Raw genomic sequence first — 111142 nt, 5'->3', positions numbered from 1 at the left:
CCGTGGGCGATGACGAGGAGAACGGGGGACGCCATGGGAATCAGCTCTTCACCAGGAGACCACGGCTGCGCAGCACCCGCCGCTCCAGCGGACTGAAGATCAGCAGATCGATCGCGATGCCGACGAACAGGATGAGCAGGATCGCCAGGAAGATCCCCGGCATGTCGAAGTTGTTCCGGCCGTTCTCCAGCAACTGGCCCAGCCCCAGGCCCAGGTCGGGCGAGGAGGCGATGATCTCGGCGGCCATGAGTGAACGCCAGGAGAACGCCCAGCCCTGCTTGAGGCCCGCGAGGTAGCCGGGCAGCGCGGCCGGCAGGACGATGTGGATCGTCCCGCGCAGCCCCGTCGCTCCGATCGTGCGGCCCGCGCGCAAGAACAGCGGCGGCACCTGGTCGACGCCGGAGACCAGTCCGTTGGCGACGGACGGGACCGCGCCGAGCAGGATCACCGCGTACATCGTCCTGTCGTCGAGGCCGAGCCAGATGATGGCCGGCGCCACCCACGCCACGGACGGCAGGGACTGCAGGCCGGACAGGATCGGCCCGATGGCCGCCCGGACGACCTTGACCCGCGCGACCAGCAGGCCCAGCGGGGTGCCGATCGCGACGGCCATCACGAAGCCGAACAGACCGCGCGACACGCTGGTCCAGATGACCTCCAGCAGGGTGCCCTGCATCCACATGTCGGTCAGGCTGTTCCAGACCGCGGCGGGCGGCGGCAGCTTGTAGTCGTCGGTGACCTTCGCCCAGACCAGCAACTGCCAGACGAGGACGACCAGGACGACCGCGACGACCGGCGGCAGGACCTTCTTGAGGAGGACCTCGCGGACCGGTGTCCGGCGCACCTGGACGGCGTCGAGCGCGTCCAGGCCCGCTTCCAGCCCCGCCAGGTCGTCGGCCTTCGTCTCAGTGCTGGCCATGTCGGCGGATCTCCCCACGCAGTTCTTCGGTGATCTCGACGGAAAGCTCCGCCACGGCGGTGTCCTCGATGCGGCGGGGCTGCTCGATGTCGACCGTCCACTCCCGGGCGATCCGGCCGGGACGCGAGGACAGCAGGATCACGCGCTGGGCGAGCCGCACCGCCTCGCGCACGTTGTGGGTGACGAAGAGGACCGACGCGTTCGTCTCGCGCCAGATCCGAGTCAGTTCGTCGTGCAGCACATCGCGGGTGATGGCGTCGAGCGCGGCGAACGGCTCGTCCATCAGCAGCAGTTGGCTGTCCTGGGCGAGCGCCCGGGCCATCGCCACCCGCTGGCGCATACCGCCCGAGAGCTCGTGCACCCGCTTCCCGTACGCCCCGCCGAGGCGTACGAGTTCGAGCAGCCGCTCCGCCTCCGGGCGGCGGTCCGACTTCGGCACCCCGCGCAGACGCAGGGCCAGTTCGATGTTCTTGCCCGCGGTCAGCCACGGGAAGAGGGCGTGCTCCTGGAACATCAGGGCGGGCCGCCCGCCGGGGGTCTCGATGGACCCCGCGGTCGGACGGTCGAGCCCCGCCACCAGGTTGAGCAGCGTGGACTTACCGCACCCGGAAGCTCCCAGGAGGGTGACGAACTCACCCGGAGCGACGTCGAGCGTGATGTCGTCCAGGACGAGCTGCTGCCCCGTGGGTCCTGCGAAGGATTTCGAGACGTGCTGGATACGGGCGGCGTGCTCGACCGCTGCACGGTCCTCGGCCTTGGTGAGGGTGGTGGTCGCCATGGTCGTCACCTCCTGGGAGTCTTCGGGGATCCTGGTGTGGTCGGTGGTTACTCGGCGCCGAGACCGGCGTCGGCGACCTCGGGCTGCCCCTCGGCCTTCAGGATCTTGTTCAGCGGCTTCAGGTCGTAGATGCCGCCCAGGTCGGGCTTCTCGAGCAGACCCGCCCCGACCGCGTGGTCCGCCTGCGCCTGGAGCGTGGCGGCCAGCGGGTCGTCCGTGATCTGGATGGACTCCCACGCCGGGTCGAGGACCTCGGCGGGCAGCGCCTTGCCGCTCAGCTTCTCCAGCGCCGAGTTGGCCGAGGCCTTCGCCTTGTCGGGGTTGGCGTTGATCCACTTGTTGGTCCGCACCGTGCCCCGCAGCACCGCGTCGACGACGTCCGGGTGCTCGGAGAGGAACTTCTGCGACACGATGATGTTCGTGATGACGAACTTGTCGTCCGGCCACAGCGTCGACTCGTCGAGCAGGACCTTGCCGCCCTCGGCGACCAGCTTGGACGCGGTCGGCTCCGGGACCCAGGCGCCGTCCAACGAACCGGACTTGAAGGCGTCCGGGGTCACCTTGTTGTCCGAGCGGACCACCGAGACGTCGCCCTTGCCGCTCTGGGCGTCGACCTTCCAGCCCTTCTCGGAGATCCAGTTGAGGAACGCCACGTCCTGCGTGTTGCCGAGCTGGGGGGTGGCGATCTTCTTGCCCTTGAGGTCGTCCAGGGTCTTGATCTTCTTCGGGTCGACGACGAGCTTCACGCCGCCGGAGGCCGAGCCTCCGATGATGCGCAGGCTCTGGCCCTTGGACTTGGCGTAGCCGTTGATCGAGGGGGAGGGGCCGATGAAGCCGATGTCGATCGAACCCGCGTTGAGCGCCTCGATCTCGGAGGGCCCCGCGTTGAAGGTCGAGGGCTTGACCGAGGTGCGGCCCAGCTCCTTGGCGATGAGGCCTTCCTGGATGCCGACCAGGGCGGTGGCGTGCGTGAGGTTCGGGAAGTAGCCGATCTTCACGGTGTCGGCCGAGAGCTTCTTCCCACCGGCGGAGGCGTTCGACTTCGCGGCGTCGTCGTCCTTCGCCTGGGAGCCGTAGCCGCAGGCGGTGGCCGCCACGGCGAGCAGTGACGATGCGGCGGCGGCGGCGAGGCCGCGGCGCAGGGTGGTACGGGTGGCACGCACGGGAGGGTTTCCTCTCGTAGGCCCGGTACTCACGTCCTCCCGGAGTCGGGTGGCGCGGCCGGGCGGTCGGCAGGTCTTCGTCTGAACGGGCGGTGCGGGCGGTGCGGGCGGTACGAGCGGGCGCGCGGGCAGTGCGCGTACGTCTTCACGCACATCGCCCGACCCCGCCCAGTCCTCCCCCGAGCTCTCGGCTTCGCTCGACCAGGGGGCACCCCCACCCGAGGGCGCCGCTGCCGACCCGGCCGCCCTCCTTCGCGAAGGTCGAGAAGAAATCGGTGATCATCAGAAGTCCCACTCCGCGTCCTCGGCCGAGGTGCCGGCGTCGGCGTCTTCGTCGGCCTCGGAGGCGAACGAGGCGCCCGCCATGCCGGCCGTCAGCGTCGTGCCGTCCGCGGGGTCGATCAGCAGGAACGATCCGGTGCGCCGAGAGTCCGCGTAGGCGTCGAGCGCGAGCGGCTCGGCGGTACGCACCACGACCCGGCCGATGTCGTTGGCCACCAGCTTGCCGGGAGCCGGGTGCTGGGAGAGGTCGTCCAGCGTGAGCCGCGACGGGATGTCCTTGACGATCGCCTTCACCGTGCGGGTGGTGTGCTTGAGCAGCACCCGCTGCCCCACGGTGAGCGGCTGGTCGGCCACGTGGCAGACGGTCGCCTCGACGTCCTGCGTCACGGCGGGGGCGTCGTCCGCCGGCGCGATCAGGTCGCCGCGCGAGACGTCGATGTCGTCGGCGAGCCGGATCGTCACCGACTGCGGGGCCCAGGCGATGTCGACGCTCTCGCCGAGCGCGTCGATACCCTCGATCGTCGTGGTGCGCCCGGACGGCAGCACCGCGACCCGCTCGCCGACCCGGAGCACCCCGGCGGCGATCTGGCCGGCGTATCCCCGGTAGTCGGGGTGGTCGGCGGTCTGGGGGCGGATGACGTACTGCACGGGGAAACGCGCGTGGCACTCGGTCAGGTCGTGGCTGACCGGCACCGTCTCCAGGTGCTCCAGGACCGTCGGGCCGCCGTACCAGTCCATGTGGGCGGACGGTTCGACGACGTTGTCGCCGGCCAGGGCCGAGATCGGGATCGCGGTGATCTCCGGGACGCCGAGGGAGGCGGCGTACGCGGTGAACTCCTCGGCGATCGCGGCGAACACGGGCTCCGCGTAGTCCACGAGGTCCATCTTGTTCACGGCGAGGACGACGTGCGGGACGCGCAGCAGGGCGGCGACCGCGGCGTGCCGGCGGGTCTGCTCGACCACGCCGTTGCGGGCGTCGACCAGGACGACCGCCAGCTCGGCGGTGGACGCGCCGGTGACCATGTTGCGGGTGTACTGCACATGGCCGGGGGTGTCCGCGAGGATGAACCGGCGCCGCGGCGTGGCGAAGTAGCGGTAGGCCACGTCGATGGTGATGCCCTGCTCGCGCTCCGCCCGCAGCCCGTCGGTGAGGAGCGCCAGATCCGGCGCTTCCTGGCCGCGGTTCGTGGAGGCCAGTGCCACGGCCTCCAGTTGGTCGGTCAGGACCGACTTGGAGTCGTGCAGCAGGCGCCCGACGAGGGTGGACTTGCCGTCGTCGACGGACCCCGCCGTGGCGAACCGCAGGAGGGTGGTGGCCGAGAGCTGCTCTGCCGGCTGGATGGATGTGGTCATTTCTAGAAGTACCCCTCGCGCTTGCGGTCTTCCATCGCGGCCTCGGACATCTTGTCGTCGGCGCGGGTCGCGCCCCGCTCGGTGAGGCGGGAGGCGGCGATCTCGGTGATCACGGCGTCCAGGGTGGTGGCGTCGGAGTCGACGGCGCCGGTGCAGGACATGTCGCCGACGGTGCGGTAGCGCACCAGGCGGGTCTCGGTCCTCTCGTGGTCCTTGGGGCCGCCCCATCCGCCCGCGGTCAGCCACATGCCGGAACGGCTGAAGACCTCACGCTCGTGGGCGAAGTAGATCTCCGGGAGCTCGATGCCCTCACGCTCGATGTACTGCCAGACGTCGAGCTCGGTCCAGTTGGAGATGGGGAACACCCGGACGTGCTCGCCGGCGGCGTGACGGCCGTTGTAGAGCTGCCACAGCTCGGGGCGCTGGCGGCGGGGGTCCCACTGCGAGAACTCGTCGCGGAGCGAGAACACGCGCTCCTTGGCCCGTGCCTTCTCCTCGTCGCGCCGCCCGCCGCCGAACACGGCGTCGAAGCGGTGCCGCTGGATGGCCTCGGTGAGCGGGACCGTCTGCAGCGGGTTGCGGGTGCCGTCGGGACGCTCACGGAGCTTGCCCGCGTCGATGTACTCCTGGACGGAGGCGACGTGCAGGCGCAGCCCGTGCTTCTCGACGGTGCGGTCGCGGTAGTCGAGGACCTCGGGGAAGTTGTGCCCGGTGTCCACGTGCAGCAGGGCGAAGGGGATGGGCGCCGGCGCGAACGCCTTCAGCGCCAGGTGCAGCATCAGGATCGAGTCCTTGCCGCCGGAGAAGAGGATCACCGGCCGCTCGAACTCCCCCGCCACCTCACGGAAGATGTGCACCGCCTCGGACTCGAGGGAGTCCAGGTGGCTCAGCGCGTACGGATTGACGGTGCCGTCCGGCACGGTGGCGACGGTGCTCATGCCAGGCCCCTCTCGGTGAGCAGCGCACGGAGCGCCGCTGCGGACTCCTGCACGGTCTGCTGGTGCGACTCGATCCGCAGATCCGGTGACTCGGGCGCCTCGTAGGGGTCGTCGACCCCGGTGAGACCACTGATCTCGCCCGCTGCCTGCTTGGCGTACAGCCCCTTCACATCGCGTTCGGAGCACACCTCGACCGGGGTCGCGACGTGCACCTCCAGATACGCGGTGCCCTCCTGCTGATGACGCTTGCGCACCGCTTCACGGCTGTCGGCGTAGGGGGCGATGACCGGGACGAGGACCTTCACGCCGTTGGCGGCGAGCAGTTCGGCGACGAAGCCGATCCGGCCCACGTTGGTGTGCCGGTCCTCGCGGGAGAAGCCGAGACCCGCGGAGAGGAACTCCCGGATCTCGTCGCCGTCGAGCACCTCGACCCGGTGTCCGTCGGCACGCAGTCGGCCCGCCAGCTCGTAGGCGATGGTGGTCTTGCCGGCGCTCGGCAGACCGGTGAGCCAGACGGTGGCTCCCGTCTCCGTCACGCTCATCGATATCTCCTGATCAGTCGTCATCAGCCGTGCAGCCCGCATTCGGTCTTGCCGCGCCCGGCCCAGCGGCCGGCCCGTGCGTCCTCGCCCTCCAGCACCCGCCTGGTGCAGGGCGCGCAGCCGACCGAGGCGTAGCCGTCCGTCAGCAGCGGGTTGGTCAGTACGCCGTGCTCGGCGACGTAGGCGTCCACGTCGTCCTGGGTCCAGCGGGCGATGGGCGAGACCTTGACCTTGCGGCGCTTTTCGTCCCAGCCCACGACCGGGGTGTTCGCCCGGGTGGGGGACTCGTCGCGGCGCAGTCCGGTCGCCCAGGCCGCGTATGCCGTCAGCCCCTCCTCCAGGGGCTTGACCTTGCGCAGCGCGCAGCACAGGTCGGGGTCGCGGTCGTGCAGCTGCGGCCCGTACTCGGCGTCCTGCTCGGCCACCGACTGACGCGGCGTCAGCGTGATGAGGTTGACGTCCATCACGGCCTCCACCGCGTCCCGTGTGCCGATCGTCTCCTCGAAGTGGTATCCGGTGTCCAGGAAGACGACGTCCACGCCGGGGAAGACCCGGGAGGCCAGGTGCGCGACGACCGCGTCCTCCATGGAGGAGGTGACGCAGAAGCGCTTGCCGAAGGTGTCGGCGGCCCACCGGAGGATGTCGCTCGCGGAGGCGTCCTCCAGGTCGCGCCCGGCGCGCACCGCCAGGTCCTTGAGGGCCTCGTCGGTGAGCTCGGAAGCTTGCAGAGTGTCCGTCATGTCCCGTCCCCTTCCACGTCGTTGCGCTTCAGCCCCTGGGTCAGCAGGCCCAGGAACTTGAGCTGGAACGCGCGATTGCAGGAAGCACATTCCCAGGCGCCGTGTCCGCTCTCGTGGGGGCGCAGGTCCTCGTCGCCGCAGTACGGGCAGTAGAACGGCGCCGCTCGTTCGCTCATGACAGCGACTCCGCGTCGGCGCGCGCCGCCCACGTCGCGAAGCGCTCGCCGTCCTCGCGCTGCTCCTGGAAGTTGCCGAGCACCCGCTCGACGTAGTCCGGGAGTTCGGCGGAGGTGACCTTCAGGCCGCGGACCTTGCGGCCGAATCCGGCCTCCAGGCCGAGAGCGCCGCCGAGGTGCACCTGGTAGCCCTCGACCTGGTTGCCGTCGCCGTCCAGCATCAGCTGGCCCTTGAGGCCGATGTCCGCGGTCTGGATGCGGGCGCAGGCGTTGGGGCAGCCGTTGATGTTGATGGAGAGCGGCTCCTCGAAGTCCGGCATGCGGCGCTCCAGTTCGTCGATGAGCGCGGCGCCGCGCGCCTTCGTCTCGACGATCGCCAGCTTGCAGAACTCGATGCCGGTGCAGGCCATCGTGCCGCGCCGGAACGGGGAGGCGTTCACCTGGAAGTCCAGAGCCTCCAGCCCGGCTGTCAGGGAGTCGACCTGGTCCCGCTCGACGTCCAGGATCAGCATCTTCTGCTCGACGGTGGTGCGCACCCGGCCCGAGCCGTGCGCCTCGGCCAGATCGGCGATCTTGGCCAGGGTGGAGCCGTCCACCCGGCCTACGCGCGGGGCGAAGCCCACGTAGAAGCGGCCGTCCTGCTGGGCGTGCACACCGATGTGGTCGCGCCAGCGGGAGGAGGGCTGCGCGGGCGGCGGCCCGTCCAGCATCGGGCGCTTGAGGTATTCGTCCTGGAGGATCTGGCGGAACTTCTCCGGACCCCAGTCGGCCATCAGGAACTTCAGACGGGCGCGCGTACGCAGCCGGCGGTAGCCGTAGTCGCGGAAGATCCCGACGACACCCGCCCAGACGTCGGGGACCTCGTCCAGCGGCACCCAGGCGCCGAGGCGCTCGGCGAACCGCGGGTTGGTCGAGAGCCCGCCGCCCACCCACAGGTCGAAGCCGGGGCCGTGCTCGGGGTGGTCGACGCCCACGAACGCGATGTCGTTGATCTCGTGCACCACGTCCTGGACCGGCGAGCCGGAGATCGCGGTCTTGAACTTGCGGGGCAGGTTCGAGAATTCCTTGCTGCCGATGTAGCGCTCGTGGATCTCGTCGACCGCGGGCGTGCCGTCGATGATCTCGTCGGCGGCGATACCGGCCACCGGCGAGCCGATGATCACACGGGGGCAGTCGCCGCACGCCTCGGTCGTCGAGAGCCCGACGGCCTCGAGCTTCTCCCAGATCGCCGGGACGTCCTCGATGCGGATCCAGTGCAGCTGGACGTTCTGCCGGTCGGTGATGTCGGCGGTGCCGCGCGCGTACTCCTCGGAGATCTCGCCGATGACGCGCAGCTGAGCGGTGGTCAGCCTTCCGCCGTCGATGCGCACGCGCAGCATGAAGTAGCGGTCGTCCAGCTCCTCCGGCTCCAGCACGGCGGTCTTGCCGCCGTCGATCCCGGGGCGGCGCTGGGTGTACAGCCCCCACCAGCGCATGCGTCCACGCAGGTCGTTGGGGTCGATGGAGTCGAATCCGCGCTTCGAGTAGATCGTCTCGATGCGTGTCCGCACGTTGAGACTGTCGTCGTCCTTCTTGAACTGCTCGTTGCCGTTCAGCGGGGTGAAGTGACCCATGGCCCACTGACCTTCACCACGGTGACGTCCGGCCTTGCGGCGGGGCGTGGCGGTAGCAGGCTTCTCGGGGGTGGCGGCCATGGCTATACGTCCTTCGGGACTGCAGGAGGGCGGCTCTGAACTGCACACTCGCGTGAGGCGCGGCGGTGCGCAGGGGGATGGAGCTGGTTCAGGAGATCGCGGTGCTGGTAACGCTCAGCGGACCGGACAGATGGCGCTGGACATGCGGCCGAGGTCGACGTGCCGCCGACTCACCAAGGCAATTCCAGTTCCGGACATGACGGAAGCGTGTCACGCGGATCTCGGGCCAGTCCACCACGATCCATCATGTGGACGGGATGGTCCCGGAATGTGAGACGCTGTGGCGCCCGTCACGCCCGCTCTGTCGACAAGGCGACAAAGGGCGGTGCGATCAGGCGCGCGCACCGGGCCAGGGGCCGGGGTTCTCGACGTCGGGCTCCTGCTCGACCTTGGTGTCGAACAGCCGGAAACCGCGCCGCCGGTAGTTGTCCATCGCGTGCGGGCCGTCGTTCGAGCACGTGTGCACCCACACCCGCTCGGTGGGCCTCCGCCCGGGATGCCGTTCGGCCAGGTCCCACGCCCGGGCCACACCGTACGACAGAAGATGACCGCCGATACGGCGCCCGCGGAAGGCCGGGATCAGACCGAAGTACACGATCTCCACGGCCCCGTCCTCCTGGGCGTCGAGCTCGATGAACCCGGCCGGCGTGCCGTGCTCGTACGCCACCCAGGTCTCGGCCCCCGGACGGTCCAGGATCTCCTGCCACTGCGCGTACGTCAGCCCCAGCCGGTCGGTCCACCGGACGTCTCCGCCCACCGCGGTGTAGAGGAACCGGCTGAACTCCGGCAGCGGCGTCCGGGAACGTGTGACCGTCACTCCCTCCGGGGGCGCGGCGGCGGGGCTCAGATCAGCGGGCGACGTCTGTTCCAGGGACCAGACGGTCACGTCCGAGACGGTGGGCGCGGAGTGCGTGGAGTCGCTCATGGCCGTCAGAGAACCACGCCCGCCGCACCCCGCCCACACCGGGGCCACTCAGGGCGTCCCCGTCGGCGTACGCGCTCTGACCACCACCGGAGCAGTCGAGCGGGGCAGCAGATCGGCCGGCGCGTCAGGGTGGACCACCTCCACCTCCACCCCCTCACGGAAGCGGTACGGGCGGTGCGCCAGCACCTCCGCGAGATGGCGCCGGATCCGGGATATCTCGGCCCGCACCGTCACCGTCCTGCTCGCGTCACCGAAGACGTCCTCGGCCAGCTCCGCCGCCGTCCGCCCCTCGCGGTGCAGGGCCAGCGCGTACAGCAGCTCGGCGTGCCGGGGTGACAGCCGGCGTGTCCAGCTGTCCACGGGGCCGGTCACATGGACCGCGAGCCCCCGCTCCCGGCCGAGGTCGAGCACCACCCGGCGCGGCGGGTGGTCGTGCGCGCCCTCCGCGACCTGCACCAGCCAGCCGCCGGGCAGCGGCTCCACCCGGCACATCCCGAGCGAGGCCAGCCACACCGGGCCCGGCTCGAGCGACTTCGGCAGGGGCAGCCGGTCCACGGGCGGCATACCGCTGACGGCGGCCAGCCAGCCGTGGGTGTCCACCACCAGCGCACGGCCGCCCAGCCGGCACAGGATCGGGGCGGCCACCGAACGCAGCCGCTCGATCGCCACCAGATGCCGGCTGCGCAGCTCGCTCTCCGCCAGCGCGGCGACCGAACCGACCAGGGCCAGCGTCGTCGGGTGGAAGGTGGAGGCGGGCCCGCTGATGTCGACGATGCCCATGAGCCTGCCGTCCCGTGGGTCCCGCACCGGCGCCGCCGCACAGGTCCAGCCGTGCAGGGCCCGGACGAAGTGCTCGGCCGAGTGCACCTGCACCGGGACGCGCGCGGCGAGCGCGGTGCCGATCGCGTTCGTCCCCGTCGCCGACTCCGCCCAGGAGGCGCCTTCCTCGAGACAGATGTCCTTGGCCCGGCGCATCACGGCCGCGTGACCCTGGCGCCACAGCACCCGGCCCTCGGTGTCGGTGACGACCATGATCTGCTGCGTCGCGTCCGCTATCGAGGCCAGCCCCTCCCGGAGCAGGGGCATGACCTCGCCGAGCGCCGTGCTCCTGCGCCGGTGCTCGATCTCGTCCGCCTCCAGCAGCCTGCTCTCCGTCGATTGCTCGGGATCGATCCCGCTGCGCACCGCGCGGTCCCAGGAGGCGTCGATCTCCGCGCGCGGGACGTCCGCCGTGCGCCGGCCCGCCATCCGGGCCTCCCGCGCGCGGTGGACCTGGCGCTCGGTCACCGCGGGACGCGGGTCGTTCCCCGGCCGCGCCGACGCGGCAGTGCGTGACTCCATGACGGTCCCCCCAGCAAGCGTGGGCCCGGTCCGTAAAAGGGGAACGGGGCCCGAAGGGCCCATTTTGCCGTGCGGGGGTTCCGTTGGCTCGCACTCCACGCAACGTTTGCAACCCATTGCAACTCTGGTGAGGGGGTGCAGACCGTACAACAGTGGAGGAACACCGCGTGGGGAGTCCCCGACCCGCCGTGCGGTGGTGCACAAGCGTGGAGGGTGGTGCCGTGTCGGCGCAGCACCACCCTCCGTCGTTTGCCGACCGGCGGTGGCCCTCAGGACTCCCCGGCCCGCGCACGCTCCACGACCGCGGCCAGATCCAGGCTGTGCGGCAGCGTCCCGAAGGCCGAGCCCCAGTCCCCTCCCAGCCGCGAGGCGCAGAACGCGTCCGCGACCTCCGGCGGCGCCCATCGCAGCAGCAGCGAACCCTGCAGCACCAGGGCCATCCGCTCCACGAGCCGCCTGGCGCGCGCCTCGACGGCGTCCAGGTCGGCCAGCTCCGTCAGCAGGTCCTTGATCGCGGCGTCGAGCCGGTGGTCCGCGCCGCGGGCCTTCCCGACCTCCCGCAGGAACGCGTCGAGCGCCCCCGGCTCACGCTGCAGCGCCCGCAGGACGTCGAGCGCCTGCACGTTGCCCGAGCCCTCCCAGATCGAGTTGAGCGGCGCCTCGCGCAACAGCCTCGGCATCCCGGACTCCTCGACGTAACCGTTGCCGCCGAGGCATTCCAGGGCCTCGCCCACCACCGCGGAGCACCGCTTCGTCACCCAGTACTTGGCGGCCGGCACCGCGATCCGCAGGAAGGCCCGCTCCTGCTCCGTGTCCGCGTCGTAGGCGGCCGCCAGCCGCAGCGCGAGCGTCGTCGCCGCCTCCGACTCCAGGGCCAGGTCCGCCAGTACGTTGCGCATCAGCGGCTTCTCGATCAGCAGTCCGCCGAACGCGCTGCGGTGGGCGCTGTGGTGGACCGCCTGCGCCACCGCCTGCCGCATCAGCGCGGCCGAACCGACCACGCAGTCCAGCCGGGTCGCCGCCACCATCTCGATGATGGTGCGCACCCCGCGCCCCTCCTCGCCGACCCGGCGGGCCCACGTCCCGTCGAACTCGACCTCGCCGGAGGCGTTGGACCGGTTGCCCAGCTTGTCCTTGAGCCGCTGGATCGCGAAGGGGTTGCGGGCGCCGTCCGGGAGGACCCGCGGCACGAGGAAGCAGCTCAGCCCGCCCGGTGCCTGGGCCAGCACCAGGAAGCCGTCGGACATGGGGGCCGAACAGAACCACTTGTGACCGGTGAGCAGGTACTCCCCGTCGGCCGCGAGGGCGTCGGCACGGGTGGTGTTGGACCGCACGTCGGTGCCGCCCTGCTTCTCCGTCATGCCCATCCCGAAGAGCACACCGGCCTTCTGCGACGCGGGCCGCAGTCCCTCCTCGTACACGTGCGAGGTCAGCAGCGGCTCCCATTCCGCGGCCAGCGCCGGATCGGTGCGCAGCGCCGGGACCGCCGCGTGCGTCATCGACAGCGGGCAACCGTGGCCCGCCTCGGCCTGCGTCCAGACCAGGAACCCGGCCGCGCGCCGGACGTGCCCGCCCTGCCTGCCCCAGGCGTCCGTCAGTCCGGCCGTGACGGCGTGCCCCAGCAGCCGGTGCCAGGCCGGGTGGAAGTCGACCTCGTCGACGCGGTGCCCGTAACGGTCGTGGGTGCGTAGCCTCGGCGGGTTCTCGTTCGCCTGCGCACCCCACTCCTGGGCCTGGACGGAGCCGGCGGAACGGCCCAGCGTGCTGAGTTCCTCCCGTGCCTCGTCGAGGATCCCGGGCGCGAGATGCCGCTCGACGGCCTCCGTCAGCGCCCGGTCGCCGGCGAAGACGTCATAGCCGACCAGCGGCGGAACCTGGTTGGTCACTGTGTGGGTGCTTGCTGCCATGCCGATACGGTAAGGAGGTGCAGGCAGCAAATGAAACACCCGAACGGCCACCGGGCCGCCTCCACCGGGCCCGAGTCCTCTACCGCAACGTCTCGAAGCGGCAGATGGCGTGGCAGTTGCTCAAGGACACGGTCAATTCGTGCATCGAGTACCGCATCCTCGGCCTCGCGGCCGAGGCGGCGTTCTTCACCCTGCTGTCCCTGCCCCCGCTGCTGCTCGGCCTGATCGGGCTGCTCGGATACGTCGACGACTGGACGTCCACCACGACGGTCGCCTCCATCGAGCGCAACATCCTGGGCGCGGTGCAGACGGTGCTGTCGGAACGCGGCGTCAACGACATCGCCAAACCGCTCATAGCCGACGTCACCACGGGCGCGCGCCCCGACATCATCTCCATCGGCTTCGCGATCGCGCTCTGGTCGGGCTCCCGCGCGGTGAACGTCTTCATCGACACGATCACCGTGATGTACGGGCTCGACGGCCACCGCGGCATCGTCAAGACACGGCTCCTCGCCTTCCTGCTGTACGTGGTGGCGCTGCTGCTGGGCGCCGTGGTCCTGCCGCTGCTGGTCGTCGGCCCGGACCGGGTGGTGGAGTTCGTCCCGTGGGGCACGGAAGTGCTCGCGGTCATGTACTGGCCGCTGGTGATACTGCTGTCCATCGCGTTCCTGACGACGCTCTACCACGTGTCGGTGCCTGTCCGCTCACCGTGGATAGAGGACGTCCCCGGGGCGCTCGTGGCCCTCGGGATGTGGGTGCTGGGCAGTTTCCTCCTGAGGATCTACCTGACGAGCACGGTCGAAGGCCCCACCATCTACGGCTCGTTGGCCGCGCCCATCGCCGTCCTGCTCTGGATAGGCATCTCCGCGTTCGCCGTACTCGTGGGCGCCGCGGTGAACGCGGCGATCGACCGTGTCTGGCCCTCGCTCGCGACCGCCGCCGCCCGCGCCGCCAGCGACCGTGTCAAGGCCGCCCAGGCCGCGGAGCTCGTGGCACGGACCCAGGCCGCGCACTGGGACGCGTACGCCGACGAGGAGGACGACGACGTGTCCATGCCCTCCGAGTTCCCCGAGCGCTGGTCGCGGTTCCTGCCCCCCGACGACGTGAAGTCCCGTCTGCACGGGTCCCGTGACAAGGACGCCACGTAGCCTGGTGACCATGGGCGCACGGTACGGGGAACGGACGTCGCGGCTCGGCGGCGCGGTTCTCTGGACCTGGAGCGGGGTGCGTGACCCCGGTCGGCCCGTACTGCCCGACGGCTGCATGGATCTGCTGTGGGCCGGCGGCCGGCTGATGGTGGCGGGCCCCGACACCCGTGCGTTCACCCCGGCCGCGGCGCTCTCCGGCAGCTGCGCGGGCATCCGCTTCGCCCCCGGTACGGCACCGGCGCTCCTGGGCGTGCCGGCGCACGAGCTCCGTGACAGACGCGTCCCCCTCGACGCCCTCTGGCCGTGTCGCGTGGTCCGCGACCTGACCGAGCTGACAGGAGAGGCCGAGGACCCGGCCGCCGCGCTGGAAGGCATCGCCCTGCGCCGCGCGGCGGGCGTCGAGCCCCCCGACCCGCTCCTGGCCGCCGTCGCGGCACAGCTGGGCCAGGGGAGTTCCGTCACCGCCACCGCACGGTCCGTGGGGCTCGGCGCACGCCAGCTGCACCGCCGCTCGCTGGCCGCCTTCGGCTACGGGCCCAAGACGCTGGCCAGGGTCCTGAGACTGCAGCGCGCCCTGGCCCTCGTGCGCGCCGGGACCCCCTACGCCGAGGCCGCGTACGCCGCCGGCTGCACGGACCAGGCACATCTGGCCCGCGAGGTGCGGGACCTGGCGGGCACGACGCTCGGCGGCTACCTGGCCGGCACCGGTCAGGAGGGATTCGCGGCGAACAGGGAGACCGCGCAGCCGTCGGGGTCCAGGACCACCGCGTAACGCTGGCCCCAGACGGCGTCCCAGGGCGCCAGGTGCCCCTCGTACCCCGCGCCGGTCAGATCGGCGTACACCGCGTCGACCTCCGCGGGGTCCTCGCAGAGGAAGGCGAGCCCGAGGCGCTCCCCGCCCTTCGACCCCGCCCAGCCGGGGTCGAAGGAGCGGACGACGTCCTCGGTGTCCCAGAGCAGGCGCTGCCCGCCGGGCAGCGCGACCTCCACATGGGGTGCCGATTCGGCGCCCGCGGGGATGTCGAGCCCCAGCCGGCGGTAGAAGGCCAGGGACGCGGCCAGGTCGGCCGTGGTGACGGAGACGGCGTCGAGTCGTGGAGTCATGGGACGACCGTATGACGGGGGCCGCGACCGGTCTTGTACGAAACGGTCACGGCCCCCGGAGTGGTCACCCTCTACGCGCAGGCGTCGGGCGAGGTGCCCGTCTCCGTCAGCGGCAGGCCCAGCTGGGCGCGCTCCGTGAGCCAGCGGGTCGGACGGTGGCGCGGGTCGCCGGTCGTGGCGTGCAGGGACCGCTGGAGCTCCAGCATCCGCGCGGCGCCGACCCGGTCGCCCCAGGCCAAGGGCCCCACCGGGTAACCGAGACCCGTGGTCACGGCGACGTCGATGTCAGCCGGGGCCGCCAGTGAGCGCTCCGCGATGGAGGCGGCGACGGAGACCACAGAGGCGAGCAGCCGCTGGGCCACCGAACCCGCGGTGTCCCGCACCACCGACACGGCGAAGGGCTCCCCGCCGTCCGCAGGGCGGGCCAGCACCGCGCGGGCGTCCCGCGCGGCGGACGGGTCCGAGGCGGGCGTCACCGCGAGCACCCGGCGGCGGCCGGCCGGCGGCAGCGGATCCACCCCGAAGGTGCGTGCGGCGGGCAGCCCCAGGGAGGCCACCGCGGACGCCACGGTGGTGCCCCAGACGGGGACGAGCACCAGTGCGTCCTCCGAGGGGCCGGTGCCGGTCCCGACCACCGCGCCGGCGGCGCCCAGCGCGCTGCGCAGCTCGTCCCCCTCCGCGCCCGCCACGAACACCGGCCGGCCGGCGTCACCCGTGACCGGCGGTTCCGGGGCGGGCGCCGGCGCGTCGGGGCCGTACGCGAACCAGCCCTGTCCGCTCTTGCGGCCGTGCAGGCCGGCTGTGACCCGGTTCGGGGTGAGGAAGGAGGGGCGGAGCCGGTCCTCGTGGCGGAAGCCCTGCCAGATGGAGTCGATCACCGCCGCCGTGACGTCGAGCCCGGTGAGGTCCATCAGCTCGAACGGGCCCATGCGCAGCCCCAGCACGTCGCGGGCGATCCGGTCGATGCCGGCCGGATCCGCGACCGACTCCTCCAGCAGCGCCAGGGCCTCCGTGACCAGCCCCCGGCCGGCGTGGTTGACGAGGAAGCCGGGGGTGTCGGCCACCGTCACCGCGCGGTGACCGCAGCTCTCGACCAGCGCCGTGAGCAACGGGGGGATCCCGGGACGGGTGGCGGCGCCCGGTACGACCTCGACGATCCTCATCAGGGGCACCGGGTTGAAGAAGTGCAGCCCGGCGAGCCGGCCCGGGTCCCGCAGCGAGGCGGCGATCCGGGTCACCGACAGGGACGAGGTGTTGGTCGCGAAGACCGTGGACTCCGGCAGGGCCTGCTCCAGCTTCCCGAAGACCTCGGCCTTGGTGTCCAGGTCCTCGCGCACGGCCTCGACGACCAGCTCGACGTCCGGGCCCGGTGCCCACGGGTCGTCCAGCGGGACCAGCCGCTCCAGGGCGGCGGCGGAGTCCTCGGCGGACATCCGGCCCTTCTGGACCGCGCGGTCCAGCATCGACCGTACGAAGTCCACGGCCGCCGTCACCGCCTCGGTCCGGACGTCGCCGAGCTCCACGGTGTGCCCGGCGGCCGAGGCCCACTGGGCGATGCCGCGGCCCATGGCTCCGGCGCCGACGATCCTGATACGCATGGCGGTTACGTCCTCTCGGCAGGTGCGGTCGATGTCGGCGACGGTAGCCGCGGGGGTGTCGGAAGGCGCGGCCGGGTTCAGCGGAGGTAGACGCGGCCGGGGTCCACGTCCTCACGCAGGAGCCGCAGTTCGGCGCCGGTCGGCGGCGGCACGGTCCCGACGTCCTCGGCGACCTGGAGGTCCCAGCCGGTGGCCTCCCGCACCTGGTCCACCGTCACGCCGGGGTGGACGGCGACCAGCCGGAGTTCCTGGCCCACGCCGGCCCGGGCCAGGATGCCCAGTTCGGTGATGACCCGGGTGACTCCCGCGCCCAGCGGCCGGATGCCCTCGGCGAGCGCGCGGTCCGGGCCCGGTGTGGTGCAGAAGTCCAGGGCCGCGGTGAAGGAGCGCGGGTTGTGGCGGCGCATCACCACGAACACCTCGCGGGAGTTGGCCATCACCTCGACGGCTCCGCCCGAGCCGGGGAGCCGCACCGCGGGGCTCCTCCAGTCCCCGATGACGGAGGTGTTGAGGTTGCCCCACCGGTCGATCTGCGCGGCACCGAGGAAGCCCACGTCGATGTGGCCACCCTGCAGCACGCAGCCGAACAGCGCGGGCATCGACAGCACGGCCTCCGCGCCCGAGATGAGGACGGCGTCGGCGATGGTCTCCGGCAGATGAGAGGGATGCGCCCCGCAGACCCCTGACTCGTACACGACCTCGATCCGCGGTGCGACCGTCAGACGGGCGAGTTCCGTGGCGAGCGTGGGCAGCCCGATCCCGGCGAACACCGTGCGCCGGGAGGCGAGTTCACGCGAGGCGACGACCGAGAGCAACTCGGACGAGGTGACGGTCTCCTGTGCGGTGGTGGTCATGATCCCTTCCTTCTCCAGGGGCGCGCTCACAGCCGCCTCCCGTAGTTCACCGGTTCGCTCAGCGCCTCGCCGACCGCGAGGCCCGCCCAGAACTCCTCGCCCAGCTTGTCGACGTACTCTGCGTGGTCGGCCGTCCCGTACACCCACTCCGCCAGCCACGCCCGCAACCGCTCCGGGTCCTTGCTGATGTGCGACCACGCCCGGTAGAAGTCGTTGTCCCGGTCGTAGTAGCCCTGCGCGAAGGACGGGTGCGCGCCGCGCGGGCAGACGACGACGGCGTCCACGGCGTGCGACGGCACGAGCGTCCGGTTGGGGTCCGAGCGGACCACCTCGTCCTCGACGACCTCCTCGACGACGACGATCGCCTTGTCCGCCGCGTACACCGCTTCCGCCTGGACGCCGGTCAGCCCCCAGATCTGGGTGTTGCCCCGGCGGTCGGCCCGCTGCGCGTGGATGATCGTCACGTCCGGGTTCACGGGCGGCACGACGTAGATCTGCTCCGGCTCGCCGTCGGGGCCGGGATAGGGGGACGTCACCTTGCGCAGATCGCTGTTGACGCCCGGCAGGTCGCTGCCGCCGTAGCTGCGCAGCGGGTAGAACGGCAGCCGCTGGGACCCTGCGAGGTAGCGGCAGACCATCCCGTAGTGGCTGTACTCCTCGAAGGCCAGCGGGGCCGGGTCGGCGCGCTCGATCCTGCGCCGCAGCTCACCGAGCGAACCGGCGGAGGAGTTGCCCACGAAGGAGGAGACCAGCCGCGAGACACAGCCCGCGGCGATCATCTGGTCCACCACGATGTCCGCCGTCATCCGTACGACGGTCAGGTCCACGCGGCCCTGGCGGATGATCTCGTGCCCGGCGGCGGTGGGGACGAGGTGGGTGAAGCCCTCCAGGCAGACGGTCGCCCCGTCGTGCACGAAGGCGGCTACCGCCTCCCTCATCGACATGACTTTGCTGGGCCCGTCGGCCGTATCCGTCCGCTCCACGGTGCTCCTCGGCGAGTGCGTGCTGGTCGCCCTTACCGTGGCAGCGCCCATTGATTGCTGTCCAATACCAAATTAAGGTCGAATCAAGACCGTTGGTTAATGAATGGAAGCTCCGATGGAACTGCGTCATCTGACCGCGTTCACCGCCGTCGCCGAGGAACTCCACTTCGGCCGCGCCGCCAAGCGGCTGCAGATGGCGCAGCCCCCGCTCAGCCAGCAGATCCGGCAGCTGGAGAAGGAGCTCGGCGTCCAGCTCTTCGAGCGCAACACCCGCTCGGTGCGGCTCACCAGTGCGGGGGAGTCCTTCCTCGAACCCGTACGCACCGTGCTCGCCGACCTCGACACGGCCGTGCGGGCCGCCAAGGCCGCCGGCCGGGGCGAGTACGGGCGGGTCACCATCGGCTTCGCCGGAGCGTCCAGCCACGAGACGCTGCCGCTGCTGACCCGGGCCGTGCGGGCCTCCCACCCCGGGATCGAACTGGCCATGAAGGGGCAGACGTACGCCAACGTCGCCCTCTCCCGGGTCGCCGACGGCTCCCTCGACCTGGGGTTCGTCCGCCTGCCGGTCACCCAGCCGGGGGTGGCCTACCGGGTCATCGACGAGGAGGAGCTGCTGTGCGCGCTGCCCTCCGACCACCCGCTCGCCCGGCTGGAGAGCGTCCCGATCGGGGTCCTCGCCGACGAACCCTTCGTCTCCTTCCCCGCGAACGCCGGCTCCACGGTCCGCGACGCGATGGTCCAGGCCTGCGAGGCCACCGGCTTCAACCCGCGGGTGGTGCAGGAGGCCCCCGACTCGTACACGATCCTGGCCCTCGTCGCCGCGGGGGTCGGCGTCACGCTCACGGTCTCCTCGGTCCGCCACATCCAGCAGAACGGGCTGGTCTACCGCCCCCTCGACGGCCCGCCCATCCGGCGACAGGCCGCGCTGGCCTGGCGCACGGACAACCCCTCGGCGGCGCTGCTTGCGGTGCTGGCGGTGGCCGAGGAGGCGCTGCCTACGCCGTGACCGCGCGATTGAGACGTAGAGCGTCTCGAAAGTGAGGTAACTCGATATTGGACCGACTCAGTGGTCCAGTGCGAAGGTCACCCCACACACCCGAACCCGCCGAAAGGTGTTCCGCCGTGCCCGACCAGACCGATGTCGTCATCTGCGAGCCGCTGCGCACACCCATCGGGCGTTTCGGCGGCGCGTTCGCCCAGCAGACCCCGGCCGCGCTCGCCGCACGCGTCATCGCCGAGGTGGTCGCCCGCACGGGGATCGACCCCGACCGGGTGGACGAGGTGATCCTCGGGCACGCCTACCCCACGTCCGAGGCCCCCGCCATCGGCCGGGTCGCCGCCCTGGACGCCGGACTGCCCGACACCGTCACCGGTGTCCAGACCGACCGGCGCTGCGGCTCCGGCCTGCAGGCCGTCCTGGACGCGGCCATGCAGATCCGGGCCGGATTCAGCGACGTCGTCGTCGCGGGCGGCGTCGACGTCATGAGCGCCGCCCCCTACTACACGCACGACGGGCGCTGGGGCATCAAGGGCCCCGGACTCCAGCTCCACGACTCGCTGGCCCGGGGCCGGGTCACCGCCGGCGGCGTCCACCACCCCGTACCCGGCGGCATGATCGAGACCGCGGAGAACCTCCGCCGCGCCTACTCCGTCAGCCGCGCGGACCAGGACGCCCTCGCCCTGCGCTCGCAGGCCCGCGCCGCCCGCGCGGTGCGGGAGGGGCGCTACGACGCGGAGACCGTCCCGGTCACCGTACGCACGCGCAAGGGCGAGACCACCGTCACCGCCGACGAGCACCCCCGCCCCGACACCACCGCCGAACAACTCGCCGCGCTGCGACCCGTCATGGCCAAGTCCGACCCGGAGGCCACCGTCACCGCCGGCAACGCCAGCGGCCAGAACGACGCCGCCGCGGCCTGTCTGGTCACCAGCGCCGCCACCGCCGAACGGCTCGGGCTGACTCCGCTCGTCCGTCTCGTCTCCTTCGCCCGCGCGGGTGTCCCCGCCGCGACGATGGGCCTCGGCCCCGTCCCGGCCACCCGCGCGGCGCTCGGGCGGGCCGGGCTCACCCTCGCCGACCTCGACCTGATCGAGATCAACGAGGCGTTCGCCGCCCAGGTCCTCGCCTGCACCCGGGAACTGGGCCTCGGCGACAAGGACCACGAGCAGCGGATCAACATCAACGGATCGGGTGTCTCCCTCGGTCACCCGGTGGGCGCCACGGGCGCCCGCATCCTCGCCACCCTGAGCCGGGAGATGCACCGCAGCCAGGCCCGCTACGGGCTGGAGACCATGTGCATCGGCGGCGGCCAAGGCCTCGCCGCGGTCTTCGAACGCATCGCCGCCTGACCGCCTTTCCCCGTCCCCCTCCTCCTCACCGTCCCCTCTCCACCACGTGCGACCCAGGGCGTCTCGGGCGACGCCGGGTCAGCCGTGCCCTCATCCGCTTGATCAACGATGTTCACGGGAGCCACCCATGAGTGCGACCACCGCAACCGCACGCGAGCGAACGAAAGCCGCCAACCGCGCAGGATTCGGAGCCTTCATCGGCTCCACCATCGAGTGGTTCGACTTCTACATCTACGGAACCGCGGCAGCGCTCGTCTTCGACAAGGTGTTCTTCCCCGAACTCGAAGGCCCCATAGGCACCCTGGTCGCCTTCGCCACCTTCTGGGTCGGCTTCCTCGCCCGCCCGATCGGCGGCATCATCTTCGGCCATTACGGCGACCGGCTCGGCCGCAAGAAGACGCTCGTCATCACCCTGCTGCTGATGGGCGTCTCCACCACCGCGATCGGTCTGCTCCCCGGCTACGCCTCCATCGGCGTCGCCGCCCCGATCCTGCTGGTCTGCATCCGCATGATCCAGGGCATCGGCCTCGGCGGTGAGTGGGGCGGATCGGTCCTCATCGCCTCCGAGCACGCGCCGAAGGGCAAGTCCGTCCTGTACGGCGCCTTCGCGCAGCAGGGCTCGCCCGTCGGCAACACCCTCTCCACCCTGAGCTTCCTGGCCATCAGCCAACTCCCCGACGACGCGTTCGTCTCCTGGGGCTGGCGCGTGCCCTTCCTCGCCTCCGCCGCACTCGTCATGGTGGGCCTGCTGGTCCGGCTGAAGGTCGCCGAGTCCCCGGCCATGGCCGAGCTCATCGAGAAGAAGGAAGTCGCCAAGCTCCCGCTGACCGAGGTCCTGCGCAGCCACCCCATGCTGATCGTCCTCGGCATCGGCGCCTGCACCATCGGGCTGTCCGCCACGTACTTCAAGTCGACCTTCGCCCTGTCCTGGGCCACCACGTCCCTCGACTTCGACCGCAGTTCCTTCCTGACGATCATCCTCGTCGCCAACGTCACCCAGATCCTCGTCCAGCCCTTCGGCGCGGTCATCGCCACCCGGATGAAGAGCTGGTCCCGTGCGGTGACCGTGATGCTGCTGCCGGAACTCATCCTGATGCCGGTGATGTTCGTCCTCATCAGCACCGAGAACTACGGCCTCGCGATGCTCGGCGTCGCCGTCGCCACCATCCCGCACTGCCTCTACTACGCGGCCCTCGCCGGCATGCTGGCCAGCCGCTTCCCGGCCCATCTGCGCTACACCGGCATCTCGCTCTGCTACCAGCTCTGCGGCACCCTGCTCGGCGGCACGACCCCGATCATCGGCCAGTTCCTGCTCAACCGGACCGGCTCCATCACGGCCGTCATCGCCTACGCCGTCTTCCAGGTGGCGCTGACCCTGGGCTGCATGCTCCTCCTGCTCAAGCGCCCCAACCACGACGAGCAGTCCGCCGAGCCGGTCGCCGGGCCCCGCGCCGCTCCCGTCACCGCCTGACCGCCCGTACACGCAGAACGGAGTACCGCCATGCCGCTGACCGCGCACGGCATCCCGGAGATCCTCGCCCTCGGCGGGCGCGACCTCGGGCGCTCGGAGTGGAAGGAGGTCACCCAGGAGCTCATCGACGCCTACGCGTACGTCTCGGGCGACCACCAGTGGATCCACACCGACATCGAACGCGCCGCGGCCGGACCGTACGGACGCACCATCGCCCACGGCTACATGGTGCTGAGCTGGGGCATCCCGATGTTCGGCGAACTCCTCCAGGTGACCGGTGTGGGGCGCGCGCTCAACTACGGCGTCAACCGGGTCCGTCACCCCGCCCCCGTCCCCGTCGGCAGCCGCGTGCGCCTGCACGCCACCGTCACCGGGGTGACCGAGGTCGCGCGCGGCGGCGTACAGATGACGCGGGGCTTCACCTTCGAGCTGGAGGGTTCCGGGAAGCCGGCCTGCGTCGCCGAGTCGCTGACGCACTTCTACTCGTAGGACCCGCACCGCCCCAGCAGTACCCACGCGCAGGCGCCCGCCCGGAACTCCGGACGGGCGCCTGCGCGTGGACCGTGCTAACCGACGCGGTCGGCCTCCTCCGGTTCCGCGGTCCGGTCGGGCTCGGCCAGATGGTCCTTCTGCGCGTCGGGGTCCGTCAGCCGGTTCAGCCGCGCCGGTACGTCGAAGCCGACCAGCAGCACCACGATCACCGTCCCCGCGAACGTCAGCACCGCGAGCGCCCGGCCCAGGTCCATCCCGGACGCCAGGTGCGCCCCGAGCACCGGGGCCACGGCCCCGCCGAGCGCCCCCACGTTGTACGTGAAGCCGAGCGCGGCCCCCCGGCTCGCCGTCGGGAAGTGGCCGCCGATGTAACGCGGCAGCAGCCCGGAGATCCCGAAGCTGGTGGCCTGCAGCAGGAACAGCAGACACCCGAGCACCAGCAGGTTGTCCTTCACCGCGAACACCGGGTACACGAAGGCAAGCGAGGCCAGCAGCGTCAGCGCGTACGCCTTCTTCGCCCCGATCCAGTCGCCCAGGAAGCCCGCCGTCCAGCAGCCGGCCATGGTGCCGAAGCCCGCGAAGTAGAGGACGTCGGTGACCTGGTCGGTGGTGTACCCCAGCTCCGTCTTCAGATAGGTGGGGAGCAGCGCCTGGATGGGCCAGGAGTAGAGGAACGCGAAGAACAGCGTCACGATCATCGACACGTACAGGAGCCACCCGCGCCGTCCGCCCAGCTGCACGGCGAACGCCGCGAGGGAGAGGCCCGCCACCACCGACAGCACCGGCACCAGGCCCTCGCCGCCCGGCGTGAAGACCAGGAAGAGCGAGAGCGTCGCGGCCACCACGAGGACCGTGTTGACCACGGCGAGGCGCGGGGTCCTGAACAGCGGCCGGAAGGGGTTGGGCCTGGCGCCCTGTTCCGCGACGTCCGCCGTCCACTCCTCGGCCTCCGGCAGGGCCCGCCGCATCCACAGCGCGACCGCGATGGGTATCAGGCCCAGGTAGAACATCCAGCGCCAGCCGAGCGAGGGCACCACCCAGGTGTAGACCTGGGCCGCGAGGACGGAGCCGACCGAGAACCCCGAGATCAGGAAGCCGCTCGCACGGCTGCGCACCCGCGCGGGCCAGCTCTCCATGACGTACGTGGCGCTGGCGCTGTACTCGCCGGCCATGCCCATGCCGATGGCCAGCCGGGCGGCGAAGAGGCTGTGGTAGTTCCAGGCGAACCCGCAGGCGAAGGTGCCCAGCGAGTACAGCAGGATGCTCAGCACCATCGAGATCTTGCGGCCGTACCGGTCACCGACGGCGCCCAGGGCGGCGCCGCCCAGCCAGCGGGTGATGAAGGCGCCGGAGATCAGGCTGGCGGCCTGCACCGTGCTCAGCCCGAAGTCGTCGCTGATCTCGGTCAGGACGAGGGTGATGAGGACGAAGTCGAATCCGTCGAGGACGTAGCCGATCCAGGCGGCGAAGAAGGACTTCCACTGGGTACCGCTCACCTCGCGGTACCAGGGGAGCGTGGAGGGGGATTTCTGCACGGTGCGCTCCTGGTGCGGGGACGGTGCTCCGTCGTCGGGCAGCCGTCCCACGTGGTGAGGGCTGCTCAGGGCCGGGCGAGACCGGCGACGAAGCGGGAGGTCAGGGCGGTGGGAGCGGTGATGGCCGTACCGACCACGACGCTGTGGGCGCCGCGGGCGATGGCCTCGGCAGCCTCCTCCGGGGTATTGATACGTCCTTCGGCGACGACCGGTACAGGGACCGCGGCAGAGAGAGATGTCACAAGGTCCAGGTCCGGGCCGGTCTGCTTCGGCGAGCCCGGCACGTAGCCGGACAGGGTCGTCGAGACGAAGTCCGCCCCCTGCCCGGCGGCGGCGATCCCCTCGGCGAGCGTGGAGACGTCCGCCATGACCAGGGCGCCCGCCGCGTGTACTGCGGTGACCAGCTCGGCGAACGTGGAGCCGTCCGGGCGCGGCCGGTCGGTGGCGTCGGCGGCGACCACCGCCGCGCCGGCCTCGACGACCGCCAGGGCGTGCCGGACGGTCGGGGTGATGTGGACGCCGGTGTCGCCGTCCTTCCACAGGCCGATGACCGGGAGGTCGACGGCGGCGGTGATCGCGGCGACGACCTCCGGCTCGTTGGCCCGGATCGCCGCTCCGCCGCCGGCGACGGCGGACAGGGCCAGGCGTACGAGGGTGGCGGTCTCCCGCATCGGGTCGCCGGGGGGTGCCTGGCAGGAGACGACGAGCCGGCCCCGGAGGGTGTCGGCCAGGTCCTGTGGGGTCATCGGAGTGCTCCCGGGTGGTGGAGGGGAAGGGTGGTGGTCAGGGCGGCGGCGCCCAGCACGGCGGCGTCGTGACCGAAGAGCGGGGGTTCGGGGACGAGCCCGCGCAGCGGCGGCATCAGCTCGGCGGCGAAGGCGGCCGCCAGCGCGTCGCCGTACAGCGACCCGATCCTCGGGACCCCGCCGCCGACGACGACCCGGTCGGGGCCGAGCGCGTTGGCGAGGCCGCCGAGGACCCGTCCGGCGGCCGCGGCCCCCGTGGTCACGGCGTGCACGGCCGCCCGTTCGCCGCGGGCGGCCCGGGCGGCGACCGTTTCCAGCCGGTCCACCGGGGCGCCGGTGATCCGCTCGTAGTGCGCGGTGATGCCCGGACCGGAGGCGATGACCTCCAGGTGGCCGGTGGCACCGCAGGTGCAGGGCAGCCCCGCCGCCTCCGCACTGGGCAGATGGCCGAGGTGGCCGGCGACGCCCGCCGCGCCGTGCAGCATCCGCCCGTCGACGGCGAGGGCACCGCCCACGCCCGTGCCGACCGCGGCGAAGAGCAGCGAACCGCGGCGCTCCGGCAGTGCGGCGAGCTCCGGCCCGGCGGTGGCACGTACGTCGTTGTCGCAGGCCACCGGCAGGCCCGTGCGGTCCGCGAGGCCGGCGGCCAGCGCGGTGCCCGCCCAGCCGCTGATCGAGTCCGTGGCACTGGTCACCATGCCGCTGCGGGGGTCGACGACCCCGGCAGCGGCGACGCCGAGGGCCGTGGCCTGCCCGCCGGGGTCCACCTCGGCGGCCGCCCCGGCGAGCGCGTCGAGCACCGCAGCCGCGCCGTCCCTGGCCGGGGTGGGCCGGGTGTGCCGGGCCAGCACCGTGCCGTCGGCGGCGAAGAGCGCGGCGGCGATCTTCGTGCCGCCGAGGTCGAGGCCGATCACCACGGCCCCGGTCGCCGCCGCGCTCGTCGGACCGGCGTCTGCCGAAGCCGTGCCTGTCGGGCGGGTGTTCATCGGACCGGCGGCAGGCCGGCGCCGCGCAGCCGCTCCGCGACGTGGGCGACGGACTCGGCGGAGAGCGGGATCTGCGGGAAGGCGGTGGCGCCGTCGTCGATGACACCGAGCAGCCGCAGCGCCTCCTTGAAGGAGCCGAGCGCCGAGGAGCTGCGGCCCATGTCCTGCTCCGGGCCGACGTCGACCATGGCGAACAGCTCGACGAGCCGCTCCTGCTCCCGGGCGGCGAGCGCCCAGTCACCGGACCGCGCGGCGTCGTACAGCCGGACGTAACCGGCCGGGTCCACGTTGCCGATGCCGGGCACTACACCGTCCGCCCCGGCCAGCAGCGCCGCGTCCACGGTGAGTTCGGAACCGGTCAGCACACTGAAGTGCGGCACGGGGCCCTCGGTCCGTCCTTCGCGACCGCCGAGCTCCACGATCAGCCTGCGCAGTCCGCCCTCGTCACCGCTGCTGTCCTTGAGGCCCGCGAGGGTGCCGTCCTCGGCGAGCTCGCGCACCAGGGACGCCGAGAGCTTGGAGTGCACGGCCACCGGGATGTCGTAGGCGAACAGCGGCAGGTCGACCGCGGCGCGCAGCCGCCGGAAGTGCCCGGCGATCTCCTTCGGGTGCGTACGTGTGTAGAACGGCGCCGTCGCGACGAGGGCGTCCGCGCCGAGCTCCATGGCGGTCCGCGCGTGCTCGGTGACCCGCGCCGTCGTGGTGTCGATGACCCCGGCCAGGACCGGGACGCGCCCGGCGGCCGCGGTGACCACCGTCTCCAGGGCGATGGCGCGCTGGGCGTCGGTCAGATAGGCGACCTCGCTGGTCGAACCGAGGGCGAAGAGCCCGTGCACACCACCGTCGACGAGGTGGCCGACGAGCCGGGTCAGGGAGGCCGTGTCGACCTCCCCGCGGTCGTCGAGCGGGGTGCAGACCGGCGGTACGACACCGTGCAGCGGTGCGGTCAGAGACATGGTGAGGAGCTCCAGCTCGTTCGGTACGCGGGCCCGTCGACGGAAGGGGAGACGGGACGAGGACATGGGACGTAAGATGTCCTATGTCTGGACTCACCTTAAGCAGACGCCCCGGCGGCCGGTCAAGAGGTGCCGGTGGCCGGCGACACCCCAGGAGGACCGCTGTGGCCCGCCCCACCATGGCTCAGGACATCGAGCGAAGGATCAAGGAAATGATCCTCGGACGCAGGCTCGGACCGGGTGATCCGCTGCCCACCGAGACCGAGCTGATGGAGCTGTTCTCGGCGGGACGGGTCTCGGTGCGCGAGGCGCTCAAGGCGCTCCAGGCCGTCAACGTCGTCGAGATCCGGCGGGGCTTCGGGACCTTCGTCGGCTCGCTCTCCCTGTCGCCCTTCGCCGAGGGGCTCGCCTTCCGGGCCGCCGTCCGGCACCGGCAGGGCGAGCCCGGCCTGCTGGAGCTGATGAGGGTGCGCGAGGCGCTGGAGACCGGGCTCGTCTCAGCCGTCACCGCCGGCGTCCCGGCGGAGGACCTCGCCGTGCTCCGGGCCCTGGTCCAGACGATGGAGACCGAGGCGGCCGAGGGCGGCCGGGTCGCCCGCGCCACCGACCGCGCGTTCCACCTCGCGCTCTACGCCTCGCTCGACAACCACCTCCTCAGCGAGGTGCTGGACGCCTTCTGGGCGGCCATGGACCGGGTGCGCGAGGACATGGACGACGGCCACCAGGATCCGTCCGTGACCTGCGCCCAGCACCACGAGATCGTCGAGGCGGTGGCGGCGGCCGACGGCGCACGAGCGGTGCGCGCGATGCGCACCCACTTCGACGGGATCCGGGGCCGCCTCGAACCTCAGTCCGTGTCCGCGTAGAGATAGCTGCTCGTGCCCGCGAGGGTGGCGCGGCACCAGGCGTCCACCGAAGCCTGGTCCATGGCCGCCCAGTCCGGGGTCAGCTCCACCTGCGCGCGGCCGAGCCTGCGCCCCAGCTCGACCAGCCTGGCGCCCTCGGGGGTCCGCTCCCGGGCGTAGTGCCGCAGCGCCTCGGCGGGTGAGGCGGACGTCCGCAGCGCCTCCTCCAGGCAGAGGGCGTCCTGCAGAGCCTTGACCGCCCCGCTCGCCGTGTGCGGACGGGTCACCCCCGCCGCGTCGCCCGCGAGCAGGAACGGCGGATCCGCGGCGAGCGGCGCGTGCAGATCGGCGACGGGGTGGCAGGTCATCGCGGTGTGCTCGCCACGTGCCACGATGTCGGCCCACTCCTGGGGGAAGTGCTCGTCGGCCAGCTGCCGTTCGTGGCCGGCCTCGCCCGGCGACCCGGCCGGCGGGGTCGCGTAGATCGCGTAGGCCAGCAGCCGGTCGTCCGGTGCGGCACCGCCGCCCCGGGGAATCAGATAGAAGATGCCGTGCCCGCCGGGGAAGCCGATCGTCACCCAGGCGGTGCGCAGCAGCTCCAGGGGCCGGCGGTGTTCCACGGACGCGCCGGCCGGAAGCGTGCCGCGCCACACCGCGTACCCGGCGGGGGAGGCCTGCAGGCCCGGGGCCAGGACCTGGCGGGTGAGCGAGCGGTGGCCGTCCGCGCCCACGACGATGTCGTAGGCCTCCTCGCCCTCGGCCGTGCGGAGGAGGGCGCCCCCGGCGGGGCCCCGCGCGACCGAGGTGACGGGGCGTCCCCGGTGGTACCGCGCACCGGTGGTGGCGGCCCGCAACGACTGCCACAGGAGACCCCAGTTGCACGGAGTCACCGCGCTGGGCTGGCGGGCGAACTCGCGGGCCGACCGCTCCCCGGGCACCCGGGTCAGCCAGACCCGGGTACCCACGGGAGCGGTCGGCATGGCGGCGTCCAGATAGCCCGCGTCGACCAGCCGGCGGTGCAGCGGGGGAGGGATGACGATCCCGAGCCCCCGGTCCCGCAGTTCGCCGTCGCTGCGCTCGTGGACGGTGACCTCCGCACCCGCCCTGACGCCCGCGACCGCCATCGCGCACCCGGCGATGCTGCCGCCGACCACGCCCATCCGTGAACCCGTCGCCGCCATGCCGCTGCCGCCTGTCCGTCGTCCGTCGTCCGTCGTCCGGGAAGGCGCCGTGTGAGGCGCCGTGGGAGGTGCCGTGGGAGGTGCCGTTCCCATCCTGGCAGCCGGGCGGGGGCGGCCGGGGCGACAACACTCCCTCCGGGGCGGGGTGTTACGGAGTGACGGTCACCGTCCGGCTGTCGGAGGCCTGCTTGCCGTCGGCCTTAAGCAGGTGGAGGGCGGGCAGATCTCGTCCATCATCGCGATGGAGAAGAGCGCGGGCGCGGTCGCCCGGGTGGCGTGGTGCGCCGCGTCGAAGTACGACAGGGTGCGGAACACCGGTTCGGTGCGGCCGCGGTGGAGCCGGAGGTAGGCGGCGATCTCGGTGTACGGCGGCAGCCCGGCGATCCGGGCGCCCCGGGCGATGTTGCACAGGAAGGGCACGTCCGGCATCACCCCGGCCAGCCCCGGCACCAGCCCGGCCACCGCCAGCGCGATGCCACCGCCCTGGCTCACCCCGGTCACCACGATGCGGGCGGGATCGACCTCGCGATGCTCACGCATCGCCTCCACGCAGCGGACCGCGTCGGTGAACACCCGCCGGTAGTAGTAGGTCCGGGGGCTCTCGACACCCCGGGTCAGGAAGCCCGGCACCGCCCCGGCCGCCCCCGGGTCGGTGTCCGCGGTGACGCCGGCCGCGGCCGACCACCCCCTGGCCCCGGGTGTCCATGACCAGGTGCGCGTATCCGGCGCAGGCCCACACCAGCTCCTCGTGCGGCAGACCCCTGCCGCGCCCGTAGCCGAGGAACTCGACGACGCAGCCGAGCGGTTCGGTGACACCGGCGGGCATGTGCAGCCAGCCGCGCACCGGGCGGCCGCCGTAGCCCGGAACACGCACGTCGTACGTGCGGACGCGGGGCAGCCTGCAGTCGATCTCCCTGTACCGGGGCTTGTCCGCGCTGCCGTCGTGCGGAGCCTCGGCCAGGGTGTCCGACCAGAAGTCGTCGAAGCCGCCGGGCAGGGGGAGCTCGGGCCGGTAGGCACGGCATTCCTCGAGCGGGAGATCGGCCGACGGCATGGCTGTGCCCTTCTGGGGAACGAGAGGCGACTGGACAGCAGACGTCAGATGTCCTGCTGTCAAGCTGGACCCTAGGGAGCCCCGCGGTCGGACGTCAAGGGTGTGCCGGAGGCCGCGGCCCCCGCTCCGGCGGGCGGGGCGGGGGTCGGGGTGTCAGCGGTGTCAGGCCTGGTCCGCCGGGTCCGCACCGCGCGACCTGGCCTCGGCGATCCGCCGCCGGACGGGTGCGTAGTGCTCGTCGAGCGCCCTCAGGAACGCGGTGACGTCGCCGGCCCGGGCCGCGTCCACGATGCTCTGGTGGGCTGCGATCGTGGCGGTCTCGTCGGCGTGGGTGAATCCGTCGAGGTGCGGCGCGACGATCGTGTACACGTCCCAGAAGGCCATCGAGAGCTGGCCGATCAGGTCGTTGCCCAGTGGTGCCACGAGCAGGGCGTGGAAGGCGCGGTCCGCGGCCACGAACCCGTGCCCCTCGCCCGCGCCGGTGGCGCGCATGGTCGCCACCAGGCCCTCCAGGCCGTCGAGCTGCTCGGCGCTGAGTGAGGAGATGATCCGGTCGGCCATGCCCCGCTCGAAGAGCTCGCGCACGTCGACGAGGTCGGCCATCACCTGGAAGTCGTCGTCCGGGGAGAGCAGGCCCCGGAAGGTGAGGCTCTCCACCAGCGCGGACAGGCTCAGCCGCCCGACGTACGTCCCGTGGCCGTGGCGTACCTCGACGATGTCGAGGGCGGCGAGGATCTTGACGGCCTCCCGGACGCTGGAACGGCTGGCCCCCAGCGCCTCGCACAGGGCCGGCTCCGTCGGGAGCGGGTCCCCGGGGCGCAGCCGCTCGTCGAGGATGTAGCGCTTGATGCCCTCGACCACTTCCTGCCGCAACAGGGTGCGGCCGGGTCGCGTGCCGGACATATGTGAACTCCCCACCTCTTGACCCCTCTCGATTGTCAAGCTACGTTCCCACGCTATCAAGGCATCAGACATCTGACGTCTGATGCTTTATCGGTCCGTTGGCATTCCGACCGCCATCGAAAACGGACGCTTTCCACTCGTTCCAAGCCCTCAACGTCCCTTGGAGGACCCGTGCCCGAGCTGAGGCCAGCCGGCGTCGAGCGCCGCACCTTCCTGCGTTACATCAGTGCCGTCGGCGCGGCCGCGGCCATCACGGCAGGCCTGTCCGCGTGCGGCGGGCCCTCCTCGACCGCCGACGGCGCGGCGGGCAAGGGCGACGGCGACGGCACCATCGAGGCCGGTCTGTCGTACCCGCTGACCGGCGTGGCACCCGGGAGGCCCGCGAGGCGCGCGTCGAGGAACTGCTCGACCTGGTCGGCCTGCCCGGACACACCCTGGACGCCCTGCCCGGACAGCTCTCCGGCGGCCAGCGGCAGCGCGTCGCCATCGCCCGCGCCCTCGCCCTCGAACCCGAACTGATCGTCGCCGACGAACCGACCTCGGCGCTCGACGTCTCCGTCCGCGCCCAGGTGCTCAACCTCCTCGTCGACCTGCGCGACCGCCTGGGACTCGGCATGGTGTTCATCTCGCACGACATCCAGACCGTGCGCTACCTCGCCGACCGCATCGCCGTCCTCTACCTCGGCCGCATCGTCGAGGAGGGCCGGGCCGCCGAGGTGGCCGGGGCCCCGAGACACCCCTACACCGAGGCACTGCTCTCCGCCACGCCCAGCCTGCTGGAGAGGACCGACCGCATCGTGCTCACCGGGCCGGTGCCCTCGGCCACCAACCCGCCGCCCGGCTGCCCTTTCGCCACCCGCTGCTGGAAGGCCGACGACGCGTGCGCCACGGCCTTCCCCGCGAGGAGCTCCTGGCCCGGCGGGCACCGCTGGCACTGCGTCCACCCCCAGCCCACCACGTCGTTCCCGTCCGGGGACCCGGCCCCCGTACCGCCCGCGAGGAGTACCGCATGACCACCCCCACCACCTACACCGGAGTGATCCCGCCCGTCGTCACCCCGCTCACGGCGGACGGCGGACTGGACGTGGCGTCCCTGGAGCGGGTCGTCGGTCACCTGCTCGACGGAGGAGTGAGCGGGCTCTTCGCCCTCGGCAGCTCGGGCGAGACCGCGTACCTCACGCCCGCGCGACAGGACGAGGTCATCAAGGTGATCACCTCGGTTGCCGCCGGGCAGGTACCCGTCCTCGCCGGCGCCATCGAGACCACCACGAACCGGGCGATCGAGAGGGCCCGGGCCGCCGCCGGTCTCGGCGCGGACGCGGTCGTCGCCACCGCGCCCTTCTACACCCGCACCCACCCCTCGGAGATCGACCGCCACTTCCGGGACATCGCGGCGGCGGTGGACCTCCCGCTCCTGGCCTACGACGTCCCGGTCTGCGTCCACACCAAGCTGGACCCGGAACTACTGCTGCCGCTCGCCGCGGACGGCGTCCTCGCCGGTGTGAAGGACTCCAGCGGCGACGACGGATCGTTCCGCCGGCTCGCCATCGGGGCACGGGCACTCCCCGGTTTCTCCGTCCTGACCGGTCACGAACTGGTGGTCGACGCGATGATGCTGAGTGGCGCGGACGGGTCGGTCCCCGGCCTCGGCAACGTGGACCCGCACGGCTACGTGCGGCTGCACCAGGCCGCCGTACGGGGCGACTGGGCCGCGGCCGCCGCCGAACAGGACCGCCTGGTCGCGCTGTTCGACAACGTCACTGCGGCCGCGCCCGGCACCGCGTCGGCGACCGCCGCAGGGCTGGGTGCCTTCAAGACGGCCCTGATGCTGCGCGGGGTCATCGCGACCAACGTGATGAGCCCGCCCATGCGCGGGCTCGACGCCGAGGAGACCGCCGTGATCGCCGCACACCTGGACCGGGCGGGCCTGTCCCGCGTCTGACACCGCGTTCCGCGTACATACGGAAGGGGCCGTCCCGCAGCATCCACGCTGCGGGGCGGCCCCTTCCGTGTACGGGACTAGTTGCGCGAGGTGCGGGTGCGGCGCATCAGTACCGCGCCTCCCAGCAGCAGCCCAGCGCTCGCACCGGCGGCCAGACCGATCTCACCGGCACCGGTCTGGGCCAGCTGCGTGTCGGGCGTGTTCGGGCCGGGGTTACCGGCCGGCGGCTGCTCGACGGGAGGCTTCGAGGTGGGCGGGGTGACCGTCGGCGGCTCCTCGGTGGGGGGCTCCTCGGTCGGCGGCGTGACCGTCGGCGGCTCCTCGGTCGGGGGCTCCACCGGCGGCTTCACCGGCGGGTTCCCGTGGTCGTAACCGCTGTCGTTGACGCAGTCGTTGCCGAACACCGGGTTCAGCGCCCCCACGACATCGACGCTGTTGCCGCAGGCGTTCACCGGGACGTGCACCGGAGCCTGTACCAGGTTGCCCGAGAGGACACCCGGGGAACCGACGGCCTTGCCGTCGGCGCTCGCGCCGGAGCCCTTGTGGCCCTGTGCCTCGCCGTGCTCGTCGCCGTAGGCGTCGTCCTGCTCGGCACCGTGCCCGTCGTGCGAGCTGACGTTCGCGCAGGAGTTGCCGAACGCCGGGTTCAGCAGGGCGATCACATTGACGGTGTTGCCGCAGAGGTTGACCGGGACGTGCACCGGGACCTGCACGGCGTTGCCCGAACCGACACCGGGCGAGTTCGCGGCGACACCGTCGGCCGAGGCGTCGGCGTGTGCGTAACCGCCCGCGGCGGTCAGGATGCCCGACGCCGCCGCCATGACGATCATGCTCTTATTCAGTACCTGTCGCATTACAAGCCCTTCTCCGGGAAATTCGCGTGGGCGGTGACCCTGATGGCGGTCATTCCATCGACGCGGACGACTTCCTAACGACGCGACGGTTGCGGGGGAAACTTGGAGATCGGTGGAAATTATGTAACCACCCGAAAGGGTCACGTACGTGTGTTCGCCCGACGCGGTGTGCATGGCATTCGGGTGAACGAGGCCGGGCGGGGGGAACCAAATGCCGGGCGGCGAGTTGATCAGGGCGCTCCGCTGCGGGGCACTCGGTACGAGAAGGGTTCATCGTGATCAAGAAGGTCCTGGCGACGGGCGCCGTCGCCGCCTCCATCCTCGGTCTCTCGGCGACCAGCGCCATGGCGATCGGTGACGACACCGGTACGACGTCGGTCAACGGCAACGGTGCCGAGGCGGAGTACGGCAACAGCTCCACCAAGGGTGACCAGAGCCCGCAGCTCAGCCTCGTGCAGGGTTCGCTGAACAAGCCCTGCGTCGCGCTGCCGGTGAAGGCCAACGCCGGTGCGCTCGTCGGCATCCTCGCCGCGGTCGCGGTCCAGGACGTCAACGTCCTCTCCAACCCGCAGAACCAGCAGTGCGCCGACAACTCCACCCAGGCCAAGGGTGACGAGCCGCTGTCGCACATCCTGTCGGACATCCCGGTTCTCTCCGGCAACGGTGCGCACAACAGCTGACCCTGGCCGCAACGACCGGTCCGGGCCGCCGACACTCCTCCATCGCGCGGCCCGGGCCTGCATCATTCGAGCGATTTTCCGGGAAACGGATCGCAAAGCGTTTCGCGGCCGCCGGTAAATCGTTACGGATTACAGCACCGGAGTCACGAGCGCATTCGTAGGAGTGCTCGTGCGGCACGAAAGACGTGTCCGTGGACGACTCCGCTGCAGAAAGGGATAAAAGTGAAGTACACCAAGGTTGCCGCCGTCGCCGCCGGAACCCTCATGGCGCTGGGCGCCGCTGCCCCGGCCATGGCCGACTCCGGCGCCGGTGCCGTTGCCGCCCACTCCCCGGGCTTCCTCTCCGGCAACGTCGTCCAGGTCCCGATCCACATTCCGGTGAACGTCTGCGGCAACACCGTCAACGTGATCGGTCTGCTGAACCCGGCGTTCGGCAACGTCTGCATCAACGACTGAGCTCACGCCGACCGGGCCGACGGCTCGTCATGAGAGGGCCCTGGAGCGCATACGGCGCTCCAGGGCCCTCTCGTCGTGCGGGGGAAATGCCATGCCTCGCAGTTTCCCCCCGCACCGCTCGGTCGTTGTGCCTGAAAAGGGCGGCAGATGCCGCCGTAGAAGGGAATTGAGAACGTGAAGTACGCGAAGACCGTCGCTCTCGTCGCAGGTTCCGTGGCCGCCCTCGGGGCGGCCGCACCCGCCTTCGCCGCAACCACCCCCACGGCGCCCCGGATCAGCCTCACCGGTGGGGTGAACGAACTGACCTCCACCCTCCCCGCGGTCCCCGACCAGGTGGTGAACCCCGTGGTGGACGGGGTCGGGGAGACCGCCGGGAGGATCAAGGAGGACGGCACGGTGGGCAAGTCGGCGAAGGCGGTCACCGGTGTCGCCGAGGCGGCCGGGCCGCTCATCGGCGGGCTTCCGCTCGGCGGCTGACCCACGGCGGGCCCCCTTTCACGTCGTGCGCCGTTCCGCCGGACGGCATGCGAATGCGGTCCACCGAAACCGGCCCGGGAAATCGTTCGAGTGAAGGGGCGAAACCGGTGCCGCCATTGCGGCGTTGTTCAGAATGCTCCGGACAGGCGGGCAACAGAAATCCAGAAGGGCACGTTCATGATGAAGAAGATTCTGGCGTCCGCGGCAGTCGCCGCCTCCGTCGCCGGCATTTCCGCCGCTGCCGCCCCCTCGGCCATGGCGATCGGCAACGACACCGGGACGACCTCGGTCAACGGCAACGGATCCGACCAGTACTACGGCAACAGCAGCACCCACGGCGACATGAGCCCGCAGATCGGTCTCATCCAGGGCTCGTTCAACAAGCCCTGCATCGCCCTGCCGGCGAAGGCAAATGTCGGCTCGCTGCTCGGGCTCGTCCCGATCTCGGTCCAGGACATCAACGTCCTGTCCTCCCCGCAGAACCAGCAGTGCACCGAGAACTCCACCCAGGCCAAGGGCGACGAGGCGCTGTCGCACATCCTGAACGACATCCCGCTGCTCTCGGGCAACGGCGCGGGCAACAACTGATCCTGCGCGAATCAGGCTCCCTCCGCGACCCCTTCGGCAGGGTGCTCCGTGTCCCGCCACGCCGTGACGCGTAGTCAGTGAACGCGTGTGGGGCCGGTCCTCATGGGCGCCGACCGTTCTTCGGTCGGTGGTCCGCCGGACCGGCCCCACACGTGTGTCCGGGGCCACCAGGCCCGGGAGCCGCCGGTCCGGACGTCGGGTAGCCCGATAGTGCGGTGATTGGGCCGGATGCCCCAGTCCCGGCCGACGCCGCGCGGCCGGCCGGGTAGATGCGGTGCATGGACCCGTACGACAGTCACCATGCGCGCGGCCGTGACCGGTCGCCGGAGAGCTCCACGCCCATCTACGACCGGCTGCTCGCCGAATGGCGGGACGCGGCACGGCGCGAGGTCGGGCCCGACCCGTCCGCGGCGTCGGTGACCTCGGGGGTCCCGCGCGGCCGCGAGGTCTTCGTCCCCGCCGCCCGCACGGAGTCGGGCAGCAGGTAGGAACCACGTCGACGGAACGCCGGATCCAACCCGTTCGAGTGGTGTAGCGGAACTTAATCCTCCGTTTGCGGTTGATCAGTACGTTCCACAACGGGACGCCTCCGAAAGGTGAAGCGCAATGAAGAAGATGATGGCCGGCGCCGCTGTGGCTGTGTCCCTCCTCGGTCTGTCCGCCGCCGCGGCCCCCTCGGCCATGGCGATCGGTGACGACCACGGCACCACGACGGTGAACGGCAACGGTGCCGAGTCCGAGTACGGCAACAGCTCCACCAAGGGCGACCAGAGCCCGCAGCTCAGCCTCGTGCAGGGCTCGCTGAACAAGCCCTGCATCGCCCTGCCGGTGAAGGCCAACGTGGGCTCGCTCATCGGGCTGGTCCCGATCGCGGTTCAGGACGTCAACGTCCTGTCCAACCCGCAGAACCAGCAGTGCACCGACAACTCCACCCAGGCCAAGGGTGACGAGCCGCTGTCGCACATCCTGAGCGACATCCCGGTGCTCTCGGGCAACGGCGTCGGCAACAACTGACACCACTGAGTGCGGGCGGTCCGGGGCGTAACGCCCGCGGGGCCGCCCGCATTCGGCTGTGCGGTGCGCCCACACGGCGATGCCCACCACTCCACGGGGGGTGGTGGGCATCGCCGTGCACGGTAAGCGGGTGCGGTCAGCCCAGGGTGCGTACCGGCATGAGGCAGTGGGCGGAGGTGCCGATGATCTCGGGGTCACCCGCGAAGGACGCCAGCAGTTCCTCGCCCACCGGCTGTCCGGGGACGGCCGCGGGCCAGGGGCGCGTGGCGAACATCCCGTGCACCTTGCCCTCCGACCGTGCCACGTCGAGCCACTCCGGCGGAACCGTGCACTGCGCGGTGAAGTGGGGCAGCGTCAGGACGGCCTGTCCCGCCTGGACGAGCAGTTTCACCGGGAGGTTGGGGAGGTCCGAGGCGTCCAGCGTCTCGCCCCCCACCCGCAGGCCGCTGCGCTCCAGGGCCGCGCGCATGGCCCGCTCGCCCGCCTCCGGTCCGTCGGAACCGTCGCCGAGCGAGTAGGTGAGAAGGAAGGCTGTCTCACGCCCTGTCCCGGGATTCGACCCGCTCCAGCCGATCAGGATCTGAGTGCCCAACTGGGCAGGGGTGAAAGGGGTGGTGGCGGCTTTGGGTGAGGTCATGTCCGGCACCCTAACGGCATGAGACCGGTACGTGTGCACGCGTATCACCTGATCGGGGAATATCCATGCCAGGTCCGTGCAATCCTCCGCGTGCGCGGCCACTTCGCGGAAAACCTGTTGACCGCCCCGTCCGCCCCCGGGCTAGGGTGTGCGCAGTTCGAGGAACCAGGAGGTGAGGACATTGATGACTGTCGCAGCGGTGGGCACTGCCCACGACCCGAAGAGCATCGTTCCCACCCCTGTGGCCGCCGGCTGACCTTGACCTTTTCCCTCCGCGCCTGAACGCGCGTTGCCGGGGCCGCCCTTGTGAAGGGTTTCCCTTGTCTTTCTCCATCTCCCAGGCTTCCACCCCGTCGCACCCGCTGGCCCCGTACGGTTGGGACGGCACATGGGCCGACACCTTCGCCCCGTACGCCGGGCAGGGACTCCTGCCTGGACGCGTGGTGCGGGTGGACCGCGGTCAGTGCGACGTGGTCACCGCGGACGGCGTCGTCCGGGCGGACACCGCGTTCGTGGTGCCCCGCGACCCGATGCGGATCGTCTGCACGGGCGACTGGGTGGCCGTCGACCCCGACGGCGACCCGCAGTTCGTCCGCACACTCCTGCCCCGGCGCACCGCCTTCGTCCGATCGACGTCGTCGCAGCGCTCCGAGGGGCAGGTCCTCGCGACCAACATCGACCACATCGTCATCTGTGTCTCGCTGGCCGTCGAGCTGGACCTCGGACGGCTGGAACGGTTCCTGGCGCTGGCCATGTCCAGCACCGACGGCGCCGCCCTGCTCGACGACGGACCACGGACCGCGGAGCACGAGGCGCACCCGCTCGTGCTGCTCACCAAGGCGGATCTGGTCCCGGACGCGACGACGCTGTCCCATCTCGTCGAGGACGTCGAGCGCATCGCACCCGGGGTGCCGGTGCTTCCCGTCAGCTCGGCCACGGGGGAGGGCGTCGATGTGTTCGGCGCGATCGTCGGCGGCGGTACGAGCGTGCTGCTCGGCATCTCCGGCGCCGGGAAGTCGACCCTCGCCAACACCCTGCTGGGCGAGGACGTGATGCAGGTGCAGCAGGCGCGTGAGGTGGACGGCAAGGGCCGGCACACCACCACTACACGTAACCTCCTCGTGCTGCCGGGGGGCGGTGTTTTGATCGACACCCCCGGCCTGCGGGGGGTCGGCCTCTGGGACGCGGAGGCCGGCGTGGGGCAGGTCTTCTCGGAGATCGAGGAGCTCGCGGCGCGGTGCCGCTTCCACGACTGCGGCCACGCGTCCGAGCCCGGATGCGCCGTGACGGGCGCGATCGAGGACGGGTCCCTGTCCGAACGGCGCCTCGACAGCTACCGCAAGCTGCTCCGTGAGAACCACCGCATCGCCGCGAAGACCGACGCCCGGCTGCGCACCGAGACCCGGCGTGAATGGAAGCGCAGGGGTGCGGAGGGCCGGGCCGCCATGGAGCTCAAGCGCGGCAGGACACGCTGACGGGGAACCGCAGGGGGGCCCGGGCAGGCGCCCGGACCCCCTGCGGCCCTCAGCCCCAGATGACGGCTCCCAGCCAGCCTCCCACGGCCAGGAGGCAGCAGTAGAGCTCCACGAGCACGGAGTACCCCGTCGCCCGCAGCACGGACCTGAGGGACGTCCAGCCGGCGGCCCGGCTGCCGAGGCGCAGACGTTCGACGCCGTAGACGGCGCCCACGTACCCCAGGAGTCCGCCCACCACCGGGACGACGAAGAATCCGGCGATCGCCGCGATCCCGCCGGCCATCAGCGTCCTGCGCGGCGCCCCGGCCTCGCGGGGGCGCCGCGCGGGAAGCAGCGCCTTCAGCGCCTGGTTCAGCAGCAGCAGGCAGGTCGCACCGATCAGCACGCCCCAGGCGACCGGGGTCGGGTCCGTCAGTGCCCACCAGAGCACCGCGGCCCAGACGATGGCCGACCCGGGCACGCCCGGCACCAGGACGCCGACCAGGCCGAGCAGCATCACCGCCCCGACGGCAACGAGCTGCCACACACTCATTCGACCAGCGTGCAGGAGTCCGCCCGGTCCCGCCCGTCAGCGCGTCCCCACGGGCGGACGGAGCCGCCGGCCGGGGTGCTCAGCGCGGGGCGCGGGCCACCCAGCCACGTTCGTACGCGTGCCAGCCGAGCTGCAGCCGGGTGGTGACCCCGGTGAGCTCCATGAGCCCCTTCACCCGCCGCTGCACCGTCCGCAGCCCCAGGTCCAGCTGCTTGGCCACACTCGCGTCCGTGAGGCCGGCCAGCAGCAGGGAGAGGATCTCGAGGTCGGTCGGGTCCGCACCGGGTCCGTCCACCTCGCTGATCCCGTTGCCGCCGAGCCGCAGCGGCACGGCGTCCCGCCACACCGCTTCGAAGAGCCCCATCAGTGACTCCAGCAGGCCGTCGGCGTGGATCACCAGTGCGGCCGGTTCCGCCTGCCGTCCGGTCAACGGCACCATGGCCAGTGCGGCGTCGGCGACCACCAGCTTCGTCGGCACCCGGTCGACCACCCGGCACTGCTCGTCGCGGCTCAGGGCCGCCGACAGCTCCACGATCCCGTCCGGCAGCGAGAGGACGTCGCGTTCGACGACCACGCGGTAGGACACACCCCGCGTCGTCGCCCGTTCCTCGGACTCGTTCTCCATGCCGGTGACCACGATCGGCTTGCCCGTGACCAGTGCGCACACCTCGGTCGTGGCGCCCAGCTGCAGCTGGTGGAACCGGTGGGCCACCGCGTCGGCGCCCGTCACCACCTCCACCAGGTCGTGCACCGTGGGCTCCGCCGCCTGGGCCCGGTAGTCCTCGGCGAGCAGGGCGGACGCCAGCTCCGCCTGTTCGAGTTCATGGCGCTGCTGGGTCAGCAGGGCGCCCAGCGCGATCCCCGGCGGGGCGGCGACCCAGCGGTCCGCCCGTGACGACGACGGGGCCACGAGGCCCCGCTGTTCCAGGCGGCGCAGCGCGCGCTCGGTGTCCGCCTCCGGCAGGGCCAGCCGTCGCGCGAGGTCGGAGAGCTCCGCGGCGCCCGTCGTGACCAGCGCCCGGTAGGCCGCTTCCTGTCTGTCGTCGAGACCTATCGCTGACAGCATCCTCGGCCCTCCCCGGATCCGTGTCGCGCGTTCCCGCGCCCGTCGGGCCGGTGTGCCGTGGCGGGAAGCGGCCACGGCGTGAACCCGCCGGGCCCATCATGCCCCGCGGCACCGGTCCCTCTGACAATCTGGCGCCACCGCGGCAACGACCGCCCCACGGGCGGAGGGCCGTTCGCGGAGACCGGCCCGCCGGGCGACCTTCCCGTGGGGGGTGGGGACGTCCGGCGGGTCACCTCGCGCGGGTCACTTCCGGACCGGATTTCCGGATGACCCGTTTCGTGTGCCGCGTGCGGTCGACAATAGGGACATGAGCCAGCAGGGGGAGAAGCCCGACGCCCACGAGGACGACTGGTGGCGGGCGCTGTACGACGAGACCGCGCCGGACACCGGGCCGAGCGGCGCGCCCGACAGCCTCGACGCCCGGTTCGACTCCGTGTCCGACGCGGTGGGCGTCCCGGAGCCCGGCGCGGTGGAAGGTCCGGAGGAGGGCGGCCACCCGGCCACGCTGGTGCCGCTGCCCGACCCGCGTCCGCCGGAAGCGGCACCCGTGCCGGAGCCGCCGCGTCTCCCGCGCACCGTCGCTGTCGGACGCGCCCCGTGGGAGGCCCCCGACGGGCCTCCTCGGCCGCGGACCTTCGCTGTACGGCCGCCGCCCGCACCGCCCGGGCCACCGGTCGCCCCGCGGCCGCCCGTCCCGCCGGAGCGCCCCACCGTCGGCCACATCGGGGACCGGCCGCCCACCTACGACGCCGAACCCGCCGCCCTGCCGGAGTCCGGGCCCGATGCCCTCGACGCCCTCGTGCCCGACACGGTCCTCGACGGCGCCCGCTACGGGACCTACACCCTGCGGGCCGCGTCCGTGCGCGGGGACTCGGCACGCTTCCGCGGCGAACCCCGTCGGGACGCCCTGCTCACCGCACGCTTCGGCGCCGGGGACGGTGCCCTGGTCCTGGTCGCGGTGGCGGGCGGCGTACGGGGGGCGGGGAAGGGCCCTCCCGCCGCGGCCGACGCCTGTCGCTGGATCGGCGCAGCCGTCGCCCGCAGTCATGCCCGGCTCTCCGACGACATACGGGCGGGGCGCAGGGGCGACCTCAAGTCGGGGCTGCACCGGCTCACCGACCGTACCTACGGCAAGCTGCGGGCGCGCGCGGCCGAGCTCGGCCTCGAACCCTCCGCCTACACCACCGGCCTGCGGTGCCTCCTGCTGTCCGCCGACCCGGAGTGCCGCACCCGGGTCTTCTTCGGTATCGGACCGGGCGGTGTCCTGCGCCTTCGCGACGGGGCCTGGCAGGACCTCGACCCCGTGGTGCCCGCCACCGGCGGCGCGGCGGACGAACAAGGCGCGGACGGCGACCGGCTGACGATGGATCTGCAGGTCACCACATCCCCGTCCCGCCACGCGGCGAGCGCACCACCGCCCGCGGAACCCTTTCGCTTCCGCGCGTCCGTGGCCCGCCCCGGGGACACGCTGCTGCTCTGCGGGAACGGCCTGGCCGAACCGATGCGCGGTGAACCGGAGCTCGCCGGGGAACTGGCGCGGCGCTGGTCCACCGGAAGCCCGCCCGGACTGCCCGCCTATCTGGCCGACATCCAGATCAGGACGAAGGGGTACGCCGACGACCGTACGGGCGCCGCGGTCTGGGAGGCGTAACAGGGCCCGCCGTGGGTTGATGGAGGCACGGACAGCCGGAGGCAGAGAGGGTGCGCACCCATGGCCAAGCAGAACGTGTCGGAACAGTTCGTCGACATCCTCGTGCGGGCGGGGGTCAAGCGGCTGTACGGCGTCGTCGGTGACAGCCTCAACCCCGTGGTCGACGCCGTCCGGCGCCACTCCGCGGTCGAGTGGATCCAGGTCAGGCACGAGGAGACAGCGGCCTTCGCGGCCGGAGCCGAGGCCCAGATCACCGGCACGCTGGCCGCCTGCGCCGGATCGTGCGGCCCGGGGAACCTCCACCTCATCAACGGCCTGTACGACGCCCACCGCTCCATGGCCCCGGTGCTCGCCCTCGCCTCCCACATCCCGTCCAGCGAGATCGGTCTCGGCTACTTCCAGGCGACCCACCCCGAGCTGCTCTTCCAGGAGTGCAGCCACTACAACGAGATGATCTCCAACCCGCAGCAGATGCCGCGGCTGCTCCAGACGGCGATCCAGCACGCGATCGGCCGCGGTGGCGTCAGCGTCGTCTCGATGCCCGGTGACATCGCCTCGCAGCCCGCTCCGGAGAAGTCGATCGAGCACGCCCTGGTCACCTCGCGGCCCACGGTGAGGCCCGGTGACGAGGAGATCGACAAGCTCTGCGCCATGATCGACAAGGCCAAACGGGTGACGCTGTTCTGCGGGAGCGGGACCGCGGGCGCGCACGCCGAGGTCATGGAGTTCGCCGAGCGGGTGAAGGCCCCGGTCGGCCACGCGCTGCGCGGCAAGGAGTGGATCCAGTACGACAACCCGTACGACGTGGGCATGAGCGGGCTGCTGGGCTACGGCGCCGCCTACGAGGCGACCAACGAGTGCGATCTGCTGATCCTGCTGGGCACCGACTTCCCGTACAACGCGTTCCTCCCGACCGACGTGAAGATCGTCCAGGTCGACGTGCGCCCCGAGCACCTGGGCCGGCGGTCCAAGCTCGACCTCGCCGTCTGGGGCGACGTACGCGAGACGCTGCGCTGCCTGACCCCGCGCGTGAAGGTCAAGACGGACCGCAAGTTCCTCGACCGGATGCTGAAGAAGCACGCGGACGCGCTCGAGGGTGTGGTCAAGGCGTACACGCGCAAGGTCGAGAAGCACGTCCCGATCCACCCGGAGTACGTCGCCTCGGTGCTCGACGCGGTCGCGGACAAGGACGCGGTGTTCACCGTGGACACGGGCATGTGCAACGTGTGGGCGGCCCGCTACCTCACGCCCAACGGCAGGCGCAGGGTGATCGGTTCGTTCAGCCATGGCTCGATGGCCAACGCGTTGCCGCAGGCCATCGGCGCCCAGTTCACCGACCGGAACCGCCAGGTCGTGTCGATGTCCGGGGACGGCGGATTCACCATGCTGATGGGTGACTTCCTCACGCTCGTGCAGTACAACCTGCCGGTGAAGGTCGTGCTGTTCAACAACTCCTCGCTCGGGATGGTCGAGCTGGAGATGCTGGTGGCGGGGCTGCCGTCGTTCGGTACGACCAACAAGAACCCCGACTTCGCGTCGATCGCGCGGGCCTCGGGCGCCTACGGCGTCCGGGTGGAGAAGCCGAAGCAGCTGGAGGGCGCGCTCAAGGACGCCTTCAGGCACAAGGGGCCCGCACTCGTCGACGTGGTGACCGATCCGAACGCCCTCTCCATCCCGCCGAAGATCAGTGCCGACATGGTCACCGGGTTCGCCCTGTCCGCCAGCAAGATCGTCCTGGACGGAGGGGTCGGCAGGATGCTGCAGATGGCCCGCTCCAACCTCCGCAACGTGCCTCGGCCCTGAACGGCGGCCAGGTACACGCGGCACGTCTTCGGCAAGCCCCTGATGTGCCCCGTCGGCCGGCACCACGCCCTGGCTGGGCCGGCTGGGGGCACGTCCGCCCTCGCGCCGGCGAGGGCACGTCCCTGACGCCCCTGCCTCACACCAGCCGCAGTGCTCCGGGCCCTGCCCGGTCCCTGATGATGTCGACCAGTTCGTCGAAGAGGGTCGGCCCGCGGCCGGCCCTGGCCTCGGCCAGTTCCCGCTCGACGCGCGCCCGGTTGGTGGGATGCACCCGGGGGAGCAGGCCCTCCAGCCGGCGGGCGGTCTCCTCGTGGCCGAGCGCGCGGGCGGAGCGCGAGTGGTCGTGCCACTCGATGACGAACGCGCCGTCCTCGGGGGTTCCGAAGCCACCGCTCAGGCAGTCCGCGAACGCGTCGAGGTTGCGGCCGAAATAGCCACCGGGCCCGTTCACCGCCTCACCCATCACGTCCCAGAAGCTGTCCAGTCCGGTGATCCCGGAGCCGTCGATCACATACGTCACGGTCATGCGTGGAGCGTACAAGCGCGCTCTCTCCCGGTACCGGTCCGATGGTCCGCGCCGCAGGTGGGGGACTACGGCGCGGACCGGTCCGGGGGCGGCGTCAGCAGCCGTGGTCGACCAGGTCGAAGGACGCGTAGTGGTCCGCGGTGTAGTAGTCCTCCTCGGCCTCCTCGCCCGTCACGATGCGCCGCGCGCCGCGGTCCGAGGAGCCGGGGGTGATGACCGTGTACTCGTGGTAGTAGCCCGTGCCCTGACTCGGCAGCACTGCCTCACGGTTCTGGAAGACGGTGCCGTCCTGTTCGTACGGGAACGGCCCGCCCGCCTCGATGAGGTCGAGCGTGTCGTGTGCCTGGGACGGCAGCGCCGAGTAGCAGACGCTGCCTACCGCGGTGGTCGAGGGAGCCGTCGCGGCCGATGCGGTGACCGGCGCGCCGACGAGGAGGACGGACAGGAGGGCGGCTGCGCCGCCGAGCGTGGTGATCCGTGGGGGGATTCGCATGCCCACCATGATGACGCGCGTAGATCCCCATCCGTTAACGCCAACGCGTGTGAATTTTCAGCAAGTTAACCGTGAGTACGAAAATGTTACGAGTTGCTGGCGCCTCCGGAATCCCGGAGACCGCGTTCATGTGTTGACACCCGGAGACGCGTGGCCGCTCCGCTGTGAGGGCATGCATCCCATGAAGGTGTTCGAGACATGACGTCATGGAACGGAAACCAGGGAGGACGATTCAGCGTGCGTACGGGGGACACGACGAAGCGAAGGAAGAGCCCGCCGGTGCGGCTGCACCGCAGAGTCGGGCATGCCGACCTCTCGGCCGTGGGGGAGACGCGGGCCGCACTGAGGGAGTTCCTCCGCTGCCGCCGGCGGCCTGAGGAAGCCGAGGTGGCGGAGCTCCTGCTGAGTGAGCTGGTGACGAACGCGCTGATCCACACGAGGAACGGCGCGGTGGTCACCGTGACGTCCGTGCCCGCGCGACTGCGGGTGGAGGTGCGTGACTTCACGGGTGGGCAGGAACCCGCGCCGTACGTACCGAACGCCGATGACGGTACGCACGGCAGGGGGTTGCTGCTCGTCCAGAGCCTGGCGGACTCCTGGGGAGTCACGGTCAAGGCGCTGGGCAAGGTGGTCTGGTTCGAGCTGAACGCCGGGAGGGCCTGACGCTCAGCCGAACTGCTGCTCCAGGTCCTTCAGTTTCTGCTCCAGCGAATCGAGCCGGGGCAGGGCCTGGGTGTCGTCCTCGGTGGTGAGGTCGACGGTCGCGGGGTCACCGCTCGTGTTCTGTGCCGAAGTGCTCCTGGATTTCGGGGGGTTGACGGCTTGCAGGGATGGCCGGGGTCGCAGTGGCAGTTGTCCCTGCTCTGTTATGGCGGGCTCCGCGACGGCCGGTGGGCCGCCTCCCGGTGCGGGGGCGATGGCCTGGACGTCCATCTGGCGACCGGTGCGGCCGCCGCGCCCCCAGGCGCGGTTCTGCCGGTTCAGGGCCTTGATGTGGGCCCGGTCCAGCTTCGCCTGGTCCCTCCGGCGGTGCCGGTCCTGTTCCTTCTCCCGGCGGTCCTCGCGTACCTCGTCCACCGCCTCGTCCAGGGTGCGTACGCCCTCGAGGAGCATCAGCGACCAGGCGCCGAAGGTCTCCCTGGGGGCGCGTAGCCACCGGACGATCCGGATCTGCGGCAGCGGGCGGGGCACGAGGCCCTGCTCGCGCAGCGCCGCACGACGGGTCTGCTTCAGGGCGCGGTCGAACAGCACCGCCGCCGAGAGGGACATGCCCGCGAAGAAGTGCGGGGCGCCCGCGTGGTCCATGCCGCGCGGTGCGTGCACCCAGTTGAACCAGGCGGCCGCACCGGCGAACGTCCACACCAGCAGCCGCGAGCCCAGAGCCGCGTCACCGTGGCTGGCCTCGCGGACGGCGAGCACCGAACAGAACATCGCGGCCCCGTCGAGGCCGAAGGGTACGAGGTACTCCCAGCCCCCGGAGAGGCCGAGGTTCTGCCGGCCGAAGCCGACGAGGCCGTGGAAGGAGAGGGCTGCTGCGACTGCGGCACAGCAGAACAGCAGGACGTACGAGGCGACGGCGTAGAGCGCCTCCTTGCGCCTGCGGCGCTCCTCGCTGCGTTCCCAGCTGTCGTCGGCCGCGGCCTTCTCAGCGGCGCGCCTGCCGCGCGCGACCACCGTCACCGCCGCCATGACCCCCACGAGCAGCACGGCGCCCGGAAGCAGCCAGTCAAGCGATATGTCGGTCAGTCTCATGCGCGGTCCCTTGCGTCACGTAGGGCGTTTCGTGCGCCATCGTGACGGAACTTTCGCCGCGCTCAGGGGATTTCGGGCCAAGTGAACGCCATTGGGTCATCAGGGCTCATCGTTGGACGGAATCTTTTCGAATGCCCGGGCGTATGGCGCGAGTTACGTTCGCATCGAGGTCCCCCGCCCGGGTGGTGTGAGCGGCGGTACGCCTCAGGTGACGGGCGTCAGTTTCCGGACGCGGTCCGCGTCGCAGGTGCGCGGGCAGGTGACGCACGTGTCCTCGGGCCGCAGGGTGTAGAAGAGGCAGCAGCTCGCGCGGTCGCGCGTCGGGAGCGACTCGCCGTTCGGGCCGGTCAGTTCGCGGAAGCCGGCCGTACCCACATAGGGCTTGGTGGTGCCCGGCAGCAGCAGCTCCAGCTCCCTCATCGCGCGGCCCTCCTCGCCGAGCAGATGGGCGACGTACCAGAGGCCCTCGACGATCTCGTCGGTGGCCATGCCCCACAGGGCCCGCTTCCCGCGTCGCATGCGCGGCCGGAAGCCGTCCAGCACCGGGCCGATGTGCTGCGCCACGGCGTCGAGGACCTCGGCCCGCAACGCCGCCTCGTCGGACACGACCCGGGCGGCCGGCGTCCCGGCCGCCGGGTCGTCGGGCAGGCAGGCGAACTCTGCGACGCGGAGGGTCAGATGGCCGAGACCCCGGTGGAAGCTGACGTCCGCGACGGGGATACGCGGCACCCGGCGGTGCGTGAACCACGGCAGGGTCACCAGGAGGCAGGCGGGCCAGGCGTACCGGTGCAGTCCGAAGCTCGCCACCACGTCGGGGCGGGCCCGCGTGCCGTAGTCCCGCAGCACCTGCGCGTCGTCCCAGGCCAGGAAGTCGTCCAGCACGGCTCCGCCCGCCGCCAGTTCGGCGGCACCGACCCAGCCGCTGCCCGAGGGTGCCGCGACGTCGTCGGCGAGCACCTCGGCGCGCAGGCCGGGGAAGACCTCGGCCAGACGTTCGTAGGCCGCCGTCAGGGGGGACGGGGCGGTGGCGGTGAGCAGGGCGGGCACGGTCATTCAGGGACCACCGAATCACGATCTTTTTGCAGGTAAGCCTTACCTTACCCGAAGAGATCGGTGTTTGAACTGTCGCCCTCTCCGCCTATCGTGCACAGGGGGCCCGGCGCGCGCGAGCCGGCCCGACGGCCGGAGGAGGCACCCGTGGAGCAGGGCAGACCGCGTGAGAACGCGCGGCCGCACGCGCCCGCGGGCACCCCGGGCGAAGTCCGCGTGCCCGAACAGGCGCGCGGCGAACACACCCACGGCGAACCGCCCGCACCCCGCGTGGTCCAGCGGCACTCCGTACGCGGCCAGGTCCTGGACGCCCTGCGCGCCGCCCTCGTCGGCGGTGAGCTGGCTCCGGGGGAGGTCTACTCCGCACCGGCGCTCGGTGCCCGCTTCGGCGTGTCGGCCACCCCGGTGCGTGAGGCGATGCAGCAGCTGGCCGTCGAGGGCGCCGTCGAGGTCGTGCCGAACCGCGGCTTCCGGGTCAGCGAGAGGGGACCCCGGGAGCTGGCGGAGCTCGCCGAGGTGCGCGCGCTGATCGAGGTCCCCGTCATGCTGCGGCTCGCCCGCACCGTCCCGGCGGCCGGCTGGTGCGCGCTGCGCCCGCTCGCCGACGCCACGGTCGCGGCCGCGGCGGTCGGCGACCGGGCCGCGTACGCGGAGAGCGACCGCGCCTTCCACCGTGCCGTGCTCGCGCTGTCCGGCAACCAGCAGCTCGTGTCGGTGGCCGACGACCTCCACCGGCGTTCCCAGTGGCCCCTCGTCAACAGTCCCGTCGGCCGCCGGGCCGAGCTCCTCGCGGACGCCTCGGAGCACACGGCTCTGCTCGACGCGCTCATCGCCCGGGACCTGACCGTGGTGCAGTCCCTCGTCCGCGAACACTTCAACGGCGCGGACGTCTGACGGCGGCCGGAGCCGCCGGGCTCCCGCCCGGCGGTCCGTGCCGTCAGTTCGCCTCGGCCGTCTCCGGGGACGGCGGCTCCAGCCGTGGGGCGAGCCAGGTGGGTACCCCGCCCAGCAGCCGGAACAGCCGGCCGGCCTCCGCGCGGAGCCGGGCGGCCGCCTCGGGTTCCGGCTCGGCGTCCGCGAGCGAGATGAGCGCCGGCGCCGTGCCCACGAGATAGCCGAGCTCCTCCCTTATCCGCAGCGACTCCGCGAACCCGTGACGGGCCTCCGCCAGCTCCCCCTCGCGCAGGGCGAGCGACGCGATGTGCCGCCAGGTGAAGGAGAGCAGGAGTTCGTCGCCCCGGGCCGCGGCACCGGCGTGCGCCCTGCGGTAGGCGGTGCGGGCGGACTCGGGGGAGTCGGCGATGTTCTGCGCGATCAGGCCCCGGCGGAAGTCCAGCAGCGGACGGCCCGGGGCGGAGGGCGGGAGCAGGGCCGCGGCCCTGCTGAGCGCCACGCTGGCCTCGTCGGCCCTGTCGCGCGCGCCGAGCAGGGTCGAGGCGTAGGCGAGGTAGCCGCGCTCGCAGGCGGCCGCCCCGCGCTCGGAGTCGTCCTGGGCGAGGGCCTCGGCGGAGCGCAGCGCGTCCTCGGCGTCCGTCCAGCCGGCGCCCGTGTAGAGACACCGCTCGGTGAGCAGTGAGGTCCGCTGGAGCGCGGCCGCAGGGTCGGTGGCCGCCTGCGGCCCGAGGAGCGCGGCCGCGTCGGTCCAGCAGGCTCGTGAGCGCAGCCGCCATACCGCGGTCTGGAGCGGCGGATCGTCATCTGCTGTCGTTCCGGAACCAGACATGGCGGTATGCGCCACATTGCCCTCCCCGAGCGCGCCATCGAGCTGTGGAGGCCTGCCGGCTCGCGCCGGTCGGCCAGGGTCTGCGCGCATCTCAGCACGGAATGGCACGCCGGGCCAAGAGGTGGGATCAATGTCAGGTGAAAGATTTCACAATCACCTGGAGCCCCGAAGGGCTGTGACAGGCCCGGGACGTCAGCTCATACGCAGGGCGAGGAAGAAGTCGAGCTTGTCCTCGAGGCGCGAAAGGTCACGCCCCGTCAACTGCTCGATACGGCCGACGCGATAGCGCAGTGTGTTGACGTGGAGGTGCAGCCGGGCCGCGCAGCGGGTCCAGGAACCGTCGCAGTCGAGGAAGGCCTCCAGGGTCTCGATCAGCTCCGCGCGGTGCCGCCGGTCGTACTCGCGCAGCGGGTCCAGCAGCCGCGCGGTGAAGGCGCGGCGGACGTCGTCCGGGACGAAGGGCAGCAGCAGGACGTGCGAGGCGAGCTCGTGGTGGCCCGCCGCGCAGACCGGACCCGGCCGGGCCGCGGCGACCCGGCGGGCGTGCCGGGCCTCCTCCAGAGCGCCGCGCAGGCCCTCGGCGGAATGCACGGCCGCGCTGACACCCAGTGTCAGCCTGCCGTCGTCCCCGAGGCCGGCGGAGAGCGGCGCCCGCACGGTGTCGAGCAGGGCGTCGGCGTGCAGCGCGGCGTCCTGCCGACCCGGGGCGCCGGATCCCTCCGACGCTCCGGCCTCCTCGGGGCCCGGGGAGGCGAGCGCGGTCAGCGGGACCAGGGCGACGGCCTCCTCGCCCGTGTACGCCACGGCGATCCGGTCCGCCGAGTCGGGGCCCGTCACCGCCGGGTCGACCAGGATCTCCTCCAGCAGTGCCTGGGCGGCCTGTCCTCCCGGCGTCCGACCGTCCTCCTGAGCCCACTCGACCCGGGCCACCACGACCTGCCAGTGCGGCGCCGTGCCCAGCCCCGGCAGCAGCACCGGGGCGGCCACCCGCAGCCTGGCGGCGATCTCGGAGGGGGCGGCGCCCGTCTGGACCAGTTCCAGGACCTCCTGGGCGAGTCGGCGGCGCACCGCGCGCGCGGCGTCGCGGCGGTCCCGCTCGACCGCGATCAGCTGGGTGACGCCCTGGAGGAGGTCCAGCCGGGCGGCCGGCCAGTCCCCGGCGTCCGCCGCCACGGCCAGCAGCCAGTCCGAGAGCACGGACTCGCGCACATCGCGGGACGCCGCGGGCAGCGCCGCCCGGCCGGCGTTCCGGATCGGGAACAGCGCGTAGGCGGTGCCGTCCACCTCGGCGCGGTGCGGCCCCGGACGGCCGGTGCGGGTCGCCGCGAGGTGCAGGCCGGCCAGTTGCGCGCCCACCCGCGGCGGCAGGGCCTCACCCGCTCCGGCGATCTGCCGGCCCGTGGGGGACAGGACCCAGGCGCGCAGGTCCAGGTCGGAGGTGAGCAGGTCGAGGACCACCTCCGGGCCGCCACCCGCCGGGCCCGACGTCATCAGCCTGCGGTGGCGGTCGACGACCGCCGCGAGGTCCCCGGCCCGCTCGCCGGAGACCTGGCGCACCACGTGCTCGGTGATCGTCGCGAACGCCACGGTCTCGTTGACCGCGAAGAGCGGCAGCCGGTTCCGCAGGCACGCCTCGACCAGATCGTCGGGCACGGCCCCGAGCTCCGCCTCACCCGCGGCCAGACCCGCCACCCCGGCATTCGTCAGAAGCCGTACGAAGGGCTCGGAGTCCGACGCGTCCCGACGCCACGCCAGTCCGGTGAGGACGAGCTCGCCGCCGGAGAGATAGCGGCTGGGGTCGCGCAGGTCGGTCGTCATGACACCCCGGACCGAACGGTCCAGTTCGTCCTCGCCGCCGAGCAGCCGCAGGCCCAGCGCCTCGGTGTCCAGCAGTGCGCGCAGCCGCATCGTCGATTGCCGCCGATCTCTTCGTGGGTGCGTGGGGACGGCGGAGGTCTCCTGTGAATTGCGGTGAGGTTACCGGGACCCGCCATTCGTTCGAATCTACAAGACGGGGACGGGGACCAGCCAATTCCTTCATGGTTTCGGTGACTGCACCGAGTGGAGCAAGGCTTGTGTACTGGGCCACACACCACGTGAACAACACAGCAACGGCCTCCGTCGAAGGGCGGCAGGCCGGCGGGCCGGCCGTCCCCAGCCCCAGCCGAACGACCCGACCGAGAAGAAGAGAGCCACTCATGGACTTCCTTCGCCCCGCCAGCTGGGAGGAGGCGCTCGCCGCCAAGGCCGAGCACCTCGAGGCCGTGCCCATCGCGGGGGGCACCGATGTGATGGTCGAGATCAACTTCGACCACCGGCGGCCCGGACACCTCATGGACCTGAACCGCATCGGTGAGCTGTCCGAGTGGCAGGTGGGCCCGGACACCGTGCGTCTCGGGGCCTCCGTGCCGTACAGCGCCGTGATGGAGAACCTGCGGGCCGAGCTGCCCGGGCTCGCCCTCGCCTCGCACACCGTCGCCTCGCCGCAGATCCGCAACCGCGGCGGCGTCGGCGGCAACCTGGGCACCGCCTCGCCCGCAGGCGACGCCCACCCGGCGTTGCTCGCCGCGGGCGCCGAGGTCGAGGCCGCGTCCGTACGGGGGACGCGGATGATCCCGATCGACGACTTCTACACCGGCGTCAAGCGCAACGCCCTCGCGCCGGACGAGCTGATCCGGGCCGTGCACATCAAGAAGGCCGACGGCCCCCAGCAGTACTCGAAGGTGGGCACCCGCAACGCGATGGTCATCGCCGTCTGCGCCTTCGGTCTCGCGCTCCACCCCGAAAGCCGCACCGTGCGCACGGGCATCGGCTCCGCCGCCCCGACCCCGGTCCGGGCGAAGGAGGCCGAGGACTTCCTGAACGCCGCGCTGGAGGAGGGCGGGTTCTGGGAGAGCGGGAAGATCATCACCCCCTCCGTGGCCAAGCAGTTCGCCCAGCTCGCCGCCGGGGCCTGCAACCCCATCGACGACGTACGGGGCACCGCCGCCTACCGCCGGCACGCCGTCGGCATCATGGCCCGCCGCACGCTGGGCTGGACCTGGGAGCAGTACCGCGGAGCGGGACGCGCCCTCGAAGGAGCTGCTTGATCATGCGAGTGAACTTCACGGTCAACGGCCGGAAGCAGGAAGCCGACGACGTGTGGGAGGGCGAGTCCCTGCTGTACGTCCTGCGTGAGCGCATGGGCCTGCCCGGCTCCAAGAACGCCTGCGAACAGGGTGAATGCGGCTCCTGTACCGTCCGCCTCGACGGCGTGCCGGTCTGTTCCTGTCTCGTCGCGGCCGGCCAGGCGGAAGGACGCGAGATCGTCACCGTCGAAGGGCTGGCGGACTACGCCCGGCACCGCGACGACGCCCACCCCGGAGCGGGCTGCGCCGCCGGCACCTGCGGCACCTCGCTCGACCAGGCCAAGCGCCGACAGGCCGGGCCCCCCGACGAGCAGGGCGCCGAGGCCGCCGAACTCTCCCCGATCCAGCAGGCGTTCATCGACGCCGGTGCGGTCCAGTGCGGCTTCTGCACCCCCGGCCTGCTGGTCGCGGCGGACGAGCTGCTGGAGACCCACCCCTCACCCTCCGACCAGGACATCCGCGAGGCGCTCTCCGGCAACCTCTGCCGCTGCACCGGTTACGAGAAGATCCTCGACGCGGTCCGCCTCGCGGCCGCCCGTCAGGAAGAGACGGTCCGATAGCCATGGCGCTGCACCCACGAGCCGCGTCCGTACCGGCCGGCACCCCCACCAGGATCACCCAGGGCTCCCAGACCCGGGGTGGCATCGGCGAGTCCACCCTTCGGCCCGACGGCACCCTCAAGGTCACCGGCGAGTTCGCCTACTCCTCGGACATGTGGCACGAGGACATGCTGTGGGGCCACACCCTCCGTTCCACCGTCGCGCACGCGGAGATCCGCTCCATCGACATCGGCGAGGCCGTCGCCACACCCGGCGTGTACGCCGTGCTGACCTACGACGACCTGCCCGCCGCGATGAAGAACTACGGGCTGGAGATCCAGGACACCCCGGTCCTCGCCCACGGCAAGGTCCGCCACCACGGCGAACCCGTGGCGCTCGTCGCCGCCGACCACCCGGAGACCGCGCGCCGCGCCGCCGCCAAGATCCGTATCGACTACGCGGAACTGCCGGTCGTCACGGACGAGGCGTCCGCGACGGCGCCCGGCGCGGTGCTCGTCCACGAGGGCCGCACCGACCACCACATCGGGCACGTGCCGCACCCCAACATCGTCCACCGCCAGCCCATCGTCCGGGGCGACGCCGACGCGGCCGCCGCGCGGGCCGATGTGATCGTCACCGGGGACTACGTCTTCGGGATGCAGGACCAGGCCTTCCTCGGCCCGGAGTCCGGCCTCGCCGTGCCGTCCGAGGACGGCGGTGTGGAGCTCTACGTCGCCACCCAGTGGCTGCACTCCGACCTCCGCCAGATCGCCCCCGTCCTCGGCCTGCCCGAGGACAAGGTCCGCATGACGCTCTCCGGCGTCGGCGGCGCCTTCGGCGGACGCGAGGACCTGTCGATGCAGATCCACGCCTGCCTGCTGGCGCTGCGCACCGGCAAGCCGGTCAAGATGGTCTACAACCGCTTCGAGTCCTTCTTCGGACACGTCCACCGGCACCCCGCGAAGCTGCGTTACGAGCACGGCGCGACCAGGGACGGCAAGCTCACCCACGTGAAGTGCCGGATCGTGCTGGACGGCGGCGCCTACGCCTCCGCCTCCCCCGCCGTCGTCGGCAACGCCTCCTCGCTCGCGGTCGGACCGTACGTGGTCGAGGACGTCGACATCGAGGCGATCGCCCTCTACTCCAACAACCCGCCCTGCGGCGCCATGCGCGGCTTCGGCGCGGTCCAGGCCTGCTTCGCCTACGAGGCGCAGATGGACAAGCTCGCAGCCGCCCTGGACATGGACCCGGTCGAACTCCGTCAGCTGAACGCCATGGAGCAGGGCACCCTGCTCCCCACCGGACAGCCCGTCGACTCACCGGCCCCGGTCGCCGAACTGCTGCGCCGCGTCAAGGCGAGGCCCCTGCCGCCCGAGCAGCAGTGGCTGTCGGCCGACGCGGACGGCAGCTCCGTCGACGTACGCGCCCTTCCCGGAGGCCTGTCCAACACGACCCACGGCGAAGGTGTCGTGCGGGGTGTGGGCTACGCCGTCGGGCTGAAGAACGTCGGCTTCTCCGAGGGCTTCGACGACTACTCCACCGCCCGGGTGCGGATGGAGGTCATCAACGGCGAACCGGTCGCCACCGTGCACACCGCGATGGCCGAGGTCGGACAGGGCGGCGTCACGGTCCACGCCCAGATCGCCCGCACCGAACTGGGCGTCAGCCAGGTGACCATCCACCCCGCCGACACCCAGGTCGGTTCGGCCGGCTCCACCTCGGCCTCCCGGCAGACGTACGTCACCGGGGGCGCCGTGAAGAACTCCTGTGAGGCCGTCCGGGAACAGGTCCTGGAGATCGGCCGCCGCAAGTTCGGGACGTACCACCCCGCCTGGGCCACCGCCGAACTCCTCCTGGAGAGCGGCAAGGTCGTCACCGACGGGGGTGAGGTGCTCGCCTCGCTGGCCGACGTGCTGGAGGGCGAGGCGGTCGACGTCGAACTGGAGTGGCGCCACCGGCCCACCGAGGCCTTCGACCTGCGCACCGGACAGGGCAACGGCCACGTCCAGTACTCCTTCGCCGCACACCGCGCGGTGGTGGAGGTCGACACCGAACTCGGCCTGGTCAAGGTCATCGAGCTCGCGTGCGCCCAGGACGTCGGCAAGGCGCTCAACCCGCTCTCCGTCGTCGGCCAGATCCAGGGCGGCACCACCCAGGGGCTGGGTGTCGCCGTCATGGAGGAGATCATCGTCGATCCGAGGACGGCGAAGGTGCGCAACCCCTCCTTCACCGACTACCTGATCCCCACCATCCTCGACACGCCGACCATCCCGGTCGACGTGCTCGAACTCGCCGACGACCACGCCCCGTACGGGCTGCGCGGCATCGGCGAGGCCCCGACCCTGTCGTCCACCCCGGCCGTCCTCGCGGCGATCCGGAACGCGACGGGCCTGGAGCTCAACAGGACCCCGGTGCGCCCCGAGCACATCACCGGCACCTGAGGGCTCCTCAAGACCCTCCGGGCGGTGCGCACCTGCCGTGGACGTCACACTTCCCCGCGCCGCGCGCCGTCCGGAGTCACCCCCTGACCGCACCGACCGCACCATCCGTACGAAGAGTTCGCCTCGGGCCGTCCCCCGGGTCGTGCGCCTCGCAGTCATCCCAAATCCCGCAATCACGACAGCTCCACGCGGGTGCCCCTGTGAACCTTGGGAGTCAGGCAACATGACCCAGCAGTCCGTGGAACCCAGGACAGGCGCGGAGGACGCGGGCCCCGGCTCGCGTGTTTCCGCCGGACGGTCCCGGCTCGACCGGTACTTCCACATATCCGAACGCGGATCGACCGTCGCACGTGAAGTGCGCGGCGGCGTCACGACCTTCATGGCCATGGCGTACATCCTCCTGCTCAACCCGCTCATCCTCGGCGGCGAGGACGTCGACGGGCAGTTGCTCGGCCGGTCCGGGCTGATCACCGCCACGGCCCTCGCGGCGGCGGCCACCACCCTGCTGATGGGCTTCGTCGGCAAGGTGCCCCTGGCGCTCGCCGCCGGACTGAGCGTCTCCGGCGTGCTCGCTTCGCAGGTGGCTCCGGCCATGACCTGGCCGCAGGCCATGGGCATGTGTGTGGTCTACGGGCTGGTGATCTGCCTGCTCGTCGTCACCGGCCTCCGCGAAATGATCATGAACGCCATCCCGCTCGCCCTGAAGCACGGCATCACCATCGGGATCGGCCTCTTCATCGCCCTCATCGGCCTCTTCAAGGCCGGCTTCGTCCACCAGGGCACCGCGACCCCGCTGTCCCTCGGCCCCAGCGGGGAGCTCGCCGGCTGGCCGGTCCTCGTCTTCGCCGTCACCCTGCTGCTGATTTTCATGCTGCAGGCGCGCGACGTCCCCGGTGCCATCCTGATCGGCATCGTCGTCGGTACCCTGGGCGCGATCGCCGTCAACGCCGTCGGAGACGTCGACCCGAAGGCATGGAGCAGCGGCCCGCCCGAGCTGAGCGGCAGCGCGGTCTCCGCGCCCGACTTCTCGCTCTTCGGGGACGTCGAGTTCGGCGGCTGGGGCGACGTCGGTGTGATGACGGTCGGCATGATCGTCTTCACGCTCGTCCTGGCCGGCTTCTTCGACGCGATGGCCACCATCATCGGAGTCGGTACGGAGGCGAAACTCGCGGACGACAAGGGCCGCATGCCCGGCCTGTCGAAGGCACTGTTCATCGACGGCGCGGGCGGTGCCATCGGCGGTGTGGCCGGAGGCTCCGGCCAGACCGTGTTCGTCGAGTCGGCGACCGGCGTCGGCGAGGGCGCCCGTACCGGGCTCGCCTCGGTCGTCACCGGGCTCTTCTTCGCCGCCTGCCTCTTCTTCACCCCGCTCACCGCGATCGTGCCGGCCGAGGTGGCCTCCGCCGCCCTGGTCGTCATCGGCGCCATGATGATGCAGAACGCCCGGCACGTGGACTGGGCGGACCGGTCGGTCGCCGTCCCGGTCTTCCTCACCGTCGTCCTGATGCCGTTCACTTACACCATCACCACGGGTGTCGCCGCGGGCGTCATCTCGTACTCGGCCATCAAGCTCGCCCAGGGCAGGGCCCGTGAGGTCGGCGCCTTCATGTGGGTCCTGACGGTGGTCTTCGTCGTCTACTTCGCCCTCCATCCCATCGAGAGCCGGCTGGGCGTCAGCTGACGCCTGCCGCGCCCCGCACATCGGCCAGAAGGAGAAACACCATGCTGGACATCGCCGAGGAGCTCCACCGGTGGGTCGGGCAGGGCCGCTCGTTCGCCGTGGCCACCGTGGTGGCCGTCGGCGGCAGCGCGCCCCGGCAGCCGGGTGCCGCCCTCGCCGTGGACGGCGACGGCACGGCCGTCGGATCGGTCTCCGGCGGATGTGTGGAGGGCGCGGTGTACGAGCTGTGCCGGCAGGCGATCGAGGACGGCGCGACCGTCCGTGAGCGCTTCGGCTACAGCGACGACGACGCCTACGCGGTCGGCCTGACCTGCGGAGGAGTCGTCGACATCCTGGTGACCCCGGTGCGTGCGGACGACCCCGCGCGCCCGGTGTTCGCCGCCGCGTTCGCCGCCGCCGCCGGAGGCCGGGCGGCGGCGGTCGCCCGCGTCACCGAAGGGCCCGCCGAACTGCTCGGCCGGCCCCTGCTCGTCCACGCCGACGGCGCGTACGAGGGTGGGCTCGGCGGACCTGCCGGGCTCGACCGCACGGCGGCCGCCGAGGCCCGCGCGATGCTCGACGCGGGCCGCACCGGGGAGCTCGTCATCGGCGTGGAGGGCTCCCGCTGCGGCAGCCCCCTGACCCTGCTCGTCGAATCGAGCGTCCCGCCGCCCCGGATGATCGTCTTCGGGGCCATCGACTTCGCCGCCGCCCTGGTGAGGGCCGGCCGCTTCCTCGGCTACCGCGTCACCGTCTGCGACGCCCGCCCCGTCTTCGCTACCGAGGCCCGGTTCCCCGACGCCGACGAGATCGTCGTGGACTGGCCGCACCGGTACCTCGCCACCGCCGACGTGGACGCGCGGACGGTGCTCTGCGTCCTCACGCACGACGCGAAGTTCGATGTCCCGCTGCTGGAGCTGGCGTTGCGGCTGCCGGTCGCCTACGTCGGCGCGATGGGCTCCCGCCGTACCCATCTGGAGCGCAACCAGCGACTGCGCGAGGCGGGTGTCACCGAGAGCCGACTGGCCTCGCTGCACTCGCCGATCGGGCTGGACCTCGGGGCCCGTACGCCGGAGGAGACCGCGCTCTCCATCGCGGCCGAGATCGTCGCCGACCGGCGCGGTGGCACGGGGCTGCCCCTGAAGGGCGCGCACACGCCGATCCATCACGAGAGCGGTCCCGCCCTGATTCCGGTGGCCTGAAGCCGACGGCGACCGGGTCCGGCGCAGAGCCGAGGAAGTTCAGTCGATGCTCATCGGCCCATTCCGTACCGGCGCCGCCCCCGGAGGCAGCCGTCCTCACCCGGCGCGGGCCGCCTTCTCCTGTGCCTTGCGCCGTGCGACGGTGTACTGCGACCAGTCGCCCCGGTGCCGGTCGCAGCGGGAGGCGTCCTTCATCGCCAGCCGCCGGCAGCGCGTCCCCCGCTGGGTGAGTGCTCCGCACCTCGGCTGCGTACGAGCCATCTTCTGACCGCCCTCCAGGTCCTGTCGGCCGGGTGCCGACAGGACTCAGACTCGCCGGTGGGCGCCGTGCGGGGGAAGGCGTACCGGTTCCTTCCGGGTGCGCTCCGGAGCACACGGGCGGGCGCGGGGGCGGAGGGTCAGCGTCCTGACTGCAGTGCTGCCCAGGTGTCGGGGCCGACGCTGCCGTCGACCGAGAGCTTCCGCGAGCTCTGGTAGTCGCGGACCGCCTGGGCCGTGTTCGCACCGAAGGCCCCGTCGGCGGCGACGGTTCTGCCCAGCGCCGCGGTCAGTGCCCGTTGCAGCCGCTTCACCGCGTCGCCCGAGGCGCCGGTGCCCAGGGCCGGAGTGGTGCCGGCCGAGAGCAGCGCGGTCCAGGTCCTCGGGCCGACCGCGCCGTCGGCGTCGAGACCGCGCGCGGTCTGGAAGGCCCTCACGGCGTTGCCGGTGGCGGTGCCGAAGACGCCGTCCTCGGCGCCGGCCCCGTAGCCCTGCTGGTTGAGCAGCGTCTGCAGGGCCTTCACCTGGGAACCCGTCGAGCCGCTCTGCTGGGTCGTGTACGACGCGAAGCTCAGTCCGTCGGCCGAACCGGTGGCGCCTTTGACGAGCTGCATGTAGTAGGTCCAGTTCCAGTTGGCGCCCGGGTCGGTGTGGTCGTTGCCGGGTGCCTCGCTGTGCCCGATGACGTGAGAGCGGTCCTTGGGGATGCCGTACCGGTCGCACAGGTACTTCGTCAGCGCCGCCGACGAGCGGTACATCGTGTCGGTGAACCACGACGGGTCGTCGATGAAGCCCTCGTGCTCGATGCCGAGCGACGAGGCGTTGGCGCTCTTGGCGTGGTACGCGGTGTCCTTGTCGCGCACCATCTGGGTGACCTGGCCGTCCGAGGAGCGGACCACGTAGTGGGAGCTGACCTTCGAGGCCGTGTTCTGGAACCAGCTGATGGTCCCGGCGTACGAGCCCTGGGTGACGTGGACGACCACCTTGTCCACCGTCGCCGTGCGCCCCGTCGCGAAGTTGGCGGAGTTGGCGGCCACCCAGAGGCCCGGAGGGTAGTCGGGGCTCTGGGCGGTGATGTCGGCCTTCGCGAAGGGGCCCTTCTCGGGGGAGACCGGCCGGGAGGTGACCGACACCTGTTCGCCTCCCGCCACGGTGGCCCGCAGTCCCTGCGCGAGGAAGGTGTAGACGGTGTCGGCGTAGAGAGCGGCGACCGCGCCCCCGGCTCCGCTGTAGCGGGCGACGACCGGGTACCAGGCGTCGATGTCCGCCCGGTCCGCCGTGTCCAGTCCCAGTGTGTCGGCGTGGTCCCGCAGCACGGCCGCGCCGCCCAGGATGTTCGTCCCGGTGTCCTCGCGGAGGTCCGCCGTCGATTCTCCCGTCAGCGCGGAGGCCTTCTCCAGCGAGTGGTTGGCGGGGTTGCTGACGAGGTGCATCACGCCGAAGCCGTTGTCCTGGCTGGGAAGCCCGGCGTGGCCGTTCAGATGGGTCTCGCCGTAGCCGACGGCGGCGAGCAGGTCGCGCGGTACGCCGTACTCCTCGGCGGCCCGGTCGAAGGCCTGGTTCATGGACTCCGCGTCGGCGGGGGCGGCGCCTGCCGGGTGGCCGGCGACGAGAGCGGTGACGGTCAACGAGGCCAGAACGGCGGCGCGGCCTCGGGTGTGACCGGCGGGACGTCGGGGCATACCTGCTCCAGGTCTGTGGGGGAGGGAGGGGCCCTCCGGACCCGGTGGGATGGGCCGAGGGCCGCTGAGCCCGCACAGGCTATCCACCCGGCCAGAGCCGGACAATGATGCCGTCGCGTGTCCAACTACCCTTCACTCCAATGGAGTTGGGGTCTCGATCTGGACCGCCCGGGTGGGCCGTCACCCCTGGCGGAGGGTGACGGCCCACAGCTGCGGCTACCAGCGGTCCCGGTGGATCACATCGGCCACCGGACGGCGCCGGACCGGTCCGAAGTTGCCCTGCGGCCACCCCACCGGGATGGCGGCGAAGGTGTGCGTGTCCGACGGGATCCCCAGGGCCTTCTTCCACTCCTGCTCCAGCATCAGGTGCCAGATGGTCAGATTGGCCGCGAGCCCCAGCGCCCGCGCGGCGAGCAGGAGGTTCTGGACGCCCGGATAGACACAGGAGCCCTCCGCGAGCGCCTGGAAGCGCGTCTGCGTGTTCGACATGTGCTCGAGACCCGCGGGGCCGAGCGACGCGGCGTAGACCCCCAGGCCCTCCTCGTCGAACTGCGCCTCCGGGAACTTGTAACAGGGGATGATCAGGGCCGGGGTGTCCGCGAAGTGGTCGCGCTGGTACTCGATCGCCGCCACCATCCGCCCGTACGCCGCGTCGTCCATGCCCTTCGGCGCGTGCTTGCCGGTCGTCGCGAGGTAGGCGTCCACGCAGCGCTTCCAGAGCGGGGCCAGGTCCGCCATCACCGCGCGGTCGGTGACGACCACGTACTCGTACGCCTGCATGTTGCCGCCGCTCGGCCCCCAGACCGCGGCCTGTACGAGCTGGTCGAGCGTCTCGTCCGGGACGGCGTCCGGCTTGAGGCGGCGCATGGCGCGCATGGTGGCCATGGTCGGGAAGAGGGCGGGCCCGTCAGGGGCGGGGGCGTCCGAGTGCACCGTTTCGAAGGTCATGATCGCGGAGTTTACGGCTCAAGACCCGGCGCGGGGACCCCTGTTGGAGCCCCGATCCCGCCCGGCTCCGTGCCGCGCCGGCCTCCCTCCCCTCCCCGGGACCCGCGCGGGGGAGGAGAGCTGCCGTCCACGCAGGTCAGCGCCGTCGGAGCCGGACCACCGGAATGTCGCGGCCGGTCTTCGCCCGGTACGCGGCGTACCGGGGGAAGACCTCCACCAGATGCGGCCACACCCGCTCCTTCTCCTCGGGCGGGAGCGTCTCCGCGAGCGCCGGGAAACGCTCCGTGCCGACCCGGACGTCCACCTCGGGACCGGCCAGCAGGTTCAGGTACCAGAGGGGATGACTGTCCGAGCCGCCGTTCGACCCGACGACCAGGTAGTCGTCGCCGTCCCGCCCGTACATCAGCACGGTCCGGCGCCGGGCGCCGCTGCGCCGTCCCACGTAGTCCAGCAGCAGGCAGGGGACACCGAGCTGCGTGGTGCCCTTCGTCCCGCCCGACGACTCGTACAACTCGGCCTGCGCCGCCACCCATGCGGCCGGGCTGCTCCGCACCGCCCCGTCGTGCTGCTCCGTCGTCATGGCGTCCTCGTCCTCCGTCGGGCCCTCGTGTCCGTACGTCCGTACGGCCGGGCTCATGGTGTCACCCCGCCACCTCGGCGAGGCGGAATCGCACACCTGGCCGTCCCCCCTCCTCACGGGGGAACGGGGTCGGGAACCACGGCGCGGAAGGCGTATAAAGGGTCCCTCCCGAGCAGCCGGCGTCCCCGATGGCCATCTCACCCCCCACGCGGCCGGCGTCACCGCGTACCGAGAGCGGAGGAGCGTCCCATGAGCACCTCGGAAGAGATCAGCGCCTTGCTCGTCACCAGGTTCGGAACCGACCCGGCGGCCATCCGGCCCGAGGTGCCGCTCCGGCAGCTGCGGCTGGACTCGCTGGCCCTGGAGGAGCTCCGGCTCCTCATCGAGGACCGGATGGACGTCGATCTGGAGGACGTCGTCCTGTCGTCGCGTGACACGGTCGCCCATCTGGTCGCCGCCGTGCACAGCAAGGCCGGCGCGTGACGGGCCCGGGGCCGTTCGCCCGCAGGTCCGGGCGGCCGGGCATCGAGCCCTTCGGTGCCGCGGTCACCGGTGTCGGCCTGGTCACCGCCGCCGGCGTCGGGGCCGCCGAGGCGTGGCGGGGGGTGTGCGACACGAGGCTCGCCCCCTCGGTACCGCGTCTGCCGGAACTCGAGGGACTGCCCTGCGACTTCATGTACACCGTCGACGGACTGGACACGAAGGCCGTCCTGGGCGTCGCCGCGCAACGCCTGATGGACCGCTTCTCGCAGCTGGCCGTGATCGCCGCCCGTGAGGCGGTCGCGGACGCCGGGCTCGACCCCTCGGTCTGGGACAGCGGCCGCGTGGCCGTCGTCATCGGCTCGGCCCACGGCGGCCTGCCCTTCTACGACGAGCAGCACACCACCCTCACCGAGCGCGGCGTGCGCCGCGTCTCCCCGAAGCTCGCCCCGCTGAGCGTCGTCAACGGGGCGGCCAGCAGCGTCGCCATGGACCTGGGCGTGCACGGCCCGAGCCAGGCCGTGTCCACGGCCTGCTCGTCGGGCACCGTGGCCATCGGCACGGCCCACCAGATGCTCCGCACCGGCGCCTGCGACATCGTCGTCGCGGGCGGCGCCGAGTCGGTCCGCTCCCGGCTGCTGATCGCCAGCGCCTGCCAGATGCGGGCCGTGTCCACCCGCCGTGACGACCCGCTCGCCGCATGCCGCCCGTTCGACACGCACCGCGACGGGTTCGTGGTCGGCGAGGGCGCCGGCCTCCTCGTCATGGAGCGGCCCGAGCACGCGCGAGCCCGCGGCGCCACCGTCCGCGCCCGGGTCGCCGGCTACGGCGCCTCCAGCGACGCCCACTCCGCCGTCGCCCCCGATCCCGACGGCCTCGGCATCGAGCGCGCGCTGCGCACCGCCCTGGCCGACGCGGGTGTCGACGCCTCCGACATCGGCCATGTCAACGCCCACGGGACGTCGACCGTCGCCAACGACCTCATCGAGGCGACGATGCTGCGCCGCGTCCTCGGTGAACACCCCCTCGTCACCTCGACGAAGGCCATGACCGGACACACCCTGGGTGCCGCGGGCGGGATCGAGACCGCCCTGACCGTCCTCGCGCTCCAGCACCAGCTCGTCCCGCCGACCGGCAACCTCGACGCCCCCGACCCGGCGATCCCCGTCGACGTGGTGAGCAAGGAGGCCCGGCACGCTGCGTTCGACCACGCCGTCAAGACGTCGCTCGGCTTCGGCGGTCACAACGCGGCGCTCGTGCTCAGCAGGGCCTGAGGGGAAGCGAGGAGCACCGTGCCCGAGGAGATCATCCGCTCGCTGACCGTGGACGGGGTGAGGTACGGCTACCGCCTGATGCCCCGAGACCCGGCCGCCGGCGGAGCACCCGTCACCGAACCGGTGCTCGTCATCGGCGGTGCGCTGCAAGGCATGTTCGGCTGGCCCCAGATGGACGACCACCTCGGCCCCGTCGCCGACGTGGTGACCGCCGACCTCCCCGGCATGGGCTCGGCGGACCCCCTGCCGCCCGGCCCCAGCGCCCCGGTCCTGCGCGCCGCGGTCACCGGGATCCTCGACGACCTCGGTGCCTCACGGGTCAACCTCTTCGGCTTCTCCTACGGCGCGGCCATCGCCTTCGGCTGCGCGCGGCACGACCCGGGGCGCGTCGCCCGGCTCGTCCTCGGGGGCGTCCCCACCCACATCGGTGAGGACCGGCGCGCGTACTGGCTCCGGGCGACGCGGGCGCTCGCCGAGGGCGACGCGGAGGGCTTCGCGTCGATGGCCGCCGACGGGCTGATGTGTCTGGACCCGGAACGGCACGTGCACCGCAGGGAACTGGCACGGCGCTATGTGCGGCGCTCCTTCCTGCACGCGCTCGCGCACTCGGAGCACGCCGCCGACTCGCTGCGGCGGGCGCTGGAGGACCGGCCGGACTTCTCCGGCGGGCTGTCGGGCGTACCCGCGCTGGTGTTCGCCGGGGAGCACGACACGGTGACACCGCCCGAGCTGCAGCGTGAGTTCGCCGCGACGATCGAGGGGAGCCGCTTCCTCACCCTCCCGGAGTCCGACCACTGGGTCGTGCTGGAGCGGTCCGACGAGGTCGCCGCCCTCGTGACCCGCTTCCTCACGGACCAGCCCGTCGGCCCGGGCACGGTCGCCCGGCTACCGCACCAGGCACAGGGCACCCGGGCCGGTCAGGACTCCCGGGCCACGCGTGGCGAGGGCGGCGGTCGGAGCGAGGGCGGCGTGCGGGGTATGGCGGTCGGTCCAGGGGGATCCACACCCGCATCGTCCACACCCGCATCGCCCCCGCTCCCCGGTTCGCCCACACCGCGTACGGCACCGCTGTGAGCTCCCCCGCCCGTCACCACCGTGACACCGCCGAGCAGCCCGGGGCGGTGCTCCGCCTCGAGAGCGGTGCTCGCGTCGAGGAGCACCTCATCCAGCCGTCCCAGAGACGCACGGCCGTCTCCCGCAGCCCGGCGTCCCCCGTCTCGGCGGCGAGATCGGTGACCCCGGCCGACGGGTACAGTCGGCGCACCGCGTGCCCGGTGACGGTCCGTGCCTCACGCACGGGGACGTGGTCCTGCCGGTAGCCCGCGCCGGGGAAGCTCTTACCGCCGTCGACCGGCAGGCCGTGGCCCCGCCGGTCGACGAGGTACGAGGCCAGGGCCGGCCAGCGCCGTTCCCCCGTCTCCCGGTACAGCTCGACCGGCGCGGTCTCGATCTCAGGCTGCCCGCAGACCCCGTCGGCGGTCATGCGGGGGAGGGTAGCGATACGGACCGCGGTCCGGGTGGCGACCCCGGCCGGGGCCGCCACCCGGGAGGGTCAGTGCCGGTGGCCCTTCCCCTTCACGTCGATCCGTACGATCTGCGGGTCGTGGTCGCTCGCCTGGTCGGCGAACTCGGCGTTGATGTGCACCACGTCGTAGTCGAAGCGGCTGACGGCGGGGCTGGTCAGGATGTGGTCCAGCGTCTGCGAGTTGCCGTCGTAGACGTAGCTGTACTGCTCACCCACGGGCAGTGTGGTGATCAGCGGCCGCAGGACCTTGCCGGCGGTCAGCGTCTGCACGGTGGGGGAGAAGGCGAAGTCGTTCAGGTCGCCGAGCGTGACGACCCGGGCCGACTTGTCCGCCTTCAGCAGCGAGGTGACGAAGGTGTTGACCTCCGCCGCCTGCCGGACCCGCTGTGTCTCCGAGCCGCGCGCCGGCTCCTGGTAGCGGCCGTGCAGGGACTGGTCGCCGCCCTTGGACGCGAAGTGGTTGGCGATGACGAAGACCGACTCGCCGCGGAAGCGGAACTCGCCCACCAGCGGCTTGCGGCTGCTGTCCCAGGCCGTGCTCGTGGGGTTGATCCGGCCGGGGGAGACGGAGAGCGTGGCGCCCTTCTTCGTCTTCACCGCCTTCACCGCCGTGGTCGCGTCGCCGCCCGCGCGGTCCACGAAGTCGACCCGGTCGGGGTTGAAGAGGAAGACGTTACGGATGTTGCCACCAGGCTCGCCGCCGTCCCGGCCGTCCTCGGGGGCCACGTAGCGCCACGAGTAGCGGGGGCCGCCCGCCGCGACGATCGCGTCGGTGAAGCGGTTCAGGGTCGCCTCGGAACCCACGGTGCCGTCGTTCACCGCGCCGTTGTCGTCCTGGATCTCCTCCAGGGACACGACGTCCGGGGACGACAGGCTGACGGCCACACCGTGGGCGAGCGTGTCGAACTTCTCCTGCGCGTCGTTCGCGTCGAGGTTCTCGACGTTGTAGGTGGCGACGGCGAGTTCCTTGCGCTTCTGCTTCCGCGTCACCTCGCGTTCCAGGCCGTTGTCCTTCAGCGTGCCCAGCTCGGTGGCCTGCACGTTGTAGCCGCCGTACGACGCGTAGTCGACGACACCCGTGGTGGAGCCGGACAGCACGTCGCCGACGTTCGCGTCCGGGACGGGCCGCGCCGCGTCCAGCGACATCACCTTGAGGCGGCCGGTGTTCTGGTCCTCGTAGGAGGAGTACAGGGTCCCGCCGCGCCGGGTGGGGTTCTCCCGCGGCTTCACCGTCACCCAGACCTCGTCGTACGCGGTCGTCGCACCCGTCACCCGGGTGTCGGCCATCGTGACGCGGGTGCCCTCGAGGGACTCGTAGAGATCGAGGGCGTACGCAGACGGGTCGAGGGCGAGGCCCTCGACCGAACCGCCGCCCGCCGTCGGCACATAGGCGTCGGGCACCGAGGAGGAGTCGAGGACGACGGCCGCCGGCAGGGCGTTGCCCGAGGACAGGACCGTGGTCAGCGGGGCGGTGATCTGGGTGAGTGACTGGGCGCCGGTGGCCGGGTAGTACTCGGCGACCTTGCCGCTGACCAGCACCGAGTCGCCGACGGCGACCGTGGGAGCGGTGGAACCGGTGTACACGAACACGCCCTCGCCGGTGCGCGGGTCGGCGTCCGGCGCGGTGTCCTGGATCCAGAAGCCGCGCGATCCGCTGGTCCGTACGCCGGTGACGACGCCCGGGACCCCGGTGACCTGCTGTCCGGCGAGCGGGGAGAGACGGGTCGTGCCCTGGATGTCGTGCACGCGCACCGTGCCGGGCTCCGTCGGGCCGCCGGGCTCGCCCGGTCCGGACCCGCCGGAGGTCTCACCGGCGGCGTTGACGGGTGTCGGGGTGCCCGCGGTCAGGTCGGCGGCGTTGTCGTCGGTGTCGGCGAGTGCCGCACCGCGCGCCACGGAGGCGGTGGCAGAGGCGCCCGTGACGGCACCGCTGCCCTCCCGCACGACGGCGGAGCCGTAGCCGACGAGGTCGACGATCCGGGTGTCGACGGCACAGTCCGCAGCGGTCCTGCAGGTCAGCGGCGTGGTGCCGGAGACGAGCGCGACGGTGCCGCTCGACGCGGACATCGCGACCGTGCCGGTCGCGTCGGCGGCCGGGAGGGCCACCGTGCCGCCGGTACCCGCGGCCTGGGCCACGAGGTAGCGGCCGCCCGGCGCGACGGAGCCGGACAGCTCGGAGACCTGCCACAGCGATCCGGCGGAAGGGGTGCCCGGCAGGTACTGGACGCTGAAGCCCGACAGGCCGAAGGCGCTCGGGCCGCCGTTGGCCAGCTCGATGTAGTCACGGGTGAGCGTCGCGCCGGAGTTGCCCCCACCGCCGTACACCTCGGAGATGACGGCCGACGACGACGGTGCCGCGAAGGCGGCGGGCAGCGCGGTCACGGAGAGGGTCACGGCGACGGCGCCGGCCAGCAGGGCGGAGCCGGGTCTGGCTATGTGCACGGGAACTGCCCCCAAAAGTGTAGTGAGGGGCCAAAAACTATGCGCGTAGACCCGTCGTGGCAAGAGACCGGAGGTTAATTCCCGGCGTCATTACCCCGCTCCCGCCCCCCAGTTCGGCCCGGACCCGACCCGGCCCCGTCCACCACCAGCCGTCGCGCACCGCCACGCGTCGCGGGTACCCCCGCGCGCGGCGCCCTCGACGGCCTGCGGAGGCCCGAGGACCATCGGGGGCACCGGGGCCGAGCAGGGACGTTTCCCTGAGGTCCCGCAGAGGTCCCGCCGAGGTGACGGCGCCGGGTCGTGACTCCTCCCACAGGTACGCGGGACCGGACGGCACGTCGCAGTCCGTCCACGCGCGGTCATGGACGCTGCGGCCCCGCGGGACCCCCGCCACGGCCCGCCCGAAGCCGCGCCCGGTGTTCCTGACCGACCGCCACTAGGACCTGAGTACGGGAAACGCCGCCAGCGAGAACGAGTGCCCGGCCGGGTCGTTGTAGACCCGGACGTCACGCGCACCGCCGTTGCTGTCCCCCGTGTCCACGGGCCGTGCGCCGAGACCTATCGCCTCGCGCTCGGCCTCGTCCATGTCCTCGGGGCTCACCAGGATGCGCAGATGCGCCTGCAGGGAGTCCTCCGGGCGTGGCCAGCTCGGCGGCGCGTAGCCGTGGTCGCGGCGGACGGCCAGGTGCACACCGGTGTTCCCGACGATCTCGACGAAGTCCGGATCGCTGCCGATCCGCGTCTCCGCGTCGAGGAGGTTCGCATAGAAGTCCGCGAGCTCGATCGGCTCGGCGCAGTCAAGGACCAGCACACTCGTTTTACCGACAGTCATGCCCCATCGCTACCCCCGATGGGGCACGGCACGCCGGAACGAAACCGTCCGCCTCCGACGGGCGCGCCCCCCGGCCGCACGGCGCGCCCGGGAGGAGGACCGGACGGACGCGAACTAGGGTGCGGACCATGGCAGAGAGCACGGAGCACGAGGCCACGGGCAAGCCCGGCCCCGGCCCCTCCGACCCCCGTCGCTGGCGTGCACTCGCCGTCTGTCTGGTGGCGGGCTTCATGACGCTGCTGGACGTCTCCATCGTCAATGTGGCCCTGCCGTCCATCAAGGAGGGCCTCGACACCCCGGAGTCCGACCTCCAGTGGGTGCTGTCCGGCTACGCGCTCGCCTTCGGCCTCGTCCTCGTCCCCGGCGGGCGCCTCGGCGACGCACGGGGCCGGCGCGCGGTGTTCATGGCGGGGCTCGTCCTCTTCACCCTGGCCTCCGCGGCCTGCGGGGCCGCCCAGTCCAGCCTCTGGCTCGTCATCGCCCGGCTCCTCCAGGGGGCGGCGGGCGGGCTGCTCTCGCCCCAGATCTCCGCGCTGATCCAGCAGATGTTCTCCGGACGCGAGCGTGGACGGGCCTTCGGCATGTTCGGCACCGTGGTCGGCATCTCCACCGCCGTCGGACCGCTCCTGGGCGGCCTCCTGATCCAGGTGGCGGGGGCGCAGGAGGGATGGCGCTGGGTGTTCTACGTCAACCTGCCGATCGGGATCGTCTGCCTCCTGCTCGCCCGGCGCCTGCTCCCCGACACACCGTCGGCGAGCCGGGTGCGCCCACGCGACCTGGACCCCGTCGGCGTCCTGCTGCTCGGGGCGGGCGTCCTCGCGCTGCTGCTTCCGTTCGTCCAGGCCCAGCAGTGGCCCGGCGACGGGAAGTGGCTGCTCGTGGCGGTGGCCGCGGTCCTGCTGACCGCGTTCGTCGCCTGGGAGGCCCGCTGCGCGCGAAGGGACGTCCAGCCGGTGCTGAACCTCTCACTCTTCCGGCTCAGGTCCTTCTGGCTGGGCTGTCTGATGATCCTGCTGTACTTCGCCGGCTTCACCTCGATCTTCTTCATCAGCACGCTCTACCTCCAGTCCGGCCTGCACTACAGCGCCCTGGAGGCAGGACTCGCCATCACGCCCTTCGCCCTGGGGGCGGGCGCGTCGGCGACCATCGGCGGCCGGCTCGTCGGCCGTTTCGGACGGCCCCTCATCGTCGTGGGACTCACCATGGTGACCGTCGGACTGGGACTCACCGCACTGGCCGCACACCTGGTGCCGGGCAGGGGCGCCGGACTCGCGATGGCGGCCCCCCTGCTGCTGGCCGGCCTGGGGAGCGGTCTCGTCATCGCACCCAACCAGACCCTCACCCTGTCCGAGGTGCCGGTCGGCAACGCGGGCAGCGCGGGCGGAACCCTCCAGACCAGCCAGCGCGTCGGCTCGTCCATCGGGATCGCCGCCGTCGGCTCGGTCTTCTTCGCACGGCTGGGCCCCGGTGACTGGGCGGCGGCCTACGACCACGGGCTCCTCGTGTCCGTCGCGTTCGTCCTCGCGGGCCTGATCGTGGCCCTCGCGGACGTCGCGGCGGGCAGGCGGGGAAGAAGAAGTCCCGATACGTCCGAAGCCACCGACGCCCTGAGGAGGACACCATGAGCGACACCGAGGGCCAGGACGGAAACCGCTCGTACGGCCACAAACCCTTCAAGCGCTCCCGCAGCCACTTCGCCGACCGCGTCACCGCGGACGGCCGCGACGGCTGGCCCGTCGAGGCAGGGCGCTACCGCCTGGTGGTCAGCCGGGCCTGCCCCTGGGCGAGCAGGGCCCTGATCTCACGCCGGCTGCTCGGCCTGGAACCAGCGCTCTCCCTGGCCGTCGCCGACCCCGTCCAGGACGACCGCAGCTGGCGCTTCACCCTCGACGAGGGCGGCAAGGACCCGGTGCTCGGAATCGGTTACCTCAGTGAGGCCTACGACGCACGGGAGCGCGGCTACCCCGGCGGGGTCAGCGTGCCCGCGATCGTCGACGTACCCACCCGTGCCCTGGTGACGAACGACTACCAGCAGATCACGCTGGACCTGGCCACCGAATGGTCCGCCCTGCACCGCCCCGGGGCCCCCGACCTCTACCCGGAGCGGCTGCGCGACGAGATCGACAGCGTGATGGACGGCGTCTACAGGGACGTCAACAACGGGGTCTACCGTGCGGGGTTCGCCTCCGGGCAGGGCGAGTACGAGGCCGCGTACGTCGACGTGTTCCGCCGCCTCGACCTGGTCTCCGAACGCCTCGCCGGTCAGCGCTACCTGGTCGGGGACACGATCACCGAGGCGGACATCCGGCTGTTCACCACCCTGGTGCGCTTCGACGCGGTCTACCACGGGCACTTCAAGTGCAACCGCGCGAAACTGGCCGAGGACCCCGTCCTGTGGGCGTACGTCCGCGACCTCTACCAGACCCCCGGCTTCGGCGACACCGTCGACTTCGACCACATCAAGCGGCACTACTACCAGGTGCACACCGGGATCAACCCGACCGGCATCGTGCCGCTCGGACCCGACCTGACGGGCTGGCTCACCCCGCACCACCGGGAGCAGCTGGGCGGACGGCCGTTCGGCGACGGCACCCCGCCGGGCCCGGTGCCGCCGGGCGAGGAGGTCCCGGCGCGCGGGCGCCCCTGACCGGTTCAGTCCACCGGCGACGGCGCCGCCCGCGCCGTCGCCAGCGGGGAGCGCGCCAGGACGACACAGCCGACGGTGATCAGAGCCACTCCGGTCAGCTGGGGCAGCAGCCACCACCCGGTCCTCAGCTCCTCACCGAACAGCGTCACCCCGTAGGTGATGCTGATCAGCGCGTCCCCGAGCGTCAGCATCGGCTGCACCGCCACCAGCGAACCGGCCTGCAACGCGTTCTGGAGGAGGAACAGCGCACCCACGCCGGCGGCCGCGGTGGCGTAGAGCTGCCAGGCCGTCAGCAGACCGACCGCGCCGTCGGAGTCCAGCCGCGACATGGCGTCCTTCATCAGTGCGGCGGTCAGCGCGTAACCGCAGGCCGCGGCCAGACCCAGCAGCGCGGCCCGGGCGTTGCCCGAGGTACCGAGAGCCGCCGCGATCAGCACGGCCTCGAAGGCGCCCGTCGCCACCAGGGCGGGGACCCAAAGCATCCCGTCCACGTCCTCGCTGCCGCCGACCGGCGCGGCGGCCGCCATGCCGAGGGCCAGGCCCACCGTCACCGCGGCCACCCCGTACCAGACCTGGCGCGTCACCCCGACCCTCATGACGAACCCGGCGACCACCAGGGCCGCGGGCAGCTCGATGACGAAGATCGGCTGGACCACCGCGATGGGGCCGGTCGCCAGCGCGACGGCCTGGCAGACCGCCGCGACGATCACGAGCCCGATCCCGGCGAGCCACACCTTCTGCCGCAGCAGATGACCGATCAGTGACAGGCGCATCGCCTTGCCGTCGGGCGCGTCGAGGGCGGCGCGGCGCTGCAGCACCGAGGCGGTGCCGTTGCTGAGAGCGGTCAGGACGGCGAACAGGACACTGATCACCGCCCCATCATGGGGGCCGGAGCCGTCCCGCCCGCGGCGCCGCGGACCGTGGGGGTGTCGCCCGTACCGGGGACCGTGCCGCGTGGCCCGCGTACGCTGCGGGCCATGACCGCCAAGAACACTCCTGTGCTCTCCACCCGTGCGCTCAACAGGGCAACACTGGAGCGGCAGTTGCTGCTGCGTCGGGCCGCCGTCCCGGTGAAGGACGTGGTCGGCCGGCTGGTCGGCCTGCAGGCCCAGAACACCAGGCCTCCGTACTTCCAGCTGTTCTCCCGGCTGGAAGGCTTCGACCCGGCCGCGCTCTCGGCGCTGATGGAGTCGCGCGAGGTGGTCAGGATCGTCACCCTCCGCTCCACCATCCACACCCACACCGCCGAGGACGCCCTCACCCTGCGCCCCCTCGTCCAGCCGGCGCGGGACCGGGAACTGCGCATGTTCCGGAGCGGGCTCACGGGTGTGGACCTGGACCGCCTCGCCTCGCTCTCCAGGGAACTGGTCGAGGAACGGCCGCGCACCATGAAGGAGTTGCGGGAGGAACTGCTCGTCCACTGGCCCGACGCGGACCCCCGCGCACTCGCCGTCGCCGCCCGGTGCCGGCTGCCTCTGGTCCAGGTCACCCCGCGCGGGCTCTGGGGGCGCAGCGGGCAGGTCGCCCTGACGACCGCCGAGCACTGGCTGGAGCGGTCCCCGCAGCCGGCGGCCACGCCCGACGCCACCGTGCTGCGCTACCTCGGGGCATTCGGACCGGCCTCGGTGAAGGACATGCAGACGTGGGCCGGGCTCACCCGGATGCGCGAGGTGTTCGAACGCCTGCGCCCCCGGCTCGTCACCTTCCGCGACGAGAACGGCGTCGAGCTCTTCGACCTGCCGGACGCCCCGCGCCCCGACCCCGGGACGCCTGCCCCGGCGCGCTTCCTCCCCGAGTTCGACAACCTCCTGCTCGGTCACGCCGACCGGACCCGGGTGATCCCGCCCGCCCTCAAGGGGCGCAACGGCATGGGAAACCAGTCCTACGGGACGGTCCTGGCCGACGGGTTCCTGGCCGCGCTCTGGCGTCTCGACGAGACCGGCGACACCGCGACCGTCACCGTCCAGGCGCTGGGGCGTCCCGACCGGGCCACCCGGGAGGAGATCACCCAGGAGGCCGTGGGCCTGCTGACGGTGATGTCCTCCCTGCCGGCGCACGACGTCCGCTTCGGCACGTTCGTCGACTTCGGTGACTGAGGCGCCCCGGCCCGGGCCGGCGGGCCGGCGCGGGACCGCCTACGGCAACAGCCCCGCGCGGCGCGCCGCCACCACCGCCTCCAGCCGGGTGTGCGCCCCCAGCTTCCGCATCGCCGAGCGCAGATAGCTCTTCACCGTCTCCGGACGCAGCCCCAGCCGTTCGGCAGCCGCGGCGTTCGTCGAGCCCGACGCGACGCAGGCGACGACATCCACCTCGCGGGGCGCCAGCCGTACCCGCCCTGTCGCGGGTTCCCGGTGCGCCCCCGTGGCCGACGCGAGCCGTCCGCACACCGCGAGCAGTTCGTCGCGCAGCGCCGGGTCCGTGATCCTCGGGGCCAGGGCGCGCAGCTCGCGATGCGCCTCCCGCACGTCCTCCCAGGTGCCGGGAACCGTGCCCGGATCACCGATCTGCTCCCGGGTGGCCGCCAGGAGCCGCTGCACCTCGTCCCGGACGGCCAGTGCCTGCTCCACGTCCCGGGCCGCCGAGGCCGCCACGTCGAACGCGCGGTCCCCGAGGGTGAGCGGCTCGCGCAGCGCTCCGTACAGCACACCGCGCACCGTCCGGCGCACGACGACGGGCACCGCGACGACCGAGCGGAGGCCCTCCGCCGCGACGGCGGTGTCGTACTCGTGGCTGATGTGGCGCGACGAGGTGTAGTCCGATACCGCGCACGGCCGGGACAGGGCGATGGCCTTGCCGCCGAGCCCGCTCCCCGCCGAGATGACGAGCCCGCGCAGTGCCGGGGTCCGCGCGCCGCTGAGCTCGGCGATCCGGGCGTGCCGGGCGTCGGACAGCAGCCCGCCGAAGACCACCGGCAGCCCGCTCGTCCGCCGCAGCCTGAGCAGGGCCGTCCGCAGTTCGGTCGCCTCGCCCGATTCCGGCACGCCGATGACTCCCCGCTCCTGTCGGCCCACCCCCGTCCGGGGGTGGTGAGATCCGGGTCACTGTTCACATGATGTTAAGGGACGGGTTCGCGACGAGGAGGGCACATGCCGGCAACGAGTGCGACGGAGACGTTCCGGGCGGCCCGGGACTTCCTGATCGAGCACCGTGAGGACTACACCGCGGCTTACGAGGGCTTCAGCTGGCCCCGGCCCGACTACTTCAACTGGGCGCTCGACTGGTTCGACGTCATCGCCGCGGACAACGACCGGACCGCCCTGCACATCGTGGAGGAGGACGGCGGCCGCACCGAGGTGTCCTTCGCCCGGATGGCGGCCCGCTCCGACCGGGCCGCGAACTGGCTGCGGGAACAGGGCGTGGCCGCGGGCGACCGCATCCTCGTCATGCTGGGCAACCAGGTCGAGCTGTGGGAGACGGCGCTGGCCGCGATGAAGCTGCGCGCCGTGGTCATCCCCGCCACCCCGCTGCTGGGACCGGTCGACCTGCGCGACCGGGTCGGGCGCGGCAAGGTCCGCCACGTCCTCGTGCGGTCGGCGGACACCGCCAAGTTCGACGAGGTCCCGGGCGGCTACACCCGGATCGCCGTCGGCGCCGACGTCGACGGCTGGCTGTCCTACAGCGGGGCCGACGAGGCGTCGGAGACCTTCACCCCGGACCGGGAGACGGACGCCGGCGAACCCCTGATGCTCTACTTCACCTCGGGCACCACCGCGAGCCCCAAGCTCGTCGAGCACACCCATGTCTCCTACCCCGTGGGCCACTTGTCGACGATGTACTGGATCGGCCTCAAGCCGGGCGACGTCCATCTCAACATCTCCTCACCCGGCTGGGCGAAGCACGCGTGGTCGAACCTCTTCGCACCCTGGAGTGCCGAGGCCACCGTCTTCATCTTCAACTACACGCGTTTCGACGCCGCCCGGCTGATGGCGGAGATGGACAGCTCGGGCGTCACCAGCTTCTGCGCCCCTCCGACGGTCTGGCGGATGCTGATCCAGGCCGACCTGACACAGCTGAGGACACCACCGCGCGAGGTCGTGGCGGCCGGTGAGCCGCTCAACCCCGAGGTCATCGAGAGCGTGCGGCGCGCCTGGGGCGTCACCATCCGGGACGGCTTCGGGCAGACGGAGACCGCCGTGCAGGTGGCCAACACACCCGGACAGCTCCTCAAGGCGGGCTCCATGGGGCGGCCCAGTCCCGGCTTCAAGGTCGAGTTGCTGGACCCGGTCACCGGTGCACCGGGCGCCGCGGAGGGCGAGATCTCCCTCGACCTGTCGGCCGCCCCCGTCGGACTGATGACGGGCTACCACGGGGACCCCGACCGCACGGCCGAGGCCATGGCGGGCGGCTACTACCGCACGGGTGACATCGGCGCGCGGGACGAGGACGGCTACATCACCTATGTCGGCCGGGCCGACGACGTGTTCAAGGCGTCCGACTACAAGATCTCACCGTTCGAGCTGGAGAGCGCCCTCCTGGAGCACGAGGCGGTCGCGGAGGCCGCGGTCGTGCCCGCACCCGACCCGGTGCGGCTCTCCGTCCCGAAGGCGTACGTCGTGCTGGCCGAGGGCTGGGAGCCGGGGCCCGACACCGCCAAGGCGCTGTTCGCGCACTCCAGGTCGGTCCTCGCCCCGTACAAGCGCATCCGCCGGCTGGAGTTCGCGGAGCTGCCCAAGACCGTCTCCGGGAAGATCCGCAGGATCGAGCTGCGCGAGCGCACGGCGCAGGGGACCGGCACCGAGTTCGACGAGGGAGACGTGCGATGAGCGCTCTGTCCTACGCGCACGGAACCGGCGACACGCCCCTGCTCGGCGACACCGTCGGACGCAACCTTGACCGGGCTGTCCAGGCGTTCGGGGAGCGTGAGGCCCTGGTGGACGTAGTCTCCGGACGCCGCTGGACGTACGCCGAGTTCGGAGCCGACGTCGATGAGCTGGCCCGCGGTCTGATGGCCTCGGGGGTGGCCAAGGGCGACCGGGTCGGCATCTGGGCCGTCAACTGCCCGGAGTGGGTCCTCGTCCAGTACGCCACGGCCCGTATCGGCGCCGTCATGGTCAACATCAATCCGGCCTACCGCGCGCACGAGTTGGAGTACGTGCTGGGGCAGGCCGGGATCTCCGTCCTGGTCGCCTCGCTCGCCCACCGGACCAGTGACTACCGCGCGCTCGTCGGCCAGGTCCGCGCCGGCTGCCCGGCGCTGCGGTCCGTCCACTACATCGGCGACCCGTCCTGGGACGAGCTCACGGCCGCCGCCCATGACATCACGGCGGAGGAACTGGCCGCGCGTGAGGCCGAGTTGTCCTGCGACGACCCGATCAACATCCAGTACACCTCCGGAACCACGGGATTCCCCAAGGGGGCCACGCTCTCCCACCACAACATCCTGAACAACGGCTACTCCGTGGGAGAGATGGTCGCCTACACGGAGGAGGACCGGGTCTGTCTGCCGGTGCCCTTCTACCACTGCTTCGGCATGGTCATGGGGAACCTCGGCATCACCTCGCACGGTGCCTGCATCGTGATCCCCGCGCCGGCCTTCGAACCCGCCGCCGTGCTGGCCGCCGTCGAGCAGGAGCGCTGCACCTCGCTCTACGGCGTGCCCACGATGTTCATCGCGGAACTCGGCCTCCCCGACTTCGCCTCGTACGACCTCTCCTCGCTGCGCACCGGGATCATGGCCGGCTCGCCCTGCCCCGTCGAGGTGATGAAGAGGGTCGTCGCCGAGATGCACATGGACGAGGTGTCCATCTGCTACGGCATGACGGAGACCTCGCCCGTCTCCACCCAGACCCGCCGGGACGACGATCTGGAGCGCCGCACGGGCACGGTCGGCCGGGTGATGCCGCACATCGAGGTCAAGGTGATCGACCCGGCGACCGGGGTGACCCTGCCGCGCGGTGAGGCCGGTGAGCTCTGCACCCGGGGGTACAGCGTGATGCTCGGCTACTGGGACCAGCCGGAGCGGACCGCCGAAGTCGTCGACGCGGGACGCTGGATGCACACGGGCGACCTCGCGGTGATGCGGGAGGACGGGTACGTCCAGATCGTCGGCCGGATCAAGGACATGATCATCCGCGGCGGCGAGAACGTGTACCCGCGTGAGATCGAGGAGTTCCTCTACGGTCACCGCAAGATCGCGGACGTCCAGGTGGTGGGCGTGCCGGACGCGACGTACGGGGAGGAGATCCTGGCCTGCGTGATTCCGCGTGATCCGGCCGACCCGCCGACACTCGACGAGCTGACGGAGTACTGCCGGGGGCAGCTCGCCCACTACAAGATCCCGCGCGGGCTGAGGATTCTCGAGGCCTTCCCGATGACCGTCAGCGGCAAGGTCCGGAAGGTCGAACTGCGGGAGGGGTACGGGGCGTAGCCCGCGCCGGAGGCCGCGGGTCAGGCGGCCTTTATGACACCGGAGCCTATGCCCTGGGTCGCCGCCGCCCACTCGATGAGCAACACCTCGTACTCCGCGGCCTCCATCGGCGTCCAGTCCTGGCCTGCACGGGAGTCGACGAGAGCGCGGATGGCCTCGTTGGCCTCGACGGCCGACGGGTGGGCGGGCTGGGTCAGGAACACGGAGCTGGATGAGGTGGGAAGCCGAGGAGTTAAGACCATGTCTTCACTGTACGTCCTCATACTGACAACAGCTCGAACATATGCGGCTGGCAGGGCACAGGTGACCGAAATCATGCGAAGGCCTCCGGCGGCCGAGGGCCCACGCCGACCAACTCGTCGGCTGCGCCGTTCACCGGCTGGGGCGTGCCGGTGAGGTCGAGGGTGAACAGCGGGACGGCGAGGCCGTCCGCGCGTGACCGAGCCTCGTCCGTGTAGCCGGCCAAGGAGAACAGTACGGCGGACACCGAGGTGTTCAGTGCGTTCAGCCAGAGGCATTCGACGTCACGCGGGGCGGTCGGCCGCGTGGTCGCGTCGACCTGGGCGATGAGGCCGGCGGCCCTGAGGTCGATCCTGGAACCGGGGTGCGCCTCGGGCTGGACGACCTCGCGGAAGCCCAGCCATCTCAGGTAGAGCGCCGCGGTGTTCACCGCGTCGTGAGCCGTGCGTATCACCAGGGGCCGGAACGACGGGCGTGGATGTGCGGCCGTGCGTGGCGGCGGTACGTGCGACGGACCTGCCGCGTCGGACGGCGGTGCGGTCCCGCGCGTGGCCACCGGGCGCACGGGAACCCGTAGTACGGCGCCGCAGGGGCAGCAGAGTTCGGGGTGCGGCCACTGGTCGCGGCGCCCGCAGGAATGGCACCGCACGCTGACCCAGTCGTCGTCCCAGGTGCGGTGCGTGATGACCGTGGCCGCCGCGCCGCGCATCAGCGGCGGGGCGGTCGGCGAGCCGCACGGACAGGGGTACACCGGCGTGATGTAGGCGTGGTCCCGGTGGCAGACCGGGCAGCGCACCGGTACGGACTCCACGTATGCCCCTTCCTTCCGCCCCGCGGCGGCGACTGCGTTCCGTGCCCCCATCGTCCACCAGGAGCGACGCCCGGGGGAGGGAATCGCGTGTTTGGGCGGCCCTCTCCGCCGCTTCGGCCCCCTCCCTTGACGACTGTGCGGAGCCGCCCTAAGTTGATTCCGCATAGCAGAACTAAATTTCCATAATGCGGAATTGGTGCTCTCAGGTGGCGCGACAGAGCCCGACTCCACCAGGTCCGAGCAGGAGCACTCATGCCTCGTATGACCGCTGCCCGAGCGGCAGTTGAGATCCTCAAGCGCGAAGGTGTCAGCAACGCGTTCGGCGTGCCGGGTGCGGCGATCAACCCGTTCTACGCGGCCCTCAAGGCCTCCGGCGGGGTGCAGCACACCCTCGCGCGGCACGTCGAGGGCGCCTCCCACATGGCGGAGGGCTACACCCGCGCCCGCGCCGGGAACATCGGCGTCTGCATCGGGACGTCGGGGCCCGCCGGCACCGACATGATCACCGGTCTCTACTCGGCCGTCGCCGACTCGATCCCGATCCTCTGCATCACGGGACAGGCGCCGACCGCCGTCCTCCACAAGGAGGACTTCCAGGCCGTCGACATCGCGTCGATCGCCGCTCCGGTGACCAAGGCCGCGACCACCGTCCTGGAGGCCGCGCAGGTCCCGGGCGTCTTCCAGCAGGCCTTCCACCTGATGCGCACGGGCCGGCCGGGGCCGGTCCTCGTCGACCTCCCGATCGACGTGCAGCTCACGGAGATCGAGTTCGACCCGGAGCTGTACGAGCCGCTGCCGGTCCACAAGCCCGCCGCGAGCCGCAAGCAGATCGAGCGGGCCGTCGAGATGCTCAACGCCTCCGAGCGGCCGCTGCTCGTCGCGGGCGGCGGCATCATCAACGCCGACGCCTGCGAACTCCTGGTGGAGTTCGCCGAGCTGACGGGCGTCCCGGTCGTCCCCACCCTGATGGGCTGGGGCATCCTCCCCGACGACCACGAGCTGAACGCCGGCATGGTCGGCCTCCAGACCTCGCACCGCTACGGCAACGCGAACTTTCTGGAGTCCGACTTCGTCCTCGGGATCGGCAACCGGTGGGCCAACCGCCACACCGGCAAGCTGGACGTCTACCGGCGGGGCCGGACCTTCGTCCACGTCGACATCGAACCCACCCAGCTGGGCAGGATCTTCGCCCCGGACCTCGGCATCGCCTCCGACGCGAAGGCGGCGCTCGAGCTCTTCGTCGAGGTGGCGCGGGAGTTCAAGGCGGCGGGCGAGCTTAAGGACCGCTCGGTCTGGGCGGCGTCCACACAGGAACGCCGGGCCACGCTCCAGCGCCGTACGCACTTCGACGACGTGCCGCTGAAGCCGCAGAGGGTGTACGAGGAGATGAACCGGGCGTTCGGCCCGGAGACCCGGTACGTCACCACCATCGGCCTCTCCCAGATCGCGGGCGCGCAGATGCTGCACGTCTACCGGCCGCGCCACTGGATCAACTGCGGCCAGGCCGGGCCGCTGGGCTGGACGATCCCCGCCGCGCTGGGCGTCGCCACGGCCGACCCGGACGGCTCGGTGGTGGCCCTCTCAGGCGACTACGACTTCCAGTTCATGCTGGAGGAGCTCGCCGTCGGCGCGCAGCACCGCATCCCGTACGTCCACGTGCTGGTGAACAACTCCTATCTGGGGCTCATCCGGCAGGCGCAGCGCAACTTCGACATCGACTTCCAGGTCAACCTGGAGTTCGAGAACCAGAACTCCCCGGAGCTCGGCCTCTACGGCGTGGACCACGTCAAGGTCGTCGAGGGGCTGGGCTGCAGGGCGATCCGGGTCACCGAACCGGACCAGCTGCTGCCGGCGTTCGAGGAGGCGAAGAAGCTGGCGGCCGAACACCGGGTGCCGGTCGTCGTCGAGGCGATCCTGGAGCGGGTCACCAACATCTCGATGAGCGGGACCGACATCGCGTCGGTCAACGAGTTCGAGGACGTGGCGTCCGAGCCTGGCCACGCGCCGACCTCGATCCGCCCGCTGGCGGTGTCCTGACCCCGTAAGCCACCGCCGGAACCCCCTGGGGCCCGGCCCGCCCGCTCCCACCAGGGAGCCGTGCGCGGGCCGGGCCCCGGCGTCCGCCGCGGACGGTGAGGCCGGCACGGGCGACATCCGGCCACGTCCCCTGTGCCTCCGGTGCCTGCGCGCGCCTCACGGGGCGGCCCGCGGCGCACGGGCGGGCCGGTGCACCACCCGGTGCGGCCGGGTCGCGTCCTACCCGGACCCGGGGCCCCGCCCGGATCCTTGGCCCATGGGGGACACCGAGAACGACGCGTCCTGCCCGGACCGACCCGACGGCGACTGCGACCGTCTGACGGCAGCCTTCCACGCGCTGCTCGAAGGCGCCACCGCCCCACGACCACCGGCGCCGCCCGAGTGCCCGTTCTGCGAACTCCCGCAGGAGCGCTACTCCACCGCGTACGCCGGGCACTGGATCCTGCTGGAGCCCCGCATCCTCGTCCCGGCCCACACCGTCCCCCCTCGGCGGCGGTGGATCATCACACCGGCCGGGAGCGCGCTGAACCTCTGGGACGCGGAGCCGCTGCCCGGCGCGATGTGCCGCATCCCGCACCGCATCGCCTGCCCGTGCCTGGAGCCCGAGGACCACTGGCCGTGGATGACGGCTCTGCGGCACCACAACGGGCGACGCGCGCAACGTCTGTTCGACCTGCCCGGCGAGGAACTGCCGGACACGGGGTGAACGCCGACGACGGGTGCCGGTGCGGGCCGGGGAGCGGGCGGCACGACACGACAGCAGGGGTGCGGTGCGCGCCGAACCGGCGTGCACCGCACCCCTGCTGTCGTGTTCCACGGTGACCGCGACGGTGGACGTCGGCGACGGTGGCCCGGTTCCCTCAGGTCCGGAACCGGGCCACCCGCCCCTCCACCACCGCACTGGCGTCGTCCGCCGCCGCGGTCCCGTCCTGCCGGTGCCGTGCGCCACCCCTCATCCGGGTGCGTGACACGGGCAGGGCCCCGGTGCGGAGGCTCAGTCCTCGCGCAGGGCGCGGACGGCCTCCTCCACGCGCTTGCCGTAACCGGCGTCGGCGGCGTGGAAGTGGGCGAGGTTCTTCTCGATCACATCGTCGCGGGTGACCTGCGAGAGTCCACCGGCGATGTTGGCGACCAGACGGTCCTTCTCGTCCGCCGACATCAGCCGGTAGAGCTCACCCGCCTGGAAGAAGTCGTCGTCCTTCGTGTGGGCGGGCGCCTCGTGGGTGCCCGTCCAGCCGTGCACCGCGAGCGGGGAGGCGAGCGCCGCGCCGGTCTGTGCGGGCCCGGCGTACGAGTTGGGCTCGTGGTTCTTGTCCTGACGCGAGCCGTAGCGGGTCGCGTGCAGCCCGTCGCGGCCGTAGTTGTCGACGGTCGCCGTCCTCGGCGCGTTGACCGGGAGCTGGGTGTGGTTGATGCCCAGCCGGTAGCGCTGGGCGTCGGCGTACGCGAACAGCCGGCCCTGCAGCATCTTGTCCGGGGACGGGCCGATGCCGGGTACGAAGTTGTTCGGCGAGAACGCCGCCTGCTCCACCTCGGCGAAGACGTTGTCCGGGTTGCGGTCCAGCACCAGCCGGCCGACCCGCTGCAGCGGGTAGTCGGCGTGCGGCCAGACCTTCGTCACGTCGAACGGGTCGAAGCGGTAGTCCGCGGCCTCGGCGGCCGGCATCACCTGCACGTGCAGCGTCCAGGACGGGTTGACGCCCCGCTCGATGGCCTGGAGCAGGTCCGTCTGGTGCGAGTCGGCGTCCTTGCCGACCTGTTCTGCGGCCTGCTCGGCGGAGAGCGAGCGCACACCCTGGTTCGTCCTGAAGTGGTACTTGACGAAGAAGGCCTCGCCCTCCGCGTTCGTCCACTGGTACGTGTGCGAGCCGAAGCCGTTCATGTGGCGGTACGAGGCGGGAATCCCGCGGTCGCCCATCAGCCAGGTGATCTGGTGTGTGGCCTCGGGGGAGTTCGCCCAGAAGTCCCAGACGTTGTCCGGCTCCTGGCGGCCCGTGAAGGGGTCGCGCTTCTGGGAGTGGATGAAGTCGGGGAACTTGATCGGGTCCTTGATGAAGAACACCGGGGTGTTGTTGCCGACGAGGTCGTAGTTGCCTTCGTCCGTGTAGAACTTGAGGGCGAAGCCGCGGGGGTCGCGGACGGCGTCCGCGCCGCCCAGCGAGTCGGCGACCGTCGAGAACCGGATGAACGTCTCGGTGCGGCGGCCCACTTCGGAGAGGAAGTCGGCGCGGGTGAAGCCGGTGACGTCGTCGGTCACCTCGAAGTAGCCGTACGCGCCGGAGCCACGGGCGTGGACGACGCGCTCCGGGATGCGCTCACGGTTGAAGCGGGCGAGCTTCTCGAGCAGGTGCTGGTCCTGGATGAGAATCGGCCCGCCGGCGCCGGCCGTGGCGGAGTTCTGGTTGTCGGCGACCGGGGCGCCTGACTCGGTCGTGAGCACACGCTGGGACATGGAGGCCTTCCGTACGGGGCTGCTGACGGCCTCAGGAGCGTAGATTCGCCAAGATCGGAACGTCAACAGTTTGTTGAAATCGGAGGAATGGATTCCGGGCCGCGGCGGCGCCTGGGCGCGACAGGACAGGTGTCAGCGCCGCCGCGACCCGGAGTTCAGGGGGCCCGGTGAGGGCCGGGGGTGTCAGACCTGGGAGCCGGAGAGCCGCTCGACCGAGCGCAGCAGCGCGGAGTGGTCCAGGCCGCCGTCCCCCTGTGCGCGCAGGGAGGCCACCAGCTGGGCCACGACCCCGCCGACGGGCAGTGCCGCGCCGACGTTGCGGGCGGCGTCCGTGACGATGCCCATGTCCTTGTGGTGGAGGTCGATCCGGAAGCCCGGGGCGAAGTCCCGCTCGAGGAAGTTGTCCTTCTTGCGGGTGAGGACCGTCGAGCCGGCGAGCCCGCCGTTCAGTACGTCGAGCGCGGCTGCCAGGTCGACCCCTGACTTCTCCAGGAAGACGACGGCCTCGGCGCATGCCTGGATGTTGACCGCGACGATCAGCTGGTTGGCCGCCTTCACCGTCTGGCCGGAGCCGTGGGGCCCGCACAGCACGATGGTCCTGCCGAGCGCGTCGAACAGCGGCTTCGCGGCCTCGAAGTCGGTCTGCTCGCCACCGACCATGATGGAGAGGACGGCCTCGATCGCGCCGGCCTCGCCGCCGGAGACGGGGGCGTCCAGCACACGGATGCCCTTGTCCTTCGCGCTCGATGCCAGGTCCACGGAGGTCTGCGGTGTGATCGAGGACATGTCGATCAGCAGGGCGCCCTGCCCGGCGTTCTCCAGGATGCCGTCGGGGCCGTACGCGATGGCCTCGACCTGCGGGGACGCCGGGACCATGGTGATGACGACGTCGGCTCCGCGCACCGCGTCGGCGATCGAGGCGGCACCCTTGCCGCCCGCCGCGACGAGCCGGTCGATCTTGTCCTGCTCCAGGGTGTAGCCGGTCACCTCGTACCCGGCCCGGATCAGGTTCTCGGACATCGGGGATCCCATGATGCCGAGCCCGATCCAGGCGACCTTGGGGAGGTTGCTGCTCATGAGGGTGCCTTCCGGTAAGCGTGTGTGCGAGAGGGGGCGGGCCTCAGCGGGCGGGCCGGAGACCGGCGGGGAGCCAGCCGAAGGACTCCGCGCTCGGCCGGTCGCCCGGCTTGTACTCCAGGCCGACCCAGCCGTCGTACCCGGCCTCGGTCAGCTCGTCGAGGAGGCGCTCCAGCGGAAGCGAGCCGGTGCCGGGCGCGCCGCGCCCCGGGTTGTCGGCGATCTGGACGTGGCCGGTCTTCGCGGCGTACGCCTTGACCACCTGGCTGAGGTCCTCGCCGTTCATCGACAGGTGGTAGAGGTCCAGCAGGAACGCGGCGTTGCCCAGGCCGGTCGCCTCGTTGACGCGGTCGACGACCTCGATGCCGGCCGGTGCGCTGACCAGGGGGTACAGCGGCGATTCCGTGTCGTTGAGGGTCTCGATCAGGAGGGTGGCACCGATCCGGTGGGCCGCACGGGCGGCCAGGACCAGGTTCTCCAGGGCGAGTTCGTCCTGGGCGGCCGGCTCCACGCCCTCGACGCGGTTGCCGTAGAGCGCGTTGAGCGCCTTGCAGCCGACCGAGGCCGCGAAATCGGCCGCCACGTCGATGTTGGCGCGGAAGCGGTCCGACTCCCCGCCGGGCAGCGAGAGTGCCCCGCGGTCGGGGCCGGGAAGCCGGCCCGCGTAGAAGTTCAGCCCGACCAGCTGCGTGCCCGCGTCGTCGAGCGCCTTCTTCAGGGCGTCGAGCTCGGTCTGAGCGGGGGTGGGGGTCTCGATCCAGGGCCACCAGAGCTCGACCGCGGTGAATCCCGCGGCGGCAGCCGCCGCCGGGCGCTCCAGGAGCGGGAGTTCGGTGAAGAGGATCGAGAGGTTCACATCGAAGCGCTGGTCCGAGAAGCCCATCATGCGCTCCTTCCGTATAGCGGAAGTTACTTTCTGCTCAACGGAAGATTGCCCGGCGCGTGGTGAGGCTGTCAAGAGGAAACCCGGATTCCGGACGTGCGGAAGCGGGGCGGCGGCGCGTGTGCCCTCCACCCCGCCACCGGTCACATGTGCCTGGTCGAACCGCCGGCACCGGGTCCTGGGGTGTGGTGCCTCGTGCCCGCCGTCGACGTCTGGTCGGGGCGGGCATCGCCCGGGGAGCCCGCCTGGGGACTTCGCGCACGGTGATCCGATCGCGTCGGCCGTCCGGGGGGCCGTCCAGGCGGGGCCGTGAAGCGCGTGGGCCCCTCGCCCTCGGGGCCGCCGCGTCCCAGGGTCCGTGCTCTAGGGTCGGGGCGAGCCGTGCGAGCCGACCGACGCGGCGGGACATGAGGGAGGCACCGTGCGCTTGAGGGTGGAATTCACCACCGAGCCCTTCGATCTCGACGAGGCACCCGCCCACGCGGTGGTGGCCCGTGAGGTCCTCCGGACCGCCGACCTGGACGCGGTGGACGTGGGCCCCTTCGGGAACACGGCCGAGGGGGGCACCGACCAGGTCCTCACCGCGGTGGACTCCCTGCTGCGCAAGGCCCTGGCCGCGGGCGCCACCCGTGTCTCCCTCCAGGTCAACGTGATCGGGGAGGACACCCCGTGACCGGACCGGCAGACCACCCGCTGGTCGCCGCGGTGAAGCCGCTCGTCGACGCCATGGGCGCCGAACTGCTCGACCCGGAGCAGGCGACCACCGAGGACGTGGTGCTCGCGTGGGAGGGGGTGGACGTCATGGCGGTGCGGCTCCCTCAGCTCTCGGAATCGCTCGACCACATCCTGGCCGCGATGGAGCGGCGGCACGGGATGCCGCTGGCCGACCTGGACCGCAGGGCCAAGCAGGGCGTCGTGCGCACGCTTGAGGCACGCGGTGCCTTCTCGATGCGGCACGGTGTGGAGACGGTGGCGGGCGCGCTCGGTGTCAGTCGTTTCACCGTTTACAACTACATCAATTCCCAGGAGGAGAAGAGGGCCGCCAAGTCTCGTGATGAGTCATGAGAAGTGGTCCATCAGCTGCCGAAATGGCCATTTTTTCAAGCTCGGTTACGTCAGATTGCCTGAGGACCACTGGCCCTTGTTCGGAGGCAGGATGCCGGCTCGGGTCAGCATCCTGCAGGCGCGGTACAGGGATGCTCCTCGGGCGATCATGGAGTGGATCCAGCGGAGCGCTCTTGCCTTCTCCGGGTCGATGGCGAGGGACTTGGTTCCGTCCCGCTGTGCCTCGGTCCTGTACCCGTAGACGGGTTTGCCGATGATCCAGCGCTTCTCCACCGTGCGAGAAAACTTCCACAGGGACTCGACACGGACACCTGTGTTGGCTGCCTCGATCCGAGCCACGCCCGCGATGATCGTGCCCATGAACTGACCGAACTCCGTATAGAGGTCGATAGGGTCGTGCTTGGCGGTAAGCGTCTTCTGGTGCTCCTTGCACCATTCGATCATCAGGTGCAGATCGGAGATGCGTCGTACGAAGCGGTCAAGCTTCCAGAACAGGATCTCATCGAACTCAGGGGCTCTGTTGCTGATCCACTCACCGAGCTGAGGCCGCTTCCAGGGTGGGACCTTGGTTGCAGACACGCCAAGGTCTCTGGCGATGCCCACCACTCGGCTCCCACGCTCAACAGCCATGCGTACGAGGTCCAGTTCCTGGCGGAGGGGGGACGTGGTCTCCTCGGTCAGGATCGACAGCCTGATGGACAGCAGGGCGCGCGGTGAGGTGGTTGGCAGCTGGGCCATTCCCTCATGGAGGTCGACAAGCTCTCTTCGTTCGGACGTCGACCAGCCGGCCTGTCCTTGCAGGTCAACGGGCCATAGGTCTTCGAAGGTCACAGTCGCTAACTCAGGGTAACTAGCATAGTTATTCGGTGAGTGGCGGTGTGTGATGCGGAGTCATGCCGCCGTCCGGGAACTCGGGCGGCGGCATCATCTGTTCGTGGAATTTCAACAAACTGTTGACGTGGTGTTGTGGAGGGCGTTAGCTGTCCGCAGCCCGAAAACGCACAGCGAAAAAGCCACGGAGGCTCCCGTGACTACGAGCTCCACACCGGGCCTCGCCCGGTTCAACACCCTGGCGGCCGGGGAGGCCGCAGCCGCGCTGCACGAGGTGTGCGCCAGTGCGGCGTGGGGAAGCTTCGTCCTCGCCCACCGGCCGTACTCCGGCCCGGAAGCCCTGTTCTCCGCCAGTGACGCCGCCATGGCCGAGCTCTCCGCGGAGGACCTGGCCGAGGCGATGGCGGGCCACCCGCCGATCGGCCGCCCCGAACCGGGGGATCCGGTCTCCGCCCGTGAGCAGCGGGGGATGGCCGGAGCGTCCGAGGAGCTCAAGGCGGAGATGCTCGAACTCAACCTGGCCTACCAGGAGCGGTTCGGACACGTCTTCCTGATCTGTGCCACCGGAGCCACCGGTGAGCAGATGCGCGACGCGGTGAAGATCCGGACCGGGAACTCGCCCGAGCGGGAACGCGAGATCGTCCGCGCCGAGCTGGGCAAGATCAACCGCATCCGGCTGAACCGCCTCGTAGAGGACTCCTGAGGACCAGGGCCTCGTACAGCACTCTTGAGAACAAGGAGCGTGACGGTCTTGAGCACCGACACCACCGCATCGGTGTCCACCCACATCCTGGACACCAGCATCGGCCGTCCGGCCGGAGCCGTCACCGTCTCCCTGGCCGCCCGCAGCGGCGGCGAAGCGCAGTACGTGACGCTCGGCGGATCCGCGACCGACGCGGACGGGCGCTGCAAAGACCTGCCGGCCCTGCCGGAAGGAACCACCCACGTACGGCTCGTCTTCGACACCGAGTCGTACTTCACCGCGAAGAAGCAAGCCGAGGCGCAGCAGGACGCCCCCCGCGTAAGGGACAGCGGTGCGTTCTTCCCGGAGGTGGCGATCGCGTTCGCCGTCACCCCGGGCGAGCACTACCACGTACCGCTGCTGCTCAACCCGTTCGGCTACTCCGTTTACCGAGGGAGCTAGCAGACAATGCCCACGATTCTCGGCCAGAACCAGTACGGCAAAGCAGAGAACCGCGTCGTCAGGATCACGCGGGACGGCGACACCCACCACATCAAGGACCTCAACGTCTCGGTCGCGCTCTCCGGCGACATGGACGACGTCCACTACTCAGGCTCCAACGCCAACGTCCTGCCCACCGACACCACCAAGAACACGGTGTTCGCCTTCGCCAAGGAACACGGCATCGAGTCGGCCGAGCAGTTCGGCATACACCTCGCCCGGCACTTCGTGAGCTCGCAGGAACCGATCAAGGTGGCCCGGATCAGGATCGAGGAGTACGCCTGGGAGCGCATCGCGACCTCGGACGGCAACTCGAGGTTCATCGGCGCCGACGAGGTCAAGCACTCGTTCGTCCGCAAGGGTCAGGAGACGCGCACGTCCCAGATCACCTACGACGGTCAGAAGTGGGAGGTCATCTCCGGCCTCAAGGACCTCACGGTGATGAACTCCACCAACTCGGAGTTCTGGGGCTACGTCAAGGACAAGTACACGACCCTGAAGGAGGCGTACGACCGCATCCTCGCGACCGACGTGTCCGCCAGGTGGCGCTACAACTGGACCGATGACGGACAGCGCATGCCGAACTGGGAGAAGTCCTACGAGCAGGCGCGCAAGCACATGCTCCAGGCCTTCGCGGAGACCTACTCCCTCTCGCTCCAGCAGACCCTGTACCAGATGGGTTCGCGCATCATCGAAAGCCGCAGCGAGATCGACGAGATCCGCTTCTCCCTGCCGAACAACCACCACTTCCTCGTCGACCTGGAGCCCTTCGGCCTCAAGAACGACACCGCCGACGGTGCTGTGTACTTCGCGGCCGACCGCCCGTACGGTCTCATCGAGGCGACGGTGCTCCGGGACGGCGTCGAGCCGAAGATCCCGGTCGATCTGACCAACCTCTGAGCGGAGCTGAACCGGCCCCCGCCCCCAGCGGCGCGGAGGCCGGTCGTCCCGGAGGGACATCCCATGGCACCTCCTCCTGTCCGGCCCCACTCGGCGCGGGCGTCATCCCGCTCGCGGCGCCCGACTTCCACGCCGGATTCCCCTCCTGGGCGCATACCGTGCTCGGATCCGGGATCAGTGCGGGAGCGCTCGTCGCGGTCCCGCACAACCTGTTCTTCCATCATCTCGGCACCCACAGCCGTCACGCTGTGGCACTCAAATCCTCCTGGGGTCCTGCCGTGCCCACATCGCCAGAGACAGAAGAGGGAAGCACCATGGCAGCTTCGGCGGATCCAAGGACCGTTCAGCGCATCGTCATCGAGAACTGCTCGATCGCGACCGTCGACGCCCACGACACCGAGTACGCCTCGGGGTACGTCGTCGTGGCGGGCAACCGCATCGAGTCCGTCGGCGCGGGCACGGCCCCGGAGGGCCTCACCGGTGTCGTACGCCGTGTCGACGGCACCGGGCACCTCGCCACACCCGGTCTCGTCAACACCCACCACCACTTCTACCAGTGGATCACCCGGGGCCTCGCGACCGACCACAACCTCTTCGACTGGCTGGTCGCCCTGTACCCGACCTGGGCGCGCATCGACGAGCCGATGGCCCGCGCGGCGGCCCAGGGCTCGCTCGCGATGATGGCCCGCGGCGGGGTCACCACCGCCATGGACCACCACTACGTCTTCCCCCGAGGTTCCGGCGACCTGTCCGGTGCGATCATCGGGGCCGCCCGCGACATGGGCGTACGCTTCACCCTCGCCCGCGGTTCGATGGACCGCAGCGAGAAGGACGGCGGACTGCCGCCGGACTTCGCCGTGGAAACCCTCGACGGGGCGCTCGCCGCCACCGAGGCGACCGTCGACGAGCACCACGACGCCTCGTTCGACGCGATGACGCAGATCGCCGTCGCCCCCTGCTCGCCCTTCTCGGTGTCCACCGAACTCCTGCGTCAGGGAGCCGAGTTGGCGCGCCGGCGCGGCGTGCGTCTGCACACCCACGGTTCGGAGACGGTCGAGGAGGAACAGTTCTGCAAGGAGCTGTTCGGGATGGGCCCGACGGACTACTTCGAGTCGACCGGCTGGCTCGGCGACGACGTGTGGATGGCGCACTGCGTCCACATGAACGACTCCGACATCGCCGCCTTCGCCCGTACCGGCACCGGTGTCGCGCACTGCCCCTCCTCCAACGCCCGCCTCGCCGCAGGCATCGCCCGCGTCCCCGACATGCTCGCCGCCGGCGTCCCGGTCGGACTCGGCGTCGACGGCACCGCTTCCAACGAGTCCGGCGAGCTCCACACCGAACTGCGCAACGCCCTGCTCATCAACCGCCTCGGTGCCCACCGGGAGAAGGCCCTGAACGCCCGTCAGGCACTGCGCCTGGGCACGCACGGCGGCGCCAGGGTCCTCGGCAGGGCCGACGAGATCGGCTCCCTGGAACCGGGGAAGCTCGCCGACCTCGTGCTCTGGAAGCTGGACACCCTCGCCCACGCCTCCATCGCCGACCCGGTGACCGCCCTGGTGTTCGGCGCCGCGGCCCCCGTGACCCTCTCCCTCGTGAACGGCAGGACCGTCGTCGAGGACGGCCACCTCACCACGGTGGACGAGGACGCCATCGCCCGCGCGACCCGCGACGAGGCCAGGCGACTGGCACGGATCGCCGCCGGGGCCTGATGACCCGTGAGGGCTGTCGACCGGAGACCACGGGACGGCTCCCACCCCCCCTGACAGGCCGGCCGAGGGGGACGGCCCTCGGCCGGCCGCCGTGGACCCACGGGTCGACGGCAGCCCGTGCGGGTGCGCGTACGTCCTGTACGCGCACCCGCACGGGTGAGCTCCAAGCTGCCCGCACCAGCTGCACGACCTGCAACAACGCACCACTCAGCACCACCTCCCTGACACCCACGTCACCCGACGTGCACCCGACCGGAGGAAGCCGTGGCAGCTACGCCCAGGTTTCGCAAGAACGCAGTCGAAGCAAACGCCGCAGAAGCAGACACAGTTCGAGCAGGCGCGCAGGACGAGGACGCCGCCGGCGGACCGGACCGGAAACATCCGGTCGACGAGAAGCTCCCGCCCCTCAGGATGTTCACCAGCGGCCTGCAGCACGTGGCCGCGATGTACGCGGGAGTGGTGGCCCCGCCCATGATCGTGGGACCCGCGGTCGGCCTCAGCGCCAAGGAGACCGCCTTCCTCATGGGGGCGAGCCTCTTCACCGCGGGAATAGCCACCCTGCTCCAGACCCTCGGCTTCTGGCGGATAGGCGCCCGGCTGCCGTTCGTCAACGGTGTCTCGTTCGCCGGGGTGACCCCGATGATCGCGATAGGCAAGGATCGCGGTCACGACGGCATCGCCGTCATCTTCGGCGCGATCATCGTCGCCGGTCTCCTCGGCTTCGTCCTCGCGCCCTACTTCTGCAAACTGGTGCGGTTCTTCCCGCCCGTCGTCACCGGCACCGTCATCACCCTGATCGGTGTCTCGCTCCTGCCGGTCGCGTTCAACTGGTCCCAGGGCGGCGACGCCACCGCCGACGACTACGGTTCGACGACGAACATCACGATGGCGGCCGTGACCCTCGTGATCGTGCTCGCCCTGCGCAAACTGCTGCGGGGCTTCCTCCAGCAGATCGCCATCCTGCTCGGCCTGGTCGTCGGCACGCTGATCGCCGTACCCGCCGGAATCACCGACTTCGGGGCACTGGGCGATGCCGACGTGGTCGGTTTCCCGACGCCGTTCCACTTCGGCGCACCGCAGTTCGAGATCGCCGCCATCATCTCCATGTGCATCGTGATGCTGGTCTGCATGACCGAGTCCACCGCCGACATGCTGGCCCTCGGCAAGATCGTCGGCCGTCCCGCGGACGAGCGGACCATCGAGGGCGGACTGCGCGCCGACACCCTGGGCAGCGCCGTCAGCCCGCTCTTCAACGGCTTCATGTGCAGCGCGTTCGCCCAGAACATCGGGCTGGTCGCCATGACCAAGGTCCGCAGCAGGTTCGTCGTCGCCGCGGGCGGCGTCATCCTCGTCCTGCTCGGTCTGGTCCCCGTGGCCGCGTCCGTCATCGCCCTCGTGCCGCTCCCGGTGCTCGGCGGCGCGGGCATCGTCCTCTTCGGGTCGGTCGCCGCGAGCGGCATCCAGACACTGGCCACGGCGGCCCTGGAGAAGGGCGAGAACGCGCTGATCGTCGCTGCGGCCGTCGGCGTCGGCCTCATCCCGATCGCCGCGCCCGGCTTCTACCACGCGTTCCCCGAGGACCTGCTCGTCGTCCTCGACTCGGGCATCTCCACCGGCTGTGTGGTGGCGATCGTGCTGAACCTGGCCTTCAACCACTGGGGCCGCACGCCGGACGTGCCGTCGGATCCGGAGGCCGTGGACAGCGAGCAGCCGAAGGACCCGATGGCCGTGCCCGTCGCCCACTGAACCGCGGGCGCGCGTACGGGACCCCCCTTCAGGGGTGCCCGTACGCGCACGCCGGGCGCGGTGGTGTCAGCCGATGTGGAAGCTGTCGCCGTAGACCTGCCAGTCGAGCGGCGGATCCAGGTTCAGGTTGCCGTCGCGCAGGAACACCCGCTGGGCCGTGTCGACCCGGCTGGTGTCCGAGTGGGCCTCCTCCTGTTCCATCGCCCAGACCCGCGCGTCCAGGAACGCGTCGAGGTAGGCGGTCTCGTCACCGCCCTGCGACGGAGGCGACGCCACGGCCAGGGCCCTCTGCCTGATCGAGCCGAAGCTCGTGGCGTCGGTACCGCCGCCGTGCATCACGATGGCGTCGTAGTACGCGAACTGGCCGAGTGTGCCCAGGCCGTCGGCCTTGCCCTGACGCACCGCCGGGTCGAAGTACACCCGGTCGCGCTCGTCGTCCTGTGCCCGCTGGAAGGCGGGGTCCGACGCGGCCTCGGCCCAGGCGCCGGTGAACCCAGGGTCGAGCCCTTCGTGCGAGTCGGTCCCGTCGACCTCGCGCAGGGCGGGCAGGTACGACGCCAGGGCGTTGCCCGGTTCCCGCTCGGTGTACAGCTCCACCAGGCCGAGCATGTCGCCGGTGCCGGAGCAGAACCCTATGATGCCGGCGGTGTAGCCGCGGCCGTCGCCTATGTCCTCGATGTAGCCGTACTGGGCCTTCCAGTCGAGCGTGGAGTTCTCCGCGCTCGACACGAGCCGCATGGCGATGTCCTTCTTCGCGGGGTCGTCGAGCCCGGTCGCGGCTGCCTCCAGGTGTGCGGCCGGCGGCGTGGGGGCGCCGGCGTGGGCGGTGGCCGGGATCGCCGTGAAGGTCAGCCCGAGGGCCAGCACGGCGAGTCCGACGGTGCGGGTGAATCGGGTGGTGCGACGCGAGGTGCTGGTGTGGGGGTGATGCACCGGTCCTCCAGAAGGAGTTCGTCGTTCCGATATTCTGTTAGTAAACTTTCCTACCAGAGCTCGGCCCGCGCGGTAACCCCCCGTGCACGGACCTCTCCGGGGTCCTCGCGGACTGCGGCGTGCGGCAGGTCAGCTCCCGTCGATGCGGTAGCTCTCGCCGTAGACCTTCCACACCAGGGGGGTCTCCAGCTGGAGCTTCCCCTCACGCACGAACACGCGCTGGGCGGTCTCCACCCGGCTGGTGTCGCTGTGCGAGGGCTCCTTGCGTATCGCGGCCACCCGCGCGTCCAGGAAGGCGTTGAGGTACGCCTCCTCGTCACCGCCCTCCGACGGCGGTTCGGCCTCGGCCACGGCCTGGGCGCGTATCGTCCGGAAACCGACCGTGCCGACGGCGTCGGCGTACCCGTGCATCACATAGGCGTCGTAGTAGATGAACTGCCCGAGGGCGCTGAGCCCGTCGGCCTCGGCGCGCTCGACCGCCGGGTCGAAGTACGAGTCGTCGCGCTCCGCGTCCTGCGCCGACCTGAACGCGGGATCCCGCGCCGCCTCCGACCAGGCGGCGGTGAACGCGTCCTCGAGCCCCTCGTGCGAGTCGCTGCCGTTCACCGCGCGCAGAGCCGGGAGGAAACCCTCGAGCGCGTTCCCCGGACGCTTCGCCGCGTAGCGCTCGACGACCCTCAGCATGTCCCCGGTGCCGGAGCAGAACCCGATGATCCCGGCGGTCCAGCCCCGGCCGTCGCCGATGTCCTCGATGTAGCCGTACTGGGCCTTCCAGTCGAGCGTGGAGTTCTCCGCGCTCGACACGAGCCGCATGGCGATGTCCTTGTTCGCGGGGTCGTCGAGCCCCTTCTCGGTGGGGCCGGAACCGGCCCCGGAGCAGCCGGTCAGTACGAGGGCCGCGACCGCGGCGAGGGCGAGACGTCTGTGCTTCACGCGGCAAGCCTGCCAGGCCGGGGGCCGGGGCCGGCCGGGGTGCGGCGCCTGTAGCGTTCGGTACATGGAAGATCAGTCTGTTGTGGACGTCGGCGATGTGCGGCTGGCGTACCGGACCTGGGGTGACCCCTTCGGCTCGCCCGTCGTCCTCTTGCACGGCCTCGGCGGCTCGTCCCTGAGCTGGGAGGCGGTGGCCGGCCTCCTCGGCGAGGAGTGGCGGGTGTACGCCGTCGACCTGCGCGGGCACGGCGAGAGCGACTGGCCCGACGAGTACGGCCTCGAACAGATGCGGGACGACGTCCTGGAGTTCCTCGACGCCTGCGAGCTCGACCGCGTCGGTGTCGTCGGCCACTCGATGGGCGGAGTGGTGGCCTATCTGCTCGCCGAGGAGCACGCGGACCGCGTCGAGCGACTGGTGCTGATCGAGACCCCGCCGCCCTTCTCCGGACAGCTGGTCGCCGACACCCGTCACACCGGCCCGGTCGACCACGACGAGAACGCCCTGGACGAGGTCCGCGCGCAGATCGCCGAGCCGGAACCGCGCTGGCGGGAGGAGCTGGGGCAGATCGTCGCCCCGACCCTGATGATCGCGGGGGGTCCGGAGAGCGACATGCCGCAGGAAAGGCTGTCCGACATGGCCACGCTCATCCCCGACTGCCGGCTGATCACCCTGGGCGGCGGCCACCAGGTCCACAAGAAGCACCCGGACCAGGTGGCCCAGCAGATCAGCGAGTTCTTCACCAGCTGAGCCCCCGGAGCACGCGGCGAGCACTGTCGGTGCCGGGTGTCATGATCCACGGCATGGATCCCAGCCGCTTCTCCGCCGAGGTCGACGCCCACCCGTGGGCGTCGCTCACGCACGCCTACGGCAGCGCCGCCGATGTGCCCGACTGCCTGCGGGCACTGGCGGGGGACGACGACGAGAAGGCCGAGGAGGCACTCTCCGAGCTGTACGGCAGCATCCTGCACCAGGGGTCGGTGTACGAGGCCACGGCACACGCCGTGCCGTTCCTCGCGCGGATGGCCGCCGCCGGGATCCGGGCGGCGGACGTGCTGGCCCTCCTCGGCGGCATCGCGGAGAACGGCGCGGACCACGGCGACAGCGACGAGGCCGCCGCCCGCCGCGCCGTGACCGCCGAACTGCCCCTGCTGCTCGCCTCGGTAAAGGCCGGGGACAGCGGCGTGCGCCAGGCGGCGGCCTGGGCCGCGGCCATGACGGGCGCGACGGACGAGGCGTACGGGGTGCTCCGTGACCGCTTCGCGGTGGAGACGGATCCGCGCGTCAGGGCCGAACTGCTGGGCGGCCTGGTCCACCTGGACCCCGAGGGCAGCCGCGCCCTCGCCGCCGGGGCCCTCGGACCCGACGAACCGGCCGAGGTCCGTGTCGCGGCCCTGATGGGATGCGTGGACGCCGGGGCCGACTGGGGTCCGGAGCACCACGACGCCATGCTCGCGCTGCTGCCCGCCGACCACCTCGTCGCCGGCCGCATGGACCTCGACCGCAACGAGCCCCTCCAGTACGTCGTCTCGTCCCTGCTGCTCCGGGACACCCCCGCGGACCGGGACGGCGCGTACGCACTGCTGGGTGCCGCGCTGCTGACCGGGCGGCCCGAGGTGCTCGCCGAGGCCGCGTGGGCCTCCGAGTCCGCCGTGCAGATATCGCGCAGTGCGCGGGAGCGGCTCGCGGGCCCACTGTGCGAGGCGGTCCGCCGGGACCCGGAGAGCACGGAGGCGGTGCTGTCCCTGCTCCGGCTCCTCGGTGGACACGCGGCACAGGCAGGCCCCGTGCTGGCGGAGTTGGCGGCGCGGGACGACGATCTGGCCGACCGGGCGCTCGCGGCGCTGGTCGACGTCGATCCGGAGAAGGCCGTGCCGTTCCTGTCCCGGGACCTGGCCCGGCGGCCCCGGGCCCTCGACGCGGCCTGCGGAGGACTGCTCGGCACACCCCGTGTTCCGTGACGCCGGCCTGCTCGCGGCCGTGCGCGCCCGGCTGGCCGAGCCGGACGCGCTCGGTGGCCAGGAACCGTACCGCTACGCCGCCCTGCTGGAGTCCTGGGGGAGCGAGGCGTCGTCCGCCCTGCCCGAAGTGCTGTCCGCACTCGGGAGGTTCCCGCAGCAGATGACGAGGGCGCTGGCCGCTGTATGCGCCCCGGGGAACCGAGCCGAGGCGGGCGACGCCCTGCGCCGGGCTGCCCGCTCGGGACAGCCTGAGGGACGCCTCGGCGCGGCCAGGACCCTGTACGAACTCACCGGTGACGCCGAGCCCGTGCTGGCTCTGCTGGCCGAGCGGCTGGAGGACGGCGACGCGCACGGGACGCGTGAGGCGGCGTCGATCGCCGCCGGCCTCGGGCCACGCGCGGCTGTCCTGCTGCCCGCGCTGTCGGCTGCCGTCGGCGACCCCGCCGCCGACCGCACCGTCCCGCGGTTCGACGCCGGCATCGCCGTCGCCGAAGCGCTGTGGCGAATTGCCGGCCGGGCCGAGGAATCCGTGCCGCTGCTGCGGGGCGCGCTGTCCGCGACCGGGCCGGACTGGATGCGGTGGACGGTCTCCAGGGCCGCCCGTGTCGCCGTACAGCTGGGTGACGAAGGCCGGCCACTCACCGAGGAACTGCTGCGGCTGCTGCCCGACCCGCACCAGACCCCGGTCGTCGTGCGGGCCCTGTGCGCCGTGGCCCCGGAGACTCTGGACGGGCCCGAGGCGGCGGGGCTGCTGCTGGCCTCGGCGGAGATGGACGCGGACCCGTTCACGGCGCTGGACGCGCTGCTGGGGCTCGGCCCGGCCGCGATGACCGCCGAGCACCGCCGCCGTCTGACGGAACTGGCCGAGCGGGATCCGCGGGTGACCGCCTCAGCCGTGGAGGGGGCGACCGCGTCAGCCGACGAACGGTTCCAGGAGCGCGCGCGGGAGGTGCTCCGGGTGTTCCGGGGAGAGGGCGAAGGGGCCTGAACCGAGCGCGCCCGCGCCACGCGGGGCCCGGCCCCGAGGCCCTTCAGTCGCCCGGCCGCCAGTCCGGCCGGCGCCCGCTCAGCGCGATCACCCGGTCGGCCAGCGGCGCGTCGGCCGGGACGGGGACCGGCGGGCCGAAGATCGCGTCGGGCCCGGACCTGTCGTCGTCCCCGGGTGCCAGCAACACCTCCGAGGAGCGCAGGCTCGCCTCGTCCGCCCGGAACTCCTGCCCAGTGGATCTGGCCAGGTCCCAGCCGTGCACCAGCAGCTCGTTGCGCGCGACCATCCCGGCGACCTGACCGGGCAGATCGACTCCGCCGGCCCGGGTCATGCCCTCCAGCGCGTCCGGGGAGCGCCAGGCCGCGACCAGCTCGTCCAGCAGGGGAGGCAGCGCGGTGCGCCAGTCGGCCGGCAGTACCGGCAGGGCCGCTGTCGGAGGGGTGCCGGTCGTTGGGCCGTACTTCTTGTGTGCCGCGTCGCGGAAGGCGACGGTCAGCCCCAGGAGGTGCCCGAGCAGCTCCCGTACCGAGTAGTCGGGGCAGGGGGTGGGGCCGGTCAGCTGCCGGTCGTCGACGGCGCCGATCAGTTCGCGGATCTGTCGCGCGGCCGGTTCCAGGTCGAGACCGGGCGCGGTTCCGTCAGAAGTGTCCATACCCTTCAGACCCTTCCCACGGCCGGAACTCATCGCCGCCAGGCGCCGGAACACGTGCTTCCGCGTCCGGAACGCATCGCGGACATCGCGGAACGTTCCCGTCCACCCTCTTGTCGGCGACGCCGTCCGCATGGCATATAGGTCTGGACCATTGCTGTCGGATGGAAGGCATCACTGTGCAACGCCCCCACGCACGCACCGCGTTGACCTGCTCCGCCGCGTTGCTCCTCGCCGCTCTCAGCGCATGCGGCGACTCCGTCGAAGCGGACACCGTGAAGCCGGCGGTCCCCGGGGGAGTGACGGCGCAGGCCGGCAGCGCCACCTCCGTGCACGTCATGTGGGAGCGGTCCACGGACGACGAGGGCGTCACCGGCTACGACGTCTACCGCGCGGGCGAGAAGGCCGCGTCGGTGGACGCGGCGAAGCTGATGACCGACGTCGGAGGTCTCTCCGCCTCCACGGTGTACACCTTCACCGTCAGGGCCCGGGACGCCGCCGGGAACGTGTCCGCACCGAGCGCCACCGTCCTCGTCACCACACCCGCGGCCGCCCCCGCCGACAAGGAACCGCCGACCGGCCCGACGGCGCTGCGGGGCAGGGCGGACAGCGGCCGGACGGTCTCGCTGTCCTGGGGCGGCTCCACGGACGACGTGGGAGTGACCTCCTACGACATCTACCAGGAGGACTCCAGGATCCACAGCGTCTCCGGCACGCGGACCACGGCCCGCCTCACCGGGCTGCGGCCCGGCACGGTCTACACCTTCACCGTCCGCGCCCGCGACGCGGCCGACCGCTCCTCACCGGACAGCGACGCCCTCGACCTCACCACCCCGTCCGCGCCGGGCGCCCCCGCGAGCACGGCGCCCACCGGGCTGCGGACGGCGACTGCGGTGCAGGGCGAGGAGTCGCTGGTCGACCTCTCCTGGGACCAGCCGGACACCGGCGGCACGATTCCCGCGTACCAGCTGTTCCTGAACGGCAGGCTGACCACCACCATCGTCTGGGGCGGTACGCCGCCCGAGGGCCGGGCGACGTACCGGCTCACCCTGACCGACCCGCCCGGCACCCGCTACTCGCTCAAGATCCGGCCCAAGCTCCCCGACGGGAAGTGGGGCGACTTCTCGGCCCAGCGCACGGTGGTCCTGCCCGGCTGACGGCCCCTCGCCCCGGCGGCGTCGCCGGGGCTGGGGAGGAAGGGCGCCGGCATGCGGACGGGCGCCCGGGACGGAGCGCTCCTCAGGCGGCGAGCGCGGCGGGCTCTCCGAGCCGCGTGGCGGCCGTCCGCCAGGCGGCCGTCACGGCGGTGCGGGCCCGCTCGGTCCGGTCGGCACCGTCCGCCGACAGGTCGAGCGGTTCTCCGATGTGCACGTGCAGTCCGGGGCGGCGCATCGGCGCCGTGAACAGGCCCGCGAGCTGTTTGGGCACGCTTCCCGAGGTCACCCGGCGGGCGCCGGCCTGGCCGACCGGCACCACCGGCGCCCCGGTCCGCCTGGCGAGCCGGGCGAGGCCGCTGCGGAAGGCCTCGGGCGCCGCCTCCGCGGCGTCCGTACGGCGCGGGATGCCGCCCTCGGCGTAGATGAGGACCAGGCGACCGCGGTCGAGCGCGTCAGCCGCGTCGTCCAGGGCGTTCGCGGCGCGCCGGTCGCCGCGGTGGACCGGGATGTGCCCCTCCTGGGCGAGCGCACGGCCCAGTACCGGTACACGCCACAGCCCCGCGGCCGCCATGACGACCGGACGGACCCCGAGGCGGTGCAGTGCGGCGAGCACCACGGCGGGGTCGGCGAGCGAGGTGTGGTTCGCGGCGATGATGCTGCCGGGGGCGAGTGCGGCGTCCGCGTCGGCCGTGACCGTGAGACGGCCGAACGCGGGTACCAGGACGTCGGCGAGGCGGCTGAGCATGTCCGGACTCCTGAGCTCGATCTGATGGCGGTCCCCATCCTCGGCGGGAGAGGCGCCCGGAGCCTGAGTAGCCGCACTCATCCTTCACGGTCCGGTGCCCAGGCCGAGCCTGGGGCGAGGAACCGTTCTACGTGACGCGCACCGTCTCGATCCACGCGGGAGGGGCCGGGGCGGACGGGCCGATGAGGGCGGCGACGAGCCGGCACGAGGGGGTCTCGTCGGGCCACGGAGTGAGTCCGTCCGTCAGCACGACGACGATGCCCGGGCGTTCCGGTCCCGCCAGCGCCGCCGCGATCCCGACGCGCATGTCGGTGCCACCGCCGCCGCCCAGCGTGATCTGGCCGGCGGACGTCACCCGCGAGACCGCCTGGACGTCGGCGTCGCAGGCCAGGACCGTCACCCGGTTGCCCCGGATCCCCACCTCGCGCAGGACGCCCGTCACCTCGGCGAGTGCGGTGGCGATCTCCGCCTCGCCCATCGAGCCCGAGGTGTCGATGACGACCGCAACCCTGGGCAGGGGGCGCCGCAGGCTCGGCAGCACGATGCCGCGCAGTGCCGCGCTCCGGCGGGACGGCCGCCGATAGGTGTAGTCGATCGCCCCGGCCGCCCAGGCGGCGGCCTCCCGCACGGCACCCGCGAGCGCCCGCCTCCAGTCGACGGTGGGCTGGAGGACCTCGTCCGCCCAGCGCTTCCAGCCTCCGGGGAGGGACCCCCGGGCGCGGGCGTGGGCGCGCATCGCCTCCGCGGTGTGGCGCCGCAGCGCCTCCGCCTCGACCGTGCCGACCCCCGAGTGGCCCGCGGGGTCGCCCGACTCCCAGGGGGACGGCTGCCCGTGGGCGCCCGACCCGCAGTCCTGGGTGACGGGGGAGGGCGGCAGCGCGGCCAGGTACACCTCGAAGAGACGGCCCCCCGGAAGGCCGAAGAGGCGCGGCTCCATCCGCCCCTCGGGCAGCGGGAGCCCGTCGGCGATCAGGTCGTCGTTGATCTCGCAGTCCTGCGCGACGTTCACCCGGTGCGGATCCCGCTGATCGGCCGCGGGCAGCAGCCCGGCCCGCCCGTGGTGGTCGCGCAGCAGGTGCGCGACCTCGTGCACCCACACCGCCGCGAGTTCCGCCACCGGGGTCCGGTCGACGAAGGCGGGCGACACGTAGCAGCGCCAGTACCGGTCCACGCCCATGGTCGGCACCTCGTCGCTCGGCACCACGGTCAGGGCGTACAGCGCCGAGGCCAGGTACGGGCGGTCGGCGGCCGCCCGGTAGCGCGCCGCGAGCAGCTTCGTGGTGTCCAGCTCAGCCGCCCTGAGGAAGGGCACCGGACTGCCGCAGCAGGTCCAGGAAGCCGTCGATACCCGGCGGCACCGGCCAGTCGAGGTCCCTCATCCCGGCGAGGTCCACCGCCGCCCGGGCGGCCACGTCGGGCACACCGGCGTCGACGGCCTTGGCGAGCACGGCCCACCCCGCCTCCCAGCGCTCCCTGGTCAGGTCGCCCTGAACCGCGGCGACGACCGCGATCAGGAAGGCGAGCTGCCGGTCCCCGCGCCCCGGCAGCGCGAACGCGTCCGGGTCCGCGAGCACCCGGTCCGGGTCGGGCAGGTCGAGGTGTTCCAGATAGGACAGCAGCTCGATGCCCGCACCGTCCCCGACCGCGCCCGTGAGCACGGCCGCGACCGCCTCCCGGCCGGCGCCCGCCGCGTGACCCGTGGCGAGCAGTCGCAGCGCCATGTCCCAGGTCCGCGGGGACGGCCACGCCCGGCCCCGGCCCTCGGCGTCCGCCGGGATGTGGTGGACCAGGCCGGGGCGCGCCGTCAGGAACCCGGAGACCGCACCACGGGCCCGTGCCGCCGCCCCCGGCACCTTGGCGGGATCGACGACGGGTACGCCCAGGGCGGGCCAGGTCCCCGCCATGCCGCGGGCGACGGTGCGCGGGTCGTGCGTCCACCGGAGGTGGACGAAGCGGTTGGCGAGCGGCGGGCTGAGGTGCCAGCCGTCGGCCGCGCTCGACGGAGGATTGGCCGCCGCCACGACGCGTACGGCCTCCGGCAGGCGCAGGCTGCCCACCCGCCGTTCGAGGACGACCCGCAGGAGCGCCGCCTGCACGGCGGGCGGCGCCGACGACAACTCGTCGAAGAAGAGGAGCCCCTGTCCGGCACGGGCGAGCCGCACTGCCCAGTCGGGCGGCGCCATCGGCACGCCCGTCACCGCCGGATCGTCGCCCACGACCGGCAGCCCGGCGAAGTCCGACGGTTCGTGGACGCTCGCGATGACCGTCTCCAGCTCGAGCCCCAGACCGGCGGCGAGCTGCTCCATGCCCGCGGACTTGCCGATCCCGGGCTCGCCCCACAGCAGCACCGGCTGATTGGCCGTCACCGCCAGTGCGAGCGCCTCCAGCTGGGGGCTCTTCGCGGGCTCGGTGCGGGTGGTGCGCAGCCGCCGGTTCAGGTCGTCGGCGGCCTCCAGCGGTCCCGGCGTGACGGAGGCGGGCCGGATGGTGGTGCTCACTGTTCCTCGTCCTCCGGGCTCTCCTGGACATACTCGTCGTACCACTCGGACCCGATGCCCGGGTGCTCCGTCTCCACGCGCTCCTTGAGGAATGCGAGGTCCTCGCGCCTGTACCGGCGGATCATCTGGGACAGCGAAAGCTCGGTCGCGTCCGTCACGTCGATCCTGGCCCCGGCGTCGAGCAGCGCCCCCACCAGGGCGGGGGAGCCCCCTTCACTCACCGCCACGCCCAGCGGGGTCCGCTCCATGTGGTCCCTGGCCTCCAGGTCGAGTCCCGCCTCCAGGAGCCGGGGCAGCAGGGCCTCGTGGTCGAGCAGCGGCAGGACGTGCAGCAGACCCCGCTGCCGTGCGTCCTTCACCCGGAGGTCCACACCGGCGTCCAGCATCTCCAGCACCGCGGGGGTGTCCCCGTGCTGGGCGCGCAGGAACAGCTCCCGTACCTGTGCCCGCAGCTCCTTCGGAAGCCTTCCCGTGCCCGACGTGCAGGAGTGCTCCACGGCGAAGCAGCCGGCGACGGCCCCGCCGAAGGCCCGCAGGGCGCTCTCCCGCTGCCGTTCCTCATCGGTGTGCGGGGAGCGGAGCGCGCCGTCCCGGAACACGACCTCGTGCCACTCGCCCCTGCACCTCACCCGCACGGGGCGTGGCGCCGGAGGCCCCGGGGGGCCGAGCGGCCCCTCGAGGGCGGGGAACAGCGCACGGGCGACCAGCGGGTGGAGCCACTGCGGCGGCATGGCGCCGATCCGCAGCAGGTCGAGGTCGGGAAGGCGGCGCCAGGCCGCCTCGGGAAGCCGGGCCGCCGATGCCGCGCCCGGGGTCTCCCTTTCGACGACACGGGCCCGGAGACGCCCGCCGGTGCTGTGGTCCGGGAGCTCCAGCAGGATGGAGATCCGCCAGCTCATGGGCACCAGGAAGCGCTCCCCGCCACCCGCGGCGGTCGCGCGCCGCACCGCCGGATCCAGGCGGGGGATGTCGAGCGTCATCCGGCGGACGTTGTCCTCGATGTCCAGCCCGCGCCACGACCGCGTGGACTCCGGCAGGACCGGGTCCCATTCGACGCCGGCGGCGGCGAAGGCCTCGGAGACCTTGCCCTCCTGGTGAAGCAGCGTCACCCGCTCCGCCCGGCCGGCCGCGTCATCGCCCGCGCCGAGCTCCTCGGTGCTCAGCGGCGTGCCGTCGTGGCGGAAGAAGGGAACCCGGACGGCGGCGCCGACCGCCTCCCGGAGACCGTCCGTGTGCCGCGCGTCCCACAGCCACCGGCAGGCCCGCCAGTCCTCGGTCCCCGCACCGAAGACGCCGGGAGTCTCTTCGCCGGGCACGGCGCCGAAACGCAGGACGAGGCGCTGCGGTCCGTCGACCATCGGGGGCGTGAGCAGATACAGATACGGGGCGAGAGGCAGGCCGGACCCGTTCCCGTAGCCGGCCAGGACCACGGTGCGGTCGGTGGCGATCGTGGAGCGCCCCGCCAGCACCCGGGGCAGGTGCCAGTGCACCAGGTCGGGTACCAGGTGGAGCAGGTCCGACGCGAGGGCTCCGGCGACGGCCGTACCGTACGCCGCCGTCACCTCCGCGAGGTCGAAGGCGGGTTCGACGCGCGCCGCCGCGAGGGCACCACGCCAGTCACCGGCCAGCCGCCGTTCCGTCGCCCGCTCGATCAGCCCGCGTGGCACGGCGTACCGGCGGACCTTGCGCAGGCTCGACGCCTCCTCCGGCGGGAGGAAACCGTCCTTGGGCCAGGGCCTCACCGGTAGACGCTCCTTATCGCGCGCAGGTCCGCATGGGTGCCGGTGTCCGGCCGCAGTCGCGAGGCGAAGGACCGCTTCACCCTGCGGGGCAGCCCGGGACCGAGGCCGACGTACTCCAGCCGGCAGTCCGTACCGACGGCGCCCAGCAGGTCCTTCGCGCCCCGGCCGGTCAGGCCGGTGTGCGCCAGTTCGAGGCGGCGCAGCGGGCTGCCCGGCAGGGCGGCGGCCAGCGCGTGGGCCCCGGCGTCGCCGGTCGCGTTCCCCGCCGCCCCGAGGCTGCGCTGCGACATCGGGCGGCCGAGGTTGAGCGCCTCGATCCCGCCGAGGGCGTCCGCCAGCGCGCTCGCCCCGGCCGGCCCGATCCCGTTGCCGCCGAGCCCGAGACGCACCGGACGCGCCGGGTCCACCGCCGAGGCGAGCACGGCGGCCCCCTCGTCGCCGAGGTGGTTGGCCGGCAGATACAGCTCCCTCACCCCCGCGTCACGCAGCAGCGCCGCGAGGAGCGGTGCGGTCTCCGGGCCGAGCCCGTTGCCGCCGAGGAACAGCCTCTCCAGGGGCTGCTCCCGCACGGCGAGCACGCGCAGCAGGGACGTCAGACCGGCAGCGGTGATCCCGCAGTTGACGAGGTCGAGAGTGCGCAGGACGGTGTTGCGGGCCAGCATCGCGCCGAGCGCCCGGACACCCGCGTCGCCCAGCGGATTGCGCTTGAGCCACAGGGCCCGGACGGTGCCGTCCCCGCCCAGGGACCCGGCCAGCGCGGCAGCGCCGTCGGCCCCGATGCGGTTGCAACCGAGATAGACCGTCCGCAGCCCGTGGCCGCACTCCCGCAGCGCGTCCGCGACCGAGCGGGCCCCCTCGTCGCCGAGGGAGTTGGTGCCCAGCAGGACGTGTTCCGCGTGCGGTGAGCGAGCGAGCGCGGGCATCAGCCCGGCCGCGCCGGCAGCCCCGAGCCCCTGCTTGCAGAGGTCGACACGCCCGTCGCCCCGCAGGGTCCCCAGCGGGAACACCTCGTCCGCCCCGACCGGCCGCTCCACCGCGAGCCGCGTCAGCAGCGGCTCCAGCAGAGCGGGGTCGGCGAGCGGGAGGTCCGGGTGCTCGATCGCCGGGCAGCGCACGGGCATCGGCTGCGACATCACAACTCTCCAGTCCCTTGCCGACGCTCCGGCCGCGGGGGACGACCACGTCCACCGCCCGCCCGGCGTGCCGACGCCATCCCTCCGAGAACAGGTGGCAAGACCGGCCGGATTCGAACCGGCGTCCTCCAGCTTGATGCGTGGGCGCGACGACCTCTGCGCTACAGCCTTGCCGTGCGTGATCATAGCGGCGCCCGGCTCGAAATCGCACGCCAGTACGCTGGTTGTGCTCGTCTGCCGGGCGGCCCGGAAGGGATCCGCCCGGGGCGGCCCTCCCCACATACGCGGCCCCGGCCAGCCGCCCACCGGCAGTCCGCTCGACCTGGAGAGAAACCCCGTGAACGCCGGCAGCTACTACGAACCCATCGATGTCCACCGCTACAAGCCGACCACGCACGCCGGCGGCGCCTGGGACCCCGACGAACAGCACTTCAGCCGCTCGGCGGACTGATCGTGCACGCCGGCGACCGCCACCTGGGCGGCCGCCCGGACGCCGGGATGGTCCCGTCCCGTATCAGCTTCGACATCCTCGGCCGTCTCGCGCTCGACGAGTGCGAGATCCGCGTGGAGACGATCCGGCCCGGGCGCACCGCCGAACTCGTCGACGCCGTCGCGCTCATCGAGGCACCGGGACGCCGCACCACCGTCCGGTGAGGACGGTGCGCGCAGTCGAGCGGGACTGCTGAGGGAAGTGGCGCGCTTCTCCGGGTGGGCTCGGCTCGGACATCAGGGACGCGCTTACAGAGGACATCGACGATCTCGATCTCCACTGTTCCGCGCACCTCGCTGCGGAACGCGAACGCCCCCGGCGCCGACGGCGGCACCGGGGGCGTTCGCGAACGCGTGTCAGCGCAGCTGCTCGTACGCCGGCAGCGTCAGGAAGTCCGCGTAGTCCTGGTCGAGGGAGACCTGGAGCAGGAGGTCGTGGGCCTGCTGCCACCTGCCGGCCTCGAAGGTCTCGTCGCCGATCTCCGCGCGGATCGCCGCCAGTTCCTCGGCCGCGACCTTGCGGGCCAGGTCCGCCGTGGCGTGCTCGCCGTTCTCGAAGACCACGTCCGCGTTGATCCACTGCCAGATCTGCGAGCGTGAGATCTCCGCGGTGGCCGCGTCCTCCATCAGGTTGAAGATGGCGACCGCGCCCATCCCTCGCAACCACGCCTCGATGTAGCGGATGCCGACCGCGACGGCGTTGCGCAGGCCGTCGTACGAGGGCTTCGCGTCGAGCGTGTCGATGGCGATCAGGTCGCCCGCCGCCACCGAGACGTCCTCGCGCAGGCGGTCCTTCTGGTTCGGCTTGTCGCCGAGCACCGCGTCGAAGGACGACATCGCGATCGGCACCAGGTCCGGGTGAGCCACCCACGAGCCGTCGAAACCGTCGCCCGCCTCGCGGTCCTTGTCCGCCTTGACCTTCTCGAAGGCCACCTTGTTGACCTCGGCGTCGCGCCGCGAGGGGATGAAGGCCGCCATGCCGCCGATGGCGTGCGCGCCGCGCTTGTGGCAGGTGCGGACCAGGAGTTCGGTGTACGCCCGCATGAACGGGGCGGTCATCGTCACCAGGTTGCGGTCCGGCAGGACGAACTTCGAACCGCCGTCACGGAAGTTCTTGACGATGGAGAAGAGGTAGTCCCAGCGGCCGGCGTTCAGCCCGGAGGCGTGGTCGCGGAGTTCGTAGAGGATCTCCTCCATCTCGTACGCGGCGGTGATGGTCTCGATCAGGACGGTCGCGCGGACCGTCCCCTGCGGGATGCCGACGTATTCCTGGGCGAAGACGAAGATGTCGTTCCAGAGGCGGGCCTCCAGGTACGACTCCGTCTTCGGGAGGTAGAAGTACGGGCCCTTGCCGAGGTCGATCAGCCGCTGCGCGTTGTGGAAGAAGTAGAGGCCGAAGTCGACCAGGGCGCCGGGCACCGGGGTGCCGTCGAGCTGGAGGTGGCGCTCGTCCAGGTGCCAGCCGCGGGGGCGGGTGACGACGGTCGCGAGCTCGTCCGCGGGCTTCAGGGCGTACGACTTGCCCGACTTCGGGTCGGTGAAGTCGATGTTGCGGGTGTAGGCGTCGATCAGATTGAGCTGGCCGGTGATCACGTTCTCCCACGTGGGGGCGGACGCGTCCTCGAAGTCGGCGAGCCAGACCCTGGCGCCCGAGTTCAGGGCGTTGACGGTCATCTTGCGGTCGGTCGGGCCCGTGATCTCCACCCGGCGGTCGTCCAGCGCGGCTGGGGCCGGGGCGACCTTCCAGGTGTCGTCCGCGCGGACCGCTTCCGTCTCCGGCAGGAAGTCCAGCGTGGAGGTGCGGGCGATCTCGGCGCGGCGCTCGCCGCGGCGGGCGAGCAGCTCGTCACGCCGGGGCGTGAACCGGCGGTGCAGCTCGGCCACGAACGCGAGGGCCGCATCGGTCAGGACCTCGTCCTGCCTCGGCAGGGGCTCGGCATCGACGATGGCCAGCGGGGACGGCGCTGGTGCGGACATGAGCTGTCACTCCTTCAGCGGGTGGTGCGACGGCATCCACGGACGCCGGGTCGCCCGGGACGGCACGGGGTGCCGGGGCTCCGGGATACGGCCATGGGTACCGCCGCGGACCGGAAGCGGAACCATGTGCTTCTGATCAGTGGATATTAGTTTCCTCATGGTGGAAGTTCAATGGTTTGTTGATGTCGAGATTCTCCGGGTCGACAGACGTCCCGTCGAGATGGCGCGGCGTGCCAGTCCGATCCGTTCCGTTCACTCCAGATGTCTCAGGTCGGCCGCCGTGTCGATGTCGTGTGCCCGCGCGACGTCGGAGCACTCGACGAGCGTGATCGCGTCGCGGTGTGCCCGCAGGTAGGCCCGGGCCCCCTGGTCCCCGACCGCGCCCGCCGCGACGGCCTCCCAGTGGTCCGCCCCGAACAGCACGGGGTGCCCGCGCTCCCCGTCGTACGCGGCGGCGGCCAGACTCGACCGCGAGTGGTACGCCGAGCGGACCCGGGCCACCGCCTCCGCCCCGATGCCCGGCTGGTCCACCAGGAGGACGAGAGCGGCGTCCGCGTCCGAACCGGCGAGCGAGGCCAGACCCGCCCGGAGCGAGGAGCCCATGCCCTCCTCCCACGACGGATTCACCGTCACCCCGCACGCCGAGAGGTCCGCCAGGTCCCGCACCTCGTCCGCCGCCGCGCCCAGCACCACGTGGACCGGGCCGCACCCGCCGTTGCGCAGCGCCCGCACCGCGTGCTCGACGAGGGGGCGGCCGCGGTGTTCGAGCAGGGCCTTCGGCCGGCCGCCGAGACGGCGGCCGCCCCCGGCGGCGAGCAGTACCCCGGCGACCACGGGGATCCGTTGTGTGTGAGCCATGTGCCCTGGATACCACTGCGTTGTCCGTCCGGCGGATTGACCGTCACCCCTCGGGGGTACCCTCCTCCCCTGTCCGCGCAGTCGCGCACACCACTTCCGAGTGCGCCGACTCGCGGACGTTCCCAGGCACTTGACCACTGCCCGGGACCAGGCCGGCACCGGCACGACGACGTGCGAGGGGGAGTGCTTTGTTGCGTAGCGTGGGGCAGGAGCGGTTGACCGGAAGCGGCGAGGACCCGAGGGTGACGGAGCTGCGCACGGCTGTCTCACGGCTGCGCCGCGAACTCGCCGGGCATCCGGCCGAGTTCCCGGACCGGGGGATCGCCGAGGACGAACTGGCCGCACTCGACGCCATGGCGTGCGGCGGGCGGCCCGAAATCCTCCGGCTGCGCCGCTCGCTGCTGCTGGTCGCGGGGGCGATCGGGTCGGTCAGCGCGCTGGCGTCCGGCCTGCGGGACGTCCGCGTGGCCGTGGACCTGTTCGGGGAGCCGCCGCGCCAGCCGTGAGGTCAGCGGCGGATCAGCCGGCGTGCGGTGGCGGCGGCGACCGCCGAGGTGCGTGAGTCGACGCCCAGCTTGGCGTAGATGTGCACCAGATGGGATTTCACCGTCGCCTGGCTCAGGAACAGCCGCTTGCTGATCTGCTGGTTCGACAGGCCCTCGCCGACCAGCTGGAGGACCTCCAGCTCGCGTCTGGTCAGGGCCTGGGCGGGCGTGCGCATCCGGTCCATCAGGCGGTGGGCGACCGCCGGGGCGAGCGCGGAGCGGCCCGCGGCGGCCGTGCGCACGGCCGCCGCCAGTTCCTGGGGAGGGGCGTCCTTGAGCAGGTAGCCGCCGGCCCCCGCCTCGACGGCGGCCAGGATGTCCGCGTCCGACTCGTACGTGGTGAGGATCAGGACGCGGGGGGCGTCGGCTGCCGCCGTGATCGCGGCGGTGGCCTCCGACCCGTGCATCCCCCCGCCGAACTGCAGGTCCATCAGGACGACGTCGAAGGCGCCGGTGGCGGCGAGGGCCACGGCCCGCTCCGCGGTGGCCGCCTCCGCGACGATCTCGAAGTCCGGTTCGGCGTCGAGTACGGCCCGCAGACCCGCCCGGACCACCGGGTGGTCATCGGCGAGCAGCAGCCTGATCGGGCCGGTCATGGGGTGGTGTCCTCTCCGTCCGTGAGGGGAAGCGGCAGGGTGACCGCCAGCGCCGTGCCCTGCCCCGGCGCCGACTCCACACTCAGTGTGCCGCCCAGCGAACGCGCCCGGACCCGCATCGCGGGCAGACCGAAGCCTCCGCTGTCCGGACTCCGCCGCGTCCCGGCCGATGACTCCGGGTCGAAACCGCGCCCGTCGTCCACCACGTCCAGGGACACCGACGTCTCCATGAAGCTGAGGGTGATCTCCGCGCGACGCGCCCCCGAGTGCCGCACGGTGTTCGCCAGCGCGGACTGCGCGGTACGGAGCAACGCCACCTCGTACGGGGTCGGCAGCTCCAGGGGCGTGCCGCTGACCGCGAACTGCACGGTGAGATCCGGCGACGACGTACGGGACGACAGCCGGGACAGGGCAGCCGCCAGCGAGCCGTCCTCCAGATCCGGTGGGCTCAGCGCCCGTACGAAGCGGCGGGCCTCGGCCAGGTTGTCCTGGGCCGCCTCACGTGCCCGGCGCACATGAGCGGTGGCCGGCGCGTCGGCCGGGAGGGTGTGCTCGGCGGCCCGCAGCAGGAGCTGGATGCTGGACAGGCCCTGCGCGAGGGTGTCGTGGATCTCGCGGGCCAGGCGCTCCCGCTCGGCGAGGGTGCCCGCGGTGCGCTCCGCGTCGGCGAGCTCGGCCCGGGTGGAGACCAGTTCCTCGATGAGTTCGCGCCGGCGTTCGCTCTCCAGGAACAGCGCGTCGTACCCGAGCACGGTCGCCACGGCGACCGCCGCCCCGAGCAGCGGCCCGATGAACGTACCCGGCGTGATCTCATGGCCGTGCAGCACGAAGCCGGCGATGGCGGCGGCCGCGGTGACCACCACGGCGGGCAGCCCCCACCGCGTCGGGAGCAGGTGCAGCTGCAGGAAGTACAGCGGGAAGGCCACCCACAGGGCGCCGGGCGACAGGGCGAGCAGGGTCAGCCACACCGCGCCCAGCGCGGCGAGCCAGACCGCGGCGGCCCGGGTGTGCGGCTGTACGGCGGGGGCCAGCGCGCCCGTGCCGTAGAGGCCGGCCATCACCCCCGCCAGGACGACCACCGAGGTGTCGTCCATCGCCCGGGCCGCGGTGAGCGCCAGCAGCCCCAGCAGCAGCGCGTGCAGACAGAGCCGCAGCGCGGTGGTGACATGGGTGTGCGCACGCGGATTCATGGTCGTTCCAGCGTAGAGGTGACAGCCGCGGCGCAGGTCAACCGAAAGGTTGATGTCCACCCCCTCCGGCGCTCGATGTCGGCGCGGGCCGTGGGCCCGACGCTGGATCCATGTTCGTTGCATGGA

Annotated in this window: 107 protein-coding genes and 7 pseudogenes (2 of these 114 cut by a window edge); 50 read left to right on the top strand and 64 right to left on the bottom strand. The window is 72.0% G+C overall.

The window, feature by feature from the left end:
* The 14 genes from LWJ43_RS06085 to LWJ43_RS06025 all read right to left on the bottom strand — a co-directional run.
* Window positions 1–35: the 5' end (the start) of a sirohydrochlorin chelatase gene (locus tag LWJ43_RS06085; RefSeq protein ID WP_277331258.1), read on the bottom strand. The gene continues 730 nt to the left of window position 1, outside the view; the window shows 35 of its 765 coding nt (coding positions 1–35); the start codon lies at window positions 33–35; its stop codon lies beyond the left edge, outside the window.
* 5 nt (window positions 36–40) lie between these two features.
* Window positions 41–919 (bottom strand): ABC transporter permease, encoded by an 879-nt coding sequence (locus LWJ43_RS06080; RefSeq protein WP_277331257.1) that lies wholly within the window; start codon window positions 917–919, stop codon window positions 41–43.
* Window positions 906–1697 (bottom strand): ABC transporter ATP-binding protein, encoded by a 792-nt coding sequence (locus LWJ43_RS06075; protein WP_277331256.1) that lies wholly within the window; start codon window positions 1695–1697, stop codon window positions 906–908. The genes LWJ43_RS06080 and LWJ43_RS06075 overlap by 14 nt, the downstream gene beginning before the upstream one ends.
* A gap of 47 nt (window positions 1698–1744) precedes the next feature.
* On the bottom strand, window positions 1745–2860 hold the full coding sequence (locus LWJ43_RS06070; protein WP_277331255.1) for an aliphatic sulfonate ABC transporter substrate-binding protein: 1116 nt from the start codon (window positions 2858–2860) through the stop codon (window positions 1745–1747).
* Between the two features lie 282 nt (window positions 2861–3142).
* Complete coding sequence (locus LWJ43_RS06065; protein WP_277331254.1) at window positions 3143–4495, bottom strand: sulfate adenylyltransferase subunit 1; 1353 nt, start codon at window positions 4493–4495, stop codon at window positions 3143–3145.
* 2 nt (window positions 4496–4497) lie between these two features.
* The gene (gene cysD, locus LWJ43_RS06060; RefSeq protein WP_277331253.1) at window positions 4498–5433 is read right to left on the bottom strand and encodes a sulfate adenylyltransferase subunit CysD; all 936 of its coding nucleotides are present in this window, start codon (window positions 5431–5433) and stop codon (window positions 4498–4500) included.
* Window positions 5430–5999, bottom strand: coding sequence for an adenylyl-sulfate kinase (gene cysC / locus LWJ43_RS06055; protein ID WP_277331252.1), 570 nt, complete (start codon window positions 5997–5999; stop codon window positions 5430–5432). Before cysC ends, cysD begins: the two co-directional genes overlap by 4 nt.
* Window positions 5999–6715 carry a phosphoadenylyl-sulfate reductase gene (locus LWJ43_RS06050; RefSeq protein ID WP_277331251.1) on the bottom strand — a complete coding sequence of 239 codons (717 nt, stop codon included), beginning with the start codon at window positions 6713–6715 and terminating at the stop codon, window positions 5999–6001. Before LWJ43_RS06050 ends, cysC begins: the two co-directional genes overlap by 1 nt.
* The gene (locus LWJ43_RS06045; RefSeq protein WP_277331250.1) at window positions 6712–6891 is read right to left on the bottom strand and encodes a hypothetical protein; all 180 of its coding nucleotides are present in this window, start codon (window positions 6889–6891) and stop codon (window positions 6712–6714) included. Before LWJ43_RS06045 ends, LWJ43_RS06050 begins: the two co-directional genes overlap by 4 nt.
* On the bottom strand, window positions 6888–8585 hold the full coding sequence (locus tag LWJ43_RS06040; protein WP_277331249.1) for a nitrite/sulfite reductase: 1698 nt from the start codon (window positions 8583–8585) through the stop codon (window positions 6888–6890). Before LWJ43_RS06040 ends, LWJ43_RS06045 begins: the two co-directional genes overlap by 4 nt.
* Window positions 8586–8699: 114 nt before the next feature.
* Window positions 8700–8783, bottom strand: a complete 84-nt coding sequence (locus tag LWJ43_RS33035) for a putative leader peptide (protein WP_349817346.1) — start codon at window positions 8781–8783, stop codon at window positions 8700–8702.
* Window positions 8784–8916: 133 nt separating this feature from the next.
* Window positions 8917–9510: a GNAT family N-acetyltransferase gene (locus tag LWJ43_RS06035; protein ID WP_277331248.1), complete on the bottom strand. Its 594-nt coding sequence runs from the start codon at window positions 9508–9510 to the stop codon at window positions 8917–8919.
* Between the two features lie 48 nt (window positions 9511–9558).
* A complete protein-coding gene (locus LWJ43_RS06030; protein WP_277331247.1) occupies window positions 9559–10851 on the bottom strand; it encodes a helix-turn-helix domain-containing protein in 1293 nt (430 codons plus the stop codon).
* 269 nt (window positions 10852–11120) lie between these two features.
* Window positions 11121–12758 (bottom strand): acyl-CoA dehydrogenase family protein, encoded by a 1638-nt coding sequence (locus LWJ43_RS06025; RefSeq protein ID WP_277331246.1) that lies wholly within the window; start codon window positions 12756–12758, stop codon window positions 11121–11123.
* Between the two features lie 17 nt (window positions 12759–12775).
* On the opposite strand from LWJ43_RS06025, the gene LWJ43_RS06020 reads away from it, so the two are divergent.
* Both LWJ43_RS06020 and LWJ43_RS06015 read left to right on the top strand, forming a co-directional pair.
* Window positions 12776–13906, top strand: a complete 1131-nt coding sequence (locus tag LWJ43_RS06020; RefSeq protein WP_277331245.1) for a YihY/virulence factor BrkB family protein — start codon at window positions 12776–12778, stop codon at window positions 13904–13906.
* Window positions 13907–13916: 10 nt separating this feature from the next.
* Window positions 13917–14678 carry a DUF6597 domain-containing transcriptional factor gene (locus tag LWJ43_RS06015; RefSeq protein ID WP_277331244.1) on the top strand — a complete coding sequence of 254 codons (762 nt, stop codon included), beginning with the start codon at window positions 13917–13919 and terminating at the stop codon, window positions 14676–14678.
* On the opposite strand, the gene LWJ43_RS06010 is transcribed toward LWJ43_RS06015, so the two are convergent.
* From LWJ43_RS06010 to LWJ43_RS05995, 4 genes are all read right to left on the bottom strand, one after another.
* A complete protein-coding gene (locus tag LWJ43_RS06010) occupies window positions 14615–15010 on the bottom strand; it encodes a VOC family protein (protein WP_277331243.1) in 396 nt (131 codons plus the stop codon). The two genes, LWJ43_RS06015 and LWJ43_RS06010, sit on opposite strands and share 64 nt — an antisense overlap.
* A 71-nt stretch (window positions 15011–15081) precedes the next feature.
* Window positions 15082–16608 carry a 3-hydroxyacyl-CoA dehydrogenase gene (locus LWJ43_RS06005; RefSeq protein WP_277331242.1) on the bottom strand — a complete coding sequence of 509 codons (1527 nt, stop codon included), beginning with the start codon at window positions 16606–16608 and terminating at the stop codon, window positions 15082–15084.
* A gap of 77 nt (window positions 16609–16685) precedes the next feature.
* A complete protein-coding gene (locus LWJ43_RS06000; protein ID WP_277331241.1) occupies window positions 16686–17462 on the bottom strand; it encodes a CoA-transferase subunit beta in 777 nt (258 codons plus the stop codon).
* A 26-nt stretch (window positions 17463–17488) separates the two neighbouring features.
* On the bottom strand, window positions 17489–18406 hold the full coding sequence (locus LWJ43_RS05995; RefSeq protein ID WP_277335824.1) for a CoA transferase subunit A: 918 nt from the start codon (window positions 18404–18406) through the stop codon (window positions 17489–17491).
* A gap of 154 nt (window positions 18407–18560) precedes the next feature.
* Here LWJ43_RS05995 and LWJ43_RS05990 point away from each other — a divergent pair, with 154 nt between their 5' ends.
* From LWJ43_RS05990 to LWJ43_RS05975, 4 genes are all read left to right on the top strand, one after another.
* Window positions 18561–19451, top strand: coding sequence for a LysR family transcriptional regulator (locus LWJ43_RS05990; RefSeq protein ID WP_277331240.1), 891 nt, complete (start codon window positions 18561–18563; stop codon window positions 19449–19451).
* 116 nt (window positions 19452–19567) lie between these two features.
* Window positions 19568–20794: an acetyl-CoA C-acetyltransferase gene (locus tag LWJ43_RS05985; protein ID WP_277331239.1), complete on the top strand. Its 1227-nt coding sequence runs from the start codon at window positions 19568–19570 to the stop codon at window positions 20792–20794.
* A 127-nt stretch (window positions 20795–20921) separates the two neighbouring features.
* Window positions 20922–22265, top strand: a complete 1344-nt coding sequence (locus LWJ43_RS05980; protein ID WP_277331238.1) for an MFS transporter — start codon at window positions 20922–20924, stop codon at window positions 22263–22265.
* A 30-nt stretch (window positions 22266–22295) separates the two neighbouring features.
* Window positions 22296–22754, top strand: coding sequence for a MaoC family dehydratase (locus tag LWJ43_RS05975; RefSeq protein WP_277331237.1), 459 nt, complete (start codon window positions 22296–22298; stop codon window positions 22752–22754).
* 77 nt (window positions 22755–22831) lie between these two features.
* On the opposite strand, the gene LWJ43_RS05970 is transcribed toward LWJ43_RS05975, so the two are convergent.
* The 4 genes from LWJ43_RS05970 to LWJ43_RS05955 all read right to left on the bottom strand — a co-directional run bounded on the left by LWJ43_RS05970 (window position 22832) and on the right by LWJ43_RS05955 (window position 26980).
* The gene (locus LWJ43_RS05970; protein WP_277331236.1) at window positions 22832–24292 is read right to left on the bottom strand and encodes a sialate:H+ symport family MFS transporter; all 1461 of its coding nucleotides are present in this window, start codon (window positions 24290–24292) and stop codon (window positions 22832–22834) included.
* A 65-nt stretch (window positions 24293–24357) separates the two neighbouring features.
* Window positions 24358–25038 (bottom strand): N-acetylmannosamine-6-phosphate 2-epimerase, encoded by a 681-nt coding sequence (locus LWJ43_RS05965; protein WP_277331235.1) that lies wholly within the window; start codon window positions 25036–25038, stop codon window positions 24358–24360.
* Entirely contained in the window at window positions 25035–26024 is a 990-nt protein-coding gene (locus tag LWJ43_RS05960; RefSeq protein WP_277331234.1) for an ROK family protein, read from the bottom strand. The genes LWJ43_RS05965 and LWJ43_RS05960 overlap by 4 nt, the downstream gene beginning before the upstream one ends.
* Window positions 26021–26980, bottom strand: coding sequence for a dihydrodipicolinate synthase family protein (locus LWJ43_RS05955; protein ID WP_277335823.1), 960 nt, complete (start codon window positions 26978–26980; stop codon window positions 26021–26023). Before LWJ43_RS05955 ends, LWJ43_RS05960 begins: the two co-directional genes overlap by 4 nt.
* A 164-nt stretch (window positions 26981–27144) precedes the next feature.
* Here LWJ43_RS05955 and LWJ43_RS05950 point away from each other — a divergent pair, with 164 nt between their 5' ends.
* Window positions 27145–27846, top strand: a complete 702-nt coding sequence (locus LWJ43_RS05950; protein ID WP_277331233.1) for a FadR/GntR family transcriptional regulator — start codon at window positions 27145–27147, stop codon at window positions 27844–27846.
* On the opposite strand, the gene LWJ43_RS05945 is transcribed toward LWJ43_RS05950, so the two are convergent.
* The 3 genes and pseudogenes from LWJ43_RS05945 to LWJ43_RS05935 all read right to left on the bottom strand — a co-directional run bounded on the left by LWJ43_RS05945 (window position 27828) and on the right by LWJ43_RS05935 (window position 30963).
* Window positions 27828–29006 (bottom strand): FAD-dependent monooxygenase, encoded by a 1179-nt coding sequence (locus tag LWJ43_RS05945; RefSeq protein ID WP_277331232.1) that lies wholly within the window; start codon window positions 29004–29006, stop codon window positions 27828–27830. The genes LWJ43_RS05950 and LWJ43_RS05945 overlap by 19 nt on opposite strands.
* A 204-nt stretch (window positions 29007–29210) precedes the next feature.
* Window positions 29211–30060, bottom strand: a pseudogene (locus tag LWJ43_RS05940) (acetylxylan esterase); the annotation flags it as partial.
* Window positions 30061–30222: 162 nt separating this feature from the next.
* Window positions 30223–30963 carry a FadR/GntR family transcriptional regulator gene (locus tag LWJ43_RS05935; protein ID WP_277331231.1) on the bottom strand — a complete coding sequence of 247 codons (741 nt, stop codon included), beginning with the start codon at window positions 30961–30963 and terminating at the stop codon, window positions 30223–30225.
* 171 nt (window positions 30964–31134) lie between these two features.
* On the opposite strand from LWJ43_RS05935, the pseudogene LWJ43_RS05930 reads away from it, so the two are divergent.
* The 3 genes and pseudogenes from LWJ43_RS05930 to LWJ43_RS05920 all read left to right on the top strand — a co-directional run.
* Window positions 31135–31335: pseudogene (locus LWJ43_RS05930) on the top strand (twin-arginine translocation signal domain-containing protein); the annotation flags it as partial.
* A pseudogene (locus LWJ43_RS05925) lies at window positions 31320–31976 on the top strand (oligopeptide/dipeptide ABC transporter ATP-binding protein); the annotation flags it as partial. The pseudogenes LWJ43_RS05930 and LWJ43_RS05925, both read left to right, overlap by 16 nt.
* Window positions 31973–32905, top strand: coding sequence for a dihydrodipicolinate synthase family protein (locus tag LWJ43_RS05920; protein WP_277331230.1), 933 nt, complete (start codon window positions 31973–31975; stop codon window positions 32903–32905). The pseudogene LWJ43_RS05925 and the gene LWJ43_RS05920, both read left to right, overlap by 4 nt.
* Before the next feature lie 77 nt (window positions 32906–32982).
* Here the strand turns inward: LWJ43_RS05920 and LWJ43_RS05915 are convergent, their stop codons facing one another.
* Complete coding sequence (locus tag LWJ43_RS05915) at window positions 32983–33759, bottom strand: chaplin (protein ID WP_277331229.1); 777 nt, start codon at window positions 33757–33759, stop codon at window positions 32983–32985.
* Between the two features lie 275 nt (window positions 33760–34034).
* On the opposite strand from LWJ43_RS05915, the gene LWJ43_RS05910 reads away from it, so the two are divergent.
* The 6 genes from LWJ43_RS05910 (at window position 34035) to LWJ43_RS05885 (ending at window position 36974) form a co-directional block, all read left to right on the top strand.
* Window positions 34035–34439 (top strand): rodlin, encoded by a 405-nt coding sequence (locus LWJ43_RS05910; RefSeq protein WP_277331228.1) that lies wholly within the window; start codon window positions 34035–34037, stop codon window positions 34437–34439.
* A gap of 222 nt (window positions 34440–34661) precedes the next feature.
* The gene (locus LWJ43_RS05905) at window positions 34662–34895 is read left to right on the top strand and encodes a chaplin (protein WP_385453295.1); all 234 of its coding nucleotides are present in this window, start codon (window positions 34662–34664) and stop codon (window positions 34893–34895) included.
* A gap of 174 nt (window positions 34896–35069) precedes the next feature.
* Window positions 35070–35372, top strand: a complete 303-nt coding sequence (locus LWJ43_RS05900) for a hypothetical protein (RefSeq protein WP_277331227.1) — start codon at window positions 35070–35072, stop codon at window positions 35370–35372.
* A gap of 177 nt (window positions 35373–35549) precedes the next feature.
* Window positions 35550–35960, top strand: coding sequence for a rodlin (locus tag LWJ43_RS05895; RefSeq protein WP_030124677.1), 411 nt, complete (start codon window positions 35550–35552; stop codon window positions 35958–35960).
* Window positions 35961–36238: 278 nt separating this feature from the next.
* Entirely contained in the window at window positions 36239–36448 is a 210-nt protein-coding gene (locus tag LWJ43_RS05890) for a hypothetical protein (protein ID WP_277331226.1), read from the top strand.
* A 118-nt stretch (window positions 36449–36566) separates the two neighbouring features.
* A complete protein-coding gene (locus LWJ43_RS05885; protein WP_277331225.1) occupies window positions 36567–36974 on the top strand; it encodes a rodlin in 408 nt (135 codons plus the stop codon).
* Window positions 36975–37110: 136 nt separating this feature from the next.
* Here LWJ43_RS05885 and LWJ43_RS05880 read toward each other — a convergent pair whose 3' ends face one another.
* Window positions 37111–37611, bottom strand: coding sequence for a DUF5949 family protein (locus LWJ43_RS05880; RefSeq protein ID WP_277331224.1), 501 nt, complete (start codon window positions 37609–37611; stop codon window positions 37111–37113).
* A gap of 320 nt (window positions 37612–37931) precedes the next feature.
* On the opposite strand from LWJ43_RS05880, the gene rsgA reads away from it, so the two are divergent.
* Complete coding sequence (gene rsgA / locus LWJ43_RS05875; protein WP_277331223.1) at window positions 37932–39086, top strand: ribosome small subunit-dependent GTPase A; 1155 nt, start codon at window positions 37932–37934, stop codon at window positions 39084–39086.
* A 49-nt stretch (window positions 39087–39135) separates the two neighbouring features.
* Here the strand turns inward: rsgA and LWJ43_RS05870 are convergent, their stop codons facing one another.
* Both LWJ43_RS05870 and LWJ43_RS05865 read right to left on the bottom strand, forming a co-directional pair.
* Complete coding sequence (locus LWJ43_RS05870) at window positions 39136–39618, bottom strand: DUF456 domain-containing protein (protein WP_277331222.1); 483 nt, start codon at window positions 39616–39618, stop codon at window positions 39136–39138.
* Between the two features lie 79 nt (window positions 39619–39697).
* On the bottom strand, window positions 39698–40684 hold the full coding sequence (locus LWJ43_RS05865; protein ID WP_277331221.1) for a helix-turn-helix transcriptional regulator: 987 nt from the start codon (window positions 40682–40684) through the stop codon (window positions 39698–39700).
* 307 nt (window positions 40685–40991) lie between these two features.
* On the opposite strand from LWJ43_RS05865, the gene LWJ43_RS05860 reads away from it, so the two are divergent.
* Both LWJ43_RS05860 and LWJ43_RS05855 read left to right on the top strand, forming a co-directional pair.
* Window positions 40992–42335, top strand: coding sequence for a protein phosphatase 2C domain-containing protein (locus tag LWJ43_RS05860; protein WP_277331220.1), 1344 nt, complete (start codon window positions 40992–40994; stop codon window positions 42333–42335).
* A gap of 60 nt (window positions 42336–42395) precedes the next feature.
* Complete coding sequence (locus LWJ43_RS05855; protein ID WP_277331219.1) at window positions 42396–44138, top strand: pyruvate dehydrogenase; 1743 nt, start codon at window positions 42396–42398, stop codon at window positions 44136–44138.
* 136 nt (window positions 44139–44274) lie between these two features.
* Here the strand turns inward: LWJ43_RS05855 and LWJ43_RS05850 are convergent, their stop codons facing one another.
* Together LWJ43_RS05850 and LWJ43_RS05845 are read right to left on the bottom strand one after the other, a co-directional pair.
* Window positions 44275–44664, bottom strand: coding sequence for a barstar family protein (locus LWJ43_RS05850; protein ID WP_277331218.1), 390 nt, complete (start codon window positions 44662–44664; stop codon window positions 44275–44277).
* 94 nt (window positions 44665–44758) lie between these two features.
* The gene (locus LWJ43_RS05845) at window positions 44759–45157 is read right to left on the bottom strand and encodes a guanyl-specific ribonuclease (protein WP_277331217.1); all 399 of its coding nucleotides are present in this window, start codon (window positions 45155–45157) and stop codon (window positions 44759–44761) included.
* Between the two features lie 237 nt (window positions 45158–45394).
* Between LWJ43_RS05845 and LWJ43_RS05840 the strand changes: the two genes are divergently transcribed.
* Complete coding sequence (locus LWJ43_RS05840) at window positions 45395–45820, top strand: ATP-binding protein (RefSeq protein WP_277335821.1); 426 nt, start codon at window positions 45395–45397, stop codon at window positions 45818–45820.
* A gap of 3 nt (window positions 45821–45823) precedes the next feature.
* Here the strand turns inward: LWJ43_RS05840 and LWJ43_RS05835 are convergent, their stop codons facing one another.
* A complete protein-coding gene (locus LWJ43_RS05835; RefSeq protein ID WP_277331216.1) occupies window positions 45824–46909 on the bottom strand; it encodes a DUF2637 domain-containing protein in 1086 nt (361 codons plus the stop codon).
* 204 nt (window positions 46910–47113) lie between these two features.
* Entirely contained in the window at window positions 47114–47962 is an 849-nt protein-coding gene (locus LWJ43_RS05830) for a (2Fe-2S)-binding protein (RefSeq protein ID WP_277331215.1), read from the bottom strand.
* 144 nt (window positions 47963–48106) lie between these two features.
* Between LWJ43_RS05830 and LWJ43_RS05825 the strand changes: the two genes are divergently transcribed.
* Window positions 48107–48853 (top strand): GntR family transcriptional regulator, encoded by a 747-nt coding sequence (locus LWJ43_RS05825; protein WP_277331214.1) that lies wholly within the window; start codon window positions 48107–48109, stop codon window positions 48851–48853.
* Window positions 48854–48896: 43 nt separating this feature from the next.
* On the opposite strand, the gene LWJ43_RS05820 is transcribed toward LWJ43_RS05825, so the two are convergent.
* Entirely contained in the window at window positions 48897–49682 is a 786-nt protein-coding gene (locus tag LWJ43_RS05820; RefSeq protein WP_277331213.1) for a hypothetical protein, read from the bottom strand.
* A gap of 192 nt (window positions 49683–49874) precedes the next feature.
* Window positions 49875–51590 carry a PucR family transcriptional regulator gene (locus LWJ43_RS05815; RefSeq protein WP_277331212.1) on the bottom strand — a complete coding sequence of 572 codons (1716 nt, stop codon included), beginning with the start codon at window positions 51588–51590 and terminating at the stop codon, window positions 49875–49877.
* 290 nt (window positions 51591–51880) lie between these two features.
* Here LWJ43_RS05815 and LWJ43_RS05810 point away from each other — a divergent pair, with 290 nt between their 5' ends.
* From LWJ43_RS05810 to LWJ43_RS05790, 5 genes are all read left to right on the top strand, one after another.
* Window positions 51881–52771, top strand: a complete 891-nt coding sequence (locus LWJ43_RS05810) for an FAD binding domain-containing protein (protein ID WP_277331211.1) — start codon at window positions 51881–51883, stop codon at window positions 52769–52771.
* Window positions 52772–52773: 2 nt separating this feature from the next.
* On the top strand, window positions 52774–53370 hold the full coding sequence (locus tag LWJ43_RS05805; RefSeq protein WP_277331210.1) for a (2Fe-2S)-binding protein: 597 nt from the start codon (window positions 52774–52776) through the stop codon (window positions 53368–53370).
* A gap of 2 nt (window positions 53371–53372) precedes the next feature.
* Window positions 53373–55790 carry a xanthine dehydrogenase family protein molybdopterin-binding subunit gene (locus LWJ43_RS05800; RefSeq protein WP_277331209.1) on the top strand — a complete coding sequence of 806 codons (2418 nt, stop codon included), beginning with the start codon at window positions 53373–53375 and terminating at the stop codon, window positions 55788–55790.
* 223 nt (window positions 55791–56013) lie between these two features.
* Complete coding sequence (locus tag LWJ43_RS05795; RefSeq protein WP_277331208.1) at window positions 56014–57471, top strand: NCS2 family permease; 1458 nt, start codon at window positions 56014–56016, stop codon at window positions 57469–57471.
* A 41-nt stretch (window positions 57472–57512) separates the two neighbouring features.
* Window positions 57513–58652 carry an XdhC family protein gene (locus LWJ43_RS05790; protein WP_277331207.1) on the top strand — a complete coding sequence of 380 codons (1140 nt, stop codon included), beginning with the start codon at window positions 57513–57515 and terminating at the stop codon, window positions 58650–58652.
* Between the two features lie 96 nt (window positions 58653–58748).
* Here the strand turns inward: LWJ43_RS05790 and LWJ43_RS05785 are convergent, their stop codons facing one another.
* The 4 genes from LWJ43_RS05785 to LWJ43_RS05770 form a co-directional block, all read right to left on the bottom strand.
* Entirely contained in the window at window positions 58749–58913 is a 165-nt protein-coding gene (locus LWJ43_RS05785; RefSeq protein WP_277331206.1) for a hypothetical protein, read from the bottom strand.
* A gap of 137 nt (window positions 58914–59050) precedes the next feature.
* Window positions 59051–60592 (bottom strand): peptidoglycan-binding protein, encoded by a 1542-nt coding sequence (locus tag LWJ43_RS05780; protein ID WP_277331205.1) that lies wholly within the window; start codon window positions 60590–60592, stop codon window positions 59051–59053.
* Between the two features lie 216 nt (window positions 60593–60808).
* Window positions 60809–61540, bottom strand: a complete 732-nt coding sequence (locus LWJ43_RS05775; protein WP_277331204.1) for a nitroreductase family protein — start codon at window positions 61538–61540, stop codon at window positions 60809–60811.
* 136 nt (window positions 61541–61676) lie between these two features.
* A complete protein-coding gene (locus LWJ43_RS05770) occupies window positions 61677–62120 on the bottom strand; it encodes a nitroreductase family deazaflavin-dependent oxidoreductase (RefSeq protein ID WP_277335820.1) in 444 nt (147 codons plus the stop codon).
* A 249-nt stretch (window positions 62121–62369) separates the two neighbouring features.
* Here LWJ43_RS05770 and LWJ43_RS05765 point away from each other — a divergent pair, with 249 nt between their 5' ends.
* From LWJ43_RS05765 to LWJ43_RS05755, 3 genes and pseudogenes are all read left to right on the top strand, one after another.
* The gene (locus LWJ43_RS05765) at window positions 62370–62603 is read left to right on the top strand and encodes an acyl carrier protein (RefSeq protein WP_277331203.1); all 234 of its coding nucleotides are present in this window, start codon (window positions 62370–62372) and stop codon (window positions 62601–62603) included.
* Window positions 62600–63874, top strand: coding sequence for a beta-ketoacyl-[acyl-carrier-protein] synthase family protein (locus tag LWJ43_RS05760; RefSeq protein ID WP_277331202.1), 1275 nt, complete (start codon window positions 62600–62602; stop codon window positions 63872–63874). The genes LWJ43_RS05765 and LWJ43_RS05760 overlap by 4 nt, the downstream gene beginning before the upstream one ends.
* 18 nt (window positions 63875–63892) lie before the next feature.
* Window positions 63893–64795, top strand: a pseudogene (locus LWJ43_RS05755) (alpha/beta fold hydrolase); the annotation flags it as partial.
* Here the strand turns inward: LWJ43_RS05755 and LWJ43_RS33030 are convergent.
* From LWJ43_RS33030 to LWJ43_RS05740, 4 genes and pseudogenes are all read right to left on the bottom strand, one after another.
* On the bottom strand, window positions 64722–64928 hold the full coding sequence (locus LWJ43_RS33030; protein ID WP_462100939.1) for a hypothetical protein: 207 nt from the start codon (window positions 64926–64928) through the stop codon (window positions 64722–64724). The pseudogene LWJ43_RS05755 and the gene LWJ43_RS33030 sit on opposite strands and share 74 nt — an antisense overlap.
* Window positions 64929–65045: 117 nt before the next feature.
* Window positions 65046–65384, bottom strand: a pseudogene (locus LWJ43_RS05750) (beta-L-arabinofuranosidase domain-containing protein); the annotation flags it as partial.
* A gap of 42 nt (window positions 65385–65426) precedes the next feature.
* Window positions 65427–67841: an endonuclease/exonuclease/phosphatase family protein gene (locus tag LWJ43_RS05745; RefSeq protein WP_277331200.1), complete on the bottom strand. Its 2415-nt coding sequence runs from the start codon at window positions 67839–67841 to the stop codon at window positions 65427–65429.
* Between the two features lie 436 nt (window positions 67842–68277).
* Entirely contained in the window at window positions 68278–68673 is a 396-nt protein-coding gene (locus tag LWJ43_RS05740) for a VOC family protein (protein WP_277331199.1), read from the bottom strand.
* A 128-nt stretch (window positions 68674–68801) separates the two neighbouring features.
* Here LWJ43_RS05740 and LWJ43_RS05735 point away from each other — a divergent pair, with 128 nt between their 5' ends.
* Both LWJ43_RS05735 and LWJ43_RS05730 read left to right on the top strand, forming a co-directional pair.
* Window positions 68802–70298: an MFS transporter gene (locus tag LWJ43_RS05735; RefSeq protein WP_277331198.1), complete on the top strand. Its 1497-nt coding sequence runs from the start codon at window positions 68802–68804 to the stop codon at window positions 70296–70298.
* Window positions 70295–71320: a glutathione S-transferase family protein gene (locus LWJ43_RS05730; protein ID WP_277331197.1), complete on the top strand. Its 1026-nt coding sequence runs from the start codon at window positions 70295–70297 to the stop codon at window positions 71318–71320. The genes LWJ43_RS05735 and LWJ43_RS05730 overlap by 4 nt, the downstream gene beginning before the upstream one ends.
* Before the next feature lie 5 nt (window positions 71321–71325).
* Here LWJ43_RS05730 and LWJ43_RS05725 read toward each other — a convergent pair whose 3' ends face one another.
* Window positions 71326–72192 (bottom strand): DMT family transporter, encoded by an 867-nt coding sequence (locus tag LWJ43_RS05725; protein ID WP_277331196.1) that lies wholly within the window; start codon window positions 72190–72192, stop codon window positions 71326–71328.
* Window positions 72193–72297: 105 nt separating this feature from the next.
* Between LWJ43_RS05725 and LWJ43_RS05720 the strand changes: the two genes are divergently transcribed.
* Window positions 72298–73416, top strand: coding sequence for a winged helix DNA-binding domain-containing protein (locus LWJ43_RS05720; RefSeq protein ID WP_277331195.1), 1119 nt, complete (start codon window positions 72298–72300; stop codon window positions 73414–73416).
* 39 nt (window positions 73417–73455) lie between these two features.
* Here LWJ43_RS05720 and LWJ43_RS05715 read toward each other — a convergent pair whose 3' ends face one another.
* Window positions 73456–74301, bottom strand: coding sequence for a response regulator transcription factor (locus LWJ43_RS05715; protein WP_277331194.1), 846 nt, complete (start codon window positions 74299–74301; stop codon window positions 73456–73458).
* A gap of 105 nt (window positions 74302–74406) precedes the next feature.
* Here LWJ43_RS05715 and LWJ43_RS05710 point away from each other — a divergent pair, with 105 nt between their 5' ends.
* Together LWJ43_RS05710 and LWJ43_RS05705 are read left to right on the top strand one after the other, a co-directional pair.
* Window positions 74407–76083, top strand: a complete 1677-nt coding sequence (locus LWJ43_RS05710) for an AMP-binding protein (protein WP_277331193.1) — start codon at window positions 74407–74409, stop codon at window positions 76081–76083.
* Entirely contained in the window at window positions 76080–77687 is a 1608-nt protein-coding gene (locus tag LWJ43_RS05705; RefSeq protein ID WP_277331192.1) for an AMP-binding protein, read from the top strand. Before LWJ43_RS05710 ends, LWJ43_RS05705 begins: the two co-directional genes overlap by 4 nt.
* 20 nt (window positions 77688–77707) lie before the next feature.
* Here the strand turns inward: LWJ43_RS05705 and LWJ43_RS05700 are convergent, their stop codons facing one another.
* Window positions 77708–77929 carry a hypothetical protein gene (locus LWJ43_RS05700; RefSeq protein ID WP_277331191.1) on the bottom strand — a complete coding sequence of 74 codons (222 nt, stop codon included), beginning with the start codon at window positions 77927–77929 and terminating at the stop codon, window positions 77708–77710.
* A gap of 71 nt (window positions 77930–78000) precedes the next feature.
* Entirely contained in the window at window positions 78001–78738 is a 738-nt protein-coding gene (locus LWJ43_RS05695) for a hypothetical protein (protein WP_277331190.1), read from the bottom strand.
* A 252-nt stretch (window positions 78739–78990) separates the two neighbouring features.
* Between LWJ43_RS05695 and gcl the strand changes: the two genes are divergently transcribed.
* Together gcl and LWJ43_RS05685 are read left to right on the top strand one after the other, a co-directional pair.
* Window positions 78991–80775 carry a glyoxylate carboligase gene (gene gcl, locus LWJ43_RS05690; protein WP_277331189.1) on the top strand — a complete coding sequence of 595 codons (1785 nt, stop codon included), beginning with the start codon at window positions 78991–78993 and terminating at the stop codon, window positions 80773–80775.
* A gap of 256 nt (window positions 80776–81031) precedes the next feature.
* A complete protein-coding gene (locus LWJ43_RS05685) occupies window positions 81032–81481 on the top strand; it encodes a DUF6083 domain-containing protein (protein ID WP_277331188.1) in 450 nt (149 codons plus the stop codon).
* 288 nt (window positions 81482–81769) lie between these two features.
* On the opposite strand, the gene LWJ43_RS05680 is transcribed toward LWJ43_RS05685, so the two are convergent.
* From LWJ43_RS05680 to LWJ43_RS05670, 3 genes are all read right to left on the bottom strand, one after another.
* Window positions 81770–83227, bottom strand: a complete 1458-nt coding sequence (locus LWJ43_RS05680) for a catalase (protein ID WP_277331187.1) — start codon at window positions 83225–83227, stop codon at window positions 81770–81772.
* A 183-nt stretch (window positions 83228–83410) separates the two neighbouring features.
* Entirely contained in the window at window positions 83411–84304 is an 894-nt protein-coding gene (locus LWJ43_RS05675; RefSeq protein ID WP_277331186.1) for a 2-hydroxy-3-oxopropionate reductase, read from the bottom strand.
* 43 nt (window positions 84305–84347) lie between these two features.
* Entirely contained in the window at window positions 84348–85187 is an 840-nt protein-coding gene (locus tag LWJ43_RS05670; RefSeq protein WP_277335819.1) for a TIM barrel protein, read from the bottom strand.
* Between the two features lie 421 nt (window positions 85188–85608).
* On the opposite strand from LWJ43_RS05670, the gene LWJ43_RS05665 reads away from it, so the two are divergent.
* Both LWJ43_RS05665 and LWJ43_RS05660 read left to right on the top strand, forming a co-directional pair.
* On the top strand, window positions 85609–85860 hold the full coding sequence (locus tag LWJ43_RS05665) for a YkoF family thiamine-binding protein (RefSeq protein WP_277331185.1): 252 nt from the start codon (window positions 85609–85611) through the stop codon (window positions 85858–85860).
* A complete protein-coding gene (locus tag LWJ43_RS05660; RefSeq protein ID WP_277331184.1) occupies window positions 85857–86252 on the top strand; it encodes a helix-turn-helix domain-containing protein in 396 nt (131 codons plus the stop codon). Before LWJ43_RS05665 ends, LWJ43_RS05660 begins: the two co-directional genes overlap by 4 nt.
* A gap of 45 nt (window positions 86253–86297) precedes the next feature.
* On the opposite strand, the gene LWJ43_RS05655 is transcribed toward LWJ43_RS05660, so the two are convergent.
* Window positions 86298–86990: a recombinase family protein gene (locus LWJ43_RS05655; protein ID WP_277331183.1), complete on the bottom strand. Its 693-nt coding sequence runs from the start codon at window positions 86988–86990 to the stop codon at window positions 86298–86300.
* 289 nt (window positions 86991–87279) lie between these two features.
* Here LWJ43_RS05655 and uraD point away from each other — a divergent pair, with 289 nt between their 5' ends.
* The 5 genes from uraD to LWJ43_RS05630 all read left to right on the top strand — a co-directional run bounded on the left by uraD (window position 87280) and on the right by LWJ43_RS05630 (window position 92624).
* On the top strand, window positions 87280–87786 hold the full coding sequence (gene uraD / locus LWJ43_RS05650; protein WP_277331182.1) for a 2-oxo-4-hydroxy-4-carboxy-5-ureidoimidazoline decarboxylase: 507 nt from the start codon (window positions 87280–87282) through the stop codon (window positions 87784–87786).
* A gap of 48 nt (window positions 87787–87834) precedes the next feature.
* Window positions 87835–88227: a hydroxyisourate hydrolase gene (uraH, locus tag LWJ43_RS05645; protein WP_277331181.1), complete on the top strand. Its 393-nt coding sequence runs from the start codon at window positions 87835–87837 to the stop codon at window positions 88225–88227.
* A 6-nt stretch (window positions 88228–88233) separates the two neighbouring features.
* Window positions 88234–89166: a factor-independent urate hydroxylase gene (gene pucL / locus LWJ43_RS05640; RefSeq protein WP_277331180.1), complete on the top strand. Its 933-nt coding sequence runs from the start codon at window positions 88234–88236 to the stop codon at window positions 89164–89166.
* A gap of 314 nt (window positions 89167–89480) precedes the next feature.
* Entirely contained in the window at window positions 89481–90878 is a 1398-nt protein-coding gene (locus LWJ43_RS05635; protein ID WP_277331179.1) for an 8-oxoguanine deaminase, read from the top strand.
* A gap of 264 nt (window positions 90879–91142) precedes the next feature.
* Entirely contained in the window at window positions 91143–92624 is a 1482-nt protein-coding gene (locus LWJ43_RS05630) for a nucleobase:cation symporter-2 family protein (protein ID WP_277331178.1), read from the top strand.
* Window positions 92625–92690: 66 nt separating this feature from the next.
* On the opposite strand, the gene LWJ43_RS05625 is transcribed toward LWJ43_RS05630, so the two are convergent.
* Both LWJ43_RS05625 and LWJ43_RS05620 read right to left on the bottom strand, forming a co-directional pair.
* On the bottom strand, window positions 92691–93557 hold the full coding sequence (locus tag LWJ43_RS05625; protein WP_277331177.1) for a chitosanase: 867 nt from the start codon (window positions 93555–93557) through the stop codon (window positions 92691–92693).
* A gap of 129 nt (window positions 93558–93686) precedes the next feature.
* On the bottom strand, window positions 93687–94490 hold the full coding sequence (locus LWJ43_RS05620) for a chitosanase (protein ID WP_277331176.1): 804 nt from the start codon (window positions 94488–94490) through the stop codon (window positions 93687–93689).
* 64 nt (window positions 94491–94554) lie between these two features.
* Between LWJ43_RS05620 and LWJ43_RS05615 the strand changes: the two genes are divergently transcribed.
* Genes LWJ43_RS05615 through LWJ43_RS05605 form a run of 3 tightly spaced genes read left to right on the top strand, consistent with a single transcriptional unit; the run spans window position 94555 to window position 97437 of the window.
* The gene (locus LWJ43_RS05615) at window positions 94555–95238 is read left to right on the top strand and encodes an alpha/beta fold hydrolase (RefSeq protein ID WP_277331175.1); all 684 of its coding nucleotides are present in this window, start codon (window positions 94555–94557) and stop codon (window positions 95236–95238) included.
* 53 nt (window positions 95239–95291) lie between these two features.
* Window positions 95292–96449 carry a hypothetical protein gene (locus LWJ43_RS05610; RefSeq protein ID WP_277331174.1) on the top strand — a complete coding sequence of 386 codons (1158 nt, stop codon included), beginning with the start codon at window positions 95292–95294 and terminating at the stop codon, window positions 96447–96449.
* On the top strand, window positions 96439–97437 hold the full coding sequence (locus tag LWJ43_RS05605; protein ID WP_277331173.1) for a hypothetical protein: 999 nt from the start codon (window positions 96439–96441) through the stop codon (window positions 97435–97437). Before LWJ43_RS05610 ends, LWJ43_RS05605 begins: the two co-directional genes overlap by 11 nt.
* A 43-nt stretch (window positions 97438–97480) precedes the next feature.
* Here the strand turns inward: LWJ43_RS05605 and LWJ43_RS05600 are convergent, their stop codons facing one another.
* Entirely contained in the window at window positions 97481–98089 is a 609-nt protein-coding gene (locus LWJ43_RS05600) for a TIGR03086 family metal-binding protein (RefSeq protein ID WP_277331172.1), read from the bottom strand.
* A gap of 161 nt (window positions 98090–98250) precedes the next feature.
* Between LWJ43_RS05600 and LWJ43_RS05595 the strand changes: the two genes are divergently transcribed.
* Window positions 98251–99243 carry a fibronectin type III domain-containing protein gene (locus LWJ43_RS05595; protein ID WP_277331171.1) on the top strand — a complete coding sequence of 331 codons (993 nt, stop codon included), beginning with the start codon at window positions 98251–98253 and terminating at the stop codon, window positions 99241–99243.
* A gap of 82 nt (window positions 99244–99325) precedes the next feature.
* Here LWJ43_RS05595 and LWJ43_RS05590 read toward each other — a convergent pair whose 3' ends face one another.
* The 6 genes and pseudogenes from LWJ43_RS05590 to LWJ43_RS05565 all read right to left on the bottom strand — a co-directional run bounded on the left by LWJ43_RS05590 (window position 99326) and on the right by LWJ43_RS05565 (window position 105532).
* Window positions 99326–99988: a lysophospholipid acyltransferase family protein gene (locus LWJ43_RS05590; protein ID WP_277331170.1), complete on the bottom strand. Its 663-nt coding sequence runs from the start codon at window positions 99986–99988 to the stop codon at window positions 99326–99328.
* A gap of 127 nt (window positions 99989–100115) precedes the next feature.
* Window positions 100116–101300, bottom strand: a complete 1185-nt coding sequence (locus LWJ43_RS05585) for a vWA domain-containing protein (RefSeq protein WP_277331169.1) — start codon at window positions 101298–101300, stop codon at window positions 100116–100118.
* Window positions 101278–102486 (bottom strand): AAA family ATPase, encoded by a 1209-nt coding sequence (locus LWJ43_RS05580; protein ID WP_277331168.1) that lies wholly within the window; start codon window positions 102484–102486, stop codon window positions 101278–101280. The genes LWJ43_RS05585 and LWJ43_RS05580 overlap by 23 nt, the downstream gene beginning before the upstream one ends.
* Window positions 102483–104228 (bottom strand): ankyrin repeat domain-containing protein, encoded by a 1746-nt coding sequence (locus LWJ43_RS05575; RefSeq protein ID WP_277331167.1) that lies wholly within the window; start codon window positions 104226–104228, stop codon window positions 102483–102485. The genes LWJ43_RS05580 and LWJ43_RS05575 overlap by 4 nt, the downstream gene beginning before the upstream one ends.
* Window positions 104225–105361: a leucine-rich repeat domain-containing protein gene (locus tag LWJ43_RS05570; RefSeq protein WP_277331166.1), complete on the bottom strand. Its 1137-nt coding sequence runs from the start codon at window positions 105359–105361 to the stop codon at window positions 104225–104227. Before LWJ43_RS05570 ends, LWJ43_RS05575 begins: the two co-directional genes overlap by 4 nt.
* Before the next feature lie 95 nt (window positions 105362–105456).
* A pseudogene (locus LWJ43_RS05565) lies at window positions 105457–105532 on the bottom strand.
* Between the two features lie 166 nt (window positions 105533–105698).
* Here LWJ43_RS05565 and LWJ43_RS05560 point away from each other — a divergent pair.
* A pseudogene (locus tag LWJ43_RS05560) lies at window positions 105699–105982 on the top strand (acyl-CoA thioesterase domain-containing protein); the annotation flags it as partial.
* 225 nt (window positions 105983–106207) lie between these two features.
* Here the strand turns inward: LWJ43_RS05560 and aceB are convergent.
* Both aceB and LWJ43_RS05550 read right to left on the bottom strand, forming a co-directional pair.
* Window positions 106208–107827 carry a malate synthase A gene (gene aceB / locus LWJ43_RS05555; RefSeq protein ID WP_277331165.1) on the bottom strand — a complete coding sequence of 540 codons (1620 nt, stop codon included), beginning with the start codon at window positions 107825–107827 and terminating at the stop codon, window positions 106208–106210.
* A gap of 252 nt (window positions 107828–108079) precedes the next feature.
* Entirely contained in the window at window positions 108080–108685 is a 606-nt protein-coding gene (locus tag LWJ43_RS05550) for a nucleotidyltransferase family protein (protein WP_277331164.1), read from the bottom strand.
* 188 nt (window positions 108686–108873) lie between these two features.
* Here LWJ43_RS05550 and LWJ43_RS05545 point away from each other — a divergent pair, with 188 nt between their 5' ends.
* Window positions 108874–109191 carry a DUF5955 family protein gene (locus LWJ43_RS05545; RefSeq protein ID WP_277331163.1) on the top strand — a complete coding sequence of 106 codons (318 nt, stop codon included), beginning with the start codon at window positions 108874–108876 and terminating at the stop codon, window positions 109189–109191.
* Window positions 109192–109193: 2 nt separating this feature from the next.
* On the opposite strand, the gene LWJ43_RS05540 is transcribed toward LWJ43_RS05545, so the two are convergent.
* A complete protein-coding gene (locus LWJ43_RS05540) occupies window positions 109194–109826 on the bottom strand; it encodes a response regulator (RefSeq protein ID WP_277331162.1) in 633 nt (210 codons plus the stop codon).
* Window positions 109823–111016, bottom strand: coding sequence for a sensor histidine kinase (locus LWJ43_RS05535; RefSeq protein ID WP_277331161.1), 1194 nt, complete (start codon window positions 111014–111016; stop codon window positions 109823–109825). The genes LWJ43_RS05540 and LWJ43_RS05535 overlap by 4 nt, the downstream gene beginning before the upstream one ends.
* Before the next feature lie 110 nt (window positions 111017–111126).
* Between LWJ43_RS05535 and LWJ43_RS05530 the strand changes: the two genes are divergently transcribed.
* Window positions 111127–111142, top strand: the 5' end (the start) of a protein-coding gene (locus tag LWJ43_RS05530; RefSeq protein WP_277331160.1) for an ABC transporter permease. Its footprint extends 1055 nt past the window's final position; the window shows 16 of its 1071 coding nt (coding positions 1–16); its start codon is at window positions 111127–111129; the stop codon falls past the right edge of the window.

It is taken from the genome of Streptomyces sp. JH34, from assembly GCF_029428875.1.
Taxonomy (GTDB): domain Bacteria; phylum Actinomycetota; class Actinomycetes; order Streptomycetales; family Streptomycetaceae; genus Streptomyces.
This window is presented reverse-complemented; position numbering and strand designations above follow the sequence as displayed.

Coding starts and splice junctions, on each gene's coding strand:
- LWJ43_RS06080 (WP_277331257.1), bottom strand. CDS start 919: ATGGCCAGCACTGAGACGAAGGCCGACGACCTGGCGGGGCTGGAAGCG.
- LWJ43_RS06075 (WP_277331256.1), bottom strand. CDS start 1,697: ATGGCGACCACCACCCTCACCAAGGCCGAGGACCGTGCAGCGGTCGAG.
- LWJ43_RS06065 (WP_277331254.1), bottom strand. CDS start 4,495: ATGACCACATCCATCCAGCCGGCAGAGCAGCTCTCGGCCACCACCCTC.
- cysD (WP_277331253.1), bottom strand. CDS start 5,433: ATGAGCACCGTCGCCACCGTGCCGGACGGCACCGTCAATCCGTACGCG.
- cysC (WP_277331252.1), bottom strand. CDS start 5,999: ATGACGACTGATCAGGAGATATCGATGAGCGTGACGGAGACGGGAGCC.
- LWJ43_RS06050 (WP_277331251.1), bottom strand. CDS start 6,715: ATGACGGACACTCTGCAAGCTTCCGAGCTCACCGACGAGGCCCTCAAG.
- LWJ43_RS06045 (WP_277331250.1), bottom strand. CDS start 6,891: ATGAGCGAACGAGCGGCGCCGTTCTACTGCCCGTACTGCGGCGACGAG.
- LWJ43_RS06040 (WP_277331249.1), bottom strand. CDS start 8,585: ATGGCCGCCACCCCCGAGAAGCCTGCTACCGCCACGCCCCGCCGCAAG.
- LWJ43_RS33035 (WP_349817346.1), bottom strand. CDS start 8,783: ATGTCCGGAACTGGAATTGCCTTGGTGAGTCGGCGGCACGTCGACCTC.
- LWJ43_RS06035 (WP_277331248.1), bottom strand. CDS start 9,510: ATGAGCGACTCCACGCACTCCGCGCCCACCGTCTCGGACGTGACCGTC.
- LWJ43_RS06030 (WP_277331247.1), bottom strand. CDS start 10,851: ATGGAGTCACGCACTGCCGCGTCGGCGCGGCCGGGGAACGACCCGCGT.
- LWJ43_RS06025 (WP_277331246.1), bottom strand. CDS start 12,758: ATGGCAGCAAGCACCCACACAGTGACCAACCAGGTTCCGCCGCTGGTC.
- LWJ43_RS06015 (WP_277331244.1), top strand. CDS start 13,917: ATGGGCGCACGGTACGGGGAACGGACGTCGCGGCTCGGCGGCGCGGTT.
- LWJ43_RS06010 (WP_277331243.1), bottom strand. CDS start 15,010: ATGACTCCACGACTCGACGCCGTCTCCGTCACCACGGCCGACCTGGCC.
- LWJ43_RS06005 (WP_277331242.1), bottom strand. CDS start 16,608: ATGCGTATCAGGATCGTCGGCGCCGGAGCCATGGGCCGCGGCATCGCC.
- LWJ43_RS06000 (WP_277331241.1), bottom strand. CDS start 17,462: ATGACCACCACCGCACAGGAGACCGTCACCTCGTCCGAGTTGCTCTCG.
- LWJ43_RS05995 (WP_277335824.1), bottom strand. CDS start 18,406: ATGTCGATGAGGGAGGCGGTAGCCGCCTTCGTGCACGACGGGGCGACC.
- LWJ43_RS05990 (WP_277331240.1), top strand. CDS start 18,561: ATGGAACTGCGTCATCTGACCGCGTTCACCGCCGTCGCCGAGGAACTC.
- LWJ43_RS05980 (WP_277331238.1), top strand. CDS start 20,922: ATGAGTGCGACCACCGCAACCGCACGCGAGCGAACGAAAGCCGCCAAC.
- LWJ43_RS05975 (WP_277331237.1), top strand. CDS start 22,296: ATGCCGCTGACCGCGCACGGCATCCCGGAGATCCTCGCCCTCGGCGGG.
- LWJ43_RS05965 (WP_277331235.1), bottom strand. CDS start 25,038: ATGACCCCACAGGACCTGGCCGACACCCTCCGGGGCCGGCTCGTCGTC.
- LWJ43_RS05960 (WP_277331234.1), bottom strand. CDS start 26,024: ATGAACACCCGCCCGACAGGCACGGCTTCGGCAGACGCCGGTCCGACG.
- LWJ43_RS05955 (WP_277335823.1), bottom strand. CDS start 26,980: ATGTCTCTGACCGCACCGCTGCACGGTGTCGTACCGCCGGTCTGCACC.
- LWJ43_RS05945 (WP_277331232.1), bottom strand. CDS start 29,006: ATGGCGGCGACGGGTTCACGGATGGGCGTGGTCGGCGGCAGCATCGCC.
- LWJ43_RS05935 (WP_277331231.1), bottom strand. CDS start 30,963: ATGTCCGGCACGCGACCCGGCCGCACCCTGTTGCGGCAGGAAGTGGTC.
- LWJ43_RS05920 (WP_277331230.1), top strand. CDS start 31,973: ATGACCACCCCCACCACCTACACCGGAGTGATCCCGCCCGTCGTCACC.
- LWJ43_RS05915 (WP_277331229.1), bottom strand. CDS start 33,759: ATGCGACAGGTACTGAATAAGAGCATGATCGTCATGGCGGCGGCGTCG.
- LWJ43_RS05895 (WP_030124677.1), top strand. CDS start 35,550: ATGATGAAGAAGATTCTGGCGTCCGCGGCAGTCGCCGCCTCCGTCGCC.
- LWJ43_RS05890 (WP_277331226.1), top strand. CDS start 36,239: ATGGACCCGTACGACAGTCACCATGCGCGCGGCCGTGACCGGTCGCCG.
- LWJ43_RS05885 (WP_277331225.1), top strand. CDS start 36,567: ATGAAGAAGATGATGGCCGGCGCCGCTGTGGCTGTGTCCCTCCTCGGT.
- LWJ43_RS05880 (WP_277331224.1), bottom strand. CDS start 37,611: ATGACCTCACCCAAAGCCGCCACCACCCCTTTCACCCCTGCCCAGTTG.
- LWJ43_RS05870 (WP_277331222.1), bottom strand. CDS start 39,618: ATGAGTGTGTGGCAGCTCGTTGCCGTCGGGGCGGTGATGCTGCTCGGC.
- LWJ43_RS05865 (WP_277331221.1), bottom strand. CDS start 40,684: ATGCTGTCAGCGATAGGTCTCGACGACAGACAGGAAGCGGCCTACCGG.
- LWJ43_RS05860 (WP_277331220.1), top strand. CDS start 40,992: ATGAGCCAGCAGGGGGAGAAGCCCGACGCCCACGAGGACGACTGGTGG.
- LWJ43_RS05855 (WP_277331219.1), top strand. CDS start 42,396: ATGGCCAAGCAGAACGTGTCGGAACAGTTCGTCGACATCCTCGTGCGG.
- LWJ43_RS05850 (WP_277331218.1), bottom strand. CDS start 44,664: ATGACCGTGACGTATGTGATCGACGGCTCCGGGATCACCGGACTGGAC.
- LWJ43_RS05845 (WP_277331217.1), bottom strand. CDS start 45,157: ATGCGAATCCCCCCACGGATCACCACGCTCGGCGGCGCAGCCGCCCTC.
- LWJ43_RS05835 (WP_277331216.1), bottom strand. CDS start 46,909: ATGAGACTGACCGACATATCGCTTGACTGGCTGCTTCCGGGCGCCGTG.
- LWJ43_RS05830 (WP_277331215.1), bottom strand. CDS start 47,962: ATGACCGTGCCCGCCCTGCTCACCGCCACCGCCCCGTCCCCCCTGACG.
- LWJ43_RS05820 (WP_277331213.1), bottom strand. CDS start 49,682: ATGTCTGGTTCCGGAACGACAGCAGATGACGATCCGCCGCTCCAGACC.
- LWJ43_RS05815 (WP_277331212.1), bottom strand. CDS start 51,590: ATGCGGCTGCGCGCACTGCTGGACACCGAGGCGCTGGGCCTGCGGCTG.
- LWJ43_RS05810 (WP_277331211.1), top strand. CDS start 51,881: ATGGACTTCCTTCGCCCCGCCAGCTGGGAGGAGGCGCTCGCCGCCAAG.
- LWJ43_RS05805 (WP_277331210.1), top strand. CDS start 52,774: ATGCGAGTGAACTTCACGGTCAACGGCCGGAAGCAGGAAGCCGACGAC.
- LWJ43_RS05800 (WP_277331209.1), top strand. CDS start 53,373: ATGGCGCTGCACCCACGAGCCGCGTCCGTACCGGCCGGCACCCCCACC.
- LWJ43_RS05795 (WP_277331208.1), top strand. CDS start 56,014: ATGACCCAGCAGTCCGTGGAACCCAGGACAGGCGCGGAGGACGCGGGC.
- LWJ43_RS05790 (WP_277331207.1), top strand. CDS start 57,513: ATGCTGGACATCGCCGAGGAGCTCCACCGGTGGGTCGGGCAGGGCCGC.
- LWJ43_RS05785 (WP_277331206.1), bottom strand. CDS start 58,913: ATGGCTCGTACGCAGCCGAGGTGCGGAGCACTCACCCAGCGGGGGACG.
- LWJ43_RS05780 (WP_277331205.1), bottom strand. CDS start 60,592: ATGCCCCGACGTCCCGCCGGTCACACCCGAGGCCGCGCCGCCGTTCTG.
- LWJ43_RS05775 (WP_277331204.1), bottom strand. CDS start 61,540: ATGACCTTCGAAACGGTGCACTCGGACGCCCCCGCCCCTGACGGGCCC.
- LWJ43_RS05770 (WP_277335820.1), bottom strand. CDS start 62,120: ATGACGACGGAGCAGCACGACGGGGCGGTGCGGAGCAGCCCGGCCGCA.
- LWJ43_RS05765 (WP_277331203.1), top strand. CDS start 62,370: ATGAGCACCTCGGAAGAGATCAGCGCCTTGCTCGTCACCAGGTTCGGA.
- LWJ43_RS05740 (WP_277331199.1), bottom strand. CDS start 68,673: ATGACTGTCGGTAAAACGAGTGTGCTGGTCCTTGACTGCGCCGAGCCG.
- LWJ43_RS05735 (WP_277331198.1), top strand. CDS start 68,802: ATGGCAGAGAGCACGGAGCACGAGGCCACGGGCAAGCCCGGCCCCGGC.
- LWJ43_RS05730 (WP_277331197.1), top strand. CDS start 70,295: ATGAGCGACACCGAGGGCCAGGACGGAAACCGCTCGTACGGCCACAAA.
- LWJ43_RS05720 (WP_277331195.1), top strand. CDS start 72,298: ATGACCGCCAAGAACACTCCTGTGCTCTCCACCCGTGCGCTCAACAGG.
- LWJ43_RS05710 (WP_277331193.1), top strand. CDS start 74,407: ATGCCGGCAACGAGTGCGACGGAGACGTTCCGGGCGGCCCGGGACTTC.
- LWJ43_RS05705 (WP_277331192.1), top strand. CDS start 76,080: ATGAGCGCTCTGTCCTACGCGCACGGAACCGGCGACACGCCCCTGCTC.
- LWJ43_RS05700 (WP_277331191.1), bottom strand. CDS start 77,929: ATGGTCTTAACTCCTCGGCTTCCCACCTCATCCAGCTCCGTGTTCCTG.
- gcl (WP_277331189.1), top strand. CDS start 78,991: ATGCCTCGTATGACCGCTGCCCGAGCGGCAGTTGAGATCCTCAAGCGC.
- LWJ43_RS05685 (WP_277331188.1), top strand. CDS start 81,032: ATGGGGGACACCGAGAACGACGCGTCCTGCCCGGACCGACCCGACGGC.
- LWJ43_RS05680 (WP_277331187.1), bottom strand. CDS start 83,227: ATGTCCCAGCGTGTGCTCACGACCGAGTCAGGCGCCCCGGTCGCCGAC.
- LWJ43_RS05675 (WP_277331186.1), bottom strand. CDS start 84,304: ATGAGCAGCAACCTCCCCAAGGTCGCCTGGATCGGGCTCGGCATCATG.
- LWJ43_RS05670 (WP_277335819.1), bottom strand. CDS start 85,187: ATGGGCTTCTCGGACCAGCGCTTCGATGTGAACCTCTCGATCCTCTTC.
- LWJ43_RS05655 (WP_277331183.1), bottom strand. CDS start 86,990: ATGGCCCAGCTGCCAACCACCTCACCGCGCGCCCTGCTGTCCATCAGG.
- pucL (WP_277331180.1), top strand. CDS start 88,234: ATGCCCACGATTCTCGGCCAGAACCAGTACGGCAAAGCAGAGAACCGC.
- LWJ43_RS05635 (WP_277331179.1), top strand. CDS start 89,481: ATGGCAGCTTCGGCGGATCCAAGGACCGTTCAGCGCATCGTCATCGAG.
- LWJ43_RS05615 (WP_277331175.1), top strand. CDS start 94,555: ATGGAAGATCAGTCTGTTGTGGACGTCGGCGATGTGCGGCTGGCGTAC.
- LWJ43_RS05610 (WP_277331174.1), top strand. CDS start 95,292: ATGGATCCCAGCCGCTTCTCCGCCGAGGTCGACGCCCACCCGTGGGCG.
- LWJ43_RS05600 (WP_277331172.1), bottom strand. CDS start 98,089: ATGGACACTTCTGACGGAACCGCGCCCGGTCTCGACCTGGAACCGGCC.
- LWJ43_RS05595 (WP_277331171.1), top strand. CDS start 98,251: ATGGAAGGCATCACTGTGCAACGCCCCCACGCACGCACCGCGTTGACC.
- LWJ43_RS05590 (WP_277331170.1), bottom strand. CDS start 99,988: ATGCTCAGCCGCCTCGCCGACGTCCTGGTACCCGCGTTCGGCCGTCTC.
- LWJ43_RS05570 (WP_277331166.1), bottom strand. CDS start 105,361: ATGTCGCAGCCGATGCCCGTGCGCTGCCCGGCGATCGAGCACCCGGAC.
- aceB (WP_277331165.1), bottom strand. CDS start 107,827: ATGTCCGCACCAGCGCCGTCCCCGCTGGCCATCGTCGATGCCGAGCCC.
- LWJ43_RS05550 (WP_277331164.1), bottom strand. CDS start 108,685: ATGGCTCACACACAACGGATCCCCGTGGTCGCCGGGGTACTGCTCGCC.
- LWJ43_RS05540 (WP_277331162.1), bottom strand. CDS start 109,826: ATGACCGGCCCGATCAGGCTGCTGCTCGCCGATGACCACCCGGTGGTC.
- LWJ43_RS05535 (WP_277331161.1), bottom strand. CDS start 111,016: ATGAATCCGCGTGCGCACACCCATGTCACCACCGCGCTGCGGCTCTGT.